The organism is Streptomyces sp. NPDC089799, assembly GCF_040684755.1.
GTDB lineage: Bacteria > Actinomycetota > Actinomycetes > Streptomycetales > Streptomycetaceae > Streptomyces.
Window position 1 is genome coordinate 1 of the sequence record NZ_JBFBGR010000025.1, and the last position, 111,848, is coordinate 111,848.

A 111,848-nucleotide genomic window follows, 5' to 3' on the forward strand; every position below is an offset into this window, starting at 1 on the left:
GACGGGCCGCGTCCGCCGAGAAACAGGAGCACGTAGCGATCTGGGGCGCCCTGGGCGTCGTTTCGTGCAGTCATCCCGTCAAACCGCGATTTGGCGTCCCGCCCGGAGGGCGGCTGGCCGAGCGGAGCTGCTGCTCGTGCCCGCCAACGCCAGAGCAGGATGGCCTTGGGTCCCCCATGCCGTTCCCCCGGGGGCCGCCCCGACAGTCCTTGTCGTTCCGTGACGGTCGTCGGGGTCAAGGGTGGCCCAAAGGGCCATCGCCCTCCGGGCGACGCGACGAAGGAGCGCCCTTGACGCCGGCGGCCGGCACGGAAGGACAGTGAGGACTGACGGGCAGCCCCCGGGCACCCCTGCGATGCCGCCCGGGCGGAGCAGGCTTCGCGCGGCGGGGGCCTGGAGGCCAGGACGTCTTCACCTGGGTCTGCTCGACGAGTCTTGCCTCGGCCTCGGGACGCGGCTGGGCTGATCTGCGCTGATCTGCGCCGGGCTGAGCAGGGCGGGGCCGGGCAGGGCGGGCAGGGCAGGCCAAGGCCCCCGACCCCGCACAGGCAGCCCGCTCCGCTGGGTCAGGAGCGAGTAGGTGCCCGGGGGCTGCCCGTCAGGGGCCGGGGGCGGGACGCCGACGACCGCGTCAGCCGGCGACCGGAGCGTTTTCTGCGGCTGCGAGGAGGCGGCCCTCCGCGTACCGGAGGGCTTCCGGCGGCAGCAGCGACTCGCGGCCGCTGAGGAGGACCGTCAGTCGGCCGGTGGCCGGCAGGTCCTCCGCCGGTTCCGCGCCGATCCGGCGCAGGGCCTGGATCGCCACCGCGCGGGCCGAGCCGTGGAAGACGAGCTCCGTGCCCCCGGTGCGCTCCGCCAGGGCGGACCGTACGGCGTCCTCGACCAGTTCGTAGTGCGTGCAGCCGAGCACCACGTCGGTGACGTCGGGCGGCGTGAGCTCCGCGGCGGCGGCGACCGTGCGGGCGATGGCTTCCTCGTCCGCCCACTGGACCGCGTCCGCGAGCCCCGGGCAGGGGACCTCGGTGACCCGGGCGCCCGCGGCGAATTCGCGGATGAGGCCGGTCTGGTACGGGCTTCCGGTCGTGGCGGGCGTGGCCCAGATCGCGACGCGGCCGCCGGCGCCCGCCGCGGCGGGCTTGATGGCGGGCACGGTTCCGATGACGGGAATGTGCGGTTCGAGTTCCGCCCGGAGCGTGGCGAGGGCGTGCACCGAGGCGGTGTTGCAGGCGACGATCAGCGCGTCCGGCTCCTGGGCCGCGGCGGCGCGGGCGACCTGCAGGGCGCGACCCGTCAGGTCCTCGGGCGTACGCGGCCCCCAGGGCATGCCGTCCGGGTCCGATGCCAGCACGAGATCGGCGTCTGGGCGCAGCCGGCGCGTTTCCGCTGCCGCCGCGAGGAGGCCGATTCCGGAGTCCATGAGCGCGATCTTCACCCGGTCACTTTAATCGACGTCGGGCGGGCCGGGCGGATCCCCGGCTGTCCGGCCCCCGTCCGGCCCCTGTCCCGGCCGGCCCCGGTCCTGTCCCGTCCGGTCCCGCCCGGGTCCCGCCCGGGTGCACCCTCCTGCTGTTCCGCGCGTCCGGCATCGGGGTGGGTGGGGGCTCGGGCAGACTGCCGCAATGGGTCTCGTCGGCGTTGCTGCGGTGGTTTCCCTCGTCGTGTGGTTCTGGCTGCTGCTCGGCAACGGCATGTTCTGGCGGACCGATGTGCGGCTGCCGGACGTCGGGGAAGGCCGGACCGCCGGGGAGCCCTGGCCTCCCGTAGCCGTGATCGTCCCGGCGCGTGACGAGGCCGAGGTGCTGCCCCTGAGCCTGCCCTCGCTGCTCGCCCAGGACTATCCGGGGCCGGTCGGGGTCTTCCTCGTGGATGACGGGAGTACGGACGGGACCGGGGACGTGGCCCGGCGCCTTGCTGGGGGTGGGGTGGTGCTCACCGTGACCTCGCCCGGGGAACCTCCGGCCGGGTGGACCGGGAAGCTGTGGGCGCTGGAGCACGGGATCGCGCTGGCCCGCCGGGGCGACCCGGCGCCCGAGTACCTGCTGCTCACCGATGCCGACATCGCGCACGAGGCGGACAGCCTGCGGGTATTGGTTGCGGCCGCCGAGTCGCACGGTCTGGACCTGGTGTCCCAGATGGCCCGGCTGCGGGTCGCCACCTTCTGGGAGCGGATGCTCGTGCCCGCCTTCGTCTATTTCTTCGCCCAGCTCTATCCGTTCCGTCGGGTGAACCGGCCCGGAGGCCGTACCGCCGCCGCGGCCGGCGGGTGCGTCCTGCTGCGGGACGAGGCCGCCGCGCGGGCGGGCGTGCCCGCATCGGTGCGGCAGGCGGTCATCGACGACGTGTCGCTCGCCCGGGCCGTCCGGCGGGCCGGCGGCCGGATCTGGCTCGGCCTCGCGGACCGTGTGGAGAGCGTGCGCCCCTATCCGGGGCTCGGCGATCTCTGGCGGATGGTGTCGCGGAGTGCCTATGCCCAGCTCCGTCACCGGCCGTCGCTGCTGGTCGGCACCGTGGCCGGCCTCTGCGTCGTCTATCTCGTTCCGCCCCTCGCCTTGCTGATCGGGGTGGTTGCGGGGTCCCCGGTGGCGGCGGTGGCCGGCGGGCTCGCCTGGCTGGTGATGGCGGCCACGTACGTCCCGATGCTGCGCTACTACCGGCTGACCGCCGCCCTGGCCCCGGCGCTCCCCTTCACCGCCCTGCTGTACCTGCTGATGACGGTGGACTCGGCCCGGCAGCACCACCGGGGGCGCGGCGCTGCGTGGAAGGGCCGTACGTACCCGCGGCCGAGCGACGCCTGACCCGGCCCTCGGCCGGGGTTGCCGCCCGGTCGTGAAGCGGAGCCCGCGCCGGACCCGGAACCGCCCTCTGAGCAGGCATCATCCCGGCCTGGCGCTCCGTCAAACCGGAGGCGGGGGCACGGGCGTGTATGCGTACGAGAAGTGGCATTCAGGGGCGGAAGTGACGAAACGTGCACGTGAACGTCCAGTGAAAGGTGTGGCGCTGACCTGCGAATATGCAGGTCAGCGCAGGGTTCGGGGGCCCTTGCTATGGACCCGGTGAACCCGTGGGCTTAACTTATGCACCATGACCTCCCCCCGCTCCGCGTATGGCGGCGGTTACTACTCCGCGCCTTCCTTCCCGGACACCCCCATCTACGACTCGCTCGTAGCCGAACGGGGTACCCCGCAGATCGCCCCGATCCGCGTGCCCGCCGCCTACGAACCCTCGCCGAGCAGCGGCTACCAGAGCGGCGGCCCGAGCAGCCACCTGCCCGCGCTGGCCTCGTCGCTGCCCGCGCTGCCCGCGGCGCTGCCCGCCCTGCCGGCGGCGCCGGTGCCCGCGCAGCAGGCGCCCGGCGGGTACGGGTACCCGTACCAGCAGCAGGCTCCGCAGCCGATGGCGCTGCAGCAGGCGCCCGCTCCGTACATCCCGCAGCAGCAGGCCCCGGCCCGCGGCTACGCCCAGCAGCCGCAGATGCAGATGCAGCCCCAGCCGCAGCCCATGCCGCAGCCCATGCGGCCGGTCGCCGCGGGCGGTTACGAGGCGATGCGTCCGGCGAGCCCTCGGCCGGTCCAGGCCCCGGTGCAGATCCAGGTGCCGGTCCCGTCCTTCGACGACCCGTACGGCGGCCGCCAGTACCAGGGCGGCCGCGGCTACTGACGGCCGCGTCGTCCCCACCCGTCCCGGCCCGCGGCCGGGGAACCGGTTGGGGTGCCGGCCGCGCGCCCGGCAGAATGTATTCATGTCGCACATGTACGTCCAGGCACTCCACGTCCACCCCGTCAAGTCGGTAGCGGGGACAGCTCCCGACGAGGTGGCCGTGGAGCCCTGGGGGCCCGCCGGAGACCGACGGTGGGCGGTCGTCGACATCGATGGGAACGTCATCACCCAACGCCAACAGCCGCGGCTGGCGTTGGCGGGAGCCCGTCCGCTGGGGGGCGGCGGGATCTCGCTCTCCGCACCGGGCATGCCGGATATCACGGTCGAAGTGCCCGTAGCGGACCGGCTCGAACCGGTGCTGCTCTTCGGCTCCAAGGTGGAAACCGTCCTCGCCGGCGAGGACGGCCACGCCTGGTTCAGCGCCTACCTCGGCGAGCCCGTCCGTCTGGTGCACATGGACGACCCCGCCGAACGCCGTTCCGTGGACCCGGAGTACGCGCTGCCCGGCGAATCCGTCAGCCTGGCCGACGGCTATCCCTTCCTCCTCACCACCCTGGCCTCGCTGGACGCGCTGAACGAGCTCATCGCGCAGGGCGCCCACCCCGGGGAGGGTCCGCTGCCGATGGACCGGTTCCGGCCGAACGTGGTCGTGGCCGGGGCGGCCGCCTGGGCCGAGGACGGCTGGCAGCGGGTGGAGATCGGTGACGCCGTGTTCCGGGGGGCCCGCGAGTGCGGGCGGTGCATCGTGACCACCACCGACCAGCAGACCGCAGAGCGCGGCCGGGAGCCCCTGCGGACCCTTGCGCAGCACCGCCGGATCGGCAGGTCCCTGGCCTTCGGCCGGCTGCTCGTGCCGGTCCGGACGGGCACGGTCCGCGTGGGCGACGAGGTCCGCGTACGGGAAGCGCACTGAGCACCGGAACGCCACCTTCGGGCTGTTCTTCCGTTCTTGTGGAACCACCCCGCCCGGACGCCGCGTTGATCGGTTCGGGACGTGCGGGTGACGCACGTCTCGCGCCTCCCCGAATGCGCGCCCGCCGCGCGTGGGGGAGGCTGGGCCGAGGGCCTGCCCGCCGTGACCGGGCGTGCAGGACAGACGGAGGCAAAGGGGGTGCCCACCGTGCGGATGGCAACGGGGGTGTGGCGGTGGCGGAGGAATCCGCTCCGCCGGCGTACCGACATGATCGAGGCATGGGTGGCGTTGGCGGCACTGGTGTGCCTGTTCGTCGTGGCTCCGGCGATCGGCTGGATCTCCGGGCTGAGCGTGGACGCGACCCTGCAGCGCGCCGTGCGCGAACAGCGGCAGGAACGGCACCTGGTGCCGGCGGTGGTGGTCCGCGCGGTGAACGGGACGGCGCCCGGACCGGGCCCGCTGCAGGTCTCGCAGCGGCAGGAACCGCACCGTCCCCGGCAGCAGACGCCTCAGCGGGGCCCGGAGGAGATGCCGGAGGGGGAACACGTAACGCAGCAGGCCCTGCGGCAGGAACCGCGGCAGGGCCCGCAGCGGACCAGGATCCTCGCGGCCTGGACCGCGCCCGACGGCAGTGCCCACCAGGGCGCGGTGCCGGCCGCCGAGGAACCGCCGCGGCCCGGGGACCGTTTCCGGATGTGGACCGACGGCGGGGGCAGGCCGGTGGCCCGGCCACTGGATCCGTCGACGGCCGCCCTGCACGCCGGGCTCGTCGGACTCGCGGCGGCGCTGGCCGTCGCCGCGCTGGTGGAGACGGTCCGGCGGATGGTCCTGCGCAGGCTGGTGCACCGGCGCTACCAGCGCCTGGACCGCGCATGGGCGGTGGTCGGCCCGGACTGGGGCCGCGCGGGCGCGGGCAGTTGACGGGCGCCCGCCCGGGGGCCGCGCACCCGACCTGGCAACCCACCGGCCCCGCGCGCGCTACGGTGGACCGACGCACCGGACGACGGGCCGGCGGCGTCGACGGCGACGAAGGCGGGGGCACGACAGCACCATGGCTCAGGGCACGGTCCAGGTGACGCACGGCGGGTCCTCGCGGTGGCGGCGCCGCGCCGGGGAATATCCGACGCTGACCGCCGCCCTGGCCGCCGCGGGGGACGGCGACGTCCTCTCCATCGCTCCCGGCACCTACCGGGAGAACCTGGTGCTGCGTCATGCCGTCACGCTGCGCGGCCCGGAGGGCTCCCCCGGTGCCGTACGGATCGCCCCGGCGGACGGGGTCGCGCTCATTGTGGCCTCCTCCGCCGTCGTCCAGGACCTGCACCTGGAGGGCCAGGACCGGACGGCGCCCGCACTGCTCGTCGAGGACGGCACCCCCGAGATCACCGGGCTGCGGATCAGTGCCCGCTCCTCGGCCGGCATCGAAGTCCGCGGCGGCGCCCGGCCGGTGGTGCGCCGGTGCACGGTCGAGAATCCCGCCGGGACGGGCATCTCCGTGGTCGACGGCGGCGGCGGGGTCTTCGAGGACTGCGAGGTGACCGCCTCCGGGCAGACCGGGGTCCTGGTGCGCGGCGGCGGCCATCCGCGGCTGGAGCGGTGCCGGATCCACCACGGCACCGGCGCCGGGATCGGCGTCACCGGCGAGGGCTCGGCGCTGGAGGCGCTGGGCTGCGAGGTGTACGAGATCCGGGGCACGGGCGTGCAGATCGCGGCGCGGGCCGTGGCCCGGCTGACCGACTGCTCGGTGCACCGCACCACCGCCGACGGGGTCACCCTGGACACCGACGCGGTCCTGGCGCTGGCCGGCTGCGACATCCACGACATCCCCGAGAACGCGGTGGACCTGCGGTCCCGTTCGGTCCTCACGCTGAGCCGCACCACCGTGCGCCGGTTCGGGCGCAACGGCCTGTCCGTGTGGGACCCGGGGACGCGGGTGGACGCCGACTCCTGCGAGATCCACGACAGTACGGGCGACTACCCGGCGGTGTGGGTGAGCGACGGTGCGACCGCCTCGCTGGCGTCCTGCCGGGTGCGTGACGTGCCGGACGCGCTGTTCGTACTGGACCGGGGCTCGCGGGTCGACGTCGTGGACAGCGACCTGGAGCGGGTCGCCCGGACGGCGGTCTCGGTCAGCGACGGGGCCGCCGCGCGGCTGGACGACTGCCGGATCCGGGAGGCGGCGACCGGTGCGTGGTTCCGTGACCACGGCAGCGGCGGAACCCTGTCCGGCTGCACCGTCGACACCGTGCAGACCGGGGTGATCGTCACCAAGGGCGCGGACCCGGTGCTGGAGCACTGCACGGTGGGCTCCGCGGTGGAGGCGGGGTTCTACGTGTCGGCCGGCGGCCAGGGCAGCTTCACGGGCTGCCGGGTCACCGGCAGCAGCGGCTTCGGGTTCCACGTGATCGACGGCTGCCGCACGGAGCTGAGCCACTGCCACACCGAGCGCTGTGCGCGCGGTGGGTACGAGTTCGCGGAGGACGGGCCCCTCGCCCGGGACTGTACGAGCGACGAACCGCCCCAGCGGGCGGGCGTGCTGGGCTCCTCCGGAGCGGGCACCGGTGGTACGGGGTCCGGTGCGGCCGGTCCCGGGTCCGGTGCGGGATCCGCCGTCCCGGTCCCGGACTCCGCCCCGGCACCCGCCTTCCCGGCACCGGGCTTCCCGGCTGCCTCCGCCGGCCGGACGGCCACGGCGGCGGCCGTGCCCGTCCAGCCCACGGGGCGGGGCACCGCACAGCGCACCGGGCCCGGCAGCGGAGCCGACGGCGGACCGGCCGCGGCCGGCGGGACGGGCGGCCGGCAGCCGGCCGGCCCGGCCGCCGGCCTCCGCCGCTCCGCCGATGTCCTCGGACAGCTGGACGCCCTGGTGGGTCTGGACAGCGTCAAGCGCGAGGTACGGGCACTGACCGACATGATCGAGGTCGGCCGCCGGCGGCAGCAGGCCGGGCTGAAGGCCGCCTCGGTGCGCCGCCACCTGGTCTTCACCGGCTCCCCCGGCACCGGCAAGACCACCGTCGCCCGCCTGTACGGGGAGGTCCTCGCCTCCCTCGGGGTGCTCGAACGCGGCCACCTGGTGGAGGTGTCCCGGGTGGACCTGGTGGGAGAGCACATCGGCTCGACGGCGATCCGTACCCAGGAGGCCTTCGAACGGGCCCGCGGCGGCGTCCTGTTCATCGACGAGGCGTACGCCCTCGCACCCGAGGACTCGGGCCGGGACTTCGGCCGGGAGGCGATCGACACCCTGGTGAAGCTGATGGAGGACCACCGCGACGCCGTCGTCGTGATCGTCGCCGGGTACACGGCCGAGATGGAGCGCTTCCTGACCGTCAACCCGGGCGTGGCGTCCCGGTTCTCCCGGACCATCACCTTCGGGGACTACGGGCCCGGGGAACTGCTGCGGATCGTGGAGCAGCAGGCCGACGAGCACGAGTACCGGCTGGGCGAGGGCACGCCGGAGGCCCTGCTGGCGTACTTCACCGAACTGCCGAAGGGCCCGGCCTTCGGCAACGGCCGGACCGCCCGGCAGACCTTCGAGTCGATGGTGGAACGGCACGCCGGTCGGGTGGCGCAGCTGTCCGCGGACCGGGAGCCCAGCACGGACGAGCTCACCCTGCTGTTCCCCGAGGACCTTCCGGAGCTTCCGGGGGTGTCGGGGCTGCCGGGGCCGTCGGCCCTGCGGGGGGCCGCCGGGGCGCTGCCGGAGGTTCCCGGCCTGGCGGGGGTTCCCGATCGGCCGGAGCTTCCCGCTTCCCGCTGAGCCGGGGACCGGGCAGCGCTGCCGGGCCGGGCTCGGCTTCGTACGGCTCGGCGGCGTGCGGCTCGGCTTCGTGCGGCTCCGCGGCGGGCGGCTCCGCGCCGTGCACGTCCGGGTCGTGCACGTCCGGGTCGTGCGGATCCGGCACGCCGCCCGCCCCCTCCCGTACGGCGAGCCGCCGCAGCAGTGCCGTGCGCTCGGCGGCGAAGACGGGGTCGGCCGGATAGTCGGAGTGGCCGAGGATCGGAGCGGGCAGCGGGTGCAGTTCCGTACGCCCGTACGCGAGCGGATCGGCCAGCGGGCCGCGGTCGACGCCCTCCCGTGCCGGCCCTTCCCCCGGCCCCCGCCCCCGCTCCCCGGTGCCGGACAGGACCGGGCCGCCGATCGGGTCGGTCGCCCGCCAGAGGTTGCGCCAGCAGTCCACCTCCCGGTGCAGCGCGGCGAGGTCGGCCGGGCCGAAGTACGCGGGGAACCAGCGCCCGTAGAGGCGGGCCAGCGGAGAACCGTGGGTGAGCAGCGCGACGCGGCGGCGTACCGCGGGCGGCAGCTGCCAGACGGCCGCCGCCGCGAGCACACTGCCCTGGGAGTGTCCGGAGAGGACGAGGTGGCCGCCGGTGCGGGCGGTCCAGCTCGTGATCCGCCAGGTCAGGTCGGGTACGGCCCGCTCGGCGTAGCAGGGCGGGGCGAAGGGGTGGGCGGCCCTCGGCCAGAAGGTGCCGACGTCCCAGAGGATCCCTATGGTGCGGCGGGCGGAGGCGTCCCGGTACGCGCGCCGGCCCCAGGTGACGAACAGCAGGAAGCCGAAGCCGATGAGCCAGGACCCGGCGTCCTGTGCGGCGCCCGCGGCGGCCTCCAGCCACGGGTGCGTGCCGCGTGCGGCCTCTTCCGGGACCTCCCCGGTGAGCCGGGCCCCGGCCAGCGCGCCGGCGCCGAGGACCAGGGTCAGCCCGGAGACGGCGGCCACGAACCAGGGGGTGGAGTCGGTGAGTCCGGCGGTGGCGCGGGCCGCGGCGATCCGGCGGCTGCGGTCCCGGTCGTACGGCTGCCCGGGGTACTCGTCGGCCACGGTGGCGGCGATCCGGCGCCGCAGCCGGGCCCCGCGCAGCCCGAACAGGACGGCCGGCAGCAGCAGGGCGAGGAGGAGCGGCGGCAGTACGGAGGACTGCCAGGACAGCAGCACGGGCGGTCCGGGCAGCGGCGCCCCGGGCTCCCCCGGGGTGGCTCCGCCGTCGAGCCAGTCGGCGACGCGCTGGGCGAGCCCGCCGGCCATCACCCCGCCCAGGGCGCAGGCGAGCAGGGCGACGGCGGGCCCGCCGAACCCGCCGACGGCGGGCGTACCCACCGGGGTGCGGCCTGCCGTGCGGACCTGCGCGCGGCCTGGGGTGCGGCCGGGTGTGCGGGCCGCCCGGCGCAGCGGCACGGTGACCGCCACCAGGGCCAGGGCGCAGCACCCCTGCCCGAGCATGATCAGGCCGAACGCGGCGTCCCCGGGGAGCCGGCCGGTCGCGGTCCAGCCGGGGCGGGACCAGCAGGCGTAGCCGGTGCACAGGGCCAGCAGGGCGAGGGCGGCGCCGGGCAGCAGGCTGACCACGGCCCGGTCGATGCGGTGGTCGAGCCGGGTCTCGGCGCGGCCGCGCCGGCACACCACCCAGACCACCACGGCGGCGCCGGCCGCGAGTGCCGCCTGGGCACACCAGCCGAGTCCGTCCGGCGGGCCGCCCGCGGACCGGCGGTCAAAGTCGGCGGCGGGTACGGTCACCGCGGCGGCCACGGTGAGCAGCCCGGCGGCGGTGTGCGCGGCGCGGAGCCGGGCCACGAGCCGGCGGCCGTACCAGAACCCGGGCCGGCCGAGGGCCGGGGTGCCGTCGGAGTGGGTGGGGGCGGGGTGCGGCCGGTCGGGGTCGGTACGGGGCGGGGCCTGGGACTCGTACGCGCTCCAGGTGCGGTTGGACAGGTACCAGAGGAGTCCGGTGAGCGAGGCCGGGACGAGGGCGGCGAGCGCGAGGCGGCGGCCCGGCTGGAAGCCGGAGAGGAAGCCGAGCCAGGAGCGGGAGGCGGTGCAGCGGGCGGAGCCGGCGCACTGCCAGGCGGCCAGGTCCAGGGCGACCTCGCAGGCGGAGGCCACCAGCAGCACGGTCAGGCTGAGGGCGACGAGCCGGACGAGCACGCCGTACGCGCGCGCTGCCCGGCCGTCCGCGGGGGCGGACGGGCGGGCCCAGTGGGCGAGGTTGGCCACCATGAAGGGCAGGAGCAGCAGCCACAGGGCGCGGGCGCCGTTGCCGGAGGTGAGCCGGGACCAGCAGTACGCCTCGGTGACGGGCTGTCCGGCGTACCGGCCGGGGTGGGCTTCGGCGTCGGCGTCTTCGGCACGGCGGAAGACGGCGGCCGTGTCGTCGCCGGTGATCCGGACGGTGCGCGGGTCACCGAGGAGTTCCTCCGGGGAGGGGCCGCCGACGCCGTGCACGTGGAGTTCGAGCGCGAGGGCGCGGGCGGGGGCGGCCGGGGCTGGGACTGGGGATGCGACTGGGGCTGGGGCGGCGGGCGCGGGTTCGGCCACGGCGGGGGCTCCCTCGTCACGGGACGGAACGAGGGTGATATGCCCGTTCCGCGCCCCGAACGATCCGCCCTCCCCCGGCAGATATCTGACGCGACGTCAACTATGCTGCGCAGCAGCGCACCACCGCACTCCACGACACCCCACGACACCCCACGACACCCCGAGAACGCACCTGCGACACCCCGAGACACCCCGGGGGCTCCCAGGGAACTCGTTCCGGACCCCGGACGACCGAGGAGGCAGCTCCCCATGGCTCGCGCACTCCGCCCCGTCACGCTCGACTTCATCGACTCCGCCCCGATCAGGATGGCCTTCACCACCACGGCGCGCGCCGCCCCCGGAGCCGTCTACCGGGCGCTGGCGGAGGAAGTGACCGGCTGGCCGCGGTGGTTCGGCGCGGTGACCCTGGCCCGGCCGACGCAGGGCGGCGCCGGCCGGGAGATCAGGCTGCGCGGCGGCGTCCGCTTCCAGGAGACGATCATGGCCGCCGATCCGGAGCAGCGGTACGCCTACCGGGTGGACGGGACGAACGCCCCGGGGGTGCTGGCCCTGCTGGAGGAATGGCGGCTGGACCCGGCCGGCACCGGCACCCGGGTCCGCTGGACCTTCGCGGCCGACGGCAACGCGCCCTTCCGGCTCGCCCTCACCATGGCGCAGGCGGGCCTGGGCCTGTCGTTCCGCCAGGCGGTCCGCAGCCTGGACGGCCTGCTGACGCCTCAGGCGTCCCGGCGGGGCCGCCAGTAGGGAAGCGGCGTGCGGTGGTGATCGGCGCCGTGCCGGTGGCGGACGGGCGGTACGTCGACTTCCTCGGCCCATGCCGTCCGCAGCGGCCCCCGCCGGTCGTTGACCAGTCCTCGCACCCGCCCGGCAGTGATCCGCAGGCGCTGCCGCGCGGCACGCTCCAGCACGGCCTCGTACCGGTCCATCGCCGCATCCGGCATCTCCGCCGGCTGCCGGACCACCCGGACCCGCTGCGGCCGCGGCCGCCGCCCGGCCCGCGCCGCCTCCCGCATCTCGCGTGCGCCGTACCGCAGTTCCCGTACCACCAGCCCGACGGCCCAGTCGCGCGCCATCCCGCCCCCGCCCTCCTCGGCGGCCCGTCGGACCACCCGCTCCGCAGAGGCTAACCCCGCGCCCCGCCGTCGGCCACGTAATTCCGCGAGCAGCCTCGGGCCGTCGAGCAGGTCGGTTTCGGCGGGGATCAGGCGCCCGGTTCGCGCCAGATGCCGGTGGAGAGGAGGGTCTCGATCGTCTTCGCGTAGGGGGCGATGTCCAGGCTCTGGGCGGCGAGCCAGTCGTCCGAGTAGTACTTGTCCAGGTAGCGGTCGCCGGGGTCGCACAGGAGGGTCACCACGCTGCCGGTGCGGCCCTCCGCCACCATCTCGGAGACGATCTTCAGGGCGCTCCACAGGCCGGTGCCGGTCGAGCCGCCCGCCTTGCGTCCGATCGCCGCTTCCAGCGCATGGCAGGCGGCGACGCTGGCCGCGTCCGGGACCTTCATCATCCGGTCGATGGCGCCCGGCAGGAAGCTCGGCTCCATCCGGGGCCGGCCGATGCCCTCGATGCGGGAGCCGCAGTCGCCGGTGACGTCCGGGTCGTGGGTCGTCCATCCCTCGAAGAACACGGAGTTCTCCGGGTCCGGGACGCACACGCGGGTGTCGAACTGCATGTAGTGCACGTACCGCGCGATGGTCGCGGAGGTGCCGCCGGTGCCGGCGGTGGCGACGATCCAGGCCGGTTCCGGGTAGCGCTCCAGCCGGAGCTGCTGGTAGATCGACTCGGCGATGTTGTTGTTGCCGCGCCAGTCCGTGGCCCGCTCGGCGTAGGTGAACTGGTCCATGTAGTGGCCGCCGGTGCGCTGCGCGAGCGCGGCCGACTCCTCGTACACCTTCATCGGGTCGTCGACGAAGTGGCAGGCGCCGCCGTGGAATTCGATCAGGCGGCACTTCTCGGCGCTGGTGGTCCGCGGCACCACCGCCACGAAGGGCACGCCGATCAGCTTCGCGAAGTACGCCTCGGAGACGGCGGTCGAACCGGACGACGCCTCGACCACCGGGCGTCCCGGCCGGATCCAGCCGTTGCAGAGCGCGTACAGGAACAGCGAGCGCGCCAGCCGGTGCTTGAGCGAGCCCGTGGGGTGCGTGGACTCGTCCTTGAGGTACAGGTCGATGCCCCACGCCTCGGGCAGCGGGAAGCGCAGCAGGTGCGTGTCGGCGGACCGGTTGGCGTCCGCCTGGACCTTCCGGACGGCCTCCTTCAGCCAGGCCCGGTAGTCCGGGTCGCTGCGGTCCACGTCTTCCGTGATGCCCTCGGTGATGCCTGTCGCGCTCATGCCCTGCTCCTCTGTCGTCAACCCGCCCCGTCTTCGCAATGTACCTCTCCCACCTGCACAAACAGTCACTTTGGGTTTGCATAGGGATCTCTTGGACCCCCGGCGGGAGCGATGCCGGGCTCCGGCCCCCACCGGTCCCCCACGACGGGTTGCGACGGGAGGGTCCCTGGGTGACTCTGGTGTGGCATCACAGAGGGTGCACCACCCGTTACACCACATGTCGGGGAGTCGCAGCCGTGATCAGTCCTTCCCGCAGGCACTGCACCGTCGAACTGCAGGCCCTGCCCTCGCGCATCCGCCAGGTCCGCAGAATCGTCTCCGCGCAACTGCGCTACTGGCAGCTCGACCCGCTCATAGACCGGGCCGTGCTCGGCGTCACGGAGCTCCTGAGCAACGTCCACCGGCACGCGCAGCCCGACAAGGCCTGCACCGTCGAGCTGGAACTGCGGCTCGGCCGGCTCACCGTCTCGGTCCACGACAACGATCCCCGGCTGCCGGTGCTGACGGCGGCCGATCCGCTGGGCACCTGCGGGCGCGGCCTCGCGCTGGTCGAGGCGGTCAGCGAGAACTGGGGGGCCCAGCACCTGGCCGGCATCGCCGGGAAGGTGGTCTGGTTCTCCCTGCACGCGGCGGATCCGCCCCTCCCGCCGGCGCATCCGGTACGGATCGACGCGCTGCCGGCGCCCGAGCCGGTCGTGATCGCCGATCCGGTACGGACCTTCGTGCACGGGATCGGCGCCCAGGCGACGGCACCCACGACACCCGGCTGAACGGGGCGGCACTGGCCTGGGCTCCCTGGGCCGGGCCGACCTGACCCGCCGCCGGGTCAGGCGACCGGGCCCAGGGAGCCCAGCGGGTCGTCCAGCACCGGCTGCCAGGCCAGTTCGGCCGCGCCCACCAGGCTGTTGTGGTCCAGGGTGCACGGCAGGATCGGCACTCCCCCGCTGCGCCCCCACAGGCTGCGGTCGGCCACCACCGCCCGCAGCCGCTCCGGGTCGGCGTGCAGCAGCTCCCGGTGCAGACCGCCCAGGATGATCCGGTCCGGGTTGAGGATGTTGACCAGTCCGGCGAGCCCGAGCCCGAGCCGGTCGACGATCTCCTCCGCAGCCGCGCGGACGGCCGGGTCGCCGTACTCCGCGCGCAGCAGGTCACGGGCCTGCTGCAGCAGCGACACCTCCGGGCCCGGGGTGCGGCCGGCGGCGGTGAGGAAGGCGAGCGGGTCGGCCTCCACGTCCAGGCAGCCCCGGCTGCCGCAGTGGCAGGGGCGGCCTTCCGGGTTCACCGTGAGGTGGCCCACCTCCAGGGCCAGGCCGGAACTGCCACTGTGCAGCCGCCCGTCCAGTACCAGCGCGCCGCCCACCCCGCGGTGGCCGGTGGCCACGCACAGCAGGTGCTGGGCGCTGCGGCCGGCGCCGTGCCGGTGTTCGGCGAGCGCGGCCAGGTTCACGTCGTTGCCGGTGAGCGCCGGACCGTCGATCCCGGCCGACTTCACGCACTCCGCGAAAACCGCCCGTACCGGGGAACCGGGCGGCCAGGTCAGGTGCAGCGGGTTGAGGGCCGTGCCGTCCGGCTCGGCGACCGCCGAGGGCACCGCCAGTCCGGCTCCGACGCAGCGCCGCCCGCTGCGGTGCAGCAGGGCGGCGCCGGTCTCGACGACCTCGCGCAGCACGGTGGCCGGGTCGGCGGACACGGTCCGGCCGGGCGCGGTGGCCACGATGCGGCCGCCGAGTCCGACGAGCGCGGCACGGAACCCGTCCGGGTGGATCTGCGCGGCCAGGACGACGGGGCCGTTCTCGTCGACGGACAGCCGGTGCGAGGGGCGGCCCTGCGCGCCGCCGCCGCTCGCGGCGCCGGGCCGGGAGTCGACCCGGATCAGGCCGAGGGCCTCCAGCTCCGCGGCCACCGCGCCGGCGGTGGCGCGGGTGACGCCGAGCTCGGCGGTGAGCACGGCCCGGGTCGGGGCCCGGCCGGTGTGCACCAGCTCCAGCGCGGGCCCCAGGGCACCCCTGCCCCGTTCGAGCTTGGTGCGCGAGGAGCCGGTGCTTCCGTTGCCGTTGCCGCTGCCGTTCATAGAGGCGATCCTCGCATGATCGGCGGACCGCTCATGCGTCGCGTCCGCCCGGGCCGCGGGCGGGGGCGGGGTCGACCGGGGCAACGGGGGCGACGGGGTCGATGGGGGTGACGGGGCCGAGTCCGCCGACGCGCAGCGTGATGTTGAGCCGGCCGGTGAGCCCCAGGCCGGGCGGGGCGGTGCCCGGGTACACCTTCGGCACCCCGTGGTAGGCGAGCCGGGAGGGGCCTCCGAAGACGAACAGGTCACCGCTGCGGAGCTCCACGTCCCGGTACGGGCGCCCGCGGGTGGCGGTGTTGCCGAAGCGGAAGACGCAGCTGTCGCCGAGGCTGAGCGAGACGACCGGGGCGCCGGACCGCTCCTCGGCGTCGCGGTGCATGCCCATGCGGGCATCGGCGTCGTAGAAGTTGACCAGTGCGATGTCGTACGCGTCCTCCGGGCCGAGCGGGTCGAGGGAGCCGTACGCGGCCCGGACGGCCTCGCGGCCCAGCTCCGCCAGCCGGCCCGGCATCGGCTTCACCGGCGCCCCGTCCCCGTCCACGGCCGTGGCGGCGTAGGCGTACGGGTACCAGTGCAGCCCGAGGCAGACCTGCCGGGCACTCATCGTCCCGCCTCCGGGCGTCCGTACGGTGCGCAGCCCGGCCGGAGGGCGCGCCCACTCCCGGCACGCCTCGACCAGCCGCCGCTGCCGGTCCCCGTCCAGCCACCCGGGCACGTGCACGGCCCCCGGCGCGACCTCGGTGCGCTCGCGCGGGAACAGCTCGGGGTGGGGCTCCGGCTTGGGCTGCCGGGGCTCAGGGTGGGGTTCCGGGTACGCCTCCGGGAGGCGGCCGGAGGGGCCGGCGTTCATTTCTCCATCACTCCTCCATGGTGCGCCGGCCGCGTGCCAGACTGCCCGCCATGGAGATCACCGAGTATGTGAAGGTGCTGGAGCTCGAGGGCGGGCGCCTCGCGGAGACCGCCGAACAGGTCGGGACCGATGCCGCGGTGGCCACCTGTCCGGGCTGGCGCGTGGCGGACCTGCTGCGCCACACCGGGGCGGTGCACCGGTGGGCGGCGGGGTTCGTGGAGGAGCGGCGGCTGGACCCGGTGCCGCCCGCCGAGGGCCCGGAGATCGGCGGCGCGGAGCTGGTGGGCTGGTACCGGGAGGGGCACGCCGACCTGGTCCGGGTGCTGTCCGAGGCCCCGGAGGACGTGCAGTGCTGGACCTTCCTGCCCACCGCGCCCACCCCGTTGGGCTTCTGGGCGCGGCGGCAGGCGCACGAGACGACGGTGCACCGGCTCGACGCCGAGTCGGCGCGCGGGTTCCAGCTCCACGAGTTCGGGCCGGTGGAGGCGGAGTTCGCGGAGGACGGCGTCGACGAACTGCTGACGGGCTTCCACGCCCGGGGCCGCAGCCGGGTCCGTACGGAGGACCCGAAGCTGCTGCGGATCCGCGCGGCGGACACCGGCGCGGTGTGGTCCGTCCACCTGTCGCACGAGCCGCCGCGCACCGTCATCGGCGACCTGGGCGCGGCGGACTGCGAGGTCACCGCCGAGGCGGCCTGGTTGTACGCGGCCCTGTGGAACCGGATCCCGCTGGAGGGGCCGGCGGTCACCGGCGACCTGGCCCTGGCCCGGCTCTGGAACGAGAGCTCGCGCATCTGATGGCACGGCGGAGCCGGGCGGACCGGGACGCGATCACCGTCGAGATCGGGTACGCCGTGTTCAGCGGTGCGTTCGCGGCCGCGCTGGTCTTCGGTGCGGTGGCCGGTCCGGCCCTGCTGTTCGACCTGCCGGCCTGGCCGGAACGCGTCCTGCCGGCGGCCGGCGGGCTCGCCGCCGCGGCGGTGTTCCTGCTGCGGGCGTTCCATCTGCTGTGGCGCTTCGCCCGGCGCCCCGAGAACGACGGCGCCTAGGCCCGTCGGACCCTGATCCGCCGGACGGGCCCTGGCCCGGCCGGTCCGCGGCGGGTGGTCCGGCGTGCGCCCTCCCCGGAGCCTCCGCCACCGCCTCGTGGCCGGATGCCGACCCCGACGATCGTCGGGGTCGGTTGCGGCAGTTCGGCAGGGGCGGGGCCGTGCGGGTCGTTCCTACGGTCGGGCCATGAACAGGCATACGAGCAGGAACGACGGCGGCGCACGAGCGGGTGGGGCAGCCGGAACGGGGCCCGGTCTCCGCACTGCGGCGGTCGCGGGCGGCTGGGCGGTGGCCGGCGGGGGTGCCGTGCTGTGGCTCGCCCCCGGCGGCACCGGGCACGACGGAACGGTCCGGGTGACCGGCGGGCCGTCGGCCGCCGGCTACCGCGCGCTGACCGGGTGGGTCGCGGAGGCACCCCCGTGGCTGGGTACCGCCCTGGAACTGGCCACCGAGGGGATCCTGTTGGTGCTCGGCGCGCTGCTCCTGCGGGTGGCGTGGCGCGCCTGGCGGCGGCGCGACCCGGCGGAGGCGGCGGGCGCACTGACCGCGGCCGTCGGGACCGTGTCGGCGTACGCGCTGAGCGAGTTCCTGAAGCTGATGGTGCACGAGGAACGGCCGTGCCGGGCGGTGCGCGGCGCCGCCGGAGCCGTGGCGGGCTGCCCGGAGCCCGGTGACTGGTCCTTCCCGAGCAACCACGCCACCCTGGCGGCGGCGCTCGCCGTGGGCCTGGCGTTCGTACGGCCGCGGCTCGCCGCCGTGGTCCTGCCCCTGGCCGCGGCCGGCGCCCTGTCGCGCATCGCGGTGGGGGTGCACTATCCCCACGACGTGCTGGCCGGGGCGGTGCTGGGGGCCACGGTGGCCGGCGTACTGATGCTGTCGGCCCGGACCGCCTCGATGGCGTCGGCCTCGGCGGTCCTGGAGCGCTTCCCGCGGGACGGCCGCCGATCCGGGGCCCCGTACGGAACCGCGCGCGGGGCCGCGGGCGGGGCCGCGGGCGGAAACCCGTCCCGCGGCGGGCGGCAGCCGGGTCGCGGGCTGCGGCTCGGGCGGGAGTCACGTCACGGACGGCGTCACGGGGACGATCCCGGCTTCGTGGGCCACGACGGCCGCGGCGGCGCGGTTCTCCACCCCGAGGCGGGCGAGGATCGAACTGACATGGGCCTTCACGGTGCCCTCCGCGACCTCCAGCCGGCGGGCGATCCGGCCGTTCGACAGGCCGCCGCCGAGGTGCGCCAGCACGTCCCGTTCCCGGGCGGTCAGCGCCTCGACCCGTTCCCGGGCGGCGGCCCTGCGGGAGGCCGCGGCGCCGGCGTCCCCGGCCGCGAGGTGGGCCAGGACCCGGGCGGCCACCTTGGGTGACAGACAGGCCGCCCCTTCGGCCACCGCACGGATGCCGGCGATGAGTTCCTCGGGCTCGCCCGACTTGATGAGGAAGCCGGCGGCGCCGCCGCTCAGGGCCCGCAGGATGTAGTCGTCCTCACCGAAGGTGGTCAGCATGACGACGCGGGTGGCGGGGGCGGTCCGGCGGATCTCGTCGGCCGCCTCGATGCCGCCCAGGCCGGGCATGCGGATGTCGAGCACGGCGACATCGGGGCGGTGGCGCAGCGCCAGGTCCACGGCCTGGTGCCCGTCGGCGGCCTCGGCGACCACCTCCAGGCCGGGGTCGGTGGCGAGCACCGCCCGGACGCCGGCGCGGATCATGGGCTCGTCGTCGGCGATCAGAACGCGGACGGCGGGCGGGGGCGTGGTCATCGGACGTCCTTCCCGGAGAACGTGTCGGTGGAGAGGAGCAGACCGTCCCGGAAGCACAGCCGGTACAGGTCTCCGGACCGGTCGTCGAAGGGGTCGGCGGTCTGTACGTAGTACGCACACTCCGCACCGGGAGGCACGGGGGCGGGACGGGCGGGGCGGAGGGTCGTCTGACGCCGCGGCAGTACGGACTCCAGGGCGGCCCGGGTCGTGCCGATCCGCAGCGACGCGAAGTCCCCCGGGTCGAGGACGGACTGGCGGGCCGTCACGGTGTCCCACACCCGTACCCCGCAGACGAGCAGCGCGGTGGTCAGCAGCGGCACCATCACGGCGGCCAGGGCGGTACGCCGCAGGCGCCGGCGGGCCGTCAGGTGTTCGGGCGGCAGCACGGCACCGGCCGTGCCGTACGGCGCGGGCCGTGGGGGCGCCACGGTGCCGGCCGGCGGCGGGCGGTGCGGAAGCGCGGCGTGCACGACGAAACCGGCGTCCGCGGGGCTTGCGGGGTCTGCGGGGCTTGCGGGGCCCGCCGTGAAGTGTCCTCCGGCCAGCCGGACGCGTTCGTCCAGCCCGATCAGGCCCGAACCGCCCGAACCGGAGCCGGGTGCCGGGCCGGAATCCCGGAGGGCTCCGGATCCCACACCTGCGGCTCCCGTGCCTGCGGCTCCCGGACCTGCGACTCCCGGACCTGCGGCTCGGTCGGCGGGGACGCGGACGGCGGACGAAGAGTCGGTGTCGGCCGCCGCGGCGGCGGACCCGTTCACCACGCGGACCTCCGTGGAGTCCGCGGTGTAGCGGAGTTCCACGACCGCCTCCGTTCCGGGCGCGTGTTTGGCGACGTTGGTCAGGGCCTCCTGCACCACCCGGTACGCCGCCTGCTCCGCCACCGCCGGTGCGTCCGCGGCGGGTTCGCCCTCGGTGTGCAGCCGTACGGCGAGCCCGGCCGACGCCGCCTGGGCGACCAGGTCGGCGATGCCCGCCCCGGCCCGGCGGGCCGGCAGGTCCGCCGGGTCGTGCCGCAGCACGCCGACCACTTCGCCGAGGCGCTCCACCGCGGCACCCGCCCTGGCCCGGACGTCCCGGGCGGCGGGCCGCAGGGCGTCCGGCAGTCCGGGGGCGAGCTGGAGCGCACCGGCCGACAGGGCGATCAGGCTGAGCTCGTGGCCGAGGGCATCGTGCATGTCCTGCGCGATCCGGGCGCGCTCGCGCAACCGGGCGCGTTCGGCGACCAGTTGCTGTTCCCGTTCCATCCGCTCGGCCCGTTCCCATCCGGCCCGGACGAGTTCCCGGTACTGCAGGAGGAACCGCCCCGCGAACCACGGCACCAGCGCGAACCCCACCAGCACCGCCACGAACCGGCTCGCGCCGTTCATCCATGCGGGAACCAGGGCGGTGGCCACCACGGCGGTCACGGTGACCCCCGCCAGCGCGAGGGCGATGCTCCGCGCCCTGCCGGGCCGGCTCCCGGCGAGGAAACCCGCGGACAGTGCGGGCAGGGCCCACCACAGGCTCACCGCCGCCAGACCGGCGGCCACGGCCGACACACCCGCGAGGACCGGGCCCGGCACCCATGCCCGGTGGAAGCCCCGGGCCGCAGGCAGGGTACGGAGGGCCCTGAGGGTACGGCGGGCACGGCCGGTACGGCAGGCACGGCAGGCACGGCGGGGAGCGAAACGGATGGCGGGCGGGATCAGGGGCTTCACCCGCACGACCCTAGGGAGAACGGCAGGTGTGCGGCACTGCCGAAAGTCATACGCCGGCCGGGGTGGCGGGCAGTCCGACCTCGTGGGCGAGGCGGTCCGCGTTGTGCGCGAAGAACCGGTCCCGCTCGGCCTCCTCCACCACCCGCTGGAACTGGCCGAAGAGCTCGAAGGAGATCAGCCCGACCAGCTGCGCCCAGGCGGCGACCAGGGCCGCGGTGACCTCGGGCGGCAGTCCGCGGGCGAAATCCTCCGTCATCCGCTCCGCCTCGGCCCGGAGTCCGGCCGGGAGCGGGGGCAGCGCCAGGCCGCGGCCGGCGTGGGCCTCGCGGACGACGTCGATGAGCGCGTTCCCGACGCGGGAAGCCGGTCCGACCGTGTCCACGGGGGCGCTGTAGCCGGGAACGGGCGAACCGTAGATCAGCGCGTACTCGTGCGGGTGTGCCAGGGCCCAGCCGCGTACGGCGGTGCACGCGGCGACCCACCGGGCGCGCGGCGGGGCGCCCCCGGTGGCGGCCAGGGCGGCCTCTGCGGCCGCGCCGACGCTGTCGTACGCGTCGATGATCAGGGCGGTCAGCAGGTCGTCGCGACTGGGGAAGTAGCGGTACAGCGCGGACGAGACCATGCCGAGCTCACGGGCCACGGCCCGCAGCGACAGCTTGGCGGCGCCCTCGGCCGCGAGTTGGCGGCGCGCCTCGTCCTTGATGGCGGCGGTGACCTCGATCCGGGCCCGTTCCCTGGCTCCTCGCACGGTGTTCATGGTCGCCAGTGTGGCACGGGTCGGAGCAGTGCCCAAGAACGAGAACGTCGCACCGAACAGAGAGCAGTGCTCTTGCTTTGACGCGCCGATCCGTGCACACTGATCTCAACAGAGAGCACCGCTCTCGAAATAAACCCCGAAACATGCGGCCACGCCCACAAGGAGCACCTCATGAGCGCGAACACCCCGTACTACGCCAAGGTCAACGCCTTCGACCTGCGCCTCAACCGGTTCATCGGCCGGCTGGCCCGCTTCGGCGTCAGCCTGGCCGGCACCGCCGAGCTCTCGGTGCGCGGGCGCACCTCCGGCGCCATGCAGCGCATCCCGGTCAACCCCTACGCCCACGGTGACGCCCAGTACCTGGTGTCGGCCCGGGGCCGGTCCCAGTGGGTTCGCAACATGCGGGCGGCCGGTGCGGGCGAGCTCCGCGTCGGACGCAAGGTCCGGGACTTCACCGCGGCCGAGGTCACCGACCCCGCCGAGCAGGCGGCCGTACTCCGCGGCTACCTGGAGAAGTGGGGCTGGGAGGTCGGGCGCTTCTTCCAGGGCGTGACCGCGACCTCCTCCGAAGCCGAACTCCGGGCGGCCGCCGCCGACCACCCCGTCTTCCGCATCACGGTGGCCCGGTGAGCCCGGCCCGGGAACGGCCGCAGCCGCGACCGGCACGGCCCGGGCAACGACGGACCCGGACCGCACTCGGCCGCGGCCACCGCCACGGCCACCGCCGAGGTCAGCCCCGCCCGGAATCCCCACCCGAACCGGAAGCCGAACCGGAAGCCGACTCCGCACCCGAACCAGCACCAGCACCAGCACGGACATCCGCATCCGCGCCCGAGCCCGCACTCGCGGCCGCCCGCGCCTGCCGCCCGTCGAGCAGGTGCAGCGCCTTCCGCGCCAGCGGAGACGTACGCACCATGTCGCCCAGCGTGGTCGAGCCGCGGCAGATCCGAGCGAACGCCCGCCAGGCCGGCGGCAGGCCGGTGATCGCGGCGTGCAGCAGCCCCGGCCGGGCCTCGAACGCGGTCAGCATCCGGCGCCCCACCGCCATCTCCACACCCAGCCCGGCCTTGATCGCGAAGGCGTAGTTGAGCGCCTGGCGGCGCGCGTCCACCGCGTCCTGCGCCTCGGCGATCTTCACCGCCCACTCCCCCGCCAGCCGCCCCGAGCGCAGTGCGAAGGAGATGCCCTCCCGGGTCCACGGCTCCAGCAGCCCGGCCGCGTCGCCCGCGACCAGCACCCGGCCCCGCGACAGCGGCGAATCGGGCGTCCGGCAGCGGGTCAGGTGACCGGAGGAGACCGCCGGTTCGAATCCGGCCAGTCCGAGGCGGGCGATGAAGTCCTCCAGGTAGCGCTTGGTCGCGGCGCCTTCCCCGCGCGCCGAGATCACGCCCACCGTGAGGGTGTCGCCCTTGGGGAAGACCCAGCCGTAACTGCCCGGCAGCGGGCCCCAGTCGATGAGCACCCGGCCCTTCCAGTCCTCCGCGACCGTCGGCGGAACCGGGATCTCCGCCTCCAGCCCGAGGTCCACCTGCTCCATCTCCACGCCCACGTGCGCACCGATCCGGCTCGCACTGCCGTCCGCGCCGACCACCGCCCGCGCCAGCACGGTCTCGCCGTCGGCGAGGACCACCGCCACCGTGCGCCGGTCGGGGACCGCGGGGCCGTGCTGCTCGACCCGGGCGACCGCCGTGCCCATGCGCACCTCGGCGCCGGCCTTCTCTGCGGCGGCCACCAGCCCGGCGTCGAACTCGGGCCGGTTGATCAGCCCGAAGAGCATGTGCCGGGAGCGGCGCGTCCGGGTCAGCCGTCCGTTCAGCGAGAAGGTGACGGCGTGCACCCGGTCCTGGAGGGGCAGCACGAAGCCCGGCGGCAGGGAGTCACGGGACGGCCCGATGATGCCGCCGCCACAGGTCTTGTAGCGGGGGAGCTCCGCCTTCTCCAGCAGCAGGACCCGACGGCCCGCCGCCGCGGCCGTGTACGCCGCCGAGGCACCGGCCGGCCCGGCGCCGACCACCACGACGTCCCAGACCTCGGCCTCCCCGCTCTCCCCGCTCTCCCCCTCCTCGGATTCCCCCACGCTCTCCTCCACGGCCGCCTCCGCGCCCTCCGGCGCCGCCGCGTCCGCCTCCCCGGACGCCCGGCCGGACGCCCCCTCGGGCACGGAGTCCCCCGCCGGCCCGGGCAGTCCGTCCCCCGCCCCGTCCGCCGCCTGCCGCCGTGCCTCGTCGCGTACGTCGTCGCTGCTCACGATGTGTTGCTGCTCCTGATCACCCGGTTGCTTCGATGCCGGGAAATCCTACGGCGATCTACGGCCCCGCCCCGCTGTGCGAGGATCGATGACGCGTCCGCCGTACCCGGCCCACGTCATTGCACAACGTCGCACCCAACAGGAGCGTGCCCATGTCGCCCCACCCGATCGCCGAGACCGTCGCATCGCTGATGCCCCGTGCCCGGGCGGAGCTGACCGAGCTGGTGGCGTTCCAGTCGGTCGCGGACTGGGCCCAGTTCCCCCGGAGCGAGAGCGAGGCGGCGGCGAACTGGGTGGCGGACGCGCTGCGCGCCGAGGGCTTCACCGACGTCGCCCTGCTCGACACCCCGGACGGCACGCAGTCCGTCTACGGCTTCCTGCCCGGCCCGGCCGGAGCGCCGACCGTACTGCTCTACGCGCACTACGACGTCCAGCCGCCGCTCGACGAAGCCGCCTGGGTCTCCCCGCCGTTCGAGCTGACCGAGCGGGACGGCCGCTGGTACGGGCGCGGCGCCGCGGACTGCAAGGGCGGCTTCATCATGCACCTGCTGGCGCTGCGTGCGCTCAAGGCCAACGGCGGCGTCCCCGTCGGCGTGAAGGTGATCGTCGAGGGCTCGGAGGAGCAGGGCACCGGCGGCCTCCAGCAGTACGCCGAGGCGCACCCGGAGCTGCTGGCCGCCGACACCATCGTCATCGGCGACGCGGGCAACTTCCGGCTCGGCCTGCCCACCGTGACCGCCACCCTGCGGGGCATGTGCATGCTCAAGGTGAAGGTGGACACGCTCGGCGGGAACCTGCACTCGGGCATGTTCGGCGGTGCCGCCCCGGACGCCCTCGCCGCGCTGATCCGGGTGCTGGACTCGCTGCGCGCCGCGGACGGTTCCACCACCGTGGACGGGCTGGCCGCGGACGCCGTGTGGGAGGGCCTACAGTACCCGGAGGCCGACTTCCGCGCGGACGCCAGGGTGCTGGACGGCGTCGAGCTGATCGGCGACGGCACGGTCGCGGACCGGCTGTGGGCGCGGCCCGCGGTCACCGTCCTCGGCATCGACTGCCCGCCGGTGGTCGGCGCCACCCCGTCGGTGCACGCGAGCGCGGCCGCGCTGATCAGCCTGCGGGTGCCGCCGGGCACGGACACCGCCGAGGCCATCAAGCTGCTGGAGGCGCACCTGGTGGCGCACACGCCGTGGAAGGCGCGCCTGGAGGTCGAGCTCGTCGGCCAGGGCCAGCCGTTCCAGGCGGACACCTCCAGCCCGGCGTACGCGTCGATGCGGGCCGCGCTGGAAGCCGCGTACCCCGGCCAGGAGATGCAGATCAGCGGCATGGGCGGCTCGATCCCGCTGTGCAACACGCTGACCTCGCTCTACCCGGAGACGGAGATGCTGCTGATCGGGCTGAGCGAGCCGGAGGCGCAGATCCACGCGGTGAACGAGAGCGTGTCGCCGGAGGAACTGGAGCGGCTCTCCGTGGCCGAGGCGCTGTTCCTGCTCGACTACGCGGAATCCAAGCGCGCCTGACATCCGCACGCACGGCCCGCACTCCGGTGCGGGCCGTGCGCTCTCGGCGTAGGAAATCTGCTCCCGGCGTACTCGCCGCCCGAAGCCCCGGTTCCGGCCGTACGTTCGCGGCATGGATCTTGTCGAGGTGCTTCCGGACCGACTCCACATGCTGCGCTTCCCGATCGGCCAGGCCTACCTCTGGCGGGACGGGGAGTCCCTGACCCTGATCGACGCCGGCAACGCCGAATCGGCGCCGGAGATCGAGGGGGCGATCCGTTCCCTGGGCCTGCGCCCCGAACGCCTCGACCGGATCGTCCTGACCCACTGCCACCGGGACCACGTCGGGGCGGCGGGGGAACTGGCCGCGCGCTGGGGCGCGCAGGTGCTGGCGCACCGCCTGGACGCCCCGGTGATCCGGGGCGAGGCCCCGGTCCCCGAGCCCGTCCTGCTGGACTGGGAAGTCCCGCTGCACGAGCACGGCCTCACGGTCCCCGAGGCGCCGCCGACCCGGGTGGACCGGGAACTGGAGGGCGGCGAGGAGCTGCCCTTCGGCGGCGGCGCCCGCATCGTCCACGCACCCGGGCACACGCCGGGCAGCATCGGCATCCATCTCCCGGACCACGGCGTCCTGTTCACGGGCGACTGCGTCGCGGGCGTTCAGCAGGTGATGCCGGGCGTCTTCAACGTCGACCGCGCCCAGGCGATCGCCTCCCTCGGCAAGCTCGCGGCCCTGTCCCCGTCGATCGCCTGCCTCGGCCATGGCGACCCCGTCGCCCATGACACGGCGTCCCTCCTCCGGTCCGCCCTGACCACCACCCCGGCCTGACCCGCCGCAGCTCCGACCCGAGCGGGGCCCGGCCCCCTTCTGTCATCGGGTGATTGCTCCACCCGTCCGACAACGCGAGGTCGTATTTCCGCCAGCGCTGGTGTGTCGCTCACGAGAGAGTCGGCAACGGTTCGTGCTCCTGATCGCGGACGGACCGTCCGGCACTCCTCGAAAGGCACAGCACATGCATGTCGTCCCCGGTCTCAAGGTCCTGTATTTCGGAACTCCGGTGGTGCTGATCAGCTCACTCAACGAGGACGGCACGGCGAACCTCGCGCCGATGTCGTCAGCGTGGTGGCTGGGTCAGTCCTGCATGCTCGGTCTCGGCAACAATGCCCAGACCACCGCGAACCTGCTGCGGGAGGGTGAGTGCGTCCTCAATCTGCCTTCGTCGGCGATGGTCGATGCCGTTGACCGGATCGCGCTGACCACCGGGAAGCCGGCCATGCCGGACTACAAGGAGAAGCAGGGCTACCGGTATGAGCCGGACAAGTTCTCGACCGCGCGGCTGACGGAGCAGGCATCGGATCTGGTCCGGGCCCCCAGGGTTGCGGAATGCCCGGTCCAGCTGGAATGCAGGGTCGTCTCGGCCCATCCTTTCGGCGGTCCCGAGTCGCATGCCACCGCCTTCGAGGTCGAGGTTCTTCGCGCCCACGTCGAGGAGGATCTGGTCATCCCGGGGACGCACCACGTGGACCCGCTCGGCTGGGACCCCCTGATCATGAAGTTCTGCGAGTTCTTCGGCGGGGGCCGCAACGTTCACCCGTCGAGACTCGCCGAGGGCTGGAGCATGCCGCACCAGCTCCGGTCGGCGACCGCCTGAACAGGCGTCCGGCGCCCTCGCCCGTCTCCCCTGACCATTCGTGCGGGATGCCTGGTGAGGTCTTTGATCCAGATCATCGAGGCGTGCAGGTGGAGACTGGCGAGGCAGCTGTGGGGCGTCTTGTCGGATCAGGGTCCGGGGAGGATACGGCGCGTTTCGTAGGCCCACATCGCGATCTCGACCCGGTTGCGGGCGCCGAGTTTGGCCATCAGGCTGGCCAGATGCGTCTTCACCGTGCTGAGGCTGATGTGCAGTGCATCGGCGATCTCGGTGTTGGTCAGTCCGCGGGCGACGGCGAGGAGCACCTGCTCCTCGCGGGCGGTGACGGGGGAGATCGGCTGGGCCACGGGCCGGCCGGCGGGCAGGTCCGCGAATGCCTGGAGCAGACGGACGGTGACGCTGGGCGCGATGAGCGCCTCACCGTCGGACGCCGACCGTACGGCCTGGGCCAGAAGGTCCGGGCCCGTGTCCTTGAGGAGGAATCCGCGGGCGCCGGCACGCAGTGAGCCGTAGACGTACTCGTCGAGGTCGAACGTGGTGATGACGACCACGGCCAGCGGGTCGGCGACGCCCGGGCCGGCGACCAGCCGGGTGGCCTCGAGCCCGTCGAGTACGGGCATGCGGATGTCGAACAGGCAGACGTCGGGGCGCAGTTCGCGGGCCAGGCGTACCGCTTCCCGCCCGTCGGCGGCCTCGCCGACCACCTCGATGCCGGGCTGGGCGTTCAGTATGATCCGCAACCCGGTGCGGATGATCGTCTGGTCGTCAGCGACGAGGACGCGAATGGGCACCGCTCTCCTTCCTCGCTCTCGGCAGTTCGGCTTCGACATGCCAGCCCCGGTCGGTACCCGGGCCGGCTCGTAGTGTGCCGCCGAGCAGGGTCGCGCGCTCGCGCAGTCCGGTAAGTCCGTATCCGTCGCGACCCCGGCCGGTGCGCCGGCCGTCGTCGCGCACGCTCACCCGTACCGTGTGCCGTTCCGAGGCGACCCGGACGACGAGCTCGGTCGCGTCGACCGCATGCCGCAGCGCGTTGGTCACCGACTCCTGCACGATCCGGTAGACGGCCGCGTCCACGGCCGGGGGCAGCGCGTCCAGTTCGCCGTCGAGCCCCAGGTCGACCCTGAGGCGACCACCCGGGGTGCGCACCAGGCGCTCCAGATCCGCGACTCCGGCAGGGGGCGCCAGCTCGGCGCCGACCCCGCGGTCGCGCAGCGCGGCGACCATGGCGCGCATTTCCTCCAGCGTGCGCGCCCCTTCCTCCTCGACCGCCTCCAGCGCCTCGACGGCGGCGGACGGGTCGGTGCCCGCGAGCACCCGGCCCGCCTGGGCGATGATCACCATGGCCGACACGTGGTGGGCCACCGTGTCGTGCAGTTCCCGGGCGAGCTGCTCGCGCTCGCGGGAGCGCACCTGGTCCAAGTGCCGGTCGCGAGCGGTCACCCGGAACCGCACGGCAGCCCCGACCACGCCGGGCAGCAGCAGGAAGACGTAGCCCACGGCATTTTCGACGACCGGGGTCTCGTCCGTGACGGAACACAGCGCGCCGGTCGCGAGGATCACCGCGCCGCCCAGCACGATCTCGCGTCCAGATCCCCACCGGGGCAGCGCGTACACCAGCACGAGCATGACCGCGCCGGTGTACAGGCCGACGGGCTCGCGCGGTGCGGCGACGAGCGAGGCCGCCTGAAGCAGGATCACCGAGCCGAACGCCAGCGTCACCATCGCCAGCGGGCGGGTCCGGCGCCACAGGGGCAGCAGGCACAGCCATACGGCGAACACCACCGCCACCGGCCGCCACACGACGTCCTCGCGCAGGGTGGCCTCCAGCGCCACACCGGCAAGGCCCGCGGCGAGCAGCGCCCAGTCCCGCCGCACCCGGGCGGGCGCGTCGGGCGGCCGGGGTTCGGTCCACAGGGTTCGCAGGTCGTCTCGGAGCACGGTTCTCAGCCTAGGGACCGCGGCGTGCCGCGCATCGGCCGAAAGGACGGGGACTCACTCCGACTTGGGGCCGACGGATCCGCGGCCCGCGGGCCGATGCCGCGGAGCGCCGTGGCGACGAGCCTCGGCATCGGCGGCCGTACAAGGACGGCCGACGAGGTGGTTGGAGGACCCGATGCTCTCGAAAGCCCTGTTGCGCCTGGGCGCAAGCGCCGCCCGCCGTCCCTGGCGGGTGATCGCGGCATGGCTGATCGCCGCCACGTTCGCCGTGCTCGCCGCGGTCGCCTTCGGCGGGCGGACCGCGGACGCGATGACCGCTCCGGGACTGGACTCCCGACGGGCCGCGGAACTGATCGAGCGGGCCGGCACCGGCCAGGAGGGGATGACCGCCCAGGTGGTCGTCACCCCCCTCGACGACGGTGCGACGTTCTTCGACCACGACGGCGCGCGCACCGCTCTCACCCGGCTGCAGACCGAGGTGAAGCGGCTGCCGGACGTGCTCGGCACGAGCGACCCGGCGGGGGCACTCGACGCGGGCGGGGACACCGCCGTGCGCGGCGGCCTCGTTTCGGCCGACGGGCGGATCGCGGTCGTCCGGGTGCAGTACCCCGACCAGAGCCGGCTGTCGGCCGAAGACCTCGACGCCCTCGTCGAACTCGGCGACCGGCTGCGCGCCGAACTGCCCCTGCGCATCGAGATGGGCGGGAACCTCTTCTACGCCTTCTCCGACCCCGACGGCGGCGCGAGCGAGCTGATCGGCCTCCTCGCCGCGGCCGCGATCCTGTTCCTGGCGTTCGGTTCGCTCGTCGCCGCCGCGCTGCCGATCGGCATGGCGGTCTTCGGACTGACCGTCGGGGTCGCCACGATGACGGTACTGGCGGGGGTGACAGAGGTCCCCACCTTCGCACCGGTCCTGGGCAGCATGGTCGGGCTCGGAGTGGGCATCGACTACGCGCTGTTCGTGCTCGCCAGGCACCGGGAGTACCTCGCGTGCGGGCTCGATCCGCAGGCGGCGGCCGGTCGAGCGGTGGCCACGGCGGGGCGGCCGGTGGTCTTCGCCGGCGGCACCGTCGTCGTGTCGATCCTCGGCATGGCGGTCGCGAACGTGCCGTTCATGACGGTGGGCGGGCTCGCCGTCTCGATCGTCGTCCTGACCATGGTGCTCGCATCGGTGACGCTGCTGCCGGCCTTCCTCGGCGCGGCCGGCCCGCGCCTGGGCCGGGCCGGCCGGATCGGCCGGGCTCTTACGGCGGGACGGCTCGGCCGATTCGGCCGGCGGCGGGACACGGAGGCGGGCGCCGTCCCCGCCGCCGGGTGGCGGCGCTGGATCGGGCACGTCAGCCGGCACCCGCTGCCGTACGCGGTCGGCGCCGCGGCGCTGCTGCTGACGGCGACACTGCCGGTGCTCGGCCTGCGCGTCGGCCTGCCCGACGACGGCTCACTGCCCCACAGCCGTACCGAGCGCCGGGCCTACGACCTCGTCGCCGAGGGATTCGGCCCGGGCACCAACGGTCCCCTCGTCATCGCCGCGGACCCCGCCGGTGATCCGGGCGTGCTGGACCGTCTCGTCGGGGCGGTCGCGGCGGATCCGGGCATCGCGTCCGTCGCGCCGACGCACGTCGACCGGGACACCGGCATCGCGACCCTCGTGGTGTTCCCGACCAGCAGCCCTCAGGACAAGGCCACGGCCGACACCATCGCCCGGCTGCGCACGGACGTGCTGCCCACGGCGATCGGGCACGGCCCGGCCAGGGCCCACGTCGGCGGTGCCGCCGCGAGCCTGTCCGACGTGGGCCGACGCACCAGCCAACGCCTGCCGGTGTTCGTCGCCGCCGTGCTGGCGATGTCGTTCCTGCTGCTGATGCCGGTCTTCCGCTCGATACTCGTACCGCTCAAGGCCGTACTGCTGAACCTGCTGAGCATCGGCGCGGCCTACGGCATCATGGTCGCGGTCTTCCAGTGGGGCTGGGGAGGCGCACTCATCGGGCTGGAAACGACGGTTCCGATCGTGTCGTTCATCCCGATGTTCCTCTTCGCCATCCTGTTCGGCCTGTCGATGGACTACGAGGTGTTCCTCCTCTCCCGCGTACGCGAGGAGTACCTGCGCACCGGCGACAACGGCACGGCGATCGTCGAGGGCGTCTCGGGCACCGCCCGGATCATCACCTCGGCCGCCCTCATCATGGTGGCGGTCTTCCTGTCCTTCGCCGTCGCCGAGGACCCCTCCGCCAAGATGTTCGGGCTCGGCCTGGCCACCGCGATCTTCGTCGACGCCACGGTCGTCCGCATGGTGCTGGTACCGGCGACCATGACACTCCTCGGCCGGACCAACTGGTGGCTGCCGAAGTGGCTGGACCGGATGCTTCCCCACGGCCCGGTCGGCACCGACGACACCGACGACACCGACGCGGAATCCACGGGTGGGACCCCGCGTCCACGGCTGGTTTGACCGTTGACTCAACTCCTGCCCGCCCTTGGCGTCCGGCACCTCAGCGCGTCACCCAGGGGCATATCGAGTCGTGATCACCGGGTGGTCCTGCACTGTGCGGGAGGACTCGCCGTGGTCCCTCGGGGCTGCTCTGGCGCTGTCGCCGTACTTGCTGATCAAAGTCTCGTGGGTGGTCGGCTCTCTCGTGGGGGTGCTGCCGATCGGCGATGGGTTCGGCTTGGCGGAGTGGGTCGTGCTCAACACCGTCACGGTCGGGATGGCGGTCGGGCGCGTCGGCGACGGGCCGCGTTCGGTGCCGCCTTGGGCGGCCGTCGTCGGTGCCGTGGTCGGTCTGGTCTGGCTGTACTGGGCGGCCGGAGGCACCCTGGGGATCGCCCACCCGGCCCGGCGGAACACCGACTGGTACGTGCTGGCCGCTGTGTGGGGGTTCTGGGCACTCTCCGGATCCGCCGGCATCTGGACGGTCGCCCGGGCGCGTCCTGCCGGGTTGCCGCGCTGGCTCCCGCTGACATTCGGGTGGGTCGGAACAGGCTCACTGTTCGCATGGAGCGCCTGGAAGCTGCCCCTCATGCTGTACGTGGCGCCGGCGGATCCGGCCGATGTCACGCCGCCGGAGAACCTCACCGTCGCGGTGGTGCTGCACCTGTGCGCCGTGGTGGCAGGCGCGGCGATGATGCGGATACCGGTCCGCTCCCGCATCCACGCCGCCGAGTCCCATGCCCTGCGCGAGGTTGCCACTCGGTCCGAGGGCTGACTGCCTCGGACGGGCCAAGGATGCGTCGCCGAGGACGCAGATGGGGCCTGGACATGGTTGCGTTACTCGTCGGATAGCGTGACCGGATCATCTTGACCTGAAGTGTGGTTGAGGTTTCATGATGGTGCGGTGACTGACAACGGAATCACTTTGATCGACGCGTGGGAACTGCCCGAGGACCGGATCGACGAGTCCATCGCACACTGGCGGGAGCGCGTCGGGACCATCCACGCCGCCCCCGGTTTCCGGGATGCGCGGCTGCACCGCAGACTGTTCCCGGAGTCCCGGCTCGGCCTGGTCAACGTGGCGCACTGGGACAGCATCGAAGCCCGGGACGAGGCCTTGGCGAATCCCGGCTTCACCGCGTCGGCCGCGACCGCGGCCGGCTATGCCACCGTGCACGGCGGCTGGTACGAGGTGGCGGCCGAGTTTTGCGCAGGGGGAGGCGGTTCAGGCGAAGGGCCAGGAATCGCCTTCGTCAATGCCTTCGAGCTGCCCGCCGAGCGGATCGACGAGTTCCTGCCGCACTGGCTCGGCCGCGCGGAGCTGATGAGCAAGGCGTCCGGCTTCCGGGACAACCGGCTGCACCGTGCGGTGGACCCGGGCACTCGCTTCCAGCTGGTCGGCATCGCACACTGGGACAGCCCCGACGCATGGCGCGCAGCAGACAACGACCCCCGCTTCCGACAGCGCCTGTCCACCTCCCCTGACTTCGCCACCGCCGACCCCGCACTCTTCCGGGTTGTCGTCGAGTTCTGAGCGTGGGTCGTACTCCCCCGAGCCGTTCGCCCCGGTGGTCGGATCCGCCATGCCAGGTCGGAACGTTTGACGGTCTCGCGTGAACGGCCACATTCCACCGGCATGGAGTCCACTGTCCACATGTCGTCGATCCACACCGAGGTATCGGTGGCCGGCAGCCGGGTGACGCGCCGAAGCAGTCCGGCGGCCTTGCGCAGCCGCTTGTCGCAGCCGGGCTGCTTGAGCAGGTACGGGAAGAGATGTCGCAGGTGGGAAGGGGCGTGGCGGAGCCGCCCGGCCTCAGAAATTGATCTTCTTGGACATCCCCGCCCGCGTCAGCCAATCGGTATGCCCGCCTCCAAATTCACCACCGTCCCCCCCTCGCGCGCCCGCAACGCCCACCGCAACCGCTCGAAGCGAAGCGGCGGCAGCAGCGACGCCGCCTCCTCCTCCGTCACGAACCGCCACTCCCGCAGCTCCGGCCCCGGCAACCGCAACGCCGCCACCGCCTCCGCCGGCAGCCTCCCGCCGTCGAAGAGGAACCGCAGCCCGCCGTACCCCGGCGGCACCGGCGGCTCCCAGTCCACCAGCAGCAGCCCCGGCAACCCGCCCAGCTCGACCCCCAGTTCCTCCGCGACCTCCCGCACCCCGGCCCGCGCCGGGGCTTCGCCCCGCTCGACGACGCCGCCCGGGAACTCCCAGCCCGGCTTGTACGTCGGGTCGACGAGCAGCACCCGGTCCTGCTCGTCGAAGAGCAGCACCCCGGCCGCCACCGTCTCCGCCTTCGGCTCCGGCGTCTGTACGATCTCGCACGCGCGGGCGGCGTCGGTCCGTACCGCCTCGGCGATGCGCTCGGCGGTCTGCCGTGCCGACAGCTCCGCGTTGTCGATCACGTACGCGTCGGCCACGGCCCACTCCGGCACCCCGGTCCGCCGGACCACCCCACCCCGCAGGATCGTTTCATCAGGTGCGAGCAGCACGTGCCGCACCTGGATCCGCCGTGCCGCGAGCCCGCCGAAGATCTCGTCGCGGTGTTCCTGCCGCAGCAGCGCCATCGGGACGACCAGCACCCCGCCGAGTTCCGCGAGCAGCGCCGCCGCGGCGTCCACGACCAGGCGCCGCCAGACGGGCAGGTCCTGCGGGTCGGCCGCCTCGTCGAGCCGCTTGCGCGGCAGCAGCGCACGGACCGTGTCCGCGATCGTCTCGGGGTCGTACAGGGTGCCGTCCGGGAGGAGCGCGGTCAGCTCGCGGGCCGTGCCGGTCTTCCCGGCGCCAGGGACTCCGTTGATCCAGACAATCACGATTACCCCTCTTCCGATGCACGCCACGGCCTTCGGACGCACGCCCCAGAGGGCTTGCCCGGAACACCCGGGCGCGGAAACCCACTGGCCGGTAACACCCCGGCACGGGAGGCCGTCCACCCGGAACACCCCCACCGGCAAACCCGATTGTCATCCGACTGCTTATCCTCGACCTCGGAGCGCCGTCCCGCTCCGCACCAACCGCTCCGCACCAACCGCCCCACCCCGCCCTGCCCTCACCGCCCCGCCCTGCCCTCACGCCCCGCTCCGCCCGCCCGTCCGGAGGTCCCGCCACCGTGCCCGAGTCCCGCCGCCCGTCCGATCCCCGCTACGGCAACCGGCCGACCATGAAGGACGTGGCGTCCCGTGCCGGGGTGGGCCTGAAGACCGTGTCCCGGGTGGTGAACGGCGAGCCCGGCGTCACCACGGAGACCGAGCGCCGCGTCCAGGAGGCCATCGAGGCGCTCGGGTTCCGCCGCAACGACAGCGCCCGCGTCCTCCGCAAGGGGCGCACGGCCACCGTCGGCCTGGTCCTGGAGGACCTGGCGGACCCCTTCTACGGGCCGCTGAACCGCGCCGTGGAGGAGGTCGCGCGGGCGCACGGCGCGCTGCTCGTCAACGGCTCCAGCGCGGAGGACCCCGACCGGGAACGGGAGCTGGCCCTCGCCCTGTGCGCACGCCGGGTGGACGGCCTGATCGTCATCCCGGCCGGCGACGACCACCGGTACCTGGAGCCGGAGATGCGGGCCGGCGTGGCGACGGTCTTCGTGGACCGCCCGGCCGGCCGGATCGACGCGGACGTGGTGCTCTCGGACAGCTTCGGCGGCGCCCGCCAGGGGGTCGCCCACCTGATCGCCCGCGGTCACCGCCGCATCGGGTTCATCGGCGACCACGCCCGTATCCACACCGCCACCGAACGCCTCCGCGGCTACCGGGCCGCGATGTCCGACGCCGGCCTGCCGGTGGACGGGTCCTGGGTCTCCCTGGGGTCCACGGCGCCGGAGCGGGTCACGGCCGCGGCGACGGCGATGCTGGCCGGACCGGCCCCGGTGACCGCCCTGTTCTCGGGGAACAACCGGGTCACCGTGACCGTGGTCCGGGTGCTGGCCGCCCTCACCCGCCCGGTCGCCCTGGTCGGCTTCGACGACTTCGAACTCGCCGACCTGCTGCGGCCGGGCGTCACCGTGGTCGCACAGGACGCGGCGGCGCTGGGCCGGGTGGCCACCGAGCGGCTCTTCGCCCGCCTGGACGGCGACCGGCCGGCGCCCGAGCGCATCGAGCTGCCCACCCGGCTGGTTCCCCGCGGCTCCGGCGAACTCCCGCCCGCGCCCTGAACCGGCCCGGCGTCACCGGATCAGCCCCCGCAGGACGGGCACCGAGACGCCGGAGGCGGTCAGCCCGGCGAGCACCGACAGGGCGACGCCGGTGCCGCCGAGGAAGGTCAGGCCGCCGGCCACGCCGCCCACGAGCACGGCGCAGATCAGCACGACGGCGGTGTGCAGGGACAGGAACGGCTCGTCACGGTGCTGCGGTGTTGTCGTCATGCTCCGATTCCACCCCGCCCGACGCCGCCGCCCGGCACCGCGGGAACGAACCTGACCGGACCGGATCACCGCCGAACTCCCCTTCTGCCCGGCCCCGTTCGGCCCCGGCCCGCCGTCGGCTGCGCCGGACACCACCGAACACCCCGGCCGTTCGGCGATGTCCGGGAATCTCCGGCGGCGTTCGGCCCACAGCCCCTACGCTGCTCGGTCATGGGAGCGAGCGGCACGTTCGACGAGGAACTCGAAGGGCTGGCCGAGGGACTGCGCACGCTGAGGCGCGAGCGCGGCAACCCCTCGTACCGCGAACTGGAGTCCCGGGCCCGGAAGTCCGGGTCCGGCATCCGGCTCCCGGTGGCCACCCAGAGCGACGTGTTCCGCGGCAAACGGCTGCCCGGCTTCGACCTGTTGATGGGCCTGGTCCGCATCCTGTACTCCTACGACGAGTACGGCCAGGAGACGTCCGTCCCGGGCCACCAGGACCCCCGCCTCGCGGAATGGCGGAAGCGCTGGTCGGCCCTGTCGGCCCTGTCGGCCCTCGGCTCCGCGACGGAGCCACCCGCCGGACGGAAACCACCCGCGGCATTCCCCCTCAAAGGCGGGGCCTACACCGGAACGGAAACCGGGAGGAAAGCCGGGGAGCGCGCCGGGGGAAGGACCCGGGCGAGGACCGAGGAGCGGCCCGGGACCGAGGAACCGAAGACCCACCGGTACCTCCCGGCCCGGCGGCTGCCGCCCGAGGCCACCGGAGTGTGCGGGATGGACTTCTCCGCCGATGGACGGCTGCTCCTCACGGCAGGGGAGGACGGCAGGGTGCGGTTCTGGGACCCGTGGGGCGCCCTGCCCGTCGGCGTGGTGGGCGACGGACCGCCCGAACGGCTTCTCGCAGCACTCTCGCACGACGGAACGCTGCTGGCGACCAGCGGAGGCCAGGACGGTCTGCGCCTGTGGAACCTGAGTGCGGGCATCCCCCGGAAATCGGTCCGGCTGCACACCGATCAAACAGGGCAGGGCGTGGGAATCTCGCCGGACGGCCGCACCCTGTGCCTGCTCGACGCGGACGATCGGGCGCAGCTGTGGGACGTGGACACCCGGCAACCACTCGGACCGCCCCTGCCCCGGCACCTCGGCGACATGGCCGGGCTCAGCTGGCTGGACGACGGACGGCTGCTCGCGACGGTGGCCAACGGCGGCACCGCCTGGCTCTGGGACCTCGTGGGCGGCACGGCTGTCGGCGGGCCGCTCACCGGGCATACCGGCGACGTCATCATGGGCCATCTCAGCCCTGATGACCGGTTGTTGTTCACCGGAGCGGACGACGGGTCGGTGCGGTTGTGGGAGGTGGCCACCGGGACGGCGTTCGGGCCGCCGATCACCACGCGCGATCCCGAGCTGGCCGCGGTCGTGTTCTCGCCCGACGGCCGGATGCTGGCCACGGCCGGGCCGCTCCACGGGGTCAGGCTCTGGGATTCGGCCACCGGTTCCGCGGTCGGGCCGGCCCTGGCCGGGCCCGGCTCGTCCCCGACCGTCCTGGCCTTCTCCCCGGACGGAAACGTCCTCGCCGTCGCGGACGGGCGCCGGACCGTGGAGCTCCACGAACGGACGGCCGTGCCCGCCCCACCCGATCGGCTCACCGAACCGGCACACCGCGCGCTCACGGGTGCGCTGAGCCGCGGCAACATCCTGGCGCTCCCCTCACTGACCTGGTCGGCCGGCCGGTCGGCGGCGCCGGACGGCCCGGCCCCGGACTCCGCCCGCTCCTCCGCGACGGAGCCCCGGCCGGGCCCGGGGCTCCTGGCGTTCTCGGCGGACGGCCGCCGGCTCGTGGCCGAGTACGGCGAACGGACTCTGGTCGCCTGGGATGCCGAGGGCCGGCCGCTGCCCGAGGAGGCGGTGGACCCGGGGGACTCCGGTGTCGGAGCACTCCCCGTGCTCCGGGGCCGGGACGGGCTTCCGGGGCTCTGGCATCCGGAGGACCCCGGGGGTCTCCTCCCGGCGGGCAGTGCCGCTCTCAGCGTACGGGCGGCGTTCTCGGCGGACGGCAGCGTCTCCGCGGTGATCACGGCGGACGGAGCCGTGCGGATCACACGGCACGACCCGTCCGCGAGCGTCCGTGACGGCAACGGCAACGGCAACGGCAACGGCAACGGCAACAGGAAAACGGACCTTCTGGTCGACTTCGCCGGCCCAGCCCGCTGCCTGGCCCTTTCTGCGGACGGGCGGTTGCTGGCGGTGGGTGTCGAGGGCCGCGTGCACCTCGAACTCCCCTTCGACGAGTCCACTCCCGGAGCGTTCCCCGGAGGTACGGACGAGGGGGACGCCGAAGTGACAGCACTCGCCCTCGGCCCCGGGGGTCACCTGCTGGCCGTCGGCGATGCCGACGGCGGACTGCGGCTGTGGCATACACGGGGATTCCAGCCGGGGCCACGGGTGCGGGCCCACATCGCCGGCATCCGCGATCTCGCCTTCTCACCGGACGGCCGGTTCCTGGCCTCGGCATCGGCGAAGGCGGCGCTCCGGCTGTCCAGGACGGCCGACGGGGAGGAGCTGTGGCTCCCGGAGTGGCAGCCGGAGCGCCGGACCGGCGCCCATCCGCCCTACCTGCCGGGCGGCCCGCTCCCCACCCTCGGTTACCGGGGCGTGGCCTTCTCCCCGGACGGCAGCCTGCTGGCCGCGAGCACCGACTCCGGTTCCGTGCGGCTGTGGCTGCTGCCGCTGGAGGGGCCGTAGGGGTTCCGGCCCGGTGAACGCCGCTGCCCGGCGCACGGGAATCGTGCGCCGGGCAGCGGGCGGGACGGGGCCGGACCCGACACGGGCGGCAGTGCCGCCGGCGTCAGGCCGTGGCCGCCGGCGTCAGGACGTGGCCGTCAGGGTCGCCGAGCGGCGCGGGATCGCGAACGCGTCGAGCTCGGCGCGGCTCAGGCCGGTGAGGCCGGTGACCTCGTCGGCGCCGACGGCGCCGCAGTCCAGGCCGCGGACCAGGTAGCCGGCCAGGGCCTTGGCGGTGGCGGGCTCGTCCATCACGTCGCCCTCGATCTTGGCGACGTACGCCTTCAGGCGGGCCGCGGCGGCCTCCAGGCCCTCGCGGTAGAAGGTGAACACCGCGGCGTAGCGGGTCGGGAGGTGGCCCGGGTGCATGTCCCAGCCCTGGTAGTAGGCGCGGGCCAGGGCACGGCGGGTCAGCCCGTAGTGCAGCTTCCAGGCCTCGTGGACCTTCTCCGTGGTGCCGATGGGCAGCACGTTGGTCGAGCCGTCGGAGACGCGGACGCCGGTGCCGGCGGCGGCCACCTGCATGATCGCCTTGGCGTGGTCGGCGGCCGGGTGGTCGCTGGCCTGGTAGGCGGCGGAGACGCCGACGCAGGCGCTGTAGTCGAAGGTGCCGTAGTGCAGGCCGGTGGCGCGGCCCTTGGCGGCGTCGATCATGCGGGCCACGGTCGCGGTGCCGTCCGAGGCCAGGATGGACTGGCTGGTCTCGATCTGGATCTCGAAGCCGAGGCGGCCCGGGCGCAGACCGCGGGTGGACTCGAAGGCCTCCAGCAGCTCGACGAAGGCGGAGACCTGCTCGGCGTAGGTCACCTTCGGGAGGGTGAGGACCAGGTTGTCGGGCAGGCCGCCGTGGGCGAGCAGGCCGGACAGGAAGATGTCGGTGGTGCGGATGCCGCGGTCCCGGACGTTGGACTCCATGCACTTCATCCGGATGCCCATGTACGGGGCGTTGGTGCCGTTGGAGTACGCCTCGGAGACGAGCCGGGCGGCGCGGGCGGCTGCCTGGTCCTCTTCCTCGTCGGACCGGACGCCGAAGCCGTCCTCGAAGTCGATGCGCAGGTCCTCGATCGGCTCGGAGGCGAGCTTGGCGCGGACGCGCTCGTAGACGGTGCCGGCGAGCTCGTCGTTGATGCCGAGGACCTTGCCGAAGGTGGCGGCGTCCGGGGCGTGCTCGTCGAGCGCGGCCAGTGCCTGGTCGCCCCAGGTGCGGATGGTGTCCGCGGCGAAGACGTCACCGGGGACGTACACCGTGTGGATCGGCTGGCGCGTGCCGGGGTCGCCCGGGTAGCGGCGCGCGAGTTCCGCGTCCACCGGTGCGAGGGAGGCGCTGATGCCCTCGCTGACCGCACCTGCGAGGCTCGTCGCCACCTTCTCCTGCTGACCCATCCTGCACACTCCTATTTTCCGCTTCACGGAAGCATTGATCCGCATAGCAGAATTTAGTCAGGTCGTTCCGCTCAGTCAATGGTGCATGCAAACGGCCCGGGGCCGCGTGGTGAGCATCACCACGCGGCCCCGGGACCGAATGTCTGCGCAGGTCAGGATGACCTGGGCGGCGGATCGGGCGGATCAGCCCTTGCGCGCCTTGATCTCGTCCGTCAGCTGCGGGACGACCTGGAAGAGGTCGCCGACCACTCCGTAGTCGACCAGGTCGAAGATCGGGGCCTCGGCGTCCTTGTTGATGGCCACGATGGTCTTCGAGGTCTGCATGCCGGCCCGGTGCTGGATCGCACCAGAGATGCCGGAGGCGATGTACAGCTGCGGGGAGACCGACTTGCCGGTCTGGCCGACCTGGTTGGAGTGCGGGTACCAGCCGGCGTCGACGGCGGCGCGGGAGGCGCCGACGGCCGCGCCGAGCGAGTCGGCGAGGGCCTCGATGATGCCGAAGTTCTCGGCGCCGTTGACGCCGCGGCCGCCGGAGACCACGATCGCGGCCTCGGTCAGCTCGGGGCGGCCGGTCGACTCGCGCGGGGTGCGCGCGGTGACCTTGGTGCCGGTGGCGAGGGCGCCGAAGGTGACGGCCAGGGCCTCGACGGCGCCGGCGGCCGGGGCGGCCTCCACCGGGGCCGAGTTCGGCTTGACGGTGATGACCGGGGTGCCCTTGGAGACACGGGACTTGGTGGTGAAGGACGCGGCGAACGCGGACTGGGTCGCGACCGGACCCTCGTCACCCGCCTCCAGGTCGACGGCGTCGGTGATGATGCCGGAGCCGATGCGGACGGCCAGGCGGGCGGCGATCTCCTTGCCCTCCGCGGAGGACGGGACCAGCACGGCGGCCGGGGAGACCGCGTCGTACGCCGCCTGCAGCGCGTCCACCTTCGGGACGACCAGGTAGTCGGCGAACTCGGGGGCGTCGGCGGTGAGGACCTTGACCGCGCCGTGCTCGGCGAGGGTGGCGGCGGTGGCCTCGGCGCCGGCGCCCAGGGCGACGGCCACGGGCTCGCCGATGCGGCGGGCGAGCGTCAGGAGCTCGAGGGTGGGCTTGCGGACGGCGCCGTCCACGTGGTCGACGTAGACGAGAACTTCAGCCATGGGACTGCTCTCCTGCTGTTACGAAAGGGTGAGGGGCGGTTGGGGTGACCGAAGTCCTAGATGAACTTCTGGCCGGCCAGGAACTCGGCCAGCTGCTTGCCGCCCTCGCCCTCGTCCTTGACGATCGTTCCGGCGGTACGGGCCGGACGCTCGGCGGCGGAGTCGACCGCGGTCCAGGCACCCTCCAGGCCGACCTCCTCGGCGTCGATGTCGAGGTCGGAGAGGTCCCAGGACTCCACCGGCTTCTTCTTGGCCGCCATGATGCCCTTGAAGGACGGGTAACGGGCCTCGCCGGACTGGTCGGTCACGGACACGACCGCCGGGAGGGAGGCCTCCAGCTGCTCGCTGGCGGAGTCGCCGTCGCGGCGGCCGGTGACGGTGCCGTCCTCGACCTTGACCTCGGAGAGCAGGGTGACCTGCGGGACGCCCAGGCGCTCGGCCAGGATCGCCGGGAGCACGCCCATGGTGCCGTCGGTCGAGGCCATGCCGGTGATGACCAGGTCGTACCCGGCCTTCTCGACGGCCTTGGCCAGCACCAGGGAGGTGCCCATGACGTCGGTGCCGTGCAGGTCGTCGTCCTCGACGTGGACGGCCTTGTCGGCGCCCATCGACAGCGCCTTGCGCAGCGCGTCCTTGGCGTCCTCGGGACCGACCGTCAGGACGGTGATCTCCACGTCGTCGTCCGAGTTCTCGGAGATCTGCAGCGCCTGCTCGACGGCGTACTCGTCGAGCTCCGACAGCAGGCCGTCGACGTCGTCCCGGTCCACGGTCAGGTCATCGGCGAAGTGCCGGTCGCCGGTGGCGTCGGGCACGTACTTCACACAGACAACGATCCTCAAGCTCACGCCGGCTCTCCTACTGCATCGTCTTTTCTGGTGCTGCCTTGTAGCTGGCAGCATAGGCGCCTTCTCGGCCGCCTCCCGGTCGGGGCGGCCCGCGCTCCGATCGAAATGTTACTCGTCAGTACAGCGTGCGTTTCGCCAGGTTGCAAGGCCGGTGGACTGTGACCTTGCCAACGGGGCCGACCGGGACGATTCAGTCCCGCAGCGCGTTGAAGCGGCCCCCGTGGTACAGCAGGGGACGCCCCTGTCCGCGGCCTTCCCCGAGCGGGTCCCCCGCAATCACTTCCGCGATGACGACCCGGTGCTCCCCCGCCGGGACCCGGGCCACCACCCGGCACACCAGCCAGGCCAGCACCCCGTCCAGCAGCGGCACCCCGTGGGGGCCGTGGCGCCAGGCCGTGGACGGGCCGAACCGGTCGGCGCCGCTGCGCGCGAACAGCCCGGCCACCTCCCGCTGGTGCTCGCCGAGTATGTGCACGCCCACGTGGTCCGAAGCGGCCAGTGCGGGCCAGCTGGAGGAGCCGGTGCCCACGGAGAAGGAGAGCAGCGGCGGTTCGGCGGAGACCGAATTGAGGGAGGTCGCGGTGAAACCGGCCGGACGGCCGCCGTGGGCCGCGGTGATCACCGCCACACCGGCGGCGTGCTGCCGGAAGACCGAGCGGAGCAGCTCGGGTGAGCCCTGCTGGGTCTCTGCTGGTGCGGGCGGGGCCGTCATCGACAATTCCTTCTGTTCGTACCACGTGCGGTCAGCCTGTCGATCACCGGCGCGCGGCGTCAAGCGCAGGCCCGCAGATGTCAGCCGCGTCACTGGCGGCCCCCGGGCGCGCGCTCCCGGGTTCGAGCCCCGGAGCCGCGGCCTCTGCGGTCAGACGGCGGCACCGAGGGCGGCGATCACATCGGCCTTGCGGGGCAGGCCGACGGCCCGCCGGACGATCCGGCCGGAGGCGTCCAGGACCAGCACGGTCGGGGTCCGGTCGACGCCCAGCAGCCGGGTCAGTCCGAGGCGTTCCTCGGCGTCGATCTCGATGTGCACCACGCCCTCGACCATGGCGGCGACCTCGGCGAGGATCCGCCGGGTGGCCACGCAGGGCCGGCAGAAGGCGCTGGAGAACTGCACCAGGGTGGCCCGCTCCCCCGGCTCGGCACCGAGTTCCGCGGCCCCGATCCCCGGCTCCGGCGCGGGCCCGTCCGGCCGCCCGCCCGGGGGCCCCTCCGGCCGCTCGTCCCGCTGCGGCTGCTGCGCCTGCTGCGCGCCCACGTACGCTCCCGTCCCTGCCGCCAGTGTGCTCGTACGCCGATCCGAGCGCCGAGGGGGTGCGCCGCATTCCCCGCGGGCTTCACGGCGTGACGAGAATCTCCCCTGCCGGGTCCCCCCGGGGTGGTCTGCGGGGGCCGTTTGGGAGACGATCCACGGGGCCGCGTAACCTACGTCGGCGTAACTTGTGTACCCGAAGCACTGCGGACGTGCCCTCGGAGCACAGGGAAGCACCCGCGTACGCCCCACGGGTACGCGGCACCCCCTCACAGCACCTACAGCCGGGAGCACCTCCCACCTCCCCAGGCAGAAAGCGGGATGTCCCCCACGATGGCTGACCTCGTCTACCCCCCGGTGATCGGCGCCGCCCACACCCTCTTCAAGGCGCTCGACATCCGGATCGACATGAAGGGCACCGAGAACATCCCCCGCAAGGGCGGCGCCGTTCTGGTCTCCAACCACATCGGGTACCTCGACTTCATCTTCGCCGGGCTCACCGCCCGGCCGTCGAAGCGGCTGGTCCGGTTCATGGCGAAGGAGTCGGTGTTCCGTCACAAGGTGTCGGGTCCGCTGATGCGCGCGATGAAGCACATCCCGGTGGACCGGGCGCAGGGTGAGTCGGCCTACCAGCAGGCGCTCGCCGCGCTGCGCGCCGGTGAGATCATCGGGGTCTTCCCCGAGGCGACGATCTCCCAGTCGTTCACCCTGAAGAGCTTCAAGTCGGGTGCGGTGCGCATGGCGCAGGAGGCGGGCGTCCCGGTGATCCCGGTGGCGCTGTGGGGCACCCAGCGGCTGTGGACCAAGGGCCGCCCCAAGGACCTCAAGCGCAGCCACATCCCGGTGACCCTGCGGGTCGGCGAGCCGATGGAGGCCCCGGCGGACCAGTTCGCGGGCGCCCTCACCCGCAAGCTGCGCGGGCGGGTCGACGAGCTGCTGGAGGCGGCGCAGCGCGCCTATCCGGGCCGCCCGAAGGGCGACGAGGACTCGTGGTGGCTGCCGGCCCACATGGGCGGTACGGCGCCGACGCCCCAGCAGGTCAAGGAGGCGGGCGGGGTCTGACCCGCCCGGGTGGGACGCCGGGACCGCACGCCCGCCGGGGCAGGCGGTCCCGTACGACGTCACGGGTCGTCAGGGGCAGATCGCGTCCTGCCCCGGGTTCTTCTTGAACTGGTCCGGGAACTTCTTGATGATCCCGCAGGACAGGAAGTCGGCCATGGCGAGGATGTGGTCGTGCGCCTCGTCGTAGTCCTGGATGTCCGCCTCGAAGTCGCCCTCCAGGCGGTGGGTGGCCTCCTCCAGCGTCCCGTCCAGGTGCTTCAGGAGCGCGGTCAGCTCGTTGCCGGTGCGTTCGCCGAAGAACGGTTTGAAGGAGTTGCCGAGGTCCTCCTGGTTGCGGAACAGCCGCTGCAGGGTGGGGGCCAAGTCCGGCAGTTCCCCGGCGAAGCTCACGATCGAGAGCCGGGTCGCGAGGGCCGCCACGGACGCGCTCCGGGCGATGACGCGCGTGCCCGGGCCGCTGCGTGAGGGCCTTCGGGCGGCGGCGGACTGCAGGTTCATCCGGGTCTGCGGTTACCCGGAGGGCGCCTGCCGGCGGCGGTGGGCGGCCACGCGGGCGCGGCCGGAGCAGGCGGTCGAGCAGTAGCGGCGCGGACTGCCGGGGCCCGCGCCCAGGAAGTACCGGCCGCAGCCGCTCGCCGGGCAGGCGCCCCAGGCCGTACGGCCGTACTCGGTGAGCAGCCCGGCCAGCGCCAGGGCGCCCGAGGCCATGAACCACTCGCCCCAGCCCGCCCCCTCCCGGTCGGCGTGGAGGTGCCAGGCGTGGCCGTCGTGGCGGCTCAGCCTCGGGCGGGCCCCGCAGGCGTCGAAGACCTCGTTCAGGGAGCGTGCGGCGCGGTCCGCGTCGTCTTCCGCGAGCACCGCGCCCATCCGCAGCGCGGCCGCGCGCAGTACGGCCGCGTCCGCCTCGGTGAAGGCGGGCCCGTCCAGGTCCTCCGGCTTCTCGCCGTGCCGGGCGAGGAGGGCCGCGAGCTCGGTCCGGGGCAGGTCGGGGCGGACACGGACCGCTTCGGCGATGTCGAGCAGCCGCGACAGGGGGTCGAAACCTTTCACACCCACACTGTAACGTCTTGACGCATGAAGGCGTTACGGAGATATCTGTGCGCGGCGGTGGCCGCGCGGCTCGCGTCCGAAGGCATGGGGATCGCGCTGGTCCTGCTGGCGCTGGAACGCACGGGCAGCGCGGCGTACGGGGCGTTCGTACTCACCGGCTGGCTGGCCCCGCACGTCCTGGCGGCCCCGGTGGCGGGGGCCCTGGCGGCGCGCAGCGGGCGCCCGCGGGTCTTCCACGTGGGCGCGCTGGCCGGTTTCGCGGCCGCCATGGCCGCTCTCGCCCTGCTGGTCGGCCGGGCGCCGGCCCCGGTGGTGCTCGCGGTGGCGCTGGCCGGCGGCTCCTGCGGTCCGATGGTGACCGGCGGGCTGTCCAGCCTGGTCGCCGGCCTGGTGCCGCCCGGACCGGGGCGGGACCGGGCGTACGGCTGGGACGCGGCGACCTACAACGCGGCCTCGGTGACGGCTCCGGTCGTGGTGAGCACCTTCGCGATGCTGGGGTCGGCCGGTCCGGGGGTGCTGCTGCTGGCCTCGGGTGCGGCCGTGGCCGCCGTCCTGGCGGCTACGCTCCCCTACGCCCCGGCGGCCGGCGGTGGCGGTTCGCTGGGGGCGGGGATGGCGGCGGGGCTGGCCGCCCTGTGGCGGGTGCGGGAGCTGCGCGCGATCACCTCGGCGACCACGCTGGCCTTCCTCGGGATCGGGGCGCTGAGCACGACCGTGGTGCTGCTGACTCCGCGCGGCGGCGGGGTGCTGCTGACGGCGTTCGCGGTGGGGGCGCTGACGGGGGCGCTGACGCTGGGCCGGGTCACCCGGGTGGAGCCCGGCCGGCTGGCCCGCTGGGCCCTGGCGGGCACGGGGGCGGCGCTCGCCGCGGCGGCGGCCGCTCCGTCGCTGCCGTTGGTCGTGGTGCTGTTCGGGGTGGCGGGGGTGTGCGACGGGCCGCTGCTGACGGCCACCCTGCGGCTGCGCGCGGAGCACGCGCCGGCGGAGGCGCGCACCCAGGTGTTCACGCTGGGGGCCGGGCTGAAGGTCACCGCGGCGGCGGTCGGCGCGGCCCTGGCCGGGCTGGCCGCGTCCGCGCCGCCGCGGGTGCTACTGCTGGGCATCGCCGCGCTGCAGCTCGCCGCCGCACTGCTGCACGGGTTCGTGCGGGGGCGGTCCCCCGCCCCGCGGCCCGCGGGCACCGCGGATGCCGTGCATACGGCCGGTAGCGCGGATGCCATGGATGCCTCGGATGCACCGGGCGCCGCGCCGGCCATAGGGCAGGGGCCGGCGCGGCGGGCCGGCTCCACGGGGACGGAGACCGGCTGAGGCGGGGCCGGACCGGGCGGAACCCTGCCGGGCGGGGGGCGGAGCCGGCGGACTACAGGGCGGTGGGCAGGTTCCGCCAGAGGGCGGGCCGGTCCGGGGACTCCCGCAGGGACCGGAGTACGGCCGGGTGCGGGGCGGCGTACAGCACCGGGTAGTCGACCTCACCGAGCTCCGGGCGGACCGGGAAGGCCAGCTGCTCGCCGTGGAGCGAGAACCGGGCGTCCACGCCCGGCTTGTTGCCCCGGGGGTCCTGGCGCGCCCAGCCGCTCTCCCCCGGCAGCAGGACGGCGACCAGACCGTGCACGGCGGGGTCCGAGCCCCCGTCCTCGGTGAGCCGCTGGTAGCACAGCGCGGTGGGGATGCCCCGGGCCCGCAGCAGCGCGGCCAGTGCGTGGGACTTGGCGTAGCAGATGCCGTTGCGGGTGGCGAGCACGTCGGAGGCGCGCCAGCTGACCCGCACGTCCCCGGAGTCGGCGGAATGCGGGATGGTGTCACGGACGAACTCGAAGGCCGCCTCGGCGTATGAGTATGCGTCGCCGGTGGCGGTCCAGAGCGCGTCCGCGGTCTCCTGGACCAGCGGGTGGCCGTGGTCGATGGTTTCGTCCGCGGCAAGGTAGGCGGACACGTCGGAATGCTCCTGGATCAATTCCATGATCCAGGAGCATACCTATGCAGAGATTCGCATGTCTATCGATCTAGCGGCGGTCCCTCAGCGGGCCATCTCTTCCTTCAGGGCCTGCAGGAAGCCGTCCACGTCCTCGATCTGGGTGTCGAAGCCGCACATCCACCGGACGTGCCCGGCGGCCTCGTCCCAGAAGTAGAAGCGGTACCGCTGCTGCAGCCGCCGGGAGACCTCGTGCGGCAGCTTCGCGAACACCGCGTTCGCCTGGACCGGGTAGAGGATCTCCACCCCGTCCACCTCGCGCACGCCGGCCGCGAGCCGCTGCGCCATCTCGTTGGCGTGCCGGGCGTTGCGCAGCCACAGGTCCTTGGCCAGCAGCGCCTCCAGCTGCACCGACACGAAGCGCATCTTCGAGGCGAGCTGCATGGACATCTTGCGGATGTGCTTCATCTGCCGGACCGCGTCCGGGTTGACGACCACCACGGCCTCGCCGAACAGCATGCCGTTCTTCGTGCCGCCGTACGACAGCACGTCGACGCCCACCGCATTGGTGAAGGTGCGCATCGGCACGTCGAGCGAGGCCGCGGCGTTGGCTATCCGGGCACCGTCGAGGTGGACCTTCATGCCGAGCGCGTGCGCGTGCTCGCAGATCGCCCGGATCTCGTCCGGGGTGTAGACCGTGCCCAGCTCGGTGTTCTGGGTGATCGACACGACCTGCGGCATGGCCCGGTGCTCGTCCTCGAAGCCCCAGGCCTCCTGGTCGATCAGCTCGGGGGTGAGCTTGCCGTCCGGGGTGGGGACGGCGAGCAGCTTGAGGCCCGCCATCCGCTCCGGCGCGCCGCCCTCGTCCACGTTGATGTGGGCGGACTTGGCGCAGATCACCGCGCCCCAGCGGTCGGTCATCGCCTGGAGGGCGGTGACGTTCGCGCCGGTGCCGTTGAAGACCGGGAAGGCCTCCGCGTACGGGCCGAAGTGGCTGCGCATGATCTTCTGGAGGTGCTCGGTGTACTCGTCCTCGCCGTAGGCGACCTGGTGGCCGCCGTTGGCGAGGGCGATCGCCTCCAGGATCTCCGGGTGCGCTCCCGCGTAGTTGTCGCTGGCGAAGCCGCGCACCGCCGGATCGTGGTGCCGGCGGGCATCGGTCCTCAGGGTTGCGGGGTGAGCCACAGACGCTGTCCGTTCACTTCCGGGGCGGGCCGCTCCCAGACGCCGACGATGGCCTCGGCCAGCTCCTTGACGTCGGTGAAGCCCGCGAACTTCGCGTTGGGGCGCTCGGCGCGCATGGCGTCGTGCACCAGTGCCTTGATGATCAGGATCGCAGCCGCGGCGCGCGGTCCGTCGTCGCCTCCCGCCTTGCGGAAGGAGTCGGCCATCGCCAGCGTCCACGCCTCGGCGGCGGCCTTGCCCGCGTTGTACGCCGCGTTGTTCGCCACCGGCTTGTGCGCGCCGGACTGGCTGACCAGGACGTAGCGGCCGTTGCCGCTGCGCATCAGGCCGTCGTGGAAGGCCATCGAGGTGTGCTGGACCGTACGGATCAGGAGCTTCTCCAGAAAGTCCCAGTCCCCGAGGTCCGTCTCGGTGAAGGAATTGCTGCCGCGCCAGCCGCCGACCAGGTGGACCAGGCCGTCGACCCGCCCGAACTCCTTCTCGGTACGGGCGGCCCACTCCTTGGTGGCTTCGAGGTCGAGCAGGTCCACGGTGTCACCGGTGACGGTGGCCCCGCCGTGGGCGTAGCGGGCCGCGTCCACGGCCTCGGCCAGGCGGGCCGGGTCCGCGTCGGACGCGACGACCGTGGCGCCCGCCTCGGCGAGCCGCAGCAGGGCGGCGCGGCCGGCGGGGCCGCCGGCCCCGGCCACCGCCACCACTGCTCCGCTGAGAATTCCGTTCCCGTTGCCGTTCGCGGCACCGTTCATCTGGCTGGCCTCCTGTGGGCTGGGGTTCACGCGGCAGTCCGCGCGCCGTCGGCGAGGTCGGCGTTCTGCGCGGTGATCCCCTTCGTGGAGGCGATCACTCCCTTGAGCTTCTTGGCGAGCGCCTCAAAGAACATGCTGAGCGGAAACTCGTCGGGAAGCACGTCGTCCACGAGCTTGCGGGGCGGCTGCGTGAGGTCCAGCGCGTCCGGACCCTTGGCCCACTTGGAGCCCGGGTGCGGGGCCAGGTAGGTGGAGACCAGCTCGTAGCCCTTGAACCAGTGCACGAGCTTGGGGCGGTCGATGCCGTCCCGGTACAGCTGCTCGATCTCGCCGCACAGCTGGTTGGTGATCTGGGGGGCGCGCTCCCAGTCGATCCGCAGCTTGTTGTCCGTCCAGCGCACCACGTCGTGCTTGTGGAGGTAGGCGAAGAGCAGCTGGCCGCCGAGGCCGTCGTAGTTGCGGGTGCGGTCACCGGTCAGCGGGAAGCGGAACATCCGGTCGAACAGCACGGCGTACTGCACGTCGCGGCCGTGGACGTTGCCCTCGGCCTCCAGCTTCACGGCCTCCTTGAAGGCGGTGAGGTCGCAGCGCAGCTCCTCCAGGCCGTACATCCAGAACGGCTGGCGCTGCTTGATCATGAAGGGGTCGAACGGCAGGTCGCCGTGGCTGTGGGTGCGGTCGTGGACCATGTCCCACAGGACGAACGCCTTCTCGCAGCGCTCCTGGTCGGTGATCATCGCGGCGATGTCCTCGGGCAGCTGCATGCCCAGGGTCTCGACGGCGGCCTCGGTCACCTTGCGGAAGCGGGCGGCCTCGCGGTCGCAGAAGATGCCGCCCCAGGTGAAGCGCTCGGGGGCCTCGCGGACGGCGATGGTCTCCGGGAAGAGCACGGCGGAGTTGGTGTCGTAGCCCGCGGTGAAGTCCTCGAAGGTGATGCCGAGGAACAGCGGGTTGTCGTAGCGGGTGCGCTCCAGCTCGGAGAGCCACTCGGGCCACACCATCTTCAGCACGACGGCTTCCAGGTTGCGGTCCGGGTTGCCGTTCTGCGTGTACATCGGGAACACGACGAGGTGCTGGCGGCCGTCCACGCGCTCGGCGGCGGGGTGGAAGGCCAGCAGGGAGTCGAGGAAGTCCGGCACCGGGAAGCCGCTCTCGGCCCACTTGCGCAGGTCGGAGACGAGGGCCTCGTGGTAGGCGGTGGCGTGCGGCAGCAGCGGGGAGAGCTCCTCGACGGCGGCGATCACGCGGCGGACGGTGTCCTCCGCGTCCGCACGGCCGGGGGCGCCTTCGGCGGCGAAGTCGATGGAGCCGTCCTTGGACTGCCAGGGGCGGATCTCCTCCACGGCGGCCTTGAGCGCGGGCCACGCGGGGTGGTCCACCACCCGCGACCCGGCGGTTATTACGGCCCCGCCGACGCCCGGCACAAGAGTTTCCGTCATGTCACTTCCTCCACAGGAGAACCTCACGTATGGACAACGTATACATGTGAGGCTCTCCTGCTCAAGAGGGGATGCCGGAAATTATCCTGCCGCCCCCCTCGGTTCACCGGAAGACTTCCCGTGGGCCACCGTGGAGGAGATGGCTCCACCGATTCTTTGCAGCGCGGCCCCCGCAGCGGGCAAGTGGTCGGCCAGCGCGAGGAATCCGTGGAACATCCCCGGGTGGGAATCGAGGACCGAGGGGACCCCGTGGGCGAGCAGCGCCCGGTGCCAGGCCAGCCCGTCATCGTGCAGCGGATCACACCCGGCGACCACCACATGGGCGGGCGGCAGCGCCGCCAGGGCCGCTGCGGGGGCGTGCAGCGGCGAGACCAGGGGGTCGCGGGGATCACCGCCGGCTCCGAGGTACTGCGCCCAGAACCAGCGGAGGTGGGCGGTGGTGAGGTAGTAGCCGGACGCGTTGCGCCGGTACGAGTCGAAGGCGAGCCCGGCCGAGACCGCCGGGTAGACCAGCACCTGCAGGGCGACCGGCGGGCCGCCCCGCTCCGCGGCCAGGAGCAGCGCGGCGGCGGACAGGGTGCCTCCGGCGCTGTCCCCGGCCACCACCAGGGCGTCCGGGTCGCCGCCGAGCTCGCCGATGTGCTCCCCGGCCCAGCACAGGACGGCGTGGACGTCCTCCAGCGGGGCCGGAAAGGGGTGCTCGGGGGCGCGCCGGTAGTCCACCGAGACCACGGCGGCACCGGCCTCCCGGCAGAACGCGCGGGCGGTGGCGTCATGGGTGTCGAGGTCGCACAGGACGAAGCCGCCGCCGTGGCTGAAGACCACGGTGGGGCGCGGTCCGGGCCGTTCCCCGGGGTCGGGGAGGTAGATCCGGACCGGGACGGGAGGGGCTCCCGGCGGGCCGGGGACGGTCCGGTCCTCCACCGCGCCGACCCGGACCGGTCCGCCGGGCGTCCGGGGGGCGGCGGCGAGGATCCGCCGGGCCTCGGCGGCGTCGGTGACGGCCCCGCCCACGTCGGGGAAGACGGCGGTGAGCGCGTCGGCGAAGGGGCGCGCGGCGGGATCGAGGCGATCCCTCCCGGAGGGACGGGAGGCGCCGTCCGGGGCGCGGGCGGCCTCCGGTGCCGGCAGGGCGGAATCCCGGCGGGCACCGCCCCCGACCGGGCGGGCACCGGCGCCCGCGGAATCGGGGCCGGGGCCGGCCGGAGCCCGCGGCGCATCGCCGCCGGAGCCGGCCGGAGCCTGCGGCGCACCACCCCCCTGCGCCCCGGTTCCGCGGACGCCCGTCATTCGGCACCTCCGGCGGTCGCCGCCGGGCCGCCCGGGCCGTCCGGGACCGCCGCCCCGCCCCGTCCCGCCGGGAGGCCGTTGCGGAAGTGCGGGATGACCTTCTCGCCCCACTGCCGCAGGGTCTCCAGGCACGCCTCCTGCGGCACGGTGCCCATCTGGACCAGGCACATGATCTCGTCGGCCCCGGCGTCGCGGAGCCGTTCCACGTAGGCGATGGCGTCGTCGGCGCTGCCGTACGCGTGGTCGGCGTTGAAGGTGGCGGTGGAGGTGGGCCGTACCGGGATCCGCTGTTCGTTGAGCCGGGCGACGACCTGCTCGGCGGCCCGGCGCATCTCGGCGGCCTCGTCGGTGCCGTCGACCACCGCCTCGTCGGGGACGCCCGCCCCGCCGTACCAGTGCCCGATGGACTGGGCGAAGAAGCGCTGGCCGCGGATGCCGGTGCGGCGGGCCTCCTCGGGGTCGTCGAGCACGATGGTGGGGCAGAGCACCGAGAAGTGGTCGTTGACGGCCGTGGACACGAAGCGGCTGCCGTCGCGCCCCGCGCGGGCCGCGTCGTAGACCGTGCGCATCGCGGCGATCGACTCGGGCCCGGCGAAGCCCATGACCAGCGCGCCGATGCCCAGTTCGGCGGCCTGGACCAGCGTCTCCTCGCGGCTGCAGGCCAGGAACAGGGGCGGGTGCGGGGTCTGTGCGGGCCGGGGCAGGATCGGGTGCGGGGCGATGTCGATGAGCTCGCCGTGGTACTCCAGCTCGTCCTGCTGCCACGCCTTGCCGATGATCCGCAGCGCCTCCTCGACCTCCTGGGCGGTCCGCTCCCGGTCCACCCCGCACAGGGAGGTCTCCTGTTCGGTGCCGCCGCGTCCGGCGCCGAGGTCGAGCCGGCCGCCGGAGAGCAGGTCCAGCATGGCGGCGCGTTCGGCCACCCGGGCCGGATGGTTGAAATTGAAGGGCATGCACACGACGCCGTGCCCGATGCGTATGGTGTTCGTCCTGGCCGCCACGAAGCTGAGGAACACCTCCGGTGCGCTCATGTGGGCGTACCACTTCAGCGAGTGGTGTTCGACGGCCCAGATGCGGTCGAAGCCCATGCGTTCGGCGAGCACCGCCTGCTCGACGCAGTCGCGGATGACCTGGTGCTCCCGTTCGACGGTCGGGTCTGCCAGCTGTGCCTCGAAGATCACGGAGAATTTCACGGTGCCTCCAGGGTTGCGTCCCGTGTCCGGCCTCACTTCAATTCGGAATATGACTAGTAGTCATAAGCAAAAGAAGCAAGACCTTCCGCCGACCGCGTGGGCGGTCCTCGGGCTGCTCTCGTTCCCGGGCGCCCGCACCGGCTACGAACTGAAGAAGTGGGCCGACTCCTCGCTCCGCTTCTTCTACTGGTCGCCGGCCATCAGCCAGATCTACGCCGAGCTGCGCCGGCTGGAGCAGCTCGGGTACGCCGCCTCCGAGCGCTCCGGCCCCGAGGAGGCGCGGGCCAAGCGCCGCTACGCCATCACCCCCGACGGGCGCGAGGCGCTCGCCGGCTGGGCGGCCGACACGGCCGAGGCCGGGCCGCCGGTGCTCAAGCACGGACTGCTGCTGCGGATCTGGCTGGGCCACCTGTCCGACCCGGACCGGCTGCGGGCGATGGTCGCGGAGCACCAGGAGCGCACCCGGGCCGAGCTGGCGGCCGTACGGGAGGCCATGGCGCACGCGGCGGAGGTCCCGGAGTGGGCCTTCCCCGCCCTGGCGCTGCGCTGGAGCGAGCGGCAGCACCTGGCCGAACTGGAGCTCGCCGAGGCCCTGCTGGCGGACCTCGACGCCCTGGAGGAGCGGCCCGGGCCGGACCCCGGGTCTCACCCTGGACCTGAGGTCGAGGTCCCGGGTCAAGGCGGTGGGGACGCGCCCACGCCCGGGTGACACGGCCCGGTCGCGCGGGCCCGGACGCGGCCGCTCCGGCCAAGCCGGGCAACGGCCGGACGGCCCTGCCGGCGCTCTGCACGACCGGTCACATCCTGCTTCCGGCGCACTACGATGCGTCCTCACCCGCGCGGTTCGGTAGGGACACCGGGCCGTCGCCGGGAGCCGCCGTCGACGGAAGCGAGAGAACCTTGACTTTCCTCACCATCGGTCACCGCGGAGTCATGGGTGTCGAACCGGAGAACACCCTCCGGTCGTTCGTCCGCGCGGAACGTTCCGGCATGGATGTCATCGGTCTGGACGTACAGGTCAGCAAGGACGGCGCACTCGTCGTCCTGCACGACCCCGATGTGGACCGGACCACGGACGGGTCGGGTGCCGTCTGCGACCTCACCCTGGCCGAGCTGCGCGGGCTCGATGCCGGGCTGGGCGAACGGGTGCCGCTGTTCGAGGAGGTGCTCGACGCCGTCCGGAGCCCGCTGCTGGTCGGGGTCGCGGACCGCGGCGTCGCGGCGGCGCTGGCCGCCGTCATGCTCCGGCTGGACCTGACCACGCGGGTGGAGGTGGCCTCGGTCCAGGACGCGGCGCTGGCCGAGATGGCGCGGCTGGTGCCGGGCGTGCGGACCACGCTGACGGCGAGCCGGTACGGCGAGGACATCGTGGACCGGGCGCTGGCCGCGGGTGCCGAGACGGTCTCCCTGAACATCCGGCGGCTGACGCTGGAGACCGTGGAGTCCGCGCACACCGCGGGCCTGCGGGTCACCGGCTGGACCGTGAACACCATGGACCACCTGCGGCTGGTGCGCGCGCTGGAACTGGACGGCGCCGCCACCGACTTCCCCGAGATCCGGCTCACCGGCAGGTTCACCGCCTAGCCGCTCCCCGGTCCCCGGTCCCCTGCCCTGTCCGACTCGGACCGGACAGGGCAGGACGGGCGGGGACGGCACCGGCCGGACGGCAGGGGCCCCGGCAGGGGCTTCAGACGGATTTCAGACAGGCTTCAGAGGGCTTCGGAGGGTCTCTGGGGGATTCAGAGGGGCTTCACCAGCAGTTCGAAGGCGAGGTCGTCACGGCGCGGCCGGCCGAAGCGCTCGTCCCCGTACGGGAAGGGGCTCAGTTCGCCGGTGCGGCGGTAGCCGCGGCGCTCGTAGTAGGCGATGAGCTCGTCGCGGACGTTGATCACGGTCATCCGCATCTCCTTCACCCCCCACTCCTGCGCCGCGTACCGCTCGGCCTCGGCCAGGATCTCCTTGCCGAGTCCGGCGCCCTGGAGACCGGGGCGGACCGCGAACATGCCGAAGTAGGCGTGGTCACCGCGGTGTTCGAGCTGGCAACAGGCCACCAGCCCGCCGTCGCGCTCGACCGCGAGCAGCAGGGAGTCCGGGTTCTCCACGATCTGGCGCACGCCGCCCGGGTCGGTGCGCTGGCCGTCCAGGTAATCCGCCTCGGTGGTCCAGCCGCCCCTGCTCGACTCGCCCCGGTACGCCGACTCGACGAGTGCGACCAGGGAGTCGACGTCGGCTTCGGTGGCACTGCGGAAACTGAGGGACGCGGGCGTGGACATCGGCGGCTCCGTTCATGTGTTCTGCTCGCCGAAGCCTAACCCGGTCCGGCGTGCGGGCGGCTCGGCGCGGGCATCTCTTCCGGTGTCACCGTCGAACCGGGAGGTTCCGCCGTGCACCATTCCGCGCCGCCCGTGATGTCCTGGCTGCTGGTGCTGCTGTGCGCGTCCAGCGGTGCGTACTGCCTGCTGCGCGGGCGCAGAGCGGCGGACCGGGCGGACGGGGTGATGGGGCTGGGGATGGCGGCGATGGCGGTACCGCAGGCGGCGGGCGCACGCGGGTTCCATCTGGCGCTGGGCGTGGTGTTCTGCCTCGCCTCGGCGCACGCGCTGTGGCAGTTGCGGGCCGGCGGACGCCATCACGCGCACCACCTGGTGGGCTCGCTGGCGATGGTGCACATGGCCTTCACTCCGGAGGTGCGGCCGCTGACCGCGGCCCTGCTCCTCTACTACACGGGCTACGTCCTGCTGAGCGGTGCGCGGCTGGTGCCGGCCTCGGCGCCGGCGGTGGTCGCGGCCGGGGGCACGGGCGCGGGGAGCGCCGCGGTGAGGGTCACCACCGGCGGGCCCGCCGGGCTGACCCGGGCCTGCCGACTCGCCATGGGCCTGGGCATGTTCGCGATGCTGCTCACCCTGTGACCGCGACCCGCTCCGGTCCGAAGGCACACGGCGCGGGAAGCGACTCGGGAAGCGACTCGGGAAGCGACTCGGGAAGCGACTCGAAACGCAGCGCGAGCCACATCGCGACATGCACGGCGAAAAGTGTCGCGGGACGCGCCGCGAAACGTGTCCTCCGTCACCAATGCCACCGGACCGTACCTGCGGGTAGACGCCCGCTCATAGGCTGTCGCACATGATGGTCTCCGCCGTTCTCCTGCTGCTCGGCGCGCTGACGGCCGTCGTGGCCCCCCGCTGGCTGGGCCGCGCGGCATGGCCCGAACGCGAGCCGGTGGTGGCGTTGTGGGTGTGGCAGTGCGCGGTGGCCGGGGTGCTGCTCTGCCTGGGCCTGTCGATGCTGCTGAGCGCGGCCACGGCCTGGCAGGCGGTGCGCGGGCGGCTGTTCGCGCCGGCCCCGCACGGGGTGGCCGAGGCGTACGGGCCGGTCACGGGCGGGCCGTGGGCCGCCGGGACGGCCGTGGTGCTGGCCGGCGGTGCGGTGTGGACCGGGGCGATGCTGACCCGCGAGGTGCTGCGGGCGCGGGCCCGCAGGCGCGCCCGTCGTTCCGAACTGCTGGTACGGGCGCCGCTGTTGCCCGGCGAGGACCCCGGTCCGGTGCGGCTGGTGCTGCTGGAGGGCGAACGGCCCGGGGCGTGGTGGGTGCCCGGGGCGGCCCCGCAGCTGGTGGTGACCACGGCCGCACTGAACCGGCTGAAGGGCCGTCAGCTGGACGCGGTGCTCGCTCACGAGCAGGGGCACGCGGTCGCCCGGCACGAGTGGCTGCTGAACTGCGCCCGCGCCCTGTCGGGGGCGTTCCCGCAGGTGCGGGTGTTCGCGGCGTTCCGCGACGAGATGCACCACCTGGTGGAGCTGGCCGCGGACGACGTGGCCTCGCGCCGGTTCGGCCGGCTGACCACCGCGCTGGCGCTGGTGGGGCTGAACGAGGACCGGGGCGTGTTCGGGCCGTACGCCCCGCCGGAGGCGCACGTCCCCCAGCGGGTCACCCGACTGCTCGCGGCGACCCCGCGGCTGTCACCCGGACACCGGCTGGGCCTGACCGCGGCAGCGGCCCTGGTCCCGGCACTCCCGCTGCTGGTCGCCTTCGGCCCGGGCCTGACCGCCCTCACCTAGGGCCTCTCCGGCGGATCATGGCCGGGGCCGCGGCGTCACGCGCGGGCGGTGTGGGTGAGGATGGCGGACAGGGCGGTGTTCCAGACCTCGCGCGGGGGCATCTGGTGTCCCATGCCGGGGAGCGGGACCAGCCGGGCGCCGGGGATCTCCCGGGCCAGGGCCTCGCCGTGGGCGTAGGGGAGGAACGGGTCCTCGGTGCCGTGCAGGACGAGCGTGGGGGCGGCGATCGCGCCGAGCCGGTCGCGGACCGGCGTGCCGCCCTCGATCAGCCGGTGGTTGCCGGCGGCGGCGGGGACGGGGCTGCGGTCGAAGGCCCGGCCGGCGGTCCGCCGCAGGGACTCCTCGTCAACCGGGATCGTGCCTGCGAAGGCGTGCTCGGCCGCCACGAAGTGGGCGACCACCGACTCGCGGTCGGTCCAGTCCGGTTCCCCGGCGGGGTGTTCGAACCACTTCGCCAACTCGTCGGTCATCGGCGGCAGGCCGGGGTGTCCGGGCCCGCCGCGGCCGTCCGGACCGGTGGCGATGAGGGTGAGCGTCGCCACCCGGTCCGGGTGTCCGACACAGAGCCGCTGGGCGATGGCACCGCCCATGGAGATGCCCACGACGTGCGCGGCACGGATGCGGAGCGCGTCCAGGACACCGATCGCGTCGGCGACCAGGTCCGCCTGGGTGTACCCGGGGGCGCCGACCGGCCAGGTCGTGGAACGTCCGGTGTCCCGCGTGTCGTAGCGCACCACGTACCGGCCGCCGTTCGCGAGCCGGGCCACGAACTCCTCGTCCCACCAGTCCATCGTGGCCTCGGCCCCGGAGATCAGCAGGACGGCCGGTGCGGCCGGGTCGCCGGACGTCCGGGCCGCCAGGTCCACTCCGTTCACGTGCAGCGTCTGCTCCGGCGTCGGCATGACCACCCACCTCCACGCTTCCGGAACGGGCTTCCACGGCCACCGTAGGCGGAACCCCCGGCGCCGTCCGATCGCCGCGCCACGACAGGGCGGCGCCACGGTGCGAGGATGCCGAGCTATGCGGAGCACGATCACAGGGATGAGAGGGGCCTGCGCCGGCTGCCTGCTGCTCGCGTCGGCACTGACCGTGCTGGTGGTGCTGCGGCTGCCGGCGCTGCTCCGGTTCGACGCGGCGATCGCGGTGGCGCTGCACGAGCACGCCGTCACGCACCCGGCGGTCACCGCCCTCATACGGGTACTGAGCGACTGGGTGTGGGACCCGTGGACGATGCGCGCCCTGCTGGCGGCGGTGTGCGGGTGGCTGTGGTGGCGGGGTGAACGGGCCCTGGCCGTGCGCTTCCTGGTGACCCTGGCGGTGGCCTCGGTGGTGCAGCAGGGGCTGAAGGCCGCGGTCGGCCGCGCCCGGCCGGTCTGGCCGGACCCGGTGGACAGCGCCGACTACGCGGCCTACCCCTCGGGGCACGCGCTGACCGCGACGGTGGTGTGCGGGCTGCTGCTGTGGCTGGCCGGCGGCCGGCCGTGGGCGTGGGCGGCGGCCGCCGTCTCGGTGCTCGGGGTCGGGTTCACCCGGGTGTACCTCGGTGTCCACTGGCCGTCCGACGTGCTGGGCGGCTGGCTGATCGGGGCCGCCCTGGTGCTGGCGGCGCTGTCCGGGGCGGTGCGGGGCGCTCCGGGGCGCCCTCTTCTCCGGCGGCCCGCCAGCGGGGATCCTGACAGCGGCTGACAGAGGATCGCCGGACCGTACGAACGCAGCGCCGCAGGACCGCAGCACCACTGCACCGCAGCACTGCTGCACCACTGCACCGCTGCACCACTGCACTGCTGGACCGCTGGACCGCTGGACCGCTGGACCGCGCCGTCGATGGGGAGGCCGCCGTGCCGATGCTCGTGATCGAGGGAAGCTACCGGGTGCTGGGAGCCCGGCCGGACGGGGACTCGGTGCGGTTCGTGCCCGCCGACCCCTCACAGTGGGCACTGGTGCCGGGCCCGCACCGGGTGCGCGCGAACCGTGCGGGTGCCGCGCAGCTCCGGCTGGACGGCATCGACACCCTGGAGACCCACTACGTACCGGCGCACGGCGCCGAGCTGGGCCAGCCGACGCCGTTCGGGGAGGACGCGGCGGACGAGCTGACGGCCTGGCTGGGTTTCGCCGCGGTGCTGCGGGACGGCCACGGCACGGTGACCTCCTCGGAGCCCGCCACCGCACCCGGGTACCTGCTGACCCGGGGCGCCGACGTCAACGGCCGGTGCGTGGCGCTGGCGGGGCGCGGGCCCGCCCCGGCGCCGGGCGGGACCTGGATGCACGTGGACCCGGCGCTGCTCGGCCGGACCGCCAACCTGCACCAGCTGCGGACGGGGCTCGCGTACCCCACGTACTACCGGAAGCTGTTCGCCGAGCTGCGTGAGGTCATGACGGGCGCAACGCTGCGGGCCCGTTCCGAAGGGCTCGGCCTGTGGCCGCTGGACCAGACCCTGTACGGCGCGAAGGTCGACGGGCTGGCCTCGCTCTCCGAGACGGCGGTGCTGCTGCCCAAGCTGTTCCGCCGGCTGGCCGACTATCTGACGCTGGGTGCGGGTGATCCCTCGCTGGCCGGCTTCCGCGCCTACCTGGACCAGCGGGGCGACCGGGTGCTGGTGCTCTCCCGGGGGCAGTTCACGGGCCTGTCCACGGTGGTGGAGACGGACGCGCAGACCGTCCGGCTGGCCGTGCCGCCGGAGGACCTGGTCTTCGAGGAGCGCTGAGGCCGGGCTCGCGGCAACACCGTGCACACCGGTGCTCGGCGATCCCCCGCGTCGCCGAGCACCGGTGGGCCTGGGTGCGCTGAGTATATTGGCTCGGAGCCAGTCAACGCAGGAGTAAGCATGTCCCCGCGCAGCGCATCGGTCAATGAAGAATTGCGCAGACGCTCCCGGGAGCGGCTGCTCCAGGCCACCGTCGACCTCGTGGCCGAACACGGGTACGAGGCGACCACCCTCGGGGACATCGCCGACCGGGCGGGCGCGGCCCGCGGTCTGGTCTCGTACTACTTCCCGGGCAAGCGGCAGCTGCTGCAGTCCGCCGTGCACCGGCTGATGCACCGGACCCTGTACGAGGCGCTGGAGCGGGAGCCGCGGACGGAGGACGGGCGGGAGCGGCTGGCCCGGGCCATCGACGCGATCCTGGGGCTGGCCCGGGACGAGCCGCTGCTGATGCGCACCCACATGGCGGGCATCCTGCAGGCCGAGGGCTTCGTGCAGTGTCCCGAGCAGCAGCGGCTGGCCGAGCTGCTCAGGGACACGGTGGCCCGGCACGGTTCACCGGCGCCGGAGACGGACTACCCGATGCTGCGGGCCCTGCTGATGGGCGCCGTGTTCGCGGTGCTGCTGCCGGGTGCGGCGATGCCGCCGGACCGGCTGCGGGCGGAGCTGTTCGCGCGCTACGGGCTGGACTGGGAGCTGGGGGTCCCGCCGGACGGCTGCGCACCGCCCGGCGGGACGCGGACTCAGCGGTAGTCGGGCTGGCTCTGGACGTTGAGCCGGTCCAGCCACACTCCCCTGGCCGACTCGGTGCGCCAGTCGTCGATGCGGAGCACGTCGAGGCCCTTGGCGATGTCGTTCGAGTAGATGTGCCCGTTGTAGTAGTACGCCGACCAGGAGCCGCCGAGTGACAGCGCGGCCGGGTCGAGCGGGCCGCGCTCGAAGAAGGCGATCTCCTTCGGCTTCGCGGAATCGGTGAAGTCCCAGACGGACAGGCCGCCCTGGTACCAGGCCTGGACCATGATGTCGCGGCCGCCGCCGACCGGGATCAGCGAGCCGTTGTGGGCCACGCAGTTCTCGGTGTCGGCCTGGTGGCGCGGGATCTTGAAGTAGCTGCGGAAGACGAGCTTGCGCTGGTCACCGCGGCCGGTGATGTCGTAGATGCCGTCGGCGCCCCGGTTGGGGCCGGTGGCCTCGTTGCAGGTGGCGCCGACGCCGCCGCCGAGCTCGTCGGTGAACACCACCTTGTTCGCGCGCTCGTTGAAGGTGGCCGAGTGCCAGAAGGCGAAGTTGACGTTGTCCTGGACCCGGTCGATGACCTTCGGCTGCTCCGGCTTGCTGATGTCGAAGAGGATGCCGTCGCCCATGCAGGCGCCGGCGGCCAGGTCCTTCGAGGGCAGCACGGTGATGTCGTGGCAGCCGGTGGTCTTGGAGACGCCCGGGTTGGTGGGGGCGCCCGGGTTGCCGCCGTCCGGGAAGAGGACGGGGAAGCCGACGACCGCGGCCGTGGTCGGCGCCTTCTTCGGCACCTTGATCACGGATATGCCGTCGTGCGGCGGCTTGCAGTCGGGGAAGGCGTCGTTCGGGGAGTAGGAGGAGACGTAGACGTAGATGTCGCGGCCGCCCGGGACCAGGGTGTGGGTGTGCGAACCGCAGGCCGTCTCGACGGACTTGATGTACTTGGGGTTCTTCTTGTCCTTGATGTCGAAGATCTTGATGCCCTCCCACGAGGACTTCTCGGTGGCGGGCTGCGAGACGCTGTTGCAGGAGTCGTCGCTGCGCGAGGAGTCGGTGGAGAGGAACAGCAGGTCACCGGCGACGGAGATGTCGTTCTGGCCGCCGGGGCAGCGGACCTGGGTGACCGTCTTGGGGGCCTTGGGGTTGCCGATGTCGTAGATGGTGAAGCCGTCGTAGCTGCCCGCGTAGGCGTACCTGCCCTGGAAGGCGATGTCGGTCTCGATGCCGTCGGGGTTGGTACTGGGGATGTTCGCGAGGTGCTTGATGTTCCGGCTGTGGACGATCTCGTCCTGGCCGGGGGTGTCGGTGGCCGCACCGGCGGCGGTGCGCGCACCCGGGGATCGCTGGGTGTCGCCGGGGTCCGGTGTGGCGGTCGCCGGTCCGGCGGCCAGGAGCGTGGCCAGGAGACCGGCCGCGGCGGCGGCCACCCCCAGCCTCCTGCGCCGCACATGGGTGTGGTGCGTCGAGGTCACTGTGCCCTCCCTTGGAGTCCCTTCAATCCGTTCCTGTGGGGAGCGGAACGTGGACCCCGGCAGTATCTTCCAGCGCATGGACATGTCAAAGGGGATAATGCGCGGTTTTGGCTGCGCGCTCGCGGCGGCGGTTCTGGCGTTCGGGCTCACCGGGTGCCGGGACGACGGCGGGGACCGTGCGGCCCCGGACGGGCCGGTGATCATCGCCCCGGGGAAGCCGGGTGAGAAGTCCCGCACGCTCTCCCCCGAACAGGCGGAGCGGGAACGGCCCGACGACAGTCCGAACGGTGCCGACTTCGCCTATGTGCAGCGCATGATCGAGCACCACCGGCAGGCGGTCACCATGACCGCACTGGCGCCCGAACGGGCCTCCGGCGAGCCGGTGAAGCGGCTGGCCGAGCGCATCGCGGCCGCGCAGAAGCCCGAGATCGGCTCCATGGAGAGCTGGTTGCGCAAGCACCCGGCGCCCGCCGCCCCATCCGGCGGCAGCGGGCAGGGCGGGCACGCCCACCACGGCGGGATGCCGGGGATGGCCACCGAGCAGCAGCTGGCGGAGCTTGGCTCGGCCAGGGGCGAGGCGTTCGACCGGCTCTTCCTCAGCCTGATGATCACCCATCACGAGGGGGCGGTGACCATGGCGGGCGAGGCGCTGTCCGGCGGGAACAACGTGGCCGTGGAGGAGATGGCGAACGACGTGGTGGCGCAGCAGACCGCGGAGATCAACCGGATGCGCTCGATGAAGTGACCGCACGGTGAGGTGCCCCCCGATGCAGTGACCGCTCGGTGAAGCGACCCTTCGGTGAAGTGACCCTCGGTGAAGTGATCTCCGGCGTGTAATGCCGGGCGGGCTGACGGGCGCGGGCCGCGGTGGCATGCTGGGCCTCTACGGGAGTCATCCGCGGAAGGAGCTCCGCCGTGCTTCGTGTGGCCGTCGTCGGTTCGGGACCGAGCGGGGTCTACGCCGCGAAAGAGCTCGTCGAGCAGCGTGAGGTGCCGGGCGTACGGGTCGACGTACTGGACCGGCTGCCGGCCCCGTACGGGCTGGTCCGGTACGGGGTGGCACCCGACCACGAGAAGATCAAGTCCCTGCAGGGGAACCTGCGCGGGGTGCTGGAGGACGAGCGGATCCGCTTCCTGGGCAACGTGGAGGTGGGCGGCGAGGCCCTGCCCACCGGACGGCTGCTGGAGCTGTACCACGCGGTCGTGTACTGCGTCGGCGCCGCCCGGGACCGACACCTGGGCATTCCCGGCGAGGAGCTGGCCGGGGTGCACTCGGCCACCGCCTTCGTCAACTGGTACAGCGCGCACCCCGACGCGGTGGGCGAGGACTTCGGACTGCCCCGGGTGCGCTCGGCGGTGGTGATCGGCGCGGGCAACGTCGCGGTGGACGTGACCCGGATCCTGGCCCGCGGCGAGGCGGAGCTGCGGCCCACCGACATGCCGCAGCCGGCCCTCGGGGCGCTGGCCGTGAGCGGGGTGCGCGAGGTGGCGATGGTGGCCCGGCGCGGCCCCGCCCAGGGCAAGTTCACCACCAAGGAGCTGCGCGAACTGGGCACCCTGCCCGGGGTCGCGGTCACGCTGGACCCGGCCGAGCTGACCCTGGACCCCGCGTACGCGGACCCGGCGGGCGCGGCCGGGCTGCCGGCGGTGAACCGGCGCAACGTGGAGGTGCTGCGGGGCTGGGCGGAGGCTGCGCAGCCGCCTGCGGGCGCGCCTGCGGACTCGGACGCGGAGCGGCGGATCGCACTCCGGTTCTTCCTGCGCCCGGTGGAGCTGCTGGGCGACTCCGGCGGCGCGGTCAGGGCCGTACGCCTGGAGCGGACCCTGCCGGACGGGCGGGGCGGGGTGACCGGCACCGGCACGTACGAGGAGATCGGGGCGCAGCTGGTGCTGCGGTCGGTGGGGTACCGGGGCGTGGCCCTGCCGGGCCTGCCCTTCGACCCGGCCCGGGGCACCGTCCCGCACGCGGCGGGCCGGGTACTGCGGGACGGCCGGGCCTCGGTCGGCGAGTACGTGGCCGGGTGGATCAAGCGCGGCCCGACCGGGGTGATCGGCACGAACCGGCCCTGCGCGAAGGAGACGGCGTCCTCGCTGCTGCAGGACGCGGGGGCGCTGGCCGCGCGGGACCTCCCGGACGATCCGCTCCCCGCGATGCGGGCGGCCGGGCTCCATCCGGTGGAATGGCCCGGCTGGCTCGGCATCGAGGAGGCCGAGGCGGCGCTCGGCGCGTCCCTGGGGCGCCATTCGGTCAAGATCCCCGACTGGCCGGGCCTGCTTGCCGCGGCGGGCGCTCCCGCCCCCATGAGCGGGCCGTAATCCCGCCGGCGCGGGTTACCTGCGGGGCATTTTCCCCTCCCCGCCCCTTCCCGAAACCGGGGCGGTGCCCCAGCCCCCCTTGCACCTGCGGGCCGGTGGGGGCTGGTCGCGCAGTTCCCCACGCCCCCTGGTGGCCGCCGAGAGCTTGCGGGAGGGTGGGCACACGGCACCCCGGTCCGGCTACGCCGTGCCGCCCGCGCCCGTGTCCGCCGCCAACCGGCCGGCTTCGGCTTCGGCCGCCGTCAGGACGCTGTCCAGCAGACCGGGGAAGAGCTTCTCCAGGTCCGCCCGGCGCAGCCCGTTCAGCTTCGCCGTGCCCCGATACGTCTGCCGGACCACCCCGCTCTCCCGGAGCACCCGGAAGTGGTGCGTGGTGGTCGACTTGGTCACCGGCAGGTCGAAGTACGAGCAGGGCAGCTCGGCCCCGTTGCCCGCCTCCGCCTCGGCCAGGTCGCGGACGATCGACAGCCGCACCGGGTCCGAGAGGGCGTGCAGCACGCCCTCCAGCCGGATCTCCCCCGGCTCCGGGTGGGCCAGGGCGCGGCCGGTCTCACGGTCGGTCATGGTTCATCTCCCGTTCTCCGTTCACTCTCCGCGCCGCTCCTGCCCACCCATCGTACGAGCCGGTCCGCGCGCTCAGGCCCGGTGGTACTGGTCGGGAGTGGAGACCTCTCCGCCCAGCTCGCGCGCCGCACGCCGGGCCCAGTACGGGTCGCGGAGCAGCTTGCGGCCGAGCAGGACCGCGTCCGCCTCGTCGTTGGCGAGGATCTTCTCGGCCTGGGCCGGGTCGGTGATCAGGCCCACGGCGGCCACCGGCAGATCGGTCTCGGCCTTGACCCGGGCCGCGAACGGCACCTGGTAGCCGGGCCCGACCGGGATGCGGACGCCCGCGGCGTTGCCGCCGGTGGAGACGTCGAGCAGGTCCACTCCGTGCTCCTTGAGCAGCCGGGCCAGTGCGACGGTCTCGTCGGCGGTCCAGCCCTCCCCGTCCAGCCAGTCGGTGGCGGAGATGCGGAAGAGCAGCGGCAGTTCGGCGGGCCACACGGCCCGTACGGCGTCCACGACCTCCAGGGCGAACCGGGTCCGGTTCTCGAAGGAGCCGCCGTAGGAGTCGGTGCGGTGGTTGCTGTGCGGGGAGAGGAACTCCCCGATCAGATAGCCGTGCGCACCGTGGATCTCGACCACCTGGAAGCCGGCTTCCAGGGCGCGCCCGGCGGCCGCCGCGAACTGCGCGGTGATCTCGTGGATCTCGTCGACCGTCAGCTCGTGCGGGACGGGGTGGCCGTCGGCGAACGCCACCGGGCTCGGGGCGCTCGGCCGCCAACCGTGTTCGCCGGAGCCGACGGGGGCACCGCCGAGCCAGGGCCGTTCGGTGGACGCCTTGCGCCCGGCATGGGCGATCTGGATGCCGGGGACGGTGCCCCGCTCCTTGAGGAAACCGGCGATGCGGCGCAGCGCCTCGGTCTGGGTGTCGTTCCAGAGCCCGAGGTCGTACGGGGAGATCCGGCCCTCCGGGGAGACGGCGGTGGCTTCCAGCAGGATCAGTCCGGTGCCGCCGGCCGCCCGCGCCGCGTAGTGCGCGAAGTGCCAGTCGCCGGCGACACCGGCGCCGGGGCCGGTGGGCTCGGCGCTGTACTGGCACATCGGGGCCATCCAGATCCGGTTGGGGACGGTGACGGAACGCAGGGCGTAGGGCTCGAACAGGGCAGCACTCATCGCGGGCTCTCCAGGTCATGGGACGGCCGGATCCCGGGCCGGTGGCACCGGGATCAAGTACGAGATCAACCGTACTACGAAATCCCTCGTAGTACGAGAGTTGCCGTAGTACGGGACTTCTCGTAGTTGTGCGGGGTGCAGAAGGATGCGGGTGGGGCACGGGGACAGCGACGTCCGGAGGTGTTCGGCCATGACCGAGGTTCTGCTGCTCGCCGGGACGCGCAAGGGGCTCTTCATCGGGCGCCGCCGCAGGAACGGCGGCCCCTGGGCGTTCGACGGCCCCCACTTCGAGACCCAGGCCGTCTACGCCGTCGCCGTCGACCGGCGCGGCCCGACGCCCCGGCTGCTCGTCGGCGGGGACAGCGCGCACTGGGGCCCGTCCGTGTTCACCTCCGACGACCTCGGGCGGAGCTGGCGGGAGCCGGCCGCGCCTGCGGTGAGGTTCCCGCAGGACACCGGCGCCTCCCTGGAGCGCGTCTGGCAGCTGCACCCGGCCGGGCCCGAAGCACCGGACGTGGTCTACGCGGGCACCGAACCGGCCGCCCTCTTCCGCTCGGCCGACCGCGGCGAGAGCTTCGAGTTGGTCCGGCCGCTGTGGGAGCACCCGAGCCGCAAGGACTGGGTGCCCGGCGGCGGCGGTGAGGCACTGCACACGGTGATCACCGACCCGGCCGACCCGGCCTCGGTGACCGTTGCCGTGTCCACCGCCGGCGTGTTCCGCACGGAGGACGGCGGCACCACCTGGGCGCCGTCCAACACGGGGGTCTCGGCGGTCTTCCTGCCGGACCCGGACCCGGAGTACGGCCAGTGCGTGCACAAGATCGCCCGGGACGCCGGTAATCCCGACCGGCTCTACCTGCAGAACCACTGGGGCGTCTACCGCAGCGACGACGCCGGCCGGCACTGGACGGACATCGGCGGCGGCCTCCCCTCGGACTTCGGCTTCGCCGTCGCCGGCCATCCGCACCGCCCGGACACCGCGTACGTCTTCCCGCTGAACGCCGACTCCGACCGGGTCCCGGCCGGACGCCGCTGCCGGGTCTTCCGCACCGGGGACGCCGGCCGCACCTGGGAACCCCTGACCCGCGGACTGCCGGACGGGGACCACTACGGCACCGTGCTGCGCGACGCCCTGTGCACGGACGACGCCGACCCGGCCGGGATCTACTTCGGCAACCGCAACGGCGAGCTGTACGCGAGCGCGGACGACGGGGACAGCTGGCTGCTGCCGGCCTCCCACCTGCCCGACGTGCTGTGCGTCCGGGCCGCCGTACTCACCTGAGGACCGGACCGGCCGCGGGAGGGCGGTGGCCGTCGCGGCGTCAGGGCAGTCGCCAGTCCACCGGCTCCGTGCCCTGGCGTGCGAGCAGGTCGTTGGTGCGGCTGAACGGGCGCGAGCCGAAGAAGCCGCGGTCCGCCGACATCGGGGACGGGTGCGCCGACTCGATCGCCGGGAGGTCGCCCAGCAGCGGCCTCAGGTTGCGGGCGTCGCGCCCCCACAGCACGGACACCAGCGGCTTCCCGCGGGCGGCGAGCGCGCGGATGGCCTGCTCGGTCACCTCCTCCCAGCCCTTGCCCCGGTGCGCGGCGGGCTTGCCCGGTGCCGTCGTGAGCGCACGGTTGAGCAGGAGCACGCCCTGCCGCGTCCACGGCGTGAGGTCGCCGTTGGACGGCCGGGGCAGGCCCAGGTCCGTGTTCATCTCCCGGAAGATGTTCTCCAGGCTGCCGGGCAGCCGGCGCACGTCGGGGGCCACGGCGAAGCTCAGGCCGATGGCCATCCCGGGCGTGGGGTAGGGGTCCTGCCCGACGATCAGGACCCGGACGTCGTCGAAGGGCTGCTGGAAGGCGCGCAGGACGTTCGCCCCGGCCGGGAGGTAGGTGCGGCCCGCCCCGATCTCCGCCCGGAGGAAGTCCCCCATGGCCGCGATGCGTCCGGCCACCGGCTCCAGGGCCTTCGCCCAGCCTGCTTCTACGAGTTCATGCAACGGTCGTGGTGCCACGGTGGATCACTCTACTGGCCCACACCGACACCCGGTGCTACCGCAGGTGCCGCGCACCGGGAACCGTTTCCGGCGCCACGCCGTCATGATCAAATAGAGCCGTGGCCGGAGCTGTGACCCGAACCGTGGCGACCGGGCCGGGCGGCGGGTTGTTGATCGTTTGACCGTATGCGATTTTCGGCGGAAAAATGCGGACAGAAGCCGTCTCAGTGAACCCTGCCCGAACAGTCGGTACGCGAAAGCCAGTAGCATGCGGCGCCATGAGCACACCGACTGGCCCCGCGAACGGCCTGCCCGTACGAATGCCGCGACCCCGCCCGAGCGGACGGCACCGCCGGCCCGAGCCCGCGGTGGCGCCGGAGAACGCGCCCGCGCTGGTGCTCGCCGTGCCCGGTGTCCCGTCGGCCGCCTCCCGGGGCCTCGCGGAGGAGATCCTCAGCATCGGCCGCTCCGAGCTGCCCGGCCTGGACGCCCGCATCGGCTACCTGGAGGGCGAGGCCCCGGACGGCGAGGGCACGCCCGAGTTCCCCTCGCTGTCCTCCGTGCTGAACGCGGTCGTCGCCGACCGCACCGCCCGCGCCGAGTTCGCCCGCGCCGCCGGCCACGAGGTCCCCGCGCCCACCGGTCCCGACGCCGTGGTGGTGCCGCTGCTGGCCGGCCCCGATGCCGACCTGCTGCGCCGGACCCGCCAGGCCCTGATGGACTCGACCGCCGCCGCCGAGCTGGCCGACGTACTCGGTCCGCACCCCCTGCTCGCCGAGGGCCTGCACGTGCGGCTGTCCGAGGCCGGGCTGGCGCGTGCCGACCGGGCGCGGCTGTTCACCGTGGCCACCGCCGCCGACGGCATCATCCTGGCCACCACCGGTGGCGAGGAGGCCGTGCAGGCCGCCGGGATCACCGGCATGCTGCTGGCCGCCCGCCTCGCCGTGCCGGTCATCGCCGCCGCCCTGGACCAGGAGGGTTCGGTGGCCTCGGTCGCCGAGCAGCTGCGCGGTTCCGGTTCGGTGCAGCTCGCGCTCGCCCCCTACCTCATCGGCCCGGAGGCCGCCGACGGGCTGCTGGACACCGCCTGCAAGGAGGCCGACTGCTCGGCCGCCGAGGTGCTCGGCGCCTACCCGGCGCTGGGCAAGCTCGCGGTGGCGCAGTACGCCGCCGCGCTCGGGCTGCCGCAGGCCGCCGCGGCGCGCTGACCCCGCGGGACCCTCCGGGCCCGGGCAGGCAGCCGCGGGAGCCGTCACGCCGCGCCTCGCACGGCGCCGCACGTCATGGCCCGCGGCCGGATCCCGGCCGCGGGCCCGGCTGCGTCCGGGGCCACCACCGCTTCCGGAGCCGGCCGTGCTTCCGGGACCGGCTGCGTCACGGGACGCCTCAGGGGCCGGCCCGGTCAGCCGAGGACCACGCAGGTGGCGGCCGGGACCGCCAGCGAACCGGCCCGGCGCGGCAGGCCCGAGTCCGGGTCCACGTCGAACCAGGTGACGTCCCCGGAGCGCTCGTTGGCGGCGTACAGGCGGTGCCCGGCCGGGTCCAGGGCCAGGTCCCGGGGCCAGTGGCCGCCGCAGGACACGCCGCCGACGTACCGGGGCCGCTCCGGACCTGCGTCCGGACCCGCGTCCGGACCGGCGCCCAGGGCGAAGACGGCGATGGTGTCGGTCCCGCGCACGGCAGCCCAGAGGAACCGCCCGTCGGGGGCGGCCACGATCGCCGAGGGGTAGGCCCGTACGGCCCCCGGGGCGGCCGGTGGAGCCACCGGAACCTCCCGGACCGGTTCCACGTGCCCCCGGTCCGCGTCCCAGCGGCAGACGGTCAGCAGCGGCTCCAGCTCGTGCAGCACGTAGAGCAGCCCCCCGCCGGGGTGGAAGGCGAGGTGGCGCGGCCCGCTGCCGGGGCGCAGCGCGGTCTCGGCGTGCAGGGCCGCCGCCCCGGTGGCCGGGTCGAGGGTGCAGACCCGGATCGAGTCGGTGCCGAGGTCGACACTGAGGAACCGGCGGCCGGAGGGATCGGGCACGACCTGGTGGGCGTGCGGCCCGGCCTGCCGTTCGGGGTCCGGCCCGGCCCCCTCGTGCCGCAGTACGGCGGTGGGGCCCGTGGCGGTCCCGTCGGCGGTCCCGTCGGCCGGCAGCACGCTGACGCTGCCCGAGGTGTAGTTGGCGGTGAGCAGCCACTCCCCCGCCACCGCGAGGTGGGTGGGCCCGGCCGCGCCGACCGGGACGGCGGGGGCCTCGGGCCGGGGCAGGCCCCGCCCGTCCACGGCGAAGGCCCGTACGGCGCCCCGCTCGGTCTCGCTCACCGCGTGGAGGCGGCGGCCGCCGCGCCCGAGCGCCAGGTACGAGGGGTCGGCGATCCCTCCGGTGACGCCCAGGACGGCGAGGGCGCCGGTCCGCGCGTCCACGGCCGCGGTGGTGATGCCGCGGCCGCCCGCCGACGTGAACGAGCCGATGTGGGCCCGGACTCCACAGGTGCGGTCTTCGCGCTCCGTCACGCTCTACCCCTCTTCGCCGTGGGCGTGGACAGCCGACGGTAACAGAAGGTCTAGACCAGATCGATCCCCCGGGCCCGCTGCTCCGCCCCGGGGAGGTGGACGTAGGCCGGGGTCTGCCGGCGGTCCTCGTAGGTGCGGTGGAAGACCGGGGTGGCCGATCCGGAGATCGGCGGCACGATCCAGGACCAGTCGGCTCCGACCTCGCGGCCCTTGCCCTCCTCGCGCTGCAGGTGGGTCAGGAAGCGGCGGGACTCGGTGTGGTGGTCGGCGATGGTGACCCCCGCCCGGTCGAAGGAGTGCAGCACGGCCCGGTTGAGCTCGACCAGCGCCCGGTCCTTCCACAGCGAGCGGTCGCTGGAGGTGTCCATGCCCAGCCGGCGGGCGACCAGGGGGAGCAGGTTGTAGCGGTCGGCGTCGCCGAGGTTGCGGGCGCCGATCTCGGTGCCCATGTACCAGCCGTTGAACGGGGCGGCCGGGTAGCGGATCCCGCCGATCTCCAGGCACATGCCGGAGATGGCCGGTACGGCGTGCCAGCGCAGGCCCCAGTCCGACCAGTCGTCGCCGTCCGGGTGCTCGATGGGGACTTCGAGGACGGCGTCGGCGGGGAGGTCGAACCAGCGGGGTTTGTCGTCGCAGCCCTGCACCACCAGCGGCAGCAGGTCGAACGGGGTGCCGGGGCCGCCGGGCCAGCCGATCTCCCGTAGCGCCTCGGTGAGTTCGCGGTTGCGCGGGTCGCCCACGGTGACCGAGGGGTGGTCGCCGTAGCCGGCGTAGCGGATCAGCTGTTCGTTCCAGATGAGCGGTCCGGGGCGGTCCGGGGTGTCCGGGGCGAAGACGGTGATGGTGGGCCGGACCCGGCCGCCGTTGGTGGCTTCGCGCAGGTGCTCGAAGCATTCGGCGGCGATCTCGTCCCCTCCGGTGAGTTCCCTGCGGTCGCGCACCCGGAGGGAGTTCCAGTAGAGGCGGCCGATGCAGCGGTTGCTGTTGCGCCAGGCGACGCGGGCGCCGTGTTCGAGTTCCTCGCGGGTGTGCCGGTAGGTGCCGGTGTCCGCGATCTCCTTCCGTACGGCGGCGAGCCGGTCGCGCGGATCGCCTGCCGCCGGGTTCTCCAGATGGAAGAGGCGGATGAACTCCTCTGCCTCCGCCCGTATGTGAGCGGTCGTCGAGAGCTGCTGCAGTGTTTCCATCCCGGGCGATTACCCCCTGTCCGACCAGATCCACCCTGTACGTGCCGGATGCATGTGCTTCAAACAATCACCCGTTGTACATGCGGCAGTTCGGATCCGTCAGCCGGTTGCGCCACGGAACACCCCTTGGAGTGAAGTGCGTCGCGGGTCAGCCGACGGACCGGCTCATGAACAGGGCCTGTTCGCCGGCGGCGGGGGTGCCCTCGTACAGGCTGGTGTCCAGGCCACAGAAGGCGAAGCCCATCCGCCGGTAGGCGTGCACGGCCGGGGCGTTGACGCTGGAGACCTCCAGCCAGAGGTGGCCGGCGCCGCGTTCCCGGGCGAACTCGGCGGCGTGTTCCATCAGGGCGCGGCCGATGCCGTGGCCTCGGTGCGCGGGGGCGATCTCGATGTCCTCGACCGTCAGGCGGCGGTTCCAGGCGGAGTAGCCGACGGCGGCGAACCCGCACAGTTCGTCCCCGGCGAGGGCGACGAAGGTGCGCCGGTCGGTGTCGGTGTCCTCGCCGATCTCCTGCTCGTCGTGCTCCTCCGAGGGGAAGACCTTGTGCAGGGGCGGGTCGACGGGCACCTCGCGCAGGGCGAAGCCGGTGTCGGTGGCGGCCGCCTCGAAGACGGTGGCGGTGGTGAAGGAGCTGTCGAGGGCCTCGATGGCGGGGGCGTCCCCGGGGCGGGCGAGCCGGTAGCTGATTCCTGCTGCGGTGGTCACGGGTACGACCGTAACGCGGCCGCCGGGTCAGCGGGGCCGGTCGAGGAACGCGGCGAGTCCGGCGTGGTCCAGGGGGCCCTCGTGGGTGGCGACGGCCCGGCCGTCCTCGATCAGCACGACGGTGGGTGCGGAGGCCACGGCCCAGTCCCGGGTCGCGCCGGGGCAGCGGGTCATGTCGGTGCGGAGGACGGTGAGCGCTCCGGCGCGCTCCCGGGCGGTGTCGCGGACCACGAGGTCCATGGCGCGGCAGGCGGCGACGGCCTTGGGCCAGGTCCCGATGAAGTAGGCGAGGACCGGGGTGCCCGAGGCGAGGCCGAGGACGAAGCCGAATTCGGCGTCCTCTCGCGGCTGGTGGACGTGCGTCGCCATCGACTGCTCCCGGACGTGCGGACCTGTGGATCGGTGGTCCTGCGGACGTGTGGATCGGTGGTCCTGCGGACCGGTGAAGGTGCGGGCCCGCGGGCTCACGGGCTCGACGGCTCGCGGCACAAAAAAGCCCCGGCGTATATTGACTGCCAGGGTTTCGGTGTGCGTATATTCGTTGTTTCATGTCTCCCCAAAAGGAAGACATGGAGGGAAGTCACAGAGGCACCATATCGCGGCTGGAGTGGAATTGTCAACCGAGGAATTCCGGAATGAGCAGCGTTTCGTCGACCGGCTCTACGAACGCCTGGACGACCTGCGCGACCAGGCCGAACGGGCCGTTCGGGAGGCCCTGCGGAGCGACGGTGAAGGCTTTCAGGCCCGCCTCGAACGCGATGTTCTGGTCGCCGGGCAATCAGGGCTGCTTTCGGCTCTGAACGCGGGCGAGAACGGACTCTGTTTCGGCCGGGTGACGTACTCCGACGGGCACGACCACCACATCGGCCGGATCGGAATCCGGCAGGACGATGCCGATCGCACCCCCCTGGTGGTGGACTGGCGCGCCGACGTCGCCCGCCCCTTCTACCTCGCCACCGGGTACCACCCGATGGGGCTGCGGCGCCGCCGGCACCTGACCACCCGGGGCCGGGAGGTCACCGCCCTGCACGACGAGATCCTCGACCTCACCGACGCCGAGCGCACCGGCCACGAGGGGGCCGACGCGGACGCCGTGCTGCTCGCCGCCCTCGACGCGGCCCGCACCGGCCGGATGCACGACATCGTGCGGACCATCCAGGCCGACCAGGACCGGATCATTCGCTCCCCGCACCGCGGGGTGCTGGTGGTGGAGGGCGGTCCGGGCACCGGCAAGACGGCCGTCGCCCTGCACCGCGCCGCCTATCTGCTGTATGCGCAGCGGGAGTTGCTGGCCCGGCGCGGGGTGCTGATCGTCGGCCCCAACCCGGCGTTCCTCGGCTACATCGGGGAGGTGCTGCCGGCCCTCGGCGAGACCGGGGTGCTGCTGTCCACCGTCGGCGAGCTGTTCCCCGGCGTACGGCCCACCGGCACCGACCGGCCCGGGGCCGCGGCCGTCAAGGGCGCGGCCGGGATGGCGGAGGTGCTGGCCGCGGTGGTCCGGGACCGGCAGACCCTGCCGGTGACGGTCCCGGCGGGGGCCGGCGAGGACAGCGCGGTGCTGCCGGAGCCCGCCCTGGAGATCGACCACGACGACCACGGCACCCTGCTGCTGGACCTCACCATGGCCCACGAGGCCCGGGACCGGGCCCGTGCCACCGGGCTGCCGCACAACCTGGCCCGGCCCTTCTTCGCCTTCCGGATCATCGACGCCCTCACCGAACAGCTCGCCGACCGGCTCGGCGCGGACCCCTACGGCGGCCCCAACCTGCTCGGCCCGGACGACATCGCGCAGCTGGGCAAGGAGATCGCCACCAGCGCGGAGGTGCACGCCGCCATCGACCTGCTGTGGCCCGAGCTGACCCCGCAGCGGCTGGTCGCGGAGTTCCTCGCCGACCCCACCCACCTGCCCGCGGACGAGGCGTCGCTGATCCGGCGCACCGGCGGCGGCTGGACCGCGGCGGACGTCCCGCTGCTCGACGAGGCCGCCGAGCTCCTCGGGTACGACGACAGCGCGGAGCGGGCGGCGGCCGAGCGGGAGCGGCAGGAACGGATCGCGTACGCGCAGGGGGTGCTGGACCTGTCGGAGGGCTCGAAGTCCTACGAGTTCGAGGACATGGAGAGCGAGTACCTGGCCGCGCACGACATCATCGACGCCGAGCGGATGGCGGAGCGGCAGGAAGAGGCGGACCACCGGAGCACCGCCGAGCGGGCCGCCGCCGACCGCACCTGGGCCTTCGGGCACGTGATCGTCGACGAGGCGCAGGAGCTGTCGGCGATGGCCTGGCGGATGCTGATGCGGCGCTGCCCCACCCGGTCGATGACCCTGGTGGGCGACCCCGCGCAGACCGGGGACGAGGCGGGGCTGGGCTCGTGGGAGCGGATCCTGCGCCCCTGGGTCGGGGACCGCTGGGAGCTGGTCCGGCTGGGCGTGAACTACCGCACGCCCGCGGAGATCATGGACCTGGCGGCGGGGGTGCTGCGGGCCGGCCTGCCGGGTTTCGAGCCGCCGCGCTCGGTGCGCTCGACCGGGGTGCGGCCGTGGGTGCGGGCAACCCCCGAGGTCACAGACCTGCCCGCGGAGGTGGCGAAGGCCGTGGCGGAGGGGGTTCCGGCCGAGGGCCGGCTGGCGGTGATCGCGCCGGGCGCCCTGCACGGCGTACTGGCGCAGGTGCTGCCGGAGGTGGAGGCGGGGGCGGAGCCGGACCTCACGCGGAGCGTGGTGCTGCTGGATCCGCGGCAGTCCAAGGGCCTGGAGTTCGACACGGTGATCGTGGTGGAGCCGGCCGACCAGCAGCCGAGCGACCTGTACGTCGCCCTCACCCGGGCCACGCAGCACCTGGGGATCCTGCACACGGGGCGGCTTCCCGCGGGTCTGGGGTGACGCCGGCGGCCGGGGACGGACCGGCCGCGGGTGTGGGGGCGGCGGCTTCGGGGCTACGAACGGTGCGCACGGACGAAGCCCCCGGCCGGGCGTGATCCCGGAACCGGGGGCGGGGCCTTCGGGGCCCGAGGGGCCCCGGGGCCGTGGCGGTCAGACGGTGACCAGCGGGGCCTTCGGGTCGGTGCGGAGCGGGGTGGCCAGGGCGGCCAGGGCGTGCTCCAGGCCGTGGAGGTGCGCCAGGGCGGGTGCGTCGGCGTCGGGGCGGGGCAGCGGGAGGTCGAGGGTGTCCTCGCCGGGCCCGGTGAGGGCTTCGACGGCGGCTTCGACGCGCCAGCAGGCGGCGGCGAGGCGGGCGTCGTGCGAGGCCTGCGGGTCGGCGGCGACGGCCGCCAGGCCGCGGACCTCGCGGGCGCAGTCGTCGAGCAGCGCGAGGACCTGGCGGGCGCGGGCCTTGCGGGCGCGGAACGGGCTGAGCGGGTGCACCAGCGGGGCAAGGGCCAGCCGGACCCGGCCGAGGAGCAGCTCCAGTTCGGCGGCGTGCGGGCCGGGGTCGGCCTCCGGGTCGCCGGCCAGGCGCCGGCTGGCGGCGGCCGTGGCGGCGCGTACGCAGTGCAGGGCGCGCTGGATCCAGGCGTCGTTGGCGGCGTGGGTGGTGACGGGGAGGACGAGGGTGACGGCGAGGGCGGCGCCCAGGGCGCCCAGGGCGGTCTCCTCGAAGCGGAGGAGCAGCAGGCCGGGGTGGAGCACGCCGAGCAGGCCGTAGAGCAGTCCGGCCATCACGGTGACGAAGAACATCATCCAGGAGTACGAGGGCGCGGCCGTGTAGAAGATGCCGAAGACGCAGACGGCGACCAGGGCCGCGGTGGGCGCGGGGGCTCCGTGCAGCGGCACGGCCACGAGCAGGCCGGCGGCGATGCCGGTGACGGTGCCGACGACCCGGCGGAAGCCGCGGACCAGGGTCTCGCCGCGGGAGGCGGTGTTGACGAAGATCCACCAGGCGGTGCCGACGGCCCAGTACCAGCGGTCGGCGGAGACGATCTGGCCGATGGTCAGCGCGAAGGCGCAGGCGACGGTGGCCTGGACGGCCTGCCGGGTGGTGGGGCGGGCCAGGCCGGTGCCGGGCAGCGGCGGCGGGGCGGGGGCGGGCGGGGTGCGGCGCTCGATGGGCCAGAGCAGGAAGCGGACCGCGCCGGCGGCCACCAGGGCCAGGCCGACGGCGGCGTAGAGCTCGGGGAGCTGGGCGGGCGCGGCGTGCAGGAACTGCGTCACGAAGAACTGCATGAACGCGAAGATGCCGAGCGCATGGCCGCGCGGGCCGAAGCGGCGGGCGTACACGCCGCAGAACACCACGGCGAGGAGCGCGGTGTCGCGCAGCAGCGGCACGGCGTGCAGGGCGGTCGCCAGGGCGAGCACGGGGAAGCCGACCGCGGGCAGCAGGGTGGTGGTGATGCGCTGGGCGCGGACGGTGGCGTCGGTGACGGTGAAGAGGGCGAGCAGGGCCGCCAGGCCACCGGTGATGGAGGCGGTGAGCGAGAGCCCGGCGAGTTCCGCCAGGGCCACGGCGAGTGTGACGCCGATGACGGCGCGGGACGAGTTGCGGAGTCTTGCGAGCCCGGGATCAGGAGCCACGAACATCCTCTTCACGGCGGTGTGCCGCCCCCCTTGCAGGTGTTGCGCGCCGCGCCCGGCGGCCGCCCGGGGGTGGTGGGCGGGGCTCGGGCACGGCGAAGGCACCGCGGTCCGGTCCGGCCTCGTCGCCGACCCGGCGCTGCGGCGCCGTAGATACATGGATAGGGCAAGGATATGGAGTGGAAGGCCGTCTGCTCAACTCGGCCCGATTCCACTGGGCCATTGGCCCATTCCGGGCCCGGTCCGGTCGGCCACCGGCAGGGCCAGTGGTCCAGGGGGCAGGGGCCGGTGGTCCCGCCGGCTGGAATGATGGCCGGCATGACGGTGGATGAGCTCGACACCCGCATCCTCCGGCTGCTCATCGAGCAGCCGCGCACCAGCGTGCGCGAGTACGCGCGGCTGCTCGGCATCGCGCGCGGCACCCTGCAGGCCCGGCTGGACCGGCTGGAACGGACCGGGGTGATCACCGGGACGGGGCCCGTGCTCTCCCCCGCGGCGCTGGGGCATCCGGTGCTGGCCTTCGTCCACATCGAGGTCACCCAGGGGCGTCTGGACGAGGTCGGGGAAGCGCTGGCCGCCGTCCCCGAGATCATCGAGGCGTTCTCGATCACCGGCGGCGGGGACCTGCTCACCCGGGTGGCCGCCCGGGACAACGCGCACCTGGAGGACGTGATCCAGCGGCTGATCCGGCTGCCGGGCGTGGTGCGGACCCGCACCGAGGTGGTCCTGCGGGAACGGGTGCCGCACCGGCTGCTGCCCCTGGTCGAGGCGGTGGGGCGGGCGGCCCGCGCCTCCTGACGGAAGATCCCGGCAGGCCCGGTGGTTGGTGGAACCGTGAACGAAATCGCGGAACCGGTGGACGTGGTGGTCGTGGGCGCCGGCCAGGCCGGCCTGTCGAGCGCCTATCACCTCAAGCGGGCCGGACTGGAGCACGTGGTCCTGGACCGGTCGCCGCGGCCGGGCGGGGCGTGGCAGTACCGGTGGCCCACCCTGACCTACGGCCGGGTGCACGGCATGCACGCGCTGCCCGGCATGGAGCTCACCGGGGCGGATCCCGGGCGGCCCTCGTCCGAGGTGATCGGGACGTACTTCGACTCCTACGAGCGCCGCTTCGGGCTGTCGGTCCGGCGGCCCGTGGCGGTGACGGCCGTGCGCGGGGGCGAGGGGGGCCGGCTGCTGGTCGAGTCCTCGGCGGGGCGCTGGTCGGCGCGCGCGCTGATCAACGCGACCGGTACGTGGGACCGCCCTTTCCGGCCGCGCTACCCGGGGCAGGAGACCTTCCGCGGACGGCAGCTGCACACCGCCGGCTATCCGGGGCCGCAGGCGTTCGCGGGAGCCCGGGTGATCGTGGTGGGAGGCGGCACCTCGGGGGTGCAGCACCTGCTGGAGATCGCCGGCGTGGCGGCGGAGACGACCTGGGTGACGCGCCGGCCCCCGGTCTTCCGGGACGGCACCTTCGGGGAGGCCGAGGGGCGCGCGGCCGTGGCGCTGGTGGACGAGCGGGTCCGCCTCGGGCTGCCGCCGCAGAGCGTGGTGAGCGTGACGGGGCTGCCGCTGAACGAGGCGGTCCGGATCGGGCTGGAGACCGGGGTGCTGGCCCGGCGGCCGATGTTCGAGCGGATCACCCCGGACGGTGCGATCTGGGCGGACGGCAGCTCGGTCGGGGCGGACGTGATCCTGTGGGCCACCGGTTTCCGGGCGGCCATCGACCACCTGGCACCGCTGCACCTGCGCGAGCCGGGCGGCGGGATACGGCTGGACGGCACCCGGGCGGTCCGGGACCCGCGGGTGCACCTGGTCGGGTACGGGCCTTCGGCGAGCACCATCGGTGCGAACCGGGCCGGCGGCGCGGCCGTCCGCGAGATCCGCCGGCTCCTGGCCGCCGGTCAGGCCGGGCCGGTTCCCGTCCGGGCGGCGGCGCGGACCCGGTTGAACTCCGCCACATGACGCCGGTGCTCCTCGTACGTCGCCGAGAAGCGGGTGTCGCCGGGCTTGACGGTGACGAAGAACAGCCAGTCGCCGGGGGTGGGGGCGACGGCCGCCGCCATGGCGGGCAGTCCGGGGCTGTCGATCGGCGTGGGCGGCAGGCCCTGGCGTTCGTAGGAGTTGAACGGGCTGTCGATCCGGGTGTCGGCCAGCGTGGTGTCCACGGTGTGGCGGTTCAGGGCGTAGTTGAGGGTGGAGTCCATCTGGAGCGGCATCGAGCGGGCCAGCCGGTTGTGCACCACCCGGGCCACCTTGCCCATGTCGGCGGGGGTCTCCGCCTCGGCCTGGATGATGCTGGCCAGGGTCGCCGTCTGGTACGGGGTCATGCCGTGCACCTTGCCGCCGTCGGCCACGGACTTGGTGGCCAGCTTCCCGGTGGCCGTCCGCACCATGTACCGGAGCAGGTCGACCGGGGTGGTCCTGGAGGTCACCGGGTAGGTGGCCGGGAAGAGGTAGCCCTCGGGGTTGCCCTTGGCCTCGGCGGGCAGGGGCAGTGCCGCCTTCGCGGCCTCCTTGCGGGTGGTGCCGGGCGGCAGCTCAAGTTCGCGGTCGACCGCCGCGTAGACCTGGGCGGCCCGCCAGCCCTCGGGGATCAGCAGGCGGCGGGGCTGCTCGGGCGCGGTGCCCGGCAGCAGCTCGGTGACGAGGAGCGCCGCCCCCGTCGCGACCATCAGGGCGAGGAAGATCGCCAGTCTGCCGCGGCGGGTGAGGCGGTGGTTCCGGCCTCTCGGCGGCCGGTGCTCATGGCGCATACCGGGACGGTAGACCGCGATCGTGCAGATTCCCGGCACCCGTGCCATATTCCGGACCGATCGTCACACGATCACACGATTACGGTCACCCGAACGCCCTCCCCGAAACCCCAGGGCGTTCATTGCGGAGCCGCCTCCATCCGGGCGTCCCGGCGCACCAGTGCGGCGTACCGGCCGTCGGCCGCCAGCAGTTCCCCGTGCGTGCCGCGCTCGGCGATCCGGCCCGCGTCCAGCACCACGATCTGGTCGGCGTCGCGGACGGTGGACAGGCGGTGCGCGATGGTGATGGTGGTGCGCCCGGCCGACAGCTCGTCGATGGCCCGCTGGACGGCGTGCTCCGTACGGGTGTCCAGGGCGCTGGTCGCCTCGTCGAGGATCAGCACCGGCGGGTCGCGGAGGATCGTCCGGGCAATGGCCAGGCGCTGCTTCTCGCCGCCGGAGAAGCGGTAACCGCGCTCGCCGACGAGGGTGTCGTACCCGTTCGGCAGGGAGGAGATGTGGTCGTGGATCTGCGCGGCCCGGGCCGCCTCGGCGATCTCCTCGTCGGTGGCGTCGGGCTTGGCGAAGCGCAGGTTGTCCGCGACCGAGGCGTGGAAGAGGTACGTCTCCTGGGAGACCACTCCGATGGAACGGGCCAGTGAGTCGAAGTCCAGGTCCCGTACGTCGACCCCGTCGAGGGTGACCCGGCCGCCGGTGACGTCGTACAGCCGGGGCACCAGATAGCTGAGGGTGCTCTTGCCGGAGCCGGTGGCGCCGACGACGGCGAGGGAGGTCCCGGCCGGGACGGTGAGGTCGATGCCGGCGAGGGTGCTCCGGGCGGAGGCGGGGCCGTCGTAGGAGAAGTCGACCTCGTGCAGGCGGATCTCGCCCTTGGCCTGGTCCAGCCGCACCGGGTCGGGGCGTTCGCTGATCTCCACCGGGAGGTCCAGGTACTCGAAGATCCGGGTGAACAGGGCGAGCGAGCTCTGGATCTGGACGCCGGTCGAGAGCAGGCTCACGGCCGGGCGGAACAGTCCCTGCTGGAGGGTGACGAAGGCGACCAGGGTGCCGACGGACAGCGAGGGCGCGCCCGCCTGGAGGGCGAGGCCGGCGGCCCAGTAGATCAGCGCGGGCATGGCGGCCATGACGATGCCGATGGTGGACATCCGCCAGCGCCCGGCCATGCTGGACCGGACCTCCAGCCCGACGAGCTTCTCGGACTCCTCGGCGAAGGCGCTGGTGAGGGAGTCGGCCCGGCCCATGGTGCGGCCGAGCAGGATGCCGCTGACCGAGAGGGACTCGGTGACGGTGGCGGCCATCGCGGCCATCTGCTTCTGGCGCTGCGTGGTGATCCTCTTGCGCTCGCGGCCGACCCGGCGGCTGATCCAGACGAAGACCGGCAGGAGGAGCAGCGAAACCAGGGTGAGCCGCCAGTCCAGGGCGAGCATGGCGACCACGGTGGCGACCACCGCGGTCACGTTCGACACCAGGGAGGTCGCGGTGGAGGTGACCGTCGCCTGCATGCCGCCGATGTCGTTGGCGATCCGGGACTGCACCTCGCCGGTACGGGTCCGGGTGAAGAAGGCCAGCGGCATGCGCTGGAGCTGTGCGTAGACGGCGGCCCGCAGGTCGTGCATGACGCGCTGCCCGACCGTGGTGGAGATCAGCGTCTGCAGGACGCCGAACACGCTGGTGACCACGGCGATCAGGATCATGCCCAGGGCGAGCAGGCTGAGCAGCCCGGTCCGGCCCTCGGGGATGGCGGTGTCCAGGACCTCCTTCAGCAGGAACGGCGAGGCGACGCCCACCAGCGAGGAGGCGCAGACGAGCAGCCCGACCACGGCGAGCCGGCCGCGGTACGGGCGGAACAGGCGCACGATGCGGCGGAGCTCGCGCGGCTGCTCCTCGGGAGCGGGCCGGCCGGCATCGAGGGGACGCTCGGACGGCGTCCAGGCGGGTTCTTCTGGGTGCATGGGCTCCCTCGGGAGACGTGGGGAGGACGGGGGCGGCAATTCGTCGTCTGCCGTCTCCGCGTCCGTCGATCCATGGGGGGATCGATCCATTGGAGCATAGCTCATTGTTACCTATGTTCACAATGAACAAGGTCCTGATAGGGTTTCCGCATGAGCACCCCGTCCGCCGACGCCGGCACCGACCGCCTCCTCGCCGAGCAGCTGCTCCGTCTGACCCGCCGCCTCCACCGCATCCAGAAGCGCCATCTGGAGCCCGTCGGCATCACCCCCGCGCAGGGCCGGCTGCTGCGGGTGGTCGCCCACTACCCGGCGGACGCCCCGCCCCGGATGGCCGACATCGCGGCCCGGCTGGAGGTGGTGCCGCGCCAGGTGACCACGCTCGTCGACGGCCTGGAGAACGCCGACTGCGTACGCCGGGTGCCCGACCCGGCCAACCGCCGGGTGACCCGGATCGAGCTCACCGACACCGGCCGCGCCACGCTGCGCAGGCTGCGCAACGCGCGAACCGACGCCGCGGAGGAGATCCTGGCTCCGTTGACCGCCGAACAGCGCGAGGTGCTCGGCGGCCTGCTCAACGCTCTGGCGGACATCCCGGCGGAGCGCCCCTGCTGACGGGAGCGAGGAAGCGCGCATGCCCCTGCTGGAGCCCAGGCCCGGAGCCCTCCGGCCGCGCACCGTCAGCGGCCCCGCACCCGACCGGGTGCCCCAGCACCGGGCGGGCGGTACCCCCGAACCGCTGCGCTCCGAACTGACCGGGCTGCTGGGCGCCGAGAAGGTCCTCTGGAAGATCTCCGACCTGGTGCGCTACGCCTCGGACGCCTCCCCCTACCGGTTCGTGCCCCAGGTGGTGGTGATCGCCGAAGACATCGACGACATCTCCGCGGTGCTCTCCTACGCCCACGGCCGGCAGCGCGAGGTGGTCTTCCGGTCGGCCGGGACCTCCCTCAACGGGCAGGCCCAGGGCGAGGACATCCTGGTCGACGTACGCCGCCACTGGGCGGGGGTCGAGGTGCTCGACGGCGGCCGCCGGGCCCGGATCCGCCCCGGGACCACCGTCGCCCGCGCCAACGCCGCGCTGGCCCGGCACGGCCGGGTGCTCGGCCCCGACCCGGCCAGCGCCGTCGCCTGCACCCTCGGCGGAGTGGTCGCCAACAACTCCTCCGGCATGACCGCCGGCACCACCCGCAACGCGTACCGCACCCTGTCCTCCCTCACCCTGGTCCTTCCTTCGGGCACCGTGGTCGACACCGCCGACCCGCTCGCCGACGAGGAGCTGCTGCGGGCCGAACCCGCCCTGTGCCACGGCCTGCTGGCGGTGAAGGAGGAGATCGAGTCCGAGCCCGACCTGGTGGCCCGGATCCGCGCCAAGCACTCCATCAAGAACACCAACGGGTACCGGCTGGACGCCTACCTCGACGGGAACACCCCCGTGGAGATCCTCCGCGGGCTGATGGTCGGCTCCGAGGGCACCTTCGGCTTCATCGCCGAGACGGTGTTCGACACCCTGCCGCTGGACCGGCACGCCACCGCCGCCCTGCTCTTCTTCCCCTCGCTGCCCGCCGCTGCCGCCGCCGTGCCGGTGTTCAACGAGGCCGGGGCGCTGGCCGTCGAGCTGATGGACGGCAACACGCTGCGCGCCTCGGTGGGCGTCGACGGCGTCCCGGCCGACTGGGCCGTCCTCCCCCGGGACACCACCGCCCTGCTGGTCGAGTTCCGGGCCCCCGACGAAGCCGCACGGGCGGAGGACGAGCGGCGCGCGAGCGGCCTGCTGGCCGGGCTGGAGCTGGTCGCCCCCGTCCCGTCCGTCACCAACGCCTTCACCTCCGACCCGGCGGCCATCGCCGCGTACTGGAAGGCCCGGAAGGCGTTCATCCCCGCGGTCGGCGGGGCCAGGCCGCCCGGCACCACCCTGATCACCGAGGACTTCGCGGTGCCGCCGGCCCGGCTCGCGGAGGCGTGCGCGGCCCTGCTGGAACTCCAGACGGAGCACGGGTTCGACGCGGCCGTCGCCGGCCACGCCGCCCACGGCAACCTGCACTTCCTGCTGGCCTTCGACGCGGCGGACCCGGCGGGCGTGGCCCGGTACGAGGCGTTCATGGACGCCTTCTGCCGGCTCACCGTCGAACGCTTCGACGGCGCACTGAAGGCCGAGCACGCCACCGGCCGGAACATCGCCCCCTTCCTGGAACTGGAATGGGGGCCGCAGGCCACCGAACTGATGTGGCGCACCAAGCAGATCATCGATCCGGACGGGGTGCTCGCCCCCCGGATCGTGCTGGACCGGGACCCGCGGGCGCACCTGCGCGGCCTCAAGACCATTCCGCGGATCGAGGCGGTCGGCGATCCGTGCATCGAGTGCGGGTTCTGCGAACCGACCTGCCCCAGCAAGGACCTGACCACCACTCCGCGGCAGCGGATCCTGCTGCGCCGCGAGATGGTCCGGCAGCAGCCCGGCTCCGCGGTGCTCGACGGCCTGCTGTCCGCCTACGGGTACGACGCGGTGGACACCTGCGCCGGCGACTCCACCTGCAAACTGGCCTGCCCGGTCGGCATCGACACCGGCGCGCTGATGAAGGACTTCCGGCACCGCCGGCACAGCACCCGCGAGGAACGCGCCGCCGAGCTCGCCGCCCGCCACTTCGGAGCCGTGGAACGGGCGGCCCGGCTGACGGTGGGGGCCGCCGACCGGATCACCCACCGGATCGGCGACCGGCCCCTGCGCTCCCTCACCGGCGCCGTCCGCAGGGCGGTACGGCCCGACCTGGTGCCGGAGTGGCTGCCGCAGGTCCCGGGCGCCCCCGCCCACGCACTGCCCGCCACCACCACGCGCTCCGGCGCGGCGGCGGTCTACTACCCCGCCTGCGTCAACCGGATCTTCGGCACCCCCGACGGGCCGGACGCGCGCACCCTGCCGGAGGCGGTGGTCGCCCTGTCGGCACGGGCCGGGAAACCCGTGTGGATCCCCGACGACGTGGCCGGCACCTGCTGCGCCACGATCTGGCACTCCAAGGGGTACGAGGCCGGCAACCGGGTGATGGCCGACCGGATCGTGGAGGCGGCCTGGGGCTGGACGGCCGGCGGGCGGCTGCCCCTGGTGGTCGACGCCTCCTCCTGCGCCCTGGGCCTGGCCCGCGAGGTGGTGCCGTACCTGACCCCGGACAACCGCGCCCTGCACGCCGAACTGACCGTCCTGGACTCGGTCGTGTGGGCGGCCGACGAGCTGCTGCCCCGTCTGGAGGTGTTCCGCAGGGTCGGGTCCGCGGTGCTGCACCCCACCTGCTCGATGCGCCACCTCGGCGGCGAGGAGGCCTTCCGGGCCGTCGCCGCGGCGTGCGCCGAGGAGGTCGTGGTGCCGGACGACGCGGGCTGCTGCGGATTCGCCGGCGACCGCGGGATGCTCCATCCCGAACTGGCGGACGCCGCCACCGCCCGGGAGGCCGCCGAGGTCACGGCCCGGGAGTACGACGCGCACCTCTGCGCCAACCGGATGTGCGAGGTGGGCATGGACCGCGCCACCGGCCGCAGCTACCACTCGGTGCTGCTGGAACTGGAGCGCGCCACCCGCCCCTGAGCCCCCTCCCGCCGCCCCCGCCGCAAGATCCGTCCCCGTACCGGCCTCCGCCCCGATAATCGATTGCCCGGCGGGCCCGGAAAGGGCGAACCTTGCACGGTTTGGACCACACACCGAGGCATGGGGCGTCATGCAGATCAGTGATCTTCCGCATCCGGACCCCGGGGTACCGGACACCCGTTCGGGCCCCCGCTTCCTGCTCTGGCTCGGCCGCACACAGCTCGGCGGACAGGCCCGCAGCCTGGGCTGGGGCCTGCTCCATTTCGCCGGAGTCGCCGGACTGCCGTTCACCGTCGGCCTGGGCGTGGAGGCGGTGGTCGACCGCGACGGCACCCGGCTGCTGCTCGACGGCGCCCTTCTCTTCCTGGTGGGCGTCGCCATCGCGGTGGGCGACACCATGCTGCACCGCACCGCCGTCACCAACTGGATCACCGCGGCCGCCCGGGTGCAGCAGCTGCTCGCCCGCAAGACCGCCGAGCTCGGCTCCGCCCTCACCCGGCGGGTCGCGGCCGGCGAGGTGGTGTCCGTCAGCACCGGCGACGTGGAGAAGATCGGCTGGTTCGTGGAGGCGGTCTCCCGGTTCCTGGCGGCCGCCTTCTCGGTGCTGCTGATCTGTGCCGGGCTGCTGCTGTACTCGCCCTCGCTGGGCGTGGTCGTTGCGGTCGGCGTACCGGTGCTGGCCCTGGCCGTGCTCCCGCTGCTCCCCCGGGCCACCCACCGCGCCGACATCCAGCGCGAGAAGGCCGGCAAAGCCACCGAGCTGGCCTCGGACACCGTGGCGGGACTGCGGGTGCTGCGCGGCATCGGCGGCGAGGAACTCTTCCTGGGCCGCTACCGCGAGGCCTCGCAGGAGGTGCGCCGGGCCGCCGTGCGCAGCGCCCGGATGTGGGCGCTGATCTCGGCCGTCCAGGTGCTGCTGCCGGGCGCGCTGATGGTCGCGGTGATCTGGTACGGCGCCGGCCTCGCCCTCGACGGCCGGATCACGGTGGGTGAACTGGTGGCGGTGTTCAGCGCGGTGGCCACCATGCTGTACCCGCTCCGGCACTTCGAGGAGATCGCCCAGGCGTACTCCTTCTCGAAGCCTTCGGCGAAGCGGGCCGCGCGGGTGCTGGCGCTGACCCGCGGACCCGAGGCTGCCGGGACCGCGGAACCGGCCGCGGCTCCGGCGCCCGGCGGGGACCTCTACGACCCGGAGACCGGGCTGCTCGCGCCGGCGGGCTCGCTGACCGCCGTGGTGTGCGGCGACCCGGACCTGGCGGGCCGGCTGGCCGAGCGGCTGGGCGGGCACCCCGCCGGGGCACCGGCGGGCACTCCGTCGGTGCTGCTGGGCGGGGTGGCGCTGGACGACCTCGAACTGGACGTCGCGCGCACCCTGGTGCTCGTCCAGGACAAGGATCCGGTGCTGCTGTCCGGGACCCTGCGCGAGCTGTTCGACGTACCGGCCTCCGGCGCGGTCGGCGCCCCGGCGGCACTGGCCGCGGCCCGCTGCGGGGACGTACTGGACGCGCTGCTGCAGTCGGCGCCGGACGGGGTCGGCGACCCGATGGAGGCCCGGATCACCGAGCGCGGCCGGTCGCTGTCCGGCGGGCAGCGGCAGCGGCTCGCGCTGGCGCGTTCGCTGGTGACGGACCCGGAGGTGCTGGTGCTGGACGAGCCGACCTCGGCGGTCGACTCGCACACCGAGGCGGGGATCGCCGACGGGGTGTCGGCGCTGCGGGCCGGCCGCACCACGGTGGTGCTGGCCTCCTCCCCGCTGCTGCTGGACCGCGCGGACCGGGTCGTGCTGATCGACGGCGGGACGGTCGCGGCCGTCGGCACGCACCGGGAGCTGCTGCGTTCCGAACCGCGCTACCGGGCGGTGGTCACCCGCGAGACGGACGGGGAACGGGAACCGGTGGGTCCCGGAGGCGGGATCGACGGCGGGATCGACGCTGGGATCGACGGTGGGATCGACGGTGGGATCGACGTGGAGCTGAAGGAAATCGAGGAGTCGGCATGATCGGCGTGGCAGCGCCGGAGTACGATCCGGCGGCCCCGGAGACGGCGGCCACCCTGCCGGTGGGCACACCGGCCACGGTCCGCGCCTACGTGGGCGGGCTGCTGCGCCGCCACCGGCGGGCCTTCACCGTGCTGGTGGTCGCCAACGCGGTCGCGGTGGTGGCCTCCATGGCCGGCCCGTACCTGCTGGGGCGGGTGGTCGACGAGCTGGCGGCCGGATCGCGCGAACTGCACCTGGGACGCGTCGGGCTGCTGTTCGCGCTGGCCCTGGTCGTGCAGACGGTGTTCGTCCGGATGACGCGGCTGCGCGGGGCGATGCTCGGCGAGGAGATGCTGGCCGACCTGCGGGAGGACTTCCTGGTCCGGTCGGTGGGCCTGCCCCCGGGTGTGCTGGAGCGGGCCGGCACCGGTGACCTGCTGTCGCGCATCACCACCGACATCGACCGGCTGGGGAACGCGATGCGGGAGGCCGTTCCGCAGCTGGCCATCGGTGTGGTGTGGGCGGGTCTGCTGTTCGGCGCGCTCGCCGTGACCGCGCCGCCGCTGGCGCTGGCCGCGCTGGTGGCGCTGCCGGTCCTGGTGTGGGGCTGCCGCTGGTACTTCAAGCGGGCGCCCTCGGCGTACCGTTCGGAAGCGGCCGGGTACGCGGCCGTGGCCGCGGCCCTGACCGAGACGGTGGACGCGGGCCGCACGGTCGAGGCGCACCGGCTGGGCCGGCGCCGGATCGCGCTGTCCGAGCAGCGGATCAAGGAGTGGACGGCCTGGGAGCGGTACACGCTGTTCCTGCGGTCGGTGCTGTTCCCGGTCATCAACGTCACCTATGTGACCATCCTGGGCGCGGTGCTCCTGATCGGCGGCTGGTGCGTGCTCCAGGGGTGGCTGACGGTGGGACAGCTGACCACGGGTGCGCTGCTGGCGCAGATGATGGTCGACCCCATCGGGATCATCCTGCGCTGGTACGACGAGCTGCAGATCGCCCAGGTGTCGCTGGCCCGGCTGGTCGGCGTACGGGAGATCGAACCGGACGCGGGCGACGCCCGGGTCTCCCCGGCCGGCCGGGACGTACGGGCCGAGGGGGTGCGGTTCGGCTACCGCGACGGGGTGGACGTGCTGCACGCGGTGTCGATGGCGGTGCCGCCGGGCACCCGGATGGCGCTGGTCGGGCCGTCCGGCGCGGGGAAGTCCACGCTGGGCCGGCTGCTGGCGGGCATCTACCCGCCGCGGACGGGCGAGGTGACGCTGGGCGGGGCCCGGCTGTCGGAGATGCCGGCGGAGCGGGTGCGCGCGCACGTGGCCCTGGTCAACCAGGAGCACCACGTGTTCACGGGCACGCTGCGGGACAATCTGCTGCTGGCCCGTACGGGCGCCGGGGACGCGGAGCTCTGGGCGGCGCTGGGCGCGGTGGACGCGGACGGCTGGGCGCGGGCACTGGAGGACGGCCTGGACACCGGGGTGGGTTCGGGCGGTACGGCGCTGACCCCGGCGCAGGCGCAGCAGATCGCGCTGGCCCGGCTGGTGCTGGCCGATCCGCACACCCTGGTGCTGGACGAGGCGACCTCGCTGCTGGACCCGCGGGCGGCGCGCCACCTGGAGCGTTCACTGGCCCGGGTGCTGCACGGGCGTACGGTCATCGCGATCGCGCACCGGCTGCACACGGCGCACGACGCGGACGTGATCGCGGTGGTGGAGGACGGCCGGATCAGCGAGCTGGGCAGCCATGAGGAGCTGGTCGCGGCGGACGGCGCGTACGCGGCCCTGTGGCGGTCCTGGCACGGCTGACCGGTGTGCGGGTGGGGTGCCGGGCCGCGCGGCCCGGCACCCCGCCGGACGCCGCGGGCCCGGCGGTGATCTGCCGGAGGGGCCCTAGCCGCGCGGGCGGGTGGTTTCGGGGGCTCCGGCCGAAGGGCTGTGCGGGTTGATGCCCGCGCCGGGCCGTCGCTGCACGGTGCGCAGCGGTACCGCCGGCTGGTAGGCCTGCTTGCCGGCACAGGTCCAGATGACGGGGCGTTCGATGCCGGAGCCGTCCACGGCCACGCCGCCGACCTGGTCCCGGTCGGTCACGGCGAAGGCGGCCGAGAAGCCGGTGGGCGCCAGCCTCGGCAGGGCGAGCACGGGGCCGGTGCCGCGCCAGTACTGCGCCTGGACCGGCGGCATCGGCTCCGGGGGCCAGTCGTAGGGCGAGTCGTAGGCGGTGCCGACGGTCACCCGGGTGGTCGGGCTGATGTCCTCGAAGCTGCCGCTGGTGCGGCCCGCCAGGGTGCCGGGGCCGGTCCGGGTGGTGTACGGCGGGGCCCAGGCCACCAGGCTGTTGGTCCCGTCGTGGTGCCCGGCGCTGATGCCGACGAGGCGGCCGGACTCGTCGATGGCCGCGGGCATGGAGATGTCGTAGGCGTCGCCGGGCGGCTGGGTGAGGACGGGCGGGGCCGCGATGCTGCCGCTCCACACGATCCCGGGGGCGGTGTTCCAGGCGCCGTCGGGGTCGTCGGCGGGGCCCCAGCCGTAGCCGACGATCCGGCCCGCGTTGTTGATGCCGGTGACGGCGCGCAGGTCGAATCCGGGGGGCTCGGCGAGGACGCGGCGGACCGTGGTGCCCTGCCATTCGATGCCGACGGTGTCGCTGCCTTCGTAGCGGTAGCCGACGATGCGGCCGTGGTCGTTGACCGCGGTCGCGTAGTGGCCGCCGGGCAGCAGGGTCACCGCGGCCTGGCCCGGCCGGTAGCGGAAGGCGCGGGGCCCGGTCGGACTCATGACCATGCCGACCATCAGGCCGAACCGGTTGACGGCGTCGACGCGGCCGCCGGTGTATCCGGTGGGGAGTGGTACGGCGTGCACGGTGGTGCCGCTCCACCAGGCGGGCTTGCCGTGCGAGGTACCGACGGACAGTCCCAGTCGGCCGATGCCGTTGACCTGGGTGTCCTCCAGCCACGGGCTGGGTTCGGCCGGGTCCGGTCCGGGCAGTGAATCCAGCACCTTGACGGCCGGTTTGCAGGTGGTGGCTTCGGGCGCCGCTCCGGCCGGTGTGGTGAGCGTGAGCGAGGCCAGCAGGGCCCCTCCGACCGCTGCGAGTGCGCGGCGCCTGCCGCTTCTCCGGCCTCTGTTGCGGCTGTTGCCCATGGGTCAGTCCCCCCGTCATGGCGCGAGCCGACGAATCCCACGGCTCGTCGGTGCACATGATGTCCGTCCCGGCCGGGACTGAACAGATGGCGGCCGGGGGGACTTTCAGGGGATTTTCGGCGAACGGGAGCAGCCGGCCCGGCTGTTGTCACGGCCGGGCCGGCCCTTTCTGCGGTGTCCGCGCTAGCGGCCGGAGCCCGCGTAGTCGTGCTCCCTGGCCGGGTGGGGCGGCGTGCCCGTCCCGGCCGGGGTGGCGGCCGGCGCGAGCCGGTCCAGCCCGGTGCCTTCCACGTCCACGTTCGGCAGCATCCGGTCCAGCCACTTCGGCAGCCACCAGGCGGACTTGCCGAGCAGGGCGAGCAGGGCCGGAACGATCGCCATCCGGACGACGAAGGCGTCGAAGAGGACGGCCGATGCCAGGGCGAAGCCGATCATCTTGATCAGGTCGTTGCTCTCGGTCATGAAGGCGGAGAACACGCTGATCATGATGATGGCGGCCGCGCTGACCACCCGCCCGCCGTAGCGGAAGCCGGTGGCCACGGCCTCGCGGGGCTCCTCGCCGTGGCTGAACGCCTCCCGCATGCGGCTGACCAGGAACACCTCGTAGTCCATCGCGAGGCCGAACACCACACCGATCATGAAGATCGGCATCGTGCTGATCACCGGGCCGGTCGCCTTGACTCCGAACACCTCGGCCAGCCATCCCCACTGGAAGATCGCCACGACGGCGCCGAGGGCCGCGCTGACGGAGAGCAGGAAGCCGAGGGCGGCCTTGAGCGGCACCAGGACGGACCGGAAGACCAGGACCAGGAGCAGGAAGGCCAGGCCGACCACGAGGGCCAGGTACGGGACCAGCGCGTCGTCGAGGGTCTTGGAGAAGTCGATGAACGCGGCGGTCTGGCCGGTCACCAGGATCTCGTCGGCGCCGCTGGAGCCCTCGATGCCGCTCACGCCGTCACGGATGGAGCGGACGAGCACCTCGGTGTCGTGTTCGGTGGGACCGGTGGAGGGGACGAGGCTCACGATCGCGGTGTCGTTGGCCGGGTTCGCCGTGGCCGGGGAGACGGATTCGACGTCCTTGACCTTGGCCAGCGCCTGGGCCGCCGAACCGGCCGCGGCCGTGGCGTCCTTGGCGCTCACGGTGATGGTGAGGGGTCCGTTGAAGCCCGGCCCGAAGGACTCGGACAGCATGTCGTACGCCTTGCGCTGGGTGGTGTCGGTCGCCATGGTGCCCTCGCCCGGCAGGCCCAGTTCCAGACTGGTGGCGGGCAGGGCGACCGCGCCCAGGCCCAGGACGCCGACGAGCAGGACCGCGACCGGGTGGCGCAGCACGTAACGGGCCCAGCGGGTGCCCAGGTTGGGCTTGGTGCGGGCGGCCTCCTTCTCCATCCTGCGCCGCAGGCGGGCGGAGGGCTCCTTGCCCTTGAGCGCCGGGCGGTCGACGCGGCGCAGGGTGCGGATCGGGGCGAAGCCGAGCAGGGCGGGGACGAAGGTGATGGCGATCAGGACGGCGACGGCGACCGTGCCGGCCGCGGCCAGGCCCATCTTGGTGAGCATGGGGATGTTCACCACGGCCAGGCCGGCCAGGGCGATGATGACGGTGAGTCCGGCGAAGACCACGGCCGAGCCGGCGGTGCCGACGGCGCGGCCGGCGGCCTCCTCCGGGGTGCGGCCCTCGGTGACCTCGGAGCGGTAGCGGGAGATGATGAACAGGGCGTAGTCGATGCCGACGGCGAGACCGATCATCATGGCCAGCGTGCCCGTGGTGGCGGACAGCCCGAAGGTGCTGCCCAGGGCGAGGATGCCGCTGAGGCCGACGCCCACGCCGATGAGGGCGGTGAGCAGGGGCATGCCGGCGGCGATCATCGAGCCGAAGGTGATCAGCAGGACCACGGCCGAGACCAGGACGCCCAGGAGCTCGGTGCCCCCCGCGGCCGCCTCGACCTCGATGGCGTCACCGCCGGCCTCGACGGTCAGGCCGGTGTCGCGGGCCTTGTCCAGCGCCTTGGTGAGCCCGTCGTGCTCCTCGTCCTTCAGCGTGGTGGCCGCGGCCTTGTAGGTCACGACGGCGTAGGCGGTGGTGCCGTCCTTGCTGACGGCACCCGCCTGGAACGGGTCGGCGACCGCGGCCACTCCGGGGGCCTTGGCCATGTCGGCGACGAGCGCGGAGACCGCGGCCTTGCGCTCCGTGCCGGAGACCTTCTCGCCCTTGGGTGCGCGGACGACCACCCGCGCGGTGGCGCCGTCGGCGCTCGCGGCCGGGAACTTCTCCTTGAGCAGGTCGAACGCCTTCTGCGATTCGGTGCCCGGCATGGTGAACGTATCGGCCGGCGGTGGTGGGGCGGAGGAGGCGGCAGCACCCACTCCGCCGAAGATCAGCACCCAGATCAGGAGGGTCAGCCATCGCCGGCGGAAGGCGAAGCGACCCAGCTGGTAGAGGAATGTGGCCACGACGAACAGGCTCCTGTCGGATCGGCAGTGTGGGGGTTCACGCACCGTTTCTCGATGCGCGCAGCAACGGGTCCGGGAGGCGTGCACACCTCGACCGCATGGCATCACTATGGCGCCATAATGGCGCCAACGCAAGACCTTGGCACCACGAACGGCGCCACGCAGGCGCCATCCGGGCGTTCCGGAGTGCGTTGTTCGGTAGCGTCACACCGAGACGGGCGCCACGTCGCCCGCGATGGTGGCCTTATGTCAAAAGGGACCGGCACAGCGATGTAAACGCGCCATAAATGCGCCATCGTGGCGCCAAAACATCGATGCCCCCTGCACACGGCAGGGGGCACGGCCTTACAGGGGCATCGGCACTACAGAGGTCGGCGACCGGAAGAGCGAAAGGCCGCGGCCTAGACGAAGCCCAGGGCGGCGGCACCGCCGATGCCGCCGAGCAGCATGAACACCGGCATGAGGACCTTGAGTTCGACCCAGCTGCCGGCCCGGAAGCGCATCGCCTTGGGCGGGCCGACGGGATACCAGCGCTTGCCGGCGATCGGAATCGGCCACAGGACCGGGCATCCGGAGACGGTCAGGGCGTCGCCGATGTCGTGGACCAGGGCTCCGAGGACGACGGGCAGGCCGAGCCAGAGGTACTCCTGGCCGGGAGCGGTGAACAGCCAGCCGTGGCCGGGCTGGTCGAGGACACCGGCGAGGATCCAGGCACTGGTCGCGCCGAGCAGCCACACCAGGACGTCGCTGGACATCCGGGCGGCCCGCCACAGCAGGCCCTCCACCGCCAGGACCAGGTGCACGAAGAGCAGGGCGAGGACGCCCCAGCGGCCGGCGGTCGCGGCGAGGGCCGAGGAGCCGGCGCCGATCAGCACCGCCCAGAGCCAGGTGTGGGTCAGGGTGCGGTGCCCGCCGGAGCGGCGGGCGTCGCGGGTGGAGCGCGTCGACCTGTAGACGGCGTACGAGAGCTTGTCGACCACCTCGCACAGGCCGCGGGAGAGCGGGCCGAAGGCGCGCGAGATCGTCGCGGACTTGTGGTCGAGGTCGGGGGCCAGGGCCGCACCCGCGCAGATCAGCGATCCGGCGAGCAGCACCGGCCAGGGCATCGGGTGCCCGGCGGCCGCGACGGCCGCTCCCACCCCCAGCCACGCGGCAGCGCCGGAGAGCGAGTGCGCCGGACCCATCATGTTCGTTCCCGCCCCAGTCCCGTGGTGATCGTCGACGGCCCAGAGTACCTTCGTCGATCTTCGATACCCGGCCGGTTCCCTGATCCGGGCGGAAGCCAGGCAAGATGGGGGCGTGACCCTCATTGATCAGCTGCCGCCGAACGCCGACCCCGACGCCCTCTTCGAGGCCTTCTCCTCGTGGGCGGAGAGCCAGGGCATCACCCTGTACCCGGCTCAGGAGGAGGCGCTGATCGAGGTGGTCTCCGGGGCGAACGTGGTCCTCTCCACCCCGACCGGCTCCGGGAAGAGCCTGGTCGCGGCAGGGGCGCACTTCACCGCTCTGGCCCAGGACAAGGTCACCTTCTACACCGCGCCGATCAAGGCCCTGGTCTCGGAGAAGTTCTTCGACCTGTGCAAGCTGTTCGGCACCGAGAACGTGGGCATGCTCACCGGCGACGCCTCCGTCAACGCGGACGCCCCGGTGATCTGCTGCACTGCCGAGGTGCTGGCGTCCATCGCCCTGCGCGACGGCAAGGACGCCGACATCGGCCAGGTCGTGATGGACGAGTTCCACTTCTATGCGGAGCAGGACCGCGGCTGGGCCTGGCAGATCCCGCTGCTGGAGCTGCCCCAGGCACAGTTCGTGCTGATGTCGGCGACCCTCGGCGACGTGTCCCGCTTCGAGGAGGACCTGACCCGGCGCACCGGCCGGCCGACCTCCGTGGTCCGCTCCGCGACCCGCCCGGTCCCGCTGTCCTACGAGTACGTCACCACGCCGATCACCGACACCCTGACCGAGCTGCTGCAGACCAAGCAGGCCCCGGTCTACATCGTCCACTTCACCCAGGCGCAGGCGGTGGAGCGGGCCCAGTCGCTGATGAGCATCAACATGTGCTCGCGCGAGGAGAAGGACCAGATCGCCGAGCTCATCGGCAACTTCCGGTTCACCACCAAGTTCGGGAAGAACCTCTCCCGCTACGTCCGGCACGGCATCGGCGTGCACCACGCCGGCATGCTCCCCAAGTACCGGCGGCTGGTGGAGAAGCTGGCGCAGGCCGGTCTGCTGAAGGTGATCTGCGGCACCGACACCCTCGGCGTCGGCGTGAACGTCCCCATCCGCACGGTCCTGTTCACCGCGCTGACCAAGTACGACGGCAGCCGGGTCCGCACCCTGCGGGCGCGCGAGTTCCACCAGATCGCCGGCCGCGCCGGCCGGGCCGGCTTCGACACCGCGGGCTTCGTGGTGGCGCAGGCCCCGGAGTACGTGATCGAGAACGAGCGGGCCCTGGCGAAGGCGGGCGACGACCCGAAGAAGCGCCGCAAGGTGGTCCGCAAGAAGGCGCCCGAGGGATTCGTCGGCTGGGCCGACACCACCTTCGAGAAGCTGATCGCCGCCGAGCCGGAGCCGCTGACCTCCCGCTTCAAGGTCAGCAACATCATGCTGCTCTCGGTGATCGCCCGGCCCGGCAACGCCTTCGAGGCGATGCGCCGGCTGCTGGAGGACAACCACGAGCCGCGCAAGAACCAGCTGCGGCACATCCGCCGTGCCATCGCGATCTACCGCTCCCTGCTGGACGGCGGCGTCGTGGAGCAGCTGGACGCCCCGGACGCGGAGGGCCGGACCATCCGGCTCACCGTCGACCTCCAGCAGGACTTCGCGCTGAACCAGCCGCTGTCCACCTTCGCGCTGGCCTCCTTCGACCTGCTGGACCCCGAGTCCCCCTCCTATGCGCTGGACATGGTCTCGGTGGTCGAGTCGACCCTCGACGACCCGCGCCAGATCCTCGCCGCCCAGCAGAACAAGGCCCGGGGCGAGGCCGTGAACGCGATGAAGGCGGACGGGGTCGAGTACGAGGAGCGGATGGAGCGTCTGCAGGACGTCACCTATCCCAAGCCGCTGGAAGAGCTCCTGCTGCACGCCTACGACGTGTACCGCAAGAGCCACCCGTGGGTGGGCGACCACCCGGTCTCGCCGAAGTCGATCATCCGTGACATGTTCGAGCGGGCGCTGTCCTTCACCGAGTTCACCTCCTTCTACGAGCTGGCCCGCACCGAGGGCATCGTGCTGCGTTACCTGGCGAGCGCGTACAAGGCGCTGGACCACACCATCCCGGACGACCTGAAGTCCGAGGACCTGGTGGACCTGATCGAGTGGCTGGGCGAGATGGTGCGCCAGGTCGACTCCAGCCTGCTGGACGAGTGGGAGCAGCTGGCCAACCCCGAGGCGGAGACGGCCGAGGAGGCTCAGGAGAAGGCCGACCAGGTCAAGCCGGTCACCTCCAACGCACGCGCGTTCCGGGTGCTGGTCCGCAACGCCATGTTCCGCCGGGTGGAACTCGCGGCCCTCGACAACGTCGAGGAGCTGGGCGAGCTGGACGGCGAGTCCGGCTGGGACGCGGACGCCTGGGGCGAGGCGATGGACGCCTACTGGGACGAGTACGACGACCTGGGCACCGGCCCGGACGCCCGCGGCCCGAAGCTGCTGATGATCGAGGAGGACGCCGAGCACGGCCTGTGGCGCGTCCGCCAGACCTTCGCCGACCCCAACGGCGACCATGACTGGGGCATCAGCGCCGAGGTCGACCTGGCGGCCTCCGACGAGGAGGGCCGGGCGGTCGTCCGGGTGACCTCGGTCGGACAGCTCTGACCGGGCGGCGCCGCCCCGCGTTCCCGACGGCACCGACAGCAGTGGAGAGCCTCTGATGACGAACCCCGCCGAAAGACTCGTCGACCTGCTCGACCTGGAGCAGATCGAGGTCAACATCTTCCGCGGCCGCAGCCCGCAGGAGTCCTTGCAGCGCGTCTTCGGCGGGCAGGTGGCCGGCCAGGCCCTGGTGGCCGCCGGCCGGACCACCTCGGGCGACCGGCCCGTGCACTCCCTCCACGCGTACTTCCTCCGCCCCGGCATTCCCGGGGTGCCGATCGTGTACCAGGTGGAGCGGGTGCGCGACGGGCGTTCCTTCACCACGCGCCGGGTCACCGCGGTCCAGCAGGGCCGTACGATCTTCAACCTCACCGCCTCCTTCCATCAGCCGGAGCAGGGCAGCATCGAGCACCAGCTGCCGCCCCGGCTGGACTTCCCGCACCCGGACTCGCTGCCCAAGGTCGCGGACGAGATCCGCGAGCACCTCGGCGAGCTGCCCGAGGCACTGGAGCGGATGGCGCGCCGCCAGCCCTTCGACATCCGCTACGTGGACCGGCTGCGCTGGACGCGTGAGGAGGTCAAGGACGCCGACTCGCGCAGCGCGGTGTGGATGCGCGCCGTCGGCCCGCTGGGCGACGACCCGCTGGTGCACACCTGTGCCCTCACCTACGCCAGTGACATGACCCTCCTCGACGCCGTGCGCATCCCCGTGGAACCCCTCTGGGGCGTGCGCGGGTTCGACATGGCCAGCCTCGACCACGCCATGTGGTTCCACCGGCCCTTCCGGGCGGACGAGTGGTTCCTCTACGACCAGGAGTCCCCCATCGCCCACGGCGGCCGCGGTCTGGCCCGCGGCCGGATCTACGACGTCGAGGGCCGGCTCCTCGTGTCCGTGGTGCAGGAGGGCCTGTTCCGCCCGTACACCTCTCCGAAGGACTGATCCCTCCCGTGCCCGTGCCGTCCCCCCGTCCCTGCCCCTGCGGGCTGCCCGCCGCCTACGCGGACTGCTGCGGCCGCTTCCACTCCGGCGCGCAGCAGGCGCCCACCGCCGAACTGCTGATGCGTTCCCGGTTCAGTGCGTTCGCCGTCGGCGACACCGCCTATCTGATGCGGTCCTGGCATTCCTCGACCCGCCCGGACGGGCTGGAGCTGGATCCGGCGCAGCGCTGGGAGCGGCTGGAGATCCTGGGCACCGAGCGCGGCGGCATGTTCGAGACGGAGGGTGCCGTGGAGTTCCGCGCGTACTACCGGGAGGGCCGGCACGCCGGTTCCCTGCACGAGAACAGCAGCTTCACCCGGGAGGGCGGCGCCTGGGTCTACGTCGGCCCGCTCTCCCCCGTCTCCTTCGACTGAGCCCGCGCCCCGGTCAGGGCGAAGTCCAGACTGGTGCGGTACCAGAGGACTTCCTCCGGCTGCTCCGCCCGGAGCAGCCGGAGGGCGACGGCCGCGGCGGCCTCCGCCTGGGGGTGGCCGTGGGGCGGGGGCGGTGCGAGCCCGGCCAGCCGGTTCCGTTCCGCCGGATCGGGGACGGCCCCGTCGACCTCGCCATCGGGCAGCACCGAGGCGAGGATCGCGGCCCGCTCCCAGGGGTCGGCGGTCCGCCTCAGCAGCAGCCCCACGTGCCGGCCGCGCCAGCGGCGCGGCCGCTGGTCCTCCCCGGCTGCGAGCCGCTCCCGGTCCTCCGCGGGGGCTCCGCCCCGCAGCAGGTCGGGCCTGCGGCCGGCGAACTCCTTCAGCTCCGCGGCGAGATAGAGCCACACCACCGCCCGGTACCGGTTGATCCGGTACCCGACCGGGGTGACGTGGCCGCACCGCGCGAGCCGGGTGAACCGGGCCGGGCCCACGCCCAGCAGCTCCGCCGCGCCCGCGGCTCCGAGGGTCTCGACCCGGTCCCGCAGGGCGTGCGGGAACCCCTCGCCGGACCGGATCCGGTCGAGCTCGGCACGCGCGAACCGCACCCCGCCGGGCCCGCGCAGCCCGGCCCGGACAATCCCCAGCTGCACGGCCCGGGCGAACTCCGCCCGCCCCAGACCCAGTTCGGCGGCGGCCCGCACGCCGCCCACCGCCGTCCGCTCCCGCTGGCCCTCCCGTGCGCGCACCCCTGCCCGGACCCGCCCGACACCCTGAGCCCCTGCCCGCGGACCCACCCGCGGGCCCGCCTGCGCACCGGCCCCGGGCCCCGCCTGCGGACCCGCACAGGTCCGGACCTCCACGGCGTCCCGACCGGCGACGACTGCCCCGCTCCGTCCAGCTTCCATGACCCCTCCCTCACCCGAAGCGATCCTTTCGATCACTCTGAGTGAAGACGGTAGCGCCGCGCCCCGACACCCCGCGAGCCCTGTGGACAACCCCCGGACGCGTCCTATGCTGCGCTCCATGCCGACCTCCACGCCCAGCTACGAGGACGTCGCCGCGGCGGCCGCACGCCTCGCCGGCCGGGCCCACCGGACGCCCGTCCTGCAGTCCCGGCTGATCGACCGACAGCTCGGCCTCCAGGCCGTCTTCAAGTGCGAGAACCTCCAGCGGGCGGGCGCCTTCAAGTTCCGCGGCGCCTTCAACGCGCTCTCCCGCTTCACCCCCGAGCAGCGCCGCGCGGGCGTGGTCGCGTACTCCTCCGGCAACCACGCCCAGGCCGTCGCACTGAGCGCACGGCTGCTGGACATCCCGGCGACCATCGTCATGCCCAAGGACGCCCCGGCGGTGAAGGTGGACGCCACCTCGGGCTACGGCGGCCAGGTGGTCATGTACGACCGCTACGCGGAGGACCGCGAGGAGATCGGCCAGGCCCTGGTGGAGCGCTACGGCCTGACCCTGGTTCCGCCGTACGACCATCCGGACGTCATCGCCGGCCAGGGCACCGCGGCGATGGAGCTGTTCGAGGAGACGGGCCCGCTCGACGCGCTGTTCGTGCCGTTCGGCGGCGGCGGTCTGCTCGCCGGCTCCGTCCTCGCGGCCGGCGCGCTCTCCCCGGACTGCCGGCTGTACGGGGTCGAACCCGAATCGGGCGACGACGGCCGGCGGTCCCTGGCCGAGGGCCGGATCGTGCGCATCGGGACCCCGCGGACCATCGCCGACGGCGCCCAGGTCACCCACATCGGAGAGCTGAACTTCCGGATCCTGCGCGCGGCCGGCCCGGAGACGGTCACCGCCGTCACGGCCACCGACGCCGGACTCGTCGACGCCATGCGGACGTTCGCCACCTACATGAAGCTGGTCGTGGAGCCGACCGGCTGCCTGGGCCTGGCCGCCCTCCGCACCCACGCCGCGGCCCTGCGCGAGCTGCACGACCTCGGCGGGCTGCGCGTCGGCGTCCTGGTCAGCGGCGGCAACGTCGACCCCGCCCGGTTCGCCGAACTCCTCGCCACCCGCGGCACCCTGGGCTGACCGGCCGGTCCGGCACCGCGTCCGGTTGCCGTTAGGCTCGGTCCGGCACGGAGGACGGACGCACGGACGGGAGCGGGCAGCGGTGAACGACGAGGCGCGGGAGCGGAGCGGGGCACGGGCGGAGGACGTCCTGCGGGCGCTGCGGGAGAGCGACACGGTGCGGCTGCTGGACGGGTTCGGCGCCGAGGAACTGGACGGCTGGCAGCTGGACCTGCCGCCGGCGGTCCGCCGGATCCTGCTGGAGACCGGCGGCGTCGAGGTCGGCGGGGAGCGCTACGTGTTCGGGCCGCGCCGGACCCACCGGATCAGCCCCTTCCACCAGGGCACCTGGAGGCTCGGTTACCTGGACGCGGTGGAGGCCCCGCTGATCGTGGGCGTCGACGGCGAGGGCCGCGCCGACTGGGGGCCGGTGGTGGCCGCGGCCACCGGTGAGGACGGGGAACTCACCGTGCTGTCCCCCTCGTTCATCGAGTGGCTGGCCGGGCTGGCCGGGCCGGCCTCGCCGACCGGGGCCGCCACCGGGTCAAGCGCCGGGTCGGCCATCGGCTCGACCGCAGGCTCCTCCCCCACCGTTCACCGCGTGCACGCCGTGCCCAGTGTCTCCGCCGCCGAGGGCGCCGACCCGGCCCTGGCGGCGCTGGTCGGCCGTGGTGACTCGCTGACCGACGTGGTGGACCTGCGGACGCTGCCCGGCCATCCGTGCCGGGTCGTCTGGGAGCCGTACCACTCCACGGAGTTCAACACCGCCGACACCGGCTCCAGCGAGATCCACCTCCGGATCGTCGGCGGCGGGCAGGCCCTGCTGCTGCGCAGCGAGGTGAGCGGCGACTTCCTGGGCCGGCCCGTACGCCGGCACGCCGTGCCCGCCGATGCCGCCGCCCGGGCCGTGGCCGAGCTGCGCGCCCTGGCCGCCGAACTGCGCGAGGACGTACGGCTGGGCGAGGGCAGCACGGACGCCGAGCTGGACGCCTGGCCCGTCCCGGTCCCGCCCGGTGTCCGCACGGTGCTCCGCGCGATCGGCTCGGTCCACGTGAGCGGGCTCCCCGAACTCCGCCTGCGGCCCGGTACGGCGGACTTCGGTGTCGACCCCGAGGTGCACCGGATGCTGGGCGGCGACGGCGCGTACTGGCCGGTGGCCGAGGTCACCTACGGCCCGTACCGGGCGCTCGCGCAGATCCGCCTGGACCCGGAAACCGGCGCATGGGGCTGCGCGGTGTCCGTCATGGCCGACCCTGACGTCCTGCGCGAGTACCCGGACCTCACACTGATCGGCGAGTCCCTGGAGGACCTGCTGCTGACGTACGCGCGGCTGGCGAGGGAGGCCGCCGATCGGCTGCGGGAGGACGGCGTACGGCGGATCGGCGGGGGGTGGATGTTCCCGAACACGGGTGAGGCGTGGCCGCGTCCGGTGCCCGTCGAGGAGTGGGCGGGCGCCCCGGATCCGCTGCTGGCGGCCGCCGCCGGGCTGCCCGCCGGGACGCACGGGGTCGACCTGCGGTCGGCCCCCATCCCCAGCGACGTGTCCTTCTACCGTGCCGAGGACTGGCCCTACCGGGCACCGCTGGAGCGGCTGACCTTCCCCGGCGGCGGGGCCCTGGTGGTCGCGGAAATCCGCCGCTGAAACCCCGCCGCTGAAAGCCGAACCCCGCAGCCGTAACCCGCTGCGGGGCCGGTCAGCCGCCGGTGATCCGCCGCTCCGCGACGCCCAGGTGTTCGCCGACCCGGTTGACCAGCAGCGTCATCTCGTACGCCACCTGCCCGATGTCGGCCTCCGCACCGCTGAGGACGCACAGGCAGCTGCCCGCTCCCGCGCCCATCACGAACAGCACGCCCTCGTCGTACTCCACCATCGTCTGCCGGACCTCACCGGCCCGGAAGTGCCGCCCCGATCCCTTCGCCAGGCTCTGCAGTCCGGCGGAGACGGCCGCCAGGTGTTCCGCGTCCTCCCGGGCCAGCCCGGCGCTCGCGCCGGTGACCAGGCCGTCGTTGGAGAGCACCACCGCGTGCCGGACCTGCGGAACCCTGCGCGTCAGGTCGTCCAACAGCCAATCGAGCTGCTTGTCCAGTGCCATTTACGCCCCTCCCGTGCACGCGGCCGGTCCCGCCCCGTGTCGTCGTTCCGCCAGCCTTCCCCACCAGCGGCTTTCCGGCAAGGAGGATGTCCCCATGGCGAAGAAGATGACGGAAGAGGAGTGGCGGGCCTTTGTGTCCCACTCCACCAGGACCGGCAAGCTGGCGACCGTACGGGCGGACGGCAGCCCCCACACCGCCCCCGTCTGGTTCGTACTCGACGGCGACTCGTTCCTCTTCAACACGGGGAAGGACACGGTCAAGGGCCGCAATCTGGTCCGGGACGGGCGGGTCGCCCTCTGCGTGGACGACGACCGGCCGCCGTACTCCTACGTCGTGCTGCAGGGCCGCGCCGAGGTCCTCCACCACGAGGGGAACGAGGCCGAGATGCTGCACTGGGCCACGCGCATCGCCGCCCGGTACATGGGCGAGGAGAACGCCGAGGCGTACGGCCGCCGCAATGCGGTGTCCGGCGAACTGCTGGTCAGGGTCACCGTGGAGAAGGTGGTCGCCCAGTCGGGGATCGCCGAATGACGGGGTGACGGCGCCGGCCGGGGCGAAGGGGGGTGGGGCTGTGCAGCCGGGGTGTGGGAGCGAAGGGGTGTGGGGTGCCGTGGTGTACGTGCTCACGCGGGGTCGGTCTGGGGTGCCACCGAGTCCAGCAGCCGGGCGGTGTGCACCCTCCCGGCGTACTCGACCAGCCTGATCAGCACCTCCTTGCCCGAGTCCTTGTCCCGCGCGTCGCACAGCACCACCGGCGTCCCGTCCTCCAGGTCGAGCGCCAGGGACACGTCGTGCGCACCGTGGGTACGGGCGCCCGCGAAGCAGTTGACGGCCACCACGAACGGGATGCGGCGGTGCTCGAAGTAGTCCACGGCGGGGAAGCAGTCCTCCAGCCGCCGGGTGTCGGCGAGCACCACCGCGCCGAGTGCGCCCTGGGACAGCTCGTCCCACAGGAACCAGAACCGGTCCTGTCCGGGGGTGCCGAACAGGTACAGCGAGAGCCCCGTCCTGATGGTGATCCGCCCGAAGTCCATGGCCACGGTGGTGGTCGTCTTCTGCTCCACCCCGCCCGTGTCGTCGACCGGCTCGCCGGCCTCGCTCAGCAGCTCCTCGGTGCGCAGCGGCCGGATCTCGCTCACGGCGCCGACCAGGGTCGTCTTGCCCACCCCGAAACCGCCGGCCACCAGGATCTTCAGCGCCAGCGCGGCCAGTTCGGCGTCGCCCCCGTCTGGCCGCCCCTCGTCCATTCCCATCACAGCGCTCGCAATCCCTCGATGACTTCTCGCAGAATCCGCTCGTCCGGCAGCCGGGCGGGCGGTACGGGGCGGCTGACCCGGACGTGTCCGGATTCCAGCAGATCGCCCAGGAGGACCCGCACCACACCGACGGGCAGGTCGGCCTCGGCGGCGAGTTCCGCCACCGACTGGGTCTCCGCACGGCACAGGCCGAGCAGGGCCCGGTGCTCGGGCCCCAGGACCGCCTCGTCGGCGTCCGTGCCACCCGGGTCCACGGCGACCAGCGCGATCAGGTCGAAGCGCACCCCGTGGGGTCCCGGCCGGGTACGCCCGCCGGTCATCGCGTACGGACGGACCAGTGGGCCCGCCTCGGCGTCGTACCACAGACCGTTCATGTGCCGGGCCGCCCTCAGCCCGCGGCCGGGGGTCGCGCGGCGGACCGCGGCGGGGTGTGGAGGTGTTCGCCGACCCGCTTGACCAGCCGGGCCATCTCGTAGGCGATCAGGCCGATGTCGGCGGCGGCGGAACTGAGCACGGCCAGGCAGGAACCGTCCCCGGCGGCCGCGACGAACAGGAACCCCGCGTCCATCTCCACCATGGTCTGGCGCACGCCCCCGGCGTGGAAGTGCCGGCCCGCGCCCTTGGCGAGGCTGTGGAAGCCGGAGGCGACGGCCGCCAGGTGCTCGGCGTCCTCTCGGCCGAGGGCACTGGAGGAGCCGACGGCCAGCCCGTCGGTGGAGAGCACCACGGCGTGCCGGACCTCGCGCACCCGGTGCACCAGGTCGTCCAGCAGCCAGTCCAGTTCACCGGCGCGGCGGGCCCCGTCGTGGCCCGGGTCGAATCTGTGCTGTTCGGTCATCGCCGTCCTCCATCGCCGTGGCCCTCGGAGCCGCCCGGGCCCGCCGGGTCCGCGCTCGCCGGGTGCGCGTCGTGTGCGTCCTGTGCGTCGTGTGTGGTGTGTGCGTCGTGTGTGGCGTCTTCGGTGCCCCGGACCCAGCCGGCCCGGTACGCCGCCATCCGGTCGCGGGCCTCCTCGGGGCTTCGGCCGGGCGGGTCCTGCGGGGTACGGGGGGTGGCCGCGGGACCCGGCCCGGCGCCGGCCGCCGTGGCGGCCTCGCGCAGCTGCGGCACGAGGCTGGCCTGCCGGACCCGCCGGGGCAGTTCGGTCACCTCGGCCAGGACGGCCTTCCCGGCGGACGCGTTACGGAGACCGGGGACGCCGGGGGTGCCCGGGCTGTCCGGGGTGCCGGAAGCATCACGGGTGCCGGGCGTGCTGGGCATGCCGGTGTTGGGTGTGCCGGGGGTTCCAGGGGTGTCAGGGGAGCCGGACGTGCTCGGGAACACGGATGTGACGGGGGCGCAGGACGTGCCGGAGGTGCCTGAGGTGCCTGAGGTGCCTGACGTGCCTGAGGTGCCCGAGGTCCCGGAGGTGCCCGATCCGCGCAGCCGGAGGGTGGCCACCGGAGCGGGCCCTTCCGCCCGGCCCGCGGGGGCCGCCGCGGGGACGCGGCGCGGGCGCGGGTCCGTCCGGGGTACGGACCCGCGGCCGCGCGATCCCGCGGTGGGGGCCGGTTCCGGCTCCGGCTCGGGGACCGGAGCCGGAACCGGAGCGGGGGACGCCGCCTCCCGCGGTCCGCCGGCGGGACCCGCGGGGATCGCGCTCTGCAGCAGGGCGTTGGGCAGCAGCACCACGGCAGTGGTCCCTCCGTACGGCGAGGGGCGCAGGTGCACCCTGACGCCCTGGCGGGCGGCGAGCCGGCTGACCACGAAGAGACCGAGCCGGTCGCTGTCGAAGAGGTCCAGGGCCTCGGACTGTCCGATCCGGCGGTTGGCCTCGGCGAGGGTGTCGCGGCCCATGCCCAGGCCGCGGTCCTCGACCTCCAGGACGTATCCGGTGCCGACGGGTTCGCCGGTGACCCGGACCTTGGTGTGCGGCGGGGAGAACTGGGTGGCGTTCTCGATGAGTTCCGCCATCAGGTGGGTGAGGTCGGCGACGGCGGCGCCGGTCACCGCTGCTTCGGGGAGCCGGCCGACCTCGACGCGGGGGTAGTCCTCGATCTCGGAGACCGCGGCGCGTACGACGTTGGTGAGCGGCACCGGTACCCGCCAGGCCCGCCCGGGAGCGGCGCCGGACAGGATGATCAGGCTCTCCGCGTGGCGGCGCATGCGGGTGGTGAGGTGGTCCAGGCGGAACAGGTCGCCGAGTTCGCCCGGGTCGTCGACGCGGCGTTCCATGGAGTCGAGCAGGGAGAGCTGCCGGTGGACGAGGACCTGGCTGCGGCGGGCGAGGTTGACGAACACCCCGGAGATCCCGCCCGCGAGTTCGGCGCGTTCCACGGCGGCGCTCAGCGCGGCCCGGTGGACGGTGGACAGGGCCTCTCCGACCTGGGCGATCTCGTCCTCGGCGGGGGTGCCGGGCGGGGCCTCGGCGACCACGTCGATGTCCTCCCCGGCCCGCAGCCGCCGCATGGCGTGCGGAAGTTTGCGGTGGGCGATCTCCAGGGCGCCGTTGCGCAGCGAGACCAGTTCGACGACGAGGGCGCGGCCGATGCGGACGGAGATGAACAGGGAGGCGGCGACGGCCGCGAGGCCGAGTACGACGGCCGCCCCGGCGGGGCTGAGGAAGCCCTGGGCGAAGGGGTCGGCCCGGTCGGCGGCTTCGCGCCGGGCCCCGGTGCCGATGTCCCGCATCGCCGCGGCGACCTCGGCGTGGGCGGTCTGCCACTCGGCGGGGGCGTCGTGTGCCTCGCGGCCGGTCCCGGCGGCGAGCACCCGGTCCTCGGCGGCGGTGAGGCCGCTGTGCGCGGTGCCGGTGAGCACGGCCTGCCAGGCGGCGGCCTGCGGGGCGGGGAGGTCCCGGGCAGCGGCTGCGGTGAGGGTGCGGCGGGCCTCCACCGTGCCCGCGAACCGGCGGAAGACGTCCGCGGTGCGCTGGCCGGGGAGGGCGAGCAGGGCGTCCTCGCGGGCCAGGAACTCGGTGGCGCGGGTGAATTCGAGGAGGACGCGGCCGTCGGCACCGAGTCCGGCGTGCGGGAGGGCGGTGACCGCCCCGTCCGTGCTCAGGGCCAGCTCGATGACCTCGGTGTACGTCGTATAGACCGCGTCCGGGGTGGTCTTGCGGGCGGTGACGTCGGCGCGGGCGGTGCCGAGGGCTTCGGCGGCCTCGACGAAGGACCCCAGCCGGCGGGACACGTCGGCCGGGTAGTCGCCGGAGTCGGCGACGGTGTGGCGGTCGCCGAGGCGGAGGGCGCGCACTGCGGCTTCGGTACGGCGGACCTGCTGTTCGAGGTCGGCGGCCTGCTCGGCACCGGTGCCGGTACCGGTCCCGCTGCCGGTACCGGTCCCGGTCCCGGTCCCGGTCCCGGCCAGGGATCGGACGGCCGTGCGCCGCTCGGCCTGGAGTTCGGTGACGGCCCTGGCCAGCGGGGTGCCGATCTCCTCGTCCACCTGCTGGATGCGGCTCAGCCGGGCGATGTCCTGGGCCGTGTTGACGGTGGCGAAGGCCCAGAGGGCGAGCAGGGACAGGACGGGGACCATCAGCAGGGCGATGATCTTCGCGCGCACGGTCCCGGTGCGCAGCCGCAGCCGTAGCCGTGCGGCGGGGCCGCGGCCGGGCGGGAGACCCGGCGGCGGGGTATCGCCGCCGGAGGGCCGTTCCCGGTCGCCGGGGTGCTCGCCGTCGGCCCCGCGCTCGCCCTCGGCCCCGTGTTCCTCGCGGTCCACGTGGCCCGGACGGTCCTCCGGGCCCGGACGTCCGTCGTGGCCGGCACGTTCGTCGTGGCCCGGACGGCCTTCGTACGGCCCGGTCGGCGGCTCGTCGGCGGGCGGTCCGGCGTGGGCCCGGCGCCCGCGCGCCGGGGGCGCCGGCAGCCGGGGCGCCCGGTCGGCGTCCGGTGTCCTGCGGGGTCTGCGCATGGGCTCCTCGTTCGGGTCGGTCAGGTCGTTCGGGTCGTTCGGATCGTTGCCGTGGGGGTGTCAGTGGGCCGCGGCCCGGCCGCCCAGGCTGCGGGCCCGGGCGGACGCGGCCCGTTCGCCGGCGGTCGGGGAGAGGGCGACGAAGGCGGAGGTGAGGAAGAGGTAGGAACCGAGGCCGACCGCGAGGGGGAAGACGAACTGCGCGGCGGTGGCTCCGGGGAGGGCCGTGGCGGAGGGGGTGACGGTGACGGCCACGGCCGCCATTCCCGTGTAGTGCATGCTGGTGACGGCGGCTCCCATCACCAGGGAGGCGACGGCCACGGCCGCCGGGGACTTGATGTTGAGGGCTGCCCACAGGGCGGCGGTGGCGGCGGCGCCCGCGATCGCGACGGAGAGGCCGACGGTGACCGGTTCGTAGCGGACGTCGCCGTGCAGGCGGAGGGCGGCCATGCCCAGGTAGTGCATGCCGGCCACGCCGAGGCCGGTGGTGAGGCCGCCGAGGACGAGGGCCCGGCCGCGGTGCCGGCCGTAGCCGACGGCGAAGACGCCGGCGCCGACGACCGCCATGGCCACGAGCAGGCTGAGGATGGTCAGCGGCACGTCGTAGCGGATCTCCGTGCCGGTGACGTGGAAGCCGAGCATGGCCACGAAGTGCATGGTCCAGATGCCGGTGCCGATGGCGGAGGCCGCGGTGAGGAGCCAGTTGCGGCGGGAGCGTCCGGTGGCGGCGAGCGCGCGGACGGTGCAGCGGAGCCCGAGGGCCGCGCCGAGCGAGGCCATCACGTAGGAGAGAACGGGGGTCAGCCAGCCGTAGGCCGCGTGGTCCAGGTGTCCCATGACCCGGGGACGCTAGTCCGGGTGACGGCACGAACAAGGGGCGCATTTCAAAAGCTGCTGGAACTGCCGGAATATGACAGAGCTACGTTCACCTCCGACCACGCCGGGTGGCAGTCTGAGCACGTACCGCACACGCCGGATCTGTCGGCCGGCACCCCCGTGCGGGATCATGGGCGCATGACCGAGGACCACACACACGTGCAGGAGTTCTTCGGCGTGCGCGCCGCCGGGTGGGACCGCAAGTTCCCCGACGACGGGCCTGCCTTCGCCGCGGCGGTGGCCGAGTTCGGCCTGCGGCCCGGGGACCGGGTGCTCGACGCCGGCTGCGGCACGGGCCGGGCCCTGCCCGCGCTGCGGGCCGCCGTCGGCCCCTCCGGGACCGTCGTCGCGGCGGACCTGACCGCGGAGATGCTGGCCGAGGCGGCCCGGGCCGGCCGTGACGCCGACGGCGTGCTGCTGCGCACCGACGTGGCACGGCTGCCGCTGCGCGACGCGTGCCTGGACGCCGTGTTCGCCGCGGGCCTGATCGCGCACCTCCCCCGGCCGGCCGAGAACCTGCGCGAGCTGGCCCGGGTGGTGCGGCCCGGCGGCCGGCTCGCCCTCTTTCATCCGATCGGGCGAGCGGCACTGGCGGCCCGGCACGGCCGCGAGCCCTCCCCCGAGGACCTGCGAGCGGAGCGGAACCTCGGCCCGCTGCTGGCCGGTTCGGGCTGGCGGATGACCTCGTACGCCGACGAGGACGCCCGCTTCCTGGCACTGGCCGTACGGGAGCCCTGAGGGGCGGTACCGGGAACCGTACGGGCGCCCCCGGACGCCGATCCCGGCCGTACGCGGATGCAGGCCGTACGCGGGTCCCGGCCGTACGCGGATGCCGGCCGGGCCGGCTCAGCTGCCGGTGGGCGGCTGCGCGTCGGCTCCGGAGGCGCGGCGCTGGTGCGGGACCGGGCAGCCGCCCCGGCCCGGCACCGGGCGGGTGCCCAGCTCGCCGACGTCGTAGCCGCCGGGGTAGCTCTTGATCTCCGGGTTCTGCCGTCCGTAGTGCGGGGCGCTGCGCGGCGGCAGCAGCCGTACGGCCCGGCCGCGCAGACGCAGGGCACCGCGGACGAGCGTCCGGACCGCCGGTCCCGGCTGCTCGTACCGGAGGGCGTGCAGCAGCGGTTCGTCGAGGAGGGCCAGGCTCCCGGCGCGCAGCAGCGGGGCGAGCGGGGCCGGGTACCAGGAGGCCATCAGGTCGAGGGTGGCGTCGGCCACGGCCCGGCCGCCCTCGTCCCAGCCGAAGTGCTCCTTCTCGTAGGCGTCCAGGGCGGCTTCGAACTCCTCGTAGGAGCCCGGAATGTCCTGGATGCCCATGTGGCGACCAAGGGTGGCGTAGTAGTTCGCGCAGGCCCGCCGCTCGTGGGCGGTCAGCGGGCGCCAACCGTAGTCGTCCAGCCAGCGCTTGGGGATCACGACGAAGGTGCACAGGACGTACCGCATGTCGTGGTTGCCGATGTCGTAGCTGTGGTGCATCCGGTTGATCCGGCGGATCGCGGTACGCCCGGTGTCGCTGTCGAAGCCGTGCTCCACCACTGCGTCGAGGAGCAGCGCGGTGTCGTCGTAGCGGCGCTGCGCGCGCTCGGTGAACTCGGCGGTCTCGGCGAGCAGGCTGCCGATGGCGGGCACGGCGTAGGTGCGGTAGAGGGCGAGCTCCAGGGCGCGGGTGAAGTCCCACGGGAACTCGTAGGTGGCGATCAGCCGGTAGATGGCGAGGAAATCCTGGTCGGCATCCAGGCGGAGGATCTCCTTCAGCCGGTCGTAACGCTGCACCGGGGTCTGCCTTTCTGTGGCGGACGTCCAACTCTACGTGCAGGTAACGGCCTTGGAAATCGCTGCCGGTGAGCTCTCGACGTACTGGTTACCGGCTGGTTAGGGTGCGCCGACAGGAGAGCGACCGGGAGGCGATGTGGCGGAGGAATCGGCGGTTTCGGCGGTGGCCGAGGACGCGGGTGAGGACGCGGGTGAGGGGTCGCTGTACGTGCTGACCGCCGTGCTGCTGACCCCGGCGCAGTTCCCGAGCATCCTGGGCGACGACTACCCGCAGGCGTGCGCCCTGCTCGGGGTGGCGCCCGCGGTGGACGGGTACGGGCTGGTGCTGGGCCAGGACGAGGAGGGCGCCCGGTGGACCGTGGTCGTCGACGACGTCTCGCTGGTCGCGACGGCCATCGCCTCCTGGGACTGCGGGATGGAGTACGACCTGTCCCCCGACGAGCGCACCATCGTGGTCTCGCTGGCCGGCTGGCCGCTGGACCTGGCGGTGGCGGCTCCGGGAGTGCCGGACCCGCACGACCCCGAGCAGGGCGCGGACGGCACCGGCCGGGTGCCGCTGGCTCCCCCGTCCGCGGAGGTGTGGGGTCCCGCGCAGCGCCGGATGGGCGCGGACCAGATCGCGTTGCAGTGGGCGGACTGGCGGGAGCGCTTCCAGTCCGGCGGGGAGAACCGGGTGGCGCACGCGGGGCTCGACCGGGCCCTGAGCGAGGCGCGCGGCTATACCGAGAACCCGCCGCCGCCCGGGCGGGTGCGGTCGTCCTTCGCGGGCGAGGACGCCCGTATGCTGCGGGTCGACGGCCCCGGCTGGTCGCTGGTGGCGCGCACGGACGACATCGCCTTCGTGCTGCTGGACGAGGAGCCGAGCGGGGTCATTCCGGTGCCCCGGGACGCGGAACTGCCCGGGCTGCTGGAGGGCCTGGACCGGGTGGCCGTACGGCCCTCCTGACCCGAACCGACCGATTCGAGGGGGAACAGATGCCGGTGGAGAGCGAGCCGGTCGGCCTGGTGGTGGGCGGCCGTGCGGAGGTCCGGGACGACGGGTGGGGTCCGGAGCGGGCGGTGATCCGGCTGGACGCGTCCCGGTTCGGGCCGGAGGCGCTGTACGGGCTGGAGGACTTCTCGCACCTGGAGGTCGTCTTCCACTTCGACCGGGTTCCGGCCGAGAAGGCCGAGACGGGCGCCCGGCGCCCCCGGGGCAACCCGGAGTGGCCGCTGGTCGGGATCTTCGCGCAGCGCGGGAAGAACCGGCCGAACCGGCTGGGGGTGTCGCGCTGCCGGCTGCTGGAGGTGGACGGGCTGGACGTCCACGTCGAGGGGCTGGACGCGGTGGACGGCACTCCGGTGCTGGATCTCAAGCCGTACATGGCGGAGTTCGGGCCCCTGGGGCCGGTCCGGCAGCCGGAGTGGGCCACGGTCCTGATGCGCGAGTACTACTGAGGCGTCGCCTCGCCGGCGAGCCGGCCGGCTCGCCGGGTCACACCCGGTCGAGCGGTTCGTGCGGCCCGGCGGGGAGGGTGACCGTGATGACGTCGCCCGGGCGTACGGTGCCGCCGCGCCGGACGACGCCCATGATCCCGGCCTTCCGCACGATGGCGCCTTCGGCGTCCCGGCCGACCACCTGCTTGAGCAGACCGTCCCGGAAGCGGTCGATCTGCAGGCAGGGATTGCGCAGGCCGGTGATCTCGACCTCCGCCTCGGCACCCAGCCGCAACACGGCACCGCGGGGCAGCGCGTGCAGGTCGATGCCCTCCGTCGTCACGTTCTCCCCGAGCTGTCCCGCGCCGACTTCGAAGCCCGCGCGCGCCACCTCCTCGAAGAGCTCCCGGTGGAGCAGGTGGACCTGCCGGAGGTTGGGCCGCGTCGGGTCCTCGGCCACCCGGGAACGGTGCTTGACCGTGACCCCCGCATGGACGTCCCCCTGCACGCCCAGTCCGGCGAGCAGCGTGATGCCGTCCCGGTTGGGCTTGCTGAAGGAGTACTCCTCGTTGCTGCTGACCGCCGCGACGACCGCCGGACCCATGCCTGCCCCCATCCCCCTGCCGCACCCGGCGGCCCGTCCGCGACCGCGCTCAGCGGCCTATCTGCTTGCGTGTGACGTGCCTCAGCCGGCGCCGCTGCGAGGAGTCCAGCAGCAGGTAGGCCGCCGCGGGCACGCCGATGAGCACCAGCAGCCCGGGCCAGAACCCGACCGTCCAGAACAGCACGATGGCTGCCACCACTCCCGCGGCGGCGACCTTTCCGCTCGTCGACATCCCCCGACACCTCCTCCTGCGCCATGCTGCAGAGCCGCTGCCGCCCCGTTGCGCCTCG

Annotated in this window: 100 protein-coding genes and 3 pseudogenes; 48 read left to right on the top strand and 55 right to left on the bottom strand. The window is 73.8% G+C overall.

Going from position 1 to position 111,848, the window contains the following annotated elements; all coding sequences use genetic code 11:
* Positions 1-631 precede the first annotated feature (631 nt).
* The gene (locus AB0O36_RS25240) at positions 632-1,432 is read right to left on the bottom strand and encodes an aspartate/glutamate racemase family protein (protein ID WP_365114297.1); all 801 of its coding nucleotides are present in this window, start codon (positions 1,430-1,432) and stop codon (positions 632-634) included.
* A 187-nt stretch (positions 1,433-1,619) separates the two neighbouring features.
* Between AB0O36_RS25240 and AB0O36_RS25245 the strand changes: the two genes are divergently transcribed.
* The 5 genes and pseudogenes from AB0O36_RS25245 to AB0O36_RS25265 form a co-directional block, all read left to right on the top strand.
* The gene (locus tag AB0O36_RS25245) at positions 1,620-2,795 is read left to right on the top strand and encodes a glycosyltransferase (RefSeq protein WP_365114298.1); all 1,176 of its coding nucleotides are present in this window, start codon (positions 1,620-1,622) and stop codon (positions 2,793-2,795) included.
* 286 nt (positions 2,796-3,081) lie between these two features.
* The gene (locus AB0O36_RS25250) at positions 3,082-3,657 is read left to right on the top strand and encodes a DUF6643 family protein (protein ID WP_365114300.1); all 576 of its coding nucleotides are present in this window, start codon (positions 3,082-3,084) and stop codon (positions 3,655-3,657) included.
* Between the two features lie 82 nt (positions 3,658-3,739).
* A complete protein-coding gene (locus tag AB0O36_RS25255) occupies positions 3,740-4,570 on the top strand; it encodes an MOSC N-terminal beta barrel domain-containing protein (protein WP_365114302.1) in 831 nt (276 codons plus the stop codon).
* Between the two features lie 207 nt (positions 4,571-4,777).
* On the top strand, positions 4,778-5,491 hold the full coding sequence (locus tag AB0O36_RS25260; RefSeq protein WP_365114304.1) for a hypothetical protein: 714 nt from the start codon (positions 4,778-4,780) through the stop codon (positions 5,489-5,491).
* A 130-nt stretch (positions 5,492-5,621) separates the two neighbouring features.
* Positions 5,622-8,210: pseudogene (locus AB0O36_RS25265) on the top strand (right-handed parallel beta-helix repeat-containing protein); the annotation flags it as partial.
* On the opposite strand, the gene AB0O36_RS25270 reads toward AB0O36_RS25265, so the two are convergent.
* Positions 8,173-10,785, bottom strand: a complete 2,613-nt coding sequence (locus AB0O36_RS25270) for a hypothetical protein (RefSeq protein ID WP_365114469.1) — start codon at positions 10,783-10,785, stop codon at positions 8,173-8,175. The pseudogene AB0O36_RS25265 and the gene AB0O36_RS25270 sit on opposite strands and share 38 nt — an antisense overlap.
* 342 nt (positions 10,786-11,127) lie before the next feature.
* Between AB0O36_RS25270 and AB0O36_RS25275 the strand changes: the two genes are divergently transcribed.
* On the top strand, positions 11,128-11,622 hold the full coding sequence (locus AB0O36_RS25275) for an SRPBCC family protein (RefSeq protein ID WP_365114306.1): 495 nt from the start codon (positions 11,128-11,130) through the stop codon (positions 11,620-11,622).
* Here AB0O36_RS25275 and AB0O36_RS25280 read toward each other — a convergent pair.
* On the bottom strand, positions 11,595-11,951 hold the full coding sequence (locus AB0O36_RS25280) for a hypothetical protein (protein ID WP_365114308.1): 357 nt from the start codon (positions 11,949-11,951) through the stop codon (positions 11,595-11,597). The two genes, AB0O36_RS25275 and AB0O36_RS25280, sit on opposite strands and share 28 nt — an antisense overlap.
* 128 nt (positions 11,952-12,079) lie before the next feature.
* Positions 12,080-13,210: a PLP-dependent cysteine synthase family protein gene (locus AB0O36_RS25285; protein ID WP_365114309.1), complete on the bottom strand. Its 1,131-nt coding sequence runs from the start codon at positions 13,208-13,210 to the stop codon at positions 12,080-12,082.
* Positions 13,211-13,446: 236 nt separating this feature from the next.
* On the opposite strand from AB0O36_RS25285, the gene AB0O36_RS25290 reads away from it, so the two are divergent.
* Positions 13,447-13,980, top strand: coding sequence for an ATP-binding protein (locus tag AB0O36_RS25290; protein WP_365114311.1), 534 nt, complete (start codon positions 13,447-13,449; stop codon positions 13,978-13,980).
* A 56-nt stretch (positions 13,981-14,036) separates the two neighbouring features.
* Here the strand turns inward: AB0O36_RS25290 and AB0O36_RS25295 are convergent, their stop codons facing one another.
* The gene (locus tag AB0O36_RS25295; RefSeq protein WP_365114313.1) at positions 14,037-15,281 is read right to left on the bottom strand and encodes an ROK family protein; all 1,245 of its coding nucleotides are present in this window, start codon (positions 15,279-15,281) and stop codon (positions 14,037-14,039) included.
* Between the two features lie 31 nt (positions 15,282-15,312).
* Positions 15,313-16,131 carry an alpha-ketoglutarate-dependent dioxygenase AlkB gene (locus AB0O36_RS25300; RefSeq protein ID WP_365114315.1) on the bottom strand — a complete coding sequence of 273 codons (819 nt, stop codon included), beginning with the start codon at positions 16,129-16,131 and terminating at the stop codon, positions 15,313-15,315.
* A 50-nt stretch (positions 16,132-16,181) separates the two neighbouring features.
* On the opposite strand from AB0O36_RS25300, the gene AB0O36_RS25305 reads away from it, so the two are divergent.
* From AB0O36_RS25305 to AB0O36_RS25315, 3 genes and pseudogenes are all read left to right on the top strand, one after another.
* Positions 16,182-16,928 (top strand): maleylpyruvate isomerase family mycothiol-dependent enzyme, encoded by a 747-nt coding sequence (locus AB0O36_RS25305; protein ID WP_365114317.1) that lies wholly within the window; start codon positions 16,182-16,184, stop codon positions 16,926-16,928.
* Positions 16,928-17,179: a DUF6332 family protein gene (locus AB0O36_RS25310; protein ID WP_365114319.1), complete on the top strand. Its 252-nt coding sequence runs from the start codon at positions 16,928-16,930 to the stop codon at positions 17,177-17,179. The genes AB0O36_RS25305 and AB0O36_RS25310 overlap by 1 nt, the downstream gene beginning before the upstream one ends.
* 598 nt (positions 17,180-17,777) lie before the next feature.
* Positions 17,778-18,002: pseudogene (locus AB0O36_RS25315) on the top strand (phosphatase PAP2 family protein); the annotation flags it as partial.
* Between the two features lie 231 nt (positions 18,003-18,233).
* On the opposite strand, the gene AB0O36_RS25320 reads toward AB0O36_RS25315, so the two are convergent.
* The 3 genes from AB0O36_RS25320 to AB0O36_RS25330 form a co-directional block, all read right to left on the bottom strand.
* Complete coding sequence (locus AB0O36_RS25320) at positions 18,234-18,932, bottom strand: response regulator transcription factor (protein ID WP_365114321.1); 699 nt, start codon at positions 18,930-18,932, stop codon at positions 18,234-18,236.
* Complete coding sequence (locus AB0O36_RS25325; protein WP_365114323.1) at positions 18,929-20,461, bottom strand: histidine kinase; 1,533 nt, start codon at positions 20,459-20,461, stop codon at positions 18,929-18,931. Before AB0O36_RS25325 ends, AB0O36_RS25320 begins: the two co-directional genes overlap by 4 nt.
* 214 nt (positions 20,462-20,675) lie before the next feature.
* Complete coding sequence (locus AB0O36_RS25330; protein WP_365114325.1) at positions 20,676-21,386, bottom strand: TetR/AcrR family transcriptional regulator; 711 nt, start codon at positions 21,384-21,386, stop codon at positions 20,676-20,678.
* 171 nt (positions 21,387-21,557) lie between these two features.
* Between AB0O36_RS25330 and AB0O36_RS25335 the strand changes: the two genes are divergently transcribed.
* Complete coding sequence (locus AB0O36_RS25335; RefSeq protein WP_365114327.1) at positions 21,558-22,016, top strand: nitroreductase family deazaflavin-dependent oxidoreductase; 459 nt, start codon at positions 21,558-21,560, stop codon at positions 22,014-22,016.
* Positions 22,017-22,116: 100 nt separating this feature from the next.
* On the opposite strand, the gene AB0O36_RS25340 is transcribed toward AB0O36_RS25335, so the two are convergent.
* Positions 22,117-23,463 carry a geranylgeranyl reductase family protein gene (locus AB0O36_RS25340; protein ID WP_365114471.1) on the bottom strand — a complete coding sequence of 449 codons (1,347 nt, stop codon included), beginning with the start codon at positions 23,461-23,463 and terminating at the stop codon, positions 22,117-22,119.
* A 323-nt stretch (positions 23,464-23,786) separates the two neighbouring features.
* Here AB0O36_RS25340 and AB0O36_RS25345 point away from each other — a divergent pair, with 323 nt between their 5' ends.
* From AB0O36_RS25345 to AB0O36_RS25355, 3 genes are all read left to right on the top strand, one after another.
* On the top strand, positions 23,787-25,151 hold the full coding sequence (locus AB0O36_RS25345; protein WP_365114329.1) for a dipeptidase: 1,365 nt from the start codon (positions 23,787-23,789) through the stop codon (positions 25,149-25,151).
* A 112-nt stretch (positions 25,152-25,263) separates the two neighbouring features.
* A complete protein-coding gene (locus AB0O36_RS25350) occupies positions 25,264-25,959 on the top strand; it encodes an MBL fold metallo-hydrolase (protein WP_365114331.1) in 696 nt (231 codons plus the stop codon).
* A gap of 184 nt (positions 25,960-26,143) precedes the next feature.
* Complete coding sequence (locus tag AB0O36_RS25355; RefSeq protein WP_365114333.1) at positions 26,144-26,782, top strand: flavin reductase family protein; 639 nt, start codon at positions 26,144-26,146, stop codon at positions 26,780-26,782.
* A 128-nt stretch (positions 26,783-26,910) separates the two neighbouring features.
* Here the strand turns inward: AB0O36_RS25355 and AB0O36_RS25360 are convergent, their stop codons facing one another.
* Entirely contained in the window at positions 26,911-27,573 is a 663-nt protein-coding gene (locus AB0O36_RS25360; protein ID WP_365114335.1) for a response regulator transcription factor, read from the bottom strand.
* A complete protein-coding gene (locus tag AB0O36_RS25365; protein WP_365114337.1) occupies positions 27,548-28,720 on the bottom strand; it encodes a histidine kinase in 1,173 nt (390 codons plus the stop codon). The genes AB0O36_RS25360 and AB0O36_RS25365 overlap by 26 nt, the downstream gene beginning before the upstream one ends.
* Before the next feature lie 175 nt (positions 28,721-28,895).
* On the opposite strand from AB0O36_RS25365, the gene AB0O36_RS25370 reads away from it, so the two are divergent.
* The 3 genes from AB0O36_RS25370 to AB0O36_RS25380 all read left to right on the top strand — a co-directional run bounded on the left by AB0O36_RS25370 (position 28,896) and on the right by AB0O36_RS25380 (position 32,682).
* On the top strand, positions 28,896-31,169 hold the full coding sequence (locus tag AB0O36_RS25370) for an MMPL family transporter (RefSeq protein WP_365114339.1): 2,274 nt from the start codon (positions 28,896-28,898) through the stop codon (positions 31,167-31,169).
* A gap of 169 nt (positions 31,170-31,338) precedes the next feature.
* Positions 31,339-31,923 (top strand): hypothetical protein, encoded by a 585-nt coding sequence (locus AB0O36_RS25375; protein WP_365114341.1) that lies wholly within the window; start codon positions 31,339-31,341, stop codon positions 31,921-31,923.
* Positions 31,924-32,052: 129 nt separating this feature from the next.
* Complete coding sequence (locus AB0O36_RS25380) at positions 32,053-32,682, top strand: antibiotic biosynthesis monooxygenase (protein WP_365114343.1); 630 nt, start codon at positions 32,053-32,055, stop codon at positions 32,680-32,682.
* Positions 32,683-32,732: 50 nt separating this feature from the next.
* On the opposite strand, the pseudogene AB0O36_RS25385 reads toward AB0O36_RS25380, so the two are convergent.
* Together AB0O36_RS25385 and AB0O36_RS25390 are read right to left on the bottom strand one after the other, a co-directional pair.
* A pseudogene (locus AB0O36_RS25385) lies at positions 32,733-32,963 on the bottom strand (IS982 family transposase); the annotation flags it as partial.
* 33 nt (positions 32,964-32,996) lie between these two features.
* Entirely contained in the window at positions 32,997-33,962 is a 966-nt protein-coding gene (locus AB0O36_RS25390) for an NUDIX hydrolase (protein WP_365114345.1), read from the bottom strand.
* 347 nt (positions 33,963-34,309) lie between these two features.
* On the opposite strand from AB0O36_RS25390, the gene AB0O36_RS25395 reads away from it, so the two are divergent.
* Entirely contained in the window at positions 34,310-35,296 is a 987-nt protein-coding gene (locus AB0O36_RS25395) for a LacI family DNA-binding transcriptional regulator (RefSeq protein ID WP_365114473.1), read from the top strand.
* Between the two features lie 12 nt (positions 35,297-35,308).
* Here AB0O36_RS25395 and AB0O36_RS25400 read toward each other — a convergent pair whose 3' ends face one another.
* A complete protein-coding gene (locus AB0O36_RS25400; protein WP_365114346.1) occupies positions 35,309-35,506 on the bottom strand; it encodes a hypothetical protein in 198 nt (65 codons plus the stop codon).
* A gap of 210 nt (positions 35,507-35,716) precedes the next feature.
* Here AB0O36_RS25400 and AB0O36_RS25405 point away from each other — a divergent pair, with 210 nt between their 5' ends.
* Positions 35,717-38,233 (top strand): WD40 repeat domain-containing protein, encoded by a 2,517-nt coding sequence (locus AB0O36_RS25405; protein ID WP_365114348.1) that lies wholly within the window; start codon positions 35,717-35,719, stop codon positions 38,231-38,233.
* A 123-nt stretch (positions 38,234-38,356) separates the two neighbouring features.
* On the opposite strand, the gene AB0O36_RS25410 is transcribed toward AB0O36_RS25405, so the two are convergent.
* The 5 genes from AB0O36_RS25410 to AB0O36_RS25430 all read right to left on the bottom strand — a co-directional run bounded on the left by AB0O36_RS25410 (position 38,357) and on the right by AB0O36_RS25430 (position 42,808).
* The gene (locus AB0O36_RS25410) at positions 38,357-39,655 is read right to left on the bottom strand and encodes an aldolase (protein ID WP_365114350.1); all 1,299 of its coding nucleotides are present in this window, start codon (positions 39,653-39,655) and stop codon (positions 38,357-38,359) included.
* A gap of 183 nt (positions 39,656-39,838) precedes the next feature.
* Entirely contained in the window at positions 39,839-40,801 is a 963-nt protein-coding gene (locus tag AB0O36_RS25415; protein ID WP_365114351.1) for an electron transfer flavoprotein subunit alpha/FixB family protein, read from the bottom strand.
* 56 nt (positions 40,802-40,857) lie between these two features.
* Positions 40,858-41,646 (bottom strand): electron transfer flavoprotein subunit beta/FixA family protein, encoded by a 789-nt coding sequence (locus AB0O36_RS25420; RefSeq protein ID WP_365114353.1) that lies wholly within the window; start codon positions 41,644-41,646, stop codon positions 40,858-40,860.
* A 190-nt stretch (positions 41,647-41,836) separates the two neighbouring features.
* Positions 41,837-42,358: a flavin reductase family protein gene (locus AB0O36_RS25425; protein ID WP_365114355.1), complete on the bottom strand. Its 522-nt coding sequence runs from the start codon at positions 42,356-42,358 to the stop codon at positions 41,837-41,839.
* 150 nt (positions 42,359-42,508) lie between these two features.
* Positions 42,509-42,808, bottom strand: coding sequence for a thioredoxin family protein (locus AB0O36_RS25430; RefSeq protein WP_365114475.1), 300 nt, complete (start codon positions 42,806-42,808; stop codon positions 42,509-42,511).
* Between the two features lie 420 nt (positions 42,809-43,228).
* On the opposite strand from AB0O36_RS25430, the gene AB0O36_RS25435 reads away from it, so the two are divergent.
* Complete coding sequence (locus tag AB0O36_RS25435) at positions 43,229-43,957, top strand: lysophospholipid acyltransferase family protein (protein WP_365114357.1); 729 nt, start codon at positions 43,229-43,231, stop codon at positions 43,955-43,957.
* A 69-nt stretch (positions 43,958-44,026) separates the two neighbouring features.
* On the opposite strand, the gene AB0O36_RS25440 is transcribed toward AB0O36_RS25435, so the two are convergent.
* Both AB0O36_RS25440 and AB0O36_RS25445 read right to left on the bottom strand, forming a co-directional pair.
* Positions 44,027-44,377: a hypothetical protein gene (locus AB0O36_RS25440; protein ID WP_365114359.1), complete on the bottom strand. Its 351-nt coding sequence runs from the start codon at positions 44,375-44,377 to the stop codon at positions 44,027-44,029.
* A 90-nt stretch (positions 44,378-44,467) separates the two neighbouring features.
* Positions 44,468-45,007, bottom strand: a complete 540-nt coding sequence (locus AB0O36_RS25445; RefSeq protein WP_365114360.1) for a CGNR zinc finger domain-containing protein — start codon at positions 45,005-45,007, stop codon at positions 44,468-44,470.
* A 24-nt stretch (positions 45,008-45,031) separates the two neighbouring features.
* Here AB0O36_RS25445 and AB0O36_RS25450 point away from each other — a divergent pair, with 24 nt between their 5' ends.
* Positions 45,032-46,315, top strand: a complete 1,284-nt coding sequence (locus AB0O36_RS25450) for an MFS transporter (RefSeq protein ID WP_365114362.1) — start codon at positions 45,032-45,034, stop codon at positions 46,313-46,315.
* Positions 46,316-46,367: 52 nt separating this feature from the next.
* On the opposite strand, the gene AB0O36_RS25455 is transcribed toward AB0O36_RS25450, so the two are convergent.
* The 6 genes from AB0O36_RS25455 to AB0O36_RS25480 form a co-directional block, all read right to left on the bottom strand.
* On the bottom strand, positions 46,368-46,967 hold the full coding sequence (locus AB0O36_RS25455) for a transglutaminase family protein (RefSeq protein ID WP_365114364.1): 600 nt from the start codon (positions 46,965-46,967) through the stop codon (positions 46,368-46,370).
* Between the two features lie 57 nt (positions 46,968-47,024).
* Complete coding sequence (locus AB0O36_RS25460; RefSeq protein WP_365114477.1) at positions 47,025-48,086, bottom strand: low specificity L-threonine aldolase; 1,062 nt, start codon at positions 48,084-48,086, stop codon at positions 47,025-47,027.
* Positions 48,083-48,850 carry an SDR family oxidoreductase gene (locus tag AB0O36_RS25465; RefSeq protein ID WP_365114366.1) on the bottom strand — a complete coding sequence of 256 codons (768 nt, stop codon included), beginning with the start codon at positions 48,848-48,850 and terminating at the stop codon, positions 48,083-48,085. The genes AB0O36_RS25460 and AB0O36_RS25465 overlap by 4 nt, the downstream gene beginning before the upstream one ends.
* Positions 48,851-48,876: 26 nt before the next feature.
* A complete protein-coding gene (locus AB0O36_RS25470; RefSeq protein WP_365114368.1) occupies positions 48,877-50,289 on the bottom strand; it encodes a DUF6421 family protein in 1,413 nt (470 codons plus the stop codon).
* An 81-nt stretch (positions 50,290-50,370) separates the two neighbouring features.
* Positions 50,371-51,579, bottom strand: a complete 1,209-nt coding sequence (locus AB0O36_RS25475; RefSeq protein WP_365114370.1) for an alpha/beta hydrolase fold domain-containing protein — start codon at positions 51,577-51,579, stop codon at positions 50,371-50,373.
* Positions 51,576-52,772: an LLM class flavin-dependent oxidoreductase gene (locus tag AB0O36_RS25480; protein ID WP_365114372.1), complete on the bottom strand. Its 1,197-nt coding sequence runs from the start codon at positions 52,770-52,772 to the stop codon at positions 51,576-51,578. The genes AB0O36_RS25475 and AB0O36_RS25480 overlap by 4 nt, the downstream gene beginning before the upstream one ends.
* A 49-nt stretch (positions 52,773-52,821) precedes the next feature.
* Between AB0O36_RS25480 and AB0O36_RS25485 the strand changes: the two genes are divergently transcribed.
* The gene (locus tag AB0O36_RS25485) at positions 52,822-53,481 is read left to right on the top strand and encodes a PadR family transcriptional regulator (RefSeq protein ID WP_365114374.1); all 660 of its coding nucleotides are present in this window, start codon (positions 52,822-52,824) and stop codon (positions 53,479-53,481) included.
* 191 nt (positions 53,482-53,672) lie between these two features.
* Entirely contained in the window at positions 53,673-54,356 is a 684-nt protein-coding gene (locus tag AB0O36_RS25490) for a glycerophosphodiester phosphodiesterase family protein (RefSeq protein WP_365114376.1), read from the top strand.
* A gap of 155 nt (positions 54,357-54,511) precedes the next feature.
* On the opposite strand, the gene AB0O36_RS25495 is transcribed toward AB0O36_RS25490, so the two are convergent.
* Positions 54,512-55,045, bottom strand: a complete 534-nt coding sequence (locus AB0O36_RS25495) for a GNAT family N-acetyltransferase (RefSeq protein ID WP_365114378.1) — start codon at positions 55,043-55,045, stop codon at positions 54,512-54,514.
* Between the two features lie 135 nt (positions 55,046-55,180).
* Here AB0O36_RS25495 and AB0O36_RS25500 point away from each other — a divergent pair, with 135 nt between their 5' ends.
* A complete protein-coding gene (locus AB0O36_RS25500; protein ID WP_365114479.1) occupies positions 55,181-55,681 on the top strand; it encodes a DUF5134 domain-containing protein in 501 nt (166 codons plus the stop codon).
* Positions 55,682-55,895: 214 nt separating this feature from the next.
* Positions 55,896-56,831, top strand: coding sequence for a M56 family metallopeptidase (locus tag AB0O36_RS25505; RefSeq protein ID WP_365114380.1), 936 nt, complete (start codon positions 55,896-55,898; stop codon positions 56,829-56,831).
* Between the two features lie 35 nt (positions 56,832-56,866).
* On the opposite strand, the gene AB0O36_RS25510 is transcribed toward AB0O36_RS25505, so the two are convergent.
* Positions 56,867-57,733, bottom strand: a complete 867-nt coding sequence (locus AB0O36_RS25510; RefSeq protein WP_365114382.1) for an alpha/beta fold hydrolase — start codon at positions 57,731-57,733, stop codon at positions 56,867-56,869.
* Positions 57,734-57,872: 139 nt separating this feature from the next.
* On the opposite strand from AB0O36_RS25510, the gene AB0O36_RS25515 reads away from it, so the two are divergent.
* From AB0O36_RS25515 to AB0O36_RS25525, 3 genes are all read left to right on the top strand, one after another.
* Positions 57,873-58,517, top strand: a complete 645-nt coding sequence (locus tag AB0O36_RS25515) for a phosphatase PAP2 family protein (protein ID WP_365114384.1) — start codon at positions 57,873-57,875, stop codon at positions 58,515-58,517.
* Positions 58,518-58,675: 158 nt separating this feature from the next.
* Positions 58,676-59,536, top strand: a complete 861-nt coding sequence (locus AB0O36_RS25520; RefSeq protein ID WP_365114481.1) for a nuclease — start codon at positions 58,676-58,678, stop codon at positions 59,534-59,536.
* 120 nt (positions 59,537-59,656) lie between these two features.
* Positions 59,657-60,286 carry a helix-turn-helix domain-containing protein gene (locus tag AB0O36_RS25525; protein ID WP_365114386.1) on the top strand — a complete coding sequence of 210 codons (630 nt, stop codon included), beginning with the start codon at positions 59,657-59,659 and terminating at the stop codon, positions 60,284-60,286.
* Here the strand turns inward: AB0O36_RS25525 and AB0O36_RS25530 are convergent.
* Positions 60,277-61,740, bottom strand: coding sequence for a hypothetical protein (locus tag AB0O36_RS25530; RefSeq protein ID WP_365114388.1), 1,464 nt, complete (start codon positions 61,738-61,740; stop codon positions 60,277-60,279). The genes AB0O36_RS25525 and AB0O36_RS25530 overlap by 10 nt on opposite strands.
* 76 nt (positions 61,741-61,816) lie before the next feature.
* Here AB0O36_RS25530 and AB0O36_RS25535 point away from each other — a divergent pair, with 76 nt between their 5' ends.
* Both AB0O36_RS25535 and AB0O36_RS25540 read left to right on the top strand, forming a co-directional pair.
* Positions 61,817-62,485 (top strand): DUF305 domain-containing protein, encoded by a 669-nt coding sequence (locus AB0O36_RS25535; RefSeq protein WP_365114390.1) that lies wholly within the window; start codon positions 61,817-61,819, stop codon positions 62,483-62,485.
* Between the two features lie 170 nt (positions 62,486-62,655).
* Complete coding sequence (locus AB0O36_RS25540) at positions 62,656-64,056, top strand: FAD-dependent oxidoreductase (protein ID WP_365114392.1); 1,401 nt, start codon at positions 62,656-62,658, stop codon at positions 64,054-64,056.
* Positions 64,057-64,236: 180 nt separating this feature from the next.
* On the opposite strand, the gene AB0O36_RS25545 is transcribed toward AB0O36_RS25540, so the two are convergent.
* Positions 64,237-64,620: a helix-turn-helix transcriptional regulator gene (locus AB0O36_RS25545; protein ID WP_365114394.1), complete on the bottom strand. Its 384-nt coding sequence runs from the start codon at positions 64,618-64,620 to the stop codon at positions 64,237-64,239.
* 72 nt (positions 64,621-64,692) lie between these two features.
* Positions 64,693-65,772: an NADH:flavin oxidoreductase/NADH oxidase gene (locus AB0O36_RS25550; protein ID WP_365114396.1), complete on the bottom strand. Its 1,080-nt coding sequence runs from the start codon at positions 65,770-65,772 to the stop codon at positions 64,693-64,695.
* 190 nt (positions 65,773-65,962) lie between these two features.
* On the opposite strand from AB0O36_RS25550, the gene AB0O36_RS25555 reads away from it, so the two are divergent.
* Positions 65,963-67,054 carry an exo-alpha-sialidase gene (locus AB0O36_RS25555; RefSeq protein ID WP_365114398.1) on the top strand — a complete coding sequence of 364 codons (1,092 nt, stop codon included), beginning with the start codon at positions 65,963-65,965 and terminating at the stop codon, positions 67,052-67,054.
* 40 nt (positions 67,055-67,094) lie between these two features.
* Here the strand turns inward: AB0O36_RS25555 and AB0O36_RS25560 are convergent, their stop codons facing one another.
* Positions 67,095-67,772 (bottom strand): uracil-DNA glycosylase, encoded by a 678-nt coding sequence (locus AB0O36_RS25560; protein WP_365114400.1) that lies wholly within the window; start codon positions 67,770-67,772, stop codon positions 67,095-67,097.
* A 260-nt stretch (positions 67,773-68,032) separates the two neighbouring features.
* On the opposite strand from AB0O36_RS25560, the gene AB0O36_RS25565 reads away from it, so the two are divergent.
* The gene (locus AB0O36_RS25565) at positions 68,033-68,962 is read left to right on the top strand and encodes a hypothetical protein (protein WP_365114402.1); all 930 of its coding nucleotides are present in this window, start codon (positions 68,033-68,035) and stop codon (positions 68,960-68,962) included.
* Between the two features lie 194 nt (positions 68,963-69,156).
* Here the strand turns inward: AB0O36_RS25565 and AB0O36_RS25570 are convergent, their stop codons facing one another.
* The 5 genes from AB0O36_RS25570 to AB0O36_RS25590 form a co-directional block, all read right to left on the bottom strand.
* The gene (locus AB0O36_RS25570; protein ID WP_365114404.1) at positions 69,157-70,251 is read right to left on the bottom strand and encodes a lactonase family protein; all 1,095 of its coding nucleotides are present in this window, start codon (positions 70,249-70,251) and stop codon (positions 69,157-69,159) included.
* A 50-nt stretch (positions 70,252-70,301) separates the two neighbouring features.
* Positions 70,302-71,438 carry a nitric oxide synthase oxygenase gene (locus AB0O36_RS25575; protein ID WP_365114406.1) on the bottom strand — a complete coding sequence of 379 codons (1,137 nt, stop codon included), beginning with the start codon at positions 71,436-71,438 and terminating at the stop codon, positions 70,302-70,304.
* Positions 71,439-71,586: 148 nt separating this feature from the next.
* Positions 71,587-72,144: a GNAT family N-acetyltransferase gene (locus AB0O36_RS25580; RefSeq protein ID WP_365114408.1), complete on the bottom strand. Its 558-nt coding sequence runs from the start codon at positions 72,142-72,144 to the stop codon at positions 71,587-71,589.
* Between the two features lie 27 nt (positions 72,145-72,171).
* On the bottom strand, positions 72,172-72,513 hold the full coding sequence (locus tag AB0O36_RS25585; RefSeq protein ID WP_365114410.1) for a thioredoxin family protein: 342 nt from the start codon (positions 72,511-72,513) through the stop codon (positions 72,172-72,174).
* 247 nt (positions 72,514-72,760) lie between these two features.
* Entirely contained in the window at positions 72,761-72,922 is a 162-nt protein-coding gene (locus AB0O36_RS25590) for a hypothetical protein (RefSeq protein ID WP_365114412.1), read from the bottom strand.
* Positions 72,923-72,976: 54 nt separating this feature from the next.
* Here AB0O36_RS25590 and AB0O36_RS25595 point away from each other — a divergent pair, with 54 nt between their 5' ends.
* Positions 72,977-75,025 (top strand): ATP-binding domain-containing protein, encoded by a 2,049-nt coding sequence (locus tag AB0O36_RS25595; RefSeq protein ID WP_365114414.1) that lies wholly within the window; start codon positions 72,977-72,979, stop codon positions 75,023-75,025.
* A gap of 150 nt (positions 75,026-75,175) precedes the next feature.
* Here AB0O36_RS25595 and AB0O36_RS25600 read toward each other — a convergent pair whose 3' ends face one another.
* Complete coding sequence (locus AB0O36_RS25600; protein ID WP_365114483.1) at positions 75,176-76,660, bottom strand: FUSC family protein; 1,485 nt, start codon at positions 76,658-76,660, stop codon at positions 75,176-75,178.
* A 312-nt stretch (positions 76,661-76,972) separates the two neighbouring features.
* On the opposite strand from AB0O36_RS25600, the gene AB0O36_RS25605 reads away from it, so the two are divergent.
* Together AB0O36_RS25605 and AB0O36_RS25610 are read left to right on the top strand one after the other, a co-directional pair.
* Positions 76,973-77,452: an Lrp/AsnC family transcriptional regulator gene (locus AB0O36_RS25605; RefSeq protein WP_365114416.1), complete on the top strand. Its 480-nt coding sequence runs from the start codon at positions 76,973-76,975 to the stop codon at positions 77,450-77,452.
* Between the two features lie 36 nt (positions 77,453-77,488).
* Positions 77,489-78,601, top strand: a complete 1,113-nt coding sequence (locus tag AB0O36_RS25610) for an FAD-dependent oxidoreductase (RefSeq protein ID WP_365114418.1) — start codon at positions 77,489-77,491, stop codon at positions 78,599-78,601.
* Here AB0O36_RS25610 and mltG read toward each other — a convergent pair.
* Entirely contained in the window at positions 78,541-79,392 is an 852-nt protein-coding gene (gene mltG, locus AB0O36_RS25615) for an endolytic transglycosylase MltG (RefSeq protein WP_365114420.1), read from the bottom strand. The genes AB0O36_RS25610 and mltG overlap by 61 nt on opposite strands.
* Before the next feature lie 119 nt (positions 79,393-79,511).
* Complete coding sequence (locus AB0O36_RS25620) at positions 79,512-81,344, bottom strand: ABC transporter ATP-binding protein (protein WP_365114422.1); 1,833 nt, start codon at positions 81,342-81,344, stop codon at positions 79,512-79,514.
* Positions 81,345-81,494: 150 nt separating this feature from the next.
* Here AB0O36_RS25620 and AB0O36_RS25625 point away from each other — a divergent pair, with 150 nt between their 5' ends.
* The 4 genes from AB0O36_RS25625 to AB0O36_RS25640 all read left to right on the top strand — a co-directional run bounded on the left by AB0O36_RS25625 (position 81,495) and on the right by AB0O36_RS25640 (position 88,692).
* Complete coding sequence (locus AB0O36_RS25625) at positions 81,495-81,956, top strand: MarR family transcriptional regulator (protein WP_365114424.1); 462 nt, start codon at positions 81,495-81,497, stop codon at positions 81,954-81,956.
* Positions 81,957-81,975: 19 nt separating this feature from the next.
* Positions 81,976-84,915, top strand: coding sequence for an FAD-binding and (Fe-S)-binding domain-containing protein (locus AB0O36_RS25630; RefSeq protein ID WP_365114426.1), 2,940 nt, complete (start codon positions 81,976-81,978; stop codon positions 84,913-84,915).
* 130 nt (positions 84,916-85,045) lie between these two features.
* On the top strand, positions 85,046-86,914 hold the full coding sequence (locus AB0O36_RS25635) for an ABC transporter ATP-binding protein (RefSeq protein WP_365114428.1): 1,869 nt from the start codon (positions 85,046-85,048) through the stop codon (positions 86,912-86,914).
* Positions 86,911-88,692, top strand: a complete 1,782-nt coding sequence (locus AB0O36_RS25640) for an ABC transporter ATP-binding protein (protein WP_365114430.1) — start codon at positions 86,911-86,913, stop codon at positions 88,690-88,692. The genes AB0O36_RS25635 and AB0O36_RS25640 overlap by 4 nt, the downstream gene beginning before the upstream one ends.
* An 84-nt stretch (positions 88,693-88,776) precedes the next feature.
* Here the strand turns inward: AB0O36_RS25640 and AB0O36_RS25645 are convergent, their stop codons facing one another.
* The 3 genes from AB0O36_RS25645 to AB0O36_RS25655 all read right to left on the bottom strand — a co-directional run bounded on the left by AB0O36_RS25645 (position 88,777) and on the right by AB0O36_RS25655 (position 93,665).
* Positions 88,777-90,027 (bottom strand): hypothetical protein, encoded by a 1,251-nt coding sequence (locus tag AB0O36_RS25645; RefSeq protein WP_365114432.1) that lies wholly within the window; start codon positions 90,025-90,027, stop codon positions 88,777-88,779.
* 183 nt (positions 90,028-90,210) lie between these two features.
* Positions 90,211-92,478, bottom strand: a complete 2,268-nt coding sequence (locus AB0O36_RS25650; RefSeq protein ID WP_365114434.1) for an MMPL family transporter — start codon at positions 92,476-92,478, stop codon at positions 90,211-90,213.
* Between the two features lie 401 nt (positions 92,479-92,879).
* A complete protein-coding gene (locus AB0O36_RS25655) occupies positions 92,880-93,665 on the bottom strand; it encodes a metal-dependent hydrolase (protein WP_365114436.1) in 786 nt (261 codons plus the stop codon).
* Between the two features lie 112 nt (positions 93,666-93,777).
* Here AB0O36_RS25655 and AB0O36_RS25660 point away from each other — a divergent pair, with 112 nt between their 5' ends.
* From AB0O36_RS25660 to AB0O36_RS25670, 3 genes are read left to right on the top strand one after another with little or no spacing between them, the layout of a single operon-like run.
* The gene (locus tag AB0O36_RS25660; RefSeq protein WP_365114438.1) at positions 93,778-96,291 is read left to right on the top strand and encodes a DUF3516 domain-containing protein; all 2,514 of its coding nucleotides are present in this window, start codon (positions 93,778-93,780) and stop codon (positions 96,289-96,291) included.
* Between the two features lie 55 nt (positions 96,292-96,346).
* On the top strand, positions 96,347-97,228 hold the full coding sequence (locus tag AB0O36_RS25665; protein ID WP_365114440.1) for an acyl-CoA thioesterase II: 882 nt from the start codon (positions 96,347-96,349) through the stop codon (positions 97,226-97,228).
* A 14-nt stretch (positions 97,229-97,242) separates the two neighbouring features.
* Positions 97,243-97,641, top strand: a complete 399-nt coding sequence (locus AB0O36_RS25670) for a YchJ family metal-binding protein (RefSeq protein WP_365114485.1) — start codon at positions 97,243-97,245, stop codon at positions 97,639-97,641.
* On the opposite strand, the gene AB0O36_RS25675 is transcribed toward AB0O36_RS25670, so the two are convergent.
* Positions 97,605-98,387, bottom strand: coding sequence for a DUF6397 family protein (locus AB0O36_RS25675; RefSeq protein ID WP_365114442.1), 783 nt, complete (start codon positions 98,385-98,387; stop codon positions 97,605-97,607). The two genes, AB0O36_RS25670 and AB0O36_RS25675, sit on opposite strands and share 37 nt — an antisense overlap.
* A 277-nt stretch (positions 98,388-98,664) precedes the next feature.
* On the opposite strand from AB0O36_RS25675, the gene AB0O36_RS25680 reads away from it, so the two are divergent.
* Together AB0O36_RS25680 and AB0O36_RS25685 are read left to right on the top strand one after the other, a co-directional pair.
* Positions 98,665-99,672: a threo-3-hydroxy-L-aspartate ammonia-lyase gene (locus AB0O36_RS25680; protein WP_365114444.1), complete on the top strand. Its 1,008-nt coding sequence runs from the start codon at positions 98,665-98,667 to the stop codon at positions 99,670-99,672.
* Positions 99,673-99,754: 82 nt separating this feature from the next.
* Positions 99,755-101,293 (top strand): hypothetical protein, encoded by a 1,539-nt coding sequence (locus tag AB0O36_RS25685; protein ID WP_365114446.1) that lies wholly within the window; start codon positions 99,755-99,757, stop codon positions 101,291-101,293.
* A gap of 52 nt (positions 101,294-101,345) precedes the next feature.
* Here the strand turns inward: AB0O36_RS25685 and AB0O36_RS25690 are convergent, their stop codons facing one another.
* Positions 101,346-101,744 (bottom strand): roadblock/LC7 domain-containing protein, encoded by a 399-nt coding sequence (locus AB0O36_RS25690; RefSeq protein ID WP_365114447.1) that lies wholly within the window; start codon positions 101,742-101,744, stop codon positions 101,346-101,348.
* A gap of 94 nt (positions 101,745-101,838) precedes the next feature.
* On the opposite strand from AB0O36_RS25690, the gene AB0O36_RS25695 reads away from it, so the two are divergent.
* Positions 101,839-102,276 carry a PPOX class F420-dependent oxidoreductase gene (locus tag AB0O36_RS25695; protein WP_365114449.1) on the top strand — a complete coding sequence of 146 codons (438 nt, stop codon included), beginning with the start codon at positions 101,839-101,841 and terminating at the stop codon, positions 102,274-102,276.
* A gap of 92 nt (positions 102,277-102,368) precedes the next feature.
* On the opposite strand, the gene AB0O36_RS25700 is transcribed toward AB0O36_RS25695, so the two are convergent.
* From AB0O36_RS25700 to AB0O36_RS25720, 5 genes are all read right to left on the bottom strand, one after another.
* Complete coding sequence (locus AB0O36_RS25700; RefSeq protein WP_365114451.1) at positions 102,369-102,998, bottom strand: ATP/GTP-binding protein; 630 nt, start codon at positions 102,996-102,998, stop codon at positions 102,369-102,371.
* Positions 102,998-103,375 (bottom strand): DUF742 domain-containing protein, encoded by a 378-nt coding sequence (locus AB0O36_RS25705; RefSeq protein WP_365114452.1) that lies wholly within the window; start codon positions 103,373-103,375, stop codon positions 102,998-103,000. The genes AB0O36_RS25700 and AB0O36_RS25705 overlap by 1 nt, the downstream gene beginning before the upstream one ends.
* A 14-nt stretch (positions 103,376-103,389) precedes the next feature.
* On the bottom strand, positions 103,390-103,839 hold the full coding sequence (locus AB0O36_RS25710; protein WP_365114454.1) for a roadblock/LC7 domain-containing protein: 450 nt from the start codon (positions 103,837-103,839) through the stop codon (positions 103,390-103,392).
* Positions 103,836-106,517 carry a nitrate- and nitrite sensing domain-containing protein gene (locus tag AB0O36_RS25715; protein ID WP_365114487.1) on the bottom strand — a complete coding sequence of 894 codons (2,682 nt, stop codon included), beginning with the start codon at positions 106,515-106,517 and terminating at the stop codon, positions 103,836-103,838. Before AB0O36_RS25715 ends, AB0O36_RS25710 begins: the two co-directional genes overlap by 4 nt.
* 438 nt (positions 106,518-106,955) lie before the next feature.
* The gene (locus tag AB0O36_RS25720) at positions 106,956-107,732 is read right to left on the bottom strand and encodes an MHYT domain-containing protein (protein WP_365114456.1); all 777 of its coding nucleotides are present in this window, start codon (positions 107,730-107,732) and stop codon (positions 106,956-106,958) included.
* 177 nt (positions 107,733-107,909) lie between these two features.
* Between AB0O36_RS25720 and AB0O36_RS25725 the strand changes: the two genes are divergently transcribed.
* Positions 107,910-108,509, top strand: coding sequence for a class I SAM-dependent methyltransferase (locus tag AB0O36_RS25725; protein ID WP_365114458.1), 600 nt, complete (start codon positions 107,910-107,912; stop codon positions 108,507-108,509).
* Between the two features lie 108 nt (positions 108,510-108,617).
* Here the strand turns inward: AB0O36_RS25725 and AB0O36_RS25730 are convergent, their stop codons facing one another.
* Entirely contained in the window at positions 108,618-109,538 is a 921-nt protein-coding gene (locus AB0O36_RS25730) for an oxygenase MpaB family protein (protein ID WP_365114460.1), read from the bottom strand.
* Between the two features lie 163 nt (positions 109,539-109,701).
* Here AB0O36_RS25730 and AB0O36_RS25735 point away from each other — a divergent pair, with 163 nt between their 5' ends.
* Complete coding sequence (locus AB0O36_RS25735; protein ID WP_365114489.1) at positions 109,702-110,484, top strand: hypothetical protein; 783 nt, start codon at positions 109,702-109,704, stop codon at positions 110,482-110,484.
* 29 nt (positions 110,485-110,513) lie between these two features.
* On the top strand, positions 110,514-110,975 hold the full coding sequence (locus AB0O36_RS25740) for an SAM-dependent methyltransferase (RefSeq protein ID WP_365114461.1): 462 nt from the start codon (positions 110,514-110,516) through the stop codon (positions 110,973-110,975).
* 37 nt (positions 110,976-111,012) lie between these two features.
* Here AB0O36_RS25740 and AB0O36_RS25745 read toward each other — a convergent pair whose 3' ends face one another.
* Both AB0O36_RS25745 and AB0O36_RS25750 read right to left on the bottom strand, forming a co-directional pair.
* The gene (locus AB0O36_RS25745; RefSeq protein ID WP_365114463.1) at positions 111,013-111,558 is read right to left on the bottom strand and encodes an MOSC domain-containing protein; all 546 of its coding nucleotides are present in this window, start codon (positions 111,556-111,558) and stop codon (positions 111,013-111,015) included.
* Between the two features lie 49 nt (positions 111,559-111,607).
* On the bottom strand, positions 111,608-111,790 hold the full coding sequence (locus AB0O36_RS25750) for a hypothetical protein (RefSeq protein ID WP_365114465.1): 183 nt from the start codon (positions 111,788-111,790) through the stop codon (positions 111,608-111,610).
* Positions 111,791-111,848 lie beyond the last annotated feature (58 nt).

Excerpts from the sequence above, each read along its gene's own strand:
- AB0O36_RS25485 (WP_365114374.1), top strand. The coding sequence starts at position 52,822 with ATGACTAGTAGTCATAAGCAAAAGAAGCAAGACCTTCCGCCGACCGCG.
- AB0O36_RS25245 (WP_365114298.1), top strand. The coding sequence starts at position 1,620 with ATGGGTCTCGTCGGCGTTGCTGCGGTGGTTTCCCTCGTCGTGTGGTTC.
- AB0O36_RS25510 (WP_365114382.1), bottom strand. The coding sequence starts at position 57,733 with ATGCCGACGCCGGAGCAGACGCTGCACGTGAACGGAGTGGACCTGGCG.
- AB0O36_RS25535 (WP_365114390.1), top strand. The coding sequence starts at position 61,817 with ATGGACATGTCAAAGGGGATAATGCGCGGTTTTGGCTGCGCGCTCGCG.
- AB0O36_RS25550 (WP_365114396.1), bottom strand. The coding sequence starts at position 65,772 with ATGAGTGCTGCCCTGTTCGAGCCCTACGCCCTGCGTTCCGTCACCGTC.
- AB0O36_RS25745 (WP_365114463.1), bottom strand. The coding sequence starts at position 111,558 with ATGGGTCCGGCGGTCGTCGCGGCGGTCAGCAGCAACGAGGAGTACTCC.
- AB0O36_RS25665 (WP_365114440.1), top strand. The coding sequence starts at position 96,347 with ATGACGAACCCCGCCGAAAGACTCGTCGACCTGCTCGACCTGGAGCAG.
- AB0O36_RS25620 (WP_365114422.1), bottom strand. The coding sequence starts at position 81,344 with ATGCACCCAGAAGAACCCGCCTGGACGCCGTCCGAGCGTCCCCTCGAT.
- AB0O36_RS25720 (WP_365114456.1), bottom strand. The coding sequence starts at position 107,732 with ATGGGACACCTGGACCACGCGGCCTACGGCTGGCTGACCCCCGTTCTC.
- AB0O36_RS25310 (WP_365114319.1), top strand. The coding sequence starts at position 16,928 with ATGGCACGGCGGAGCCGGGCGGACCGGGACGCGATCACCGTCGAGATC.
- AB0O36_RS25625 (WP_365114424.1), top strand. The coding sequence starts at position 81,495 with ATGAGCACCCCGTCCGCCGACGCCGGCACCGACCGCCTCCTCGCCGAG.
- AB0O36_RS25455 (WP_365114364.1), bottom strand. The coding sequence starts at position 46,967 with ATGGAATTGATCCAGGAGCATTCCGACGTGTCCGCCTACCTTGCCGCG.
- AB0O36_RS25555 (WP_365114398.1), top strand. The coding sequence starts at position 65,963 with ATGACCGAGGTTCTGCTGCTCGCCGGGACGCGCAAGGGGCTCTTCATC.
- AB0O36_RS25600 (WP_365114483.1), bottom strand. The coding sequence starts at position 76,660 with ATGTTCGTGGCTCCTGATCCCGGGCTCGCAAGACTCCGCAACTCGTCC.
- AB0O36_RS25700 (WP_365114451.1), bottom strand. The coding sequence starts at position 102,998 with ATGGGAATGGACGAGGGGCGGCCAGACGGGGGCGACGCCGAACTGGCC.
- AB0O36_RS25405 (WP_365114348.1), top strand. The coding sequence starts at position 35,717 with ATGGGAGCGAGCGGCACGTTCGACGAGGAACTCGAAGGGCTGGCCGAG.
- AB0O36_RS25425 (WP_365114355.1), bottom strand. The coding sequence starts at position 42,358 with ATGACGGCCCCGCCCGCACCAGCAGAGACCCAGCAGGGCTCACCCGAG.
- AB0O36_RS25655 (WP_365114436.1), bottom strand. The coding sequence starts at position 93,665 with ATGATGGGTCCGGCGCACTCGCTCTCCGGCGCTGCCGCGTGGCTGGGG.
- AB0O36_RS25355 (WP_365114333.1), top strand. The coding sequence starts at position 26,144 with ATGCATGTCGTCCCCGGTCTCAAGGTCCTGTATTTCGGAACTCCGGTG.
- AB0O36_RS25545 (WP_365114394.1), bottom strand. The coding sequence starts at position 64,620 with ATGACCGACCGTGAGACCGGCCGCGCCCTGGCCCACCCGGAGCCGGGG.
- AB0O36_RS25255 (WP_365114302.1), top strand. The coding sequence starts at position 3,740 with ATGTCGCACATGTACGTCCAGGCACTCCACGTCCACCCCGTCAAGTCG.
- AB0O36_RS25435 (WP_365114357.1), top strand. The coding sequence starts at position 43,229 with ATGGCTGACCTCGTCTACCCCCCGGTGATCGGCGCCGCCCACACCCTC.
- AB0O36_RS25715 (WP_365114487.1), bottom strand. The coding sequence starts at position 106,517 with ATGGTCCCCGTCCTGTCCCTGCTCGCCCTCTGGGCCTTCGCCACCGTC.
- AB0O36_RS25285 (WP_365114309.1), bottom strand. The coding sequence starts at position 13,210 with ATGAGCGCGACAGGCATCACCGAGGGCATCACGGAAGACGTGGACCGC.
- AB0O36_RS25495 (WP_365114378.1), bottom strand. The coding sequence starts at position 55,045 with ATGTCCACGCCCGCGTCCCTCAGTTTCCGCAGTGCCACCGAAGCCGAC.
- AB0O36_RS25575 (WP_365114406.1), bottom strand. The coding sequence starts at position 71,438 with ATGGAAACACTGCAGCAGCTCTCGACGACCGCTCACATACGGGCGGAG.
- AB0O36_RS25705 (WP_365114452.1), bottom strand. The coding sequence starts at position 103,375 with ATGAACGGTCTGTGGTACGACGCCGAGGCGGGCCCACTGGTCCGTCCG.
- AB0O36_RS25520 (WP_365114481.1), top strand. The coding sequence starts at position 58,676 with ATGCTCGTGATCGAGGGAAGCTACCGGGTGCTGGGAGCCCGGCCGGAC.
- AB0O36_RS25630 (WP_365114426.1), top strand. The coding sequence starts at position 81,976 with ATGCCCCTGCTGGAGCCCAGGCCCGGAGCCCTCCGGCCGCGCACCGTC.
- AB0O36_RS25585 (WP_365114410.1), bottom strand. The coding sequence starts at position 72,513 with ATGGCGACGCACGTCCACCAGCCGCGAGAGGACGCCGAATTCGGCTTC.
- mltG (WP_365114420.1), bottom strand. The coding sequence starts at position 79,392 with ATGCGCCATGAGCACCGGCCGCCGAGAGGCCGGAACCACCGCCTCACC.
- AB0O36_RS25690 (WP_365114447.1), bottom strand. The coding sequence starts at position 101,744 with ATGGCACTGGACAAGCAGCTCGATTGGCTGTTGGACGACCTGACGCGC.
- AB0O36_RS25410 (WP_365114350.1), bottom strand. The coding sequence starts at position 39,655 with ATGGGTCAGCAGGAGAAGGTGGCGACGAGCCTCGCAGGTGCGGTCAGC.
- AB0O36_RS25515 (WP_365114384.1), top strand. The coding sequence starts at position 57,873 with ATGAGAGGGGCCTGCGCCGGCTGCCTGCTGCTCGCGTCGGCACTGACC.
- AB0O36_RS25725 (WP_365114458.1), top strand. The coding sequence starts at position 107,910 with ATGACCGAGGACCACACACACGTGCAGGAGTTCTTCGGCGTGCGCGCC.
- AB0O36_RS25305 (WP_365114317.1), top strand. The coding sequence starts at position 16,182 with ATGGAGATCACCGAGTATGTGAAGGTGCTGGAGCTCGAGGGCGGGCGC.
- AB0O36_RS25295 (WP_365114313.1), bottom strand. The coding sequence starts at position 15,281 with ATGAACGGCAGCGGCAACGGCAACGGAAGCACCGGCTCCTCGCGCACC.
- AB0O36_RS25335 (WP_365114327.1), top strand. The coding sequence starts at position 21,558 with ATGAGCGCGAACACCCCGTACTACGCCAAGGTCAACGCCTTCGACCTG.
- AB0O36_RS25500 (WP_365114479.1), top strand. The coding sequence starts at position 55,181 with ATGTCCTGGCTGCTGGTGCTGCTGTGCGCGTCCAGCGGTGCGTACTGC.
- AB0O36_RS25645 (WP_365114432.1), bottom strand. The coding sequence starts at position 90,027 with ATGGGCAACAGCCGCAACAGAGGCCGGAGAAGCGGCAGGCGCCGCGCA.
- AB0O36_RS25475 (WP_365114370.1), bottom strand. The coding sequence starts at position 51,579 with ATGACGGGCGTCCGCGGAACCGGGGCGCAGGGGGGTGGTGCGCCGCAG.
- AB0O36_RS25710 (WP_365114454.1), bottom strand. The coding sequence starts at position 103,839 with ATGACCGAACAGCACAGATTCGACCCGGGCCACGACGGGGCCCGCCGC.
- AB0O36_RS25300 (WP_365114315.1), bottom strand. The coding sequence starts at position 16,131 with ATGAACGCCGGCCCCTCCGGCCGCCTCCCGGAGGCGTACCCGGAACCC.
- AB0O36_RS25450 (WP_365114362.1), top strand. The coding sequence starts at position 45,032 with ATGAAGGCGTTACGGAGATATCTGTGCGCGGCGGTGGCCGCGCGGCTC.
- AB0O36_RS25640 (WP_365114430.1), top strand. The coding sequence starts at position 86,911 with ATGATCGGCGTGGCAGCGCCGGAGTACGATCCGGCGGCCCCGGAGACG.
- AB0O36_RS25525 (WP_365114386.1), top strand. The coding sequence starts at position 59,657 with ATGTCCCCGCGCAGCGCATCGGTCAATGAAGAATTGCGCAGACGCTCC.
- AB0O36_RS25465 (WP_365114366.1), bottom strand. The coding sequence starts at position 48,850 with ATGAACGGTGCCGCGAACGGCAACGGGAACGGAATTCTCAGCGGAGCA.
- AB0O36_RS25400 (WP_365114346.1), bottom strand. The coding sequence starts at position 35,506 with ATGACGACAACACCGCAGCACCGTGACGAGCCGTTCCTGTCCCTGCAC.
- AB0O36_RS25330 (WP_365114325.1), bottom strand. The coding sequence starts at position 21,386 with ATGAACACCGTGCGAGGAGCCAGGGAACGGGCCCGGATCGAGGTCACC.
- AB0O36_RS25565 (WP_365114402.1), top strand. The coding sequence starts at position 68,033 with ATGAGCACACCGACTGGCCCCGCGAACGGCCTGCCCGTACGAATGCCG.
- AB0O36_RS25350 (WP_365114331.1), top strand. The coding sequence starts at position 25,264 with ATGGATCTTGTCGAGGTGCTTCCGGACCGACTCCACATGCTGCGCTTC.
- AB0O36_RS25280 (WP_365114308.1), bottom strand. The coding sequence starts at position 11,951 with ATGGCGCGCGACTGGGCCGTCGGGCTGGTGGTACGGGAACTGCGGTAC.
- AB0O36_RS25250 (WP_365114300.1), top strand. The coding sequence starts at position 3,082 with ATGACCTCCCCCCGCTCCGCGTATGGCGGCGGTTACTACTCCGCGCCT.
- AB0O36_RS25320 (WP_365114321.1), bottom strand. The coding sequence starts at position 18,932 with ATGACCACGCCCCCGCCCGCCGTCCGCGTTCTGATCGCCGACGACGAG.
- AB0O36_RS25680 (WP_365114444.1), top strand. The coding sequence starts at position 98,665 with ATGCCGACCTCCACGCCCAGCTACGAGGACGTCGCCGCGGCGGCCGCA.
- AB0O36_RS25695 (WP_365114449.1), top strand. The coding sequence starts at position 101,839 with ATGGCGAAGAAGATGACGGAAGAGGAGTGGCGGGCCTTTGTGTCCCAC.
- AB0O36_RS25395 (WP_365114473.1), top strand. The coding sequence starts at position 34,310 with ATGAAGGACGTGGCGTCCCGTGCCGGGGTGGGCCTGAAGACCGTGTCC.
- AB0O36_RS25505 (WP_365114380.1), top strand. The coding sequence starts at position 55,896 with ATGATGGTCTCCGCCGTTCTCCTGCTGCTCGGCGCGCTGACGGCCGTC.
- AB0O36_RS25740 (WP_365114461.1), top strand. The coding sequence starts at position 110,514 with ATGCCGGTGGAGAGCGAGCCGGTCGGCCTGGTGGTGGGCGGCCGTGCG.
- AB0O36_RS25370 (WP_365114339.1), top strand. The coding sequence starts at position 28,896 with ATGCTCTCGAAAGCCCTGTTGCGCCTGGGCGCAAGCGCCGCCCGCCGT.
- AB0O36_RS25605 (WP_365114416.1), top strand. The coding sequence starts at position 76,973 with ATGACGGTGGATGAGCTCGACACCCGCATCCTCCGGCTGCTCATCGAG.
- AB0O36_RS25470 (WP_365114368.1), bottom strand. The coding sequence starts at position 50,289 with ATGACGGAAACTCTTGTGCCGGGCGTCGGCGGGGCCGTAATAACCGCC.
- AB0O36_RS25635 (WP_365114428.1), top strand. The coding sequence starts at position 85,046 with ATGCAGATCAGTGATCTTCCGCATCCGGACCCCGGGGTACCGGACACC.
- AB0O36_RS25275 (WP_365114306.1), top strand. The coding sequence starts at position 11,128 with ATGGCTCGCGCACTCCGCCCCGTCACGCTCGACTTCATCGACTCCGCC.
- AB0O36_RS25345 (WP_365114329.1), top strand. The coding sequence starts at position 23,787 with ATGTCGCCCCACCCGATCGCCGAGACCGTCGCATCGCTGATGCCCCGT.
- AB0O36_RS25415 (WP_365114351.1), bottom strand. The coding sequence starts at position 40,801 with ATGGCTGAAGTTCTCGTCTACGTCGACCACGTGGACGGCGCCGTCCGC.
- AB0O36_RS25750 (WP_365114465.1), bottom strand. The coding sequence starts at position 111,790 with ATGTCGACGAGCGGAAAGGTCGCCGCCGCGGGAGTGGTGGCAGCCATC.